Source organism: Streptomyces blattellae (genome assembly GCF_009709555.1).
In the GTDB taxonomy this organism is placed as follows: Bacteria; Actinomycetota; Actinomycetes; order Streptomycetales; family Streptomycetaceae; genus Streptomyces; species Streptomyces blattellae.
This window is the reverse complement of record NZ_WJBG01000161.1, coordinates 1-112,830: the sequence shown is the minus strand read 5'-3', so window position 1 is coordinate 112,830 and position 112,830 is coordinate 1. Positions and strand designations below refer to the sequence as shown.

Below are 112,830 nucleotides of genomic sequence, written 5' to 3'. Positions count from 1 at the left end.
CAGCTGGAGCTGGCGCTGCGGGCCGACTCCTCCGCCCGGCACATCAGCTTCATCGAGACGGGGCGCTCCCGGCCGAGCGAGGACATGGTGCTGCGGCTGGCCGAGCATCTCGACGTCCCGGTGCGGGAGCGCAACGCCCTGCTGCTGGCGGCCGGTTACGCCCCGCGCTACCGGGAGACCTCGCTGGACGACCCGGCGCTGGACACGTTGCGCGAGGGGATCGAGCGGCTGATCCAGGGCTACGAGCCCTACCCGGCCTTCGTGGTGGACGCGACGTACCACGTGGTGGCCGCGAACCGGGGCGTCCTGGCCCTGCTCGACGGCCTGCCCGAGTCGCTGCTCGTGCCGCCGCTGAACGCGATGCGGCTGACTCTCCACCCGGAGGGCCTGGCGCCCCGGATCCGCAATCTGCGGGAGTGGCGCGGCCATCTGCTCGCCCAGATGGAACGGCAGATCGCGCTGCAACGCTCCGAACCGCTGCGGACGTTGTACGAGGAGGTCGCCGCCTACCCGGTGCCCGACGAGGAGACGGGGGCGGCGGACGAACCGGCCGCGCCCGTCCCGCCCTTCGCGCTCCCGATGCGGATCGAGCACGACGGGCGGGTGCTCTCCTTCATCTCCTCCATATCCACCTTCAACACCCCGATGGACGTGACCGTCGCCGAGCTGGCCATCGAGACGCTGCTCCCGGCCGACCCGGCGACGGTCAAGTACCTTCAGTCGCTGCTGCCTTGACGCGCCCTGGGCGGGGAAGCATCCGGGGCATCCGGGGTAAGAGACTCGCCACGTTCCTGTTGGACACCCACCCGCACATGACACACTGCTCCGGGACTTCGGCACGTAGGGGAGGCGTGGCGTGAGTGAGCGGCGGCCCGCGCCCACCGTGGGCCAGGTGGTGCTCGGCAAGCGGCTGCAGGAGCTGCGCGAGGCGGCCGGGCTGAGGCGCGAGGAGGCCGCACAGGTCCTGCGGGTGGCCCCCGCGACCGTGCGGCGCATGGAGATGGCCGAGGTCGCGCTGAAGATCCCGTACGTCCAGCTGCTGCTCGGCGCGTACGGCGTGCCCGAGGAGGAGGCGGCGGCGTTCGTCTCGCTCGCCGAGGAGGCGAACCAGCCCGGCTGGTGGCAGCGGTTCCACGATGTGCTGCCGGACTGGTTCAGCCTGTATGTGAGCCTGGAGGGCGCCGCCCGGATCATCCGCTCCTACGAGCCGCACTTCGTGCCCGGTCTGCTGCAGACGGAGGCGTATGCGCGGGCCGTCCTGGAGGCCGGGACGATCGGGCAGGCCGGTCCGGAGACCATCGAGCGGCATGTGTCGCTGCGTATGGCCCGGCAGCAGCTTCTGGAGCGTGCGGACCGCCCGCACCTGTGGGTGATCATGGACGAAACGGTCCTGCTCCGTCCCGTGAGCGACGACGGCTCCGTGCTGCGCGAACAGCTGGACAAGCTGCTGGAGTTCGCCGAGCGCGACCGGGTCACCCTCCAGGTCTCCGAGTTCCGGGCGGGCCCGCACCCGGGGACGTACGCGCCGTTCACGCTGTTCCGGTTCGCCGAACCCGAGCTTCCCGACATGGTGTTCACCGAGTATCTGACCGGTGCGCTGTATCTCGACTCCCGTACGGAGGTCTCCACGCACCTGGAGGTGCTGGACCACATGACGGCGCGAGCCGCGTCCACCGAGCGGACCAAGAAGCTCCTGCGCGACCGGCGCGAGCACTGCTGAGCCACCCCGACCCGAAGCCGCAGGAGAAGACACCGCATGACCGGATCCGAGGCCGAGTCCGCGCCCGTCGACACCAGCCGTCCGCATCCCGCCCGGGTCTACGACTGGTGGCTGGGCGGCAAGGACAACTACTCGGTGGACGAGGAGCTGGCCCGCAGGATCCTGGCGGTCGACAGCACCGTACTGCGCGGGGCGCGCGCCAACCGCCGTTTCATGCACCGGGCGACACGGACGGTCGCGCAGGCGGGGATCCGCCAGTTCCTGGACATCGGCACGGGCATCCCGACCGAGCCCAATCTGCACCAGGTGGCCCAGCAGGTCGCGCCGGAGTCGAAGGTGGTGTACGCCGACAACGACCCGATCGTCCTGCGGCACGCTCAGGCCCTGCTGCACGGCTCGGCGGAGGGCACGACCGGGTACGTGCACGCCGACGTCCGCGACATCGACGCCCTGCTGAGCCGGGCCGGGGAGTCCCTGGACCTCGGCCGGCCGGTGGCCCTGTCGCTGGTCGCGCTGACGCACTACCTGGGCGACGACCCCGACGGCGACGACGTGTACGGCCTGCTGCGGAAGTACGCCGCCGCGCTCGCCCCGGGCAGCTGCCTGGTCCTGTCCCAGGTCACCCCCGACCTCAGCCCGGAGGCGATCGGGCAGGCGGCGGAGAACTTCCGGCGCAGCGGCACCCCGTTCTTCCCCCGTTCCCTCGCGGAGTTCTCGCGCTTCTTCGAGGGCCTGGAGCTGCTGGGCCCCGGCGTGATCCCGGTGACGGGCCGGCGGCCGGAGCCCGAGGACGTGGCGGTCCAGGCCGAGGGCATCGTGCCGGTGTATGCGGGAGTCGCCCGCAAGGCCTGACCCGTACGGGCGCCGTGAACAGGTGCGCTCCCCCGCTCGCCTCTAGGTTTTGAAGCCAGGGCAAGCGAGGAGCGCATGTGACCGACACCCAGGTACCGCCCACCGAGCCGGCCGCGTTCCTGCTGCGCACCGGGAGGTTCTTCCGCTCCGGCACGCCCTCCCCCGACCCGCACGGCATCGCTCCGGCCGGCGGCGGGCACGAGCCCCGAGGCCGCGCGCACGGCGCCGCCTTCTCCCGGTACGCCTACTCCCCCACGCGGGTGCGGTACCCGTACGTCCGCGGTGTGCTCCTGCAGATGTACCGGGAGGCGAAGGAGCGCCTGCGGGACCCCGTCCTCGCCTGGGCCGACATCCAGCGGGACCCTTCGCGCCGCCGCCGCTACCAGCAGGCCCGCGGCAAGGGCGGCCTGGTCCGCGCCACCTGGGACGAGGCGGTCGAGATCGTCGCCGCCGCGCAGGTCCACACCATCAAGACGTACGGTCCCGACCGCATCGCCGGCTTCTGCCCCGTCCCGGCGATGTCGATGGTGTCGCACGCGGCGGGCGCCCGCTTCCACTCGCTGATCGGCGCCCCGATGCTGTCGTGCCACGACTGGTACGCGGACGTGCCCGTCGCCTCGCCGCAGGTCTTCGGCGAGGCGACCGACGTACCGGAGTCGGGCGACTGGTGGGACGCCGCGTATCTGATGATGTGGGGCTCCGGCGTCCCGGTGACCCGCGCGCCCGACGTGCACCGGATGGCCAAGGCCCGTTACCGGGGCCAGAAGGTCGTGGTCGTCGCCCCCGACGACGCGGACTACGCGAGGTTCGCCGACGAGTGGCTGCACCCGCACCCCGGCACGGACGGCGCCCTCGCGCTCGCGATGGGCCACGTCGTCCTCAGGGAGTTCTTCGTCGACCGCGAGACGCCGTTCTTCGCGGACTACGTACGCACGTTCACGGACCTGCCCTTCCTGGTGACCCTGACCGAACGGGACGGCGCCCACGTCCCCGGGAAGTTCCTGCGCGCCGACGACCTGGGGCACGAGGGCGAGGGCGCCGCATGGAAGACGGTGGTACTGGACGCGGCGAGCGGACGGGCCGTCGTCCCGAGCGGCTCGCTCGGCTTCCGCTGGACCGACTCCGGCGAGGGCCGCTGGAACCTCGAACTAGGCTCGGTCCAGCCGCAGTTGAGTTTGTACGGCCATGAGGCGTCGGGCAGTGTGCCGGTGCTGCTCCCGCGCTTCGACACCGAGGGCGGCGAGCACGGGCAGGGGCGCGGGGACGTGCTGCGGCGGGGCGTGCCGGCGACCCGGCTGGGCGGCGGGGACGGGCCACTGGTCACCACGGTCTTCGACCTGCTCCTCGCCCAGTACGGCATCTTCCGGCACGGCCTGCCCGGCCGCTGGCCCGCCTCCTACGACGACGCCGGCACGCCCTGCACGCCCGCCTGGCAGCAGGCGCACACGTCCGTCCCCGCGGCCAAGTGCGTGAAGATCGCCCGGGAGTTCGCGCGGACCGCCGAGCGGTCGAAGGGCCGCTGCATGATCCTGACGGGCGCGGGCACGAACCGCTGGTTCCACTCCGAGACCATCTACCGCGCCTTCCTCGCCCTGCTCCAGCTCACCGGCTGCCAGGGCCGCGACGGCGGCGGCTGGGCGCACTCCGTGGGCCAGGAGAAGTGCCGCCCGGTGACCGGCTGGGCGACCCTCGCCGCCGCCTCCGACTGGTCGCGCCCGCCGCGCCAGATGACCGGCACCGCGTACTGGTTCCTCAACACCGACCAGTGGCGCTACGACCGGTTCACCGCCGACGTCCTCGCCTCGCCGCTGGGTGAGGGCCGGTTCGCGGGCATGACCGGCGCGGACTGCCTTGCGCTGTCGGTGCGTTCGGGGTGGATGCCGTCGTATCCGACCTTCGACCGCAATCCGCTGGAGCTGGGCGAGGTGTTCGGGGACCCGGTGTCGCGGGTCGTGGCCGAACTCCGCGCCGGGACGCTGAAGTTCGCGTGCGAGGACCCGGACGCGCCGGAGAACTGGCCGCGCGTGCTGACGCTGTGCCGGGCCGGTCTGCCGGGCCCGTCGGCGACGGGCGCCGAGTTCTTCACGAAGCATCTGCTGGGCACGCGGTCGTCGCTGAGCGCGCGGGAGGCCGAGCCCGGCGAGCGCCCCCGGGACGTGACCTGGCGGGACGAGGCGCCCGAGGGCAAACTCGATCTGCTGCTGTCGCTGGACTTCCGGCGGACCTCGTCGACGCTGCTGTCGGACGTCGTCCTGCCCGCCGCGACCCGGTACGAGAAACACGACCTGTCCAGCACGGACACGCCCCCCTGCGTGCACTCCACCACCCCGGCCGTGGATCCGCCGTGGCAGGCGCGCACCGACTTCGACGCGTTCAAGGCACTGGCCGAGCGGCTGAGCGAGCTGGCCGCCGGCCATCTCGGGGTGCGGGGGGACCTGGTCGCCTCGCCCCTCCAGCACGACACACCCAGCGAGATCGCCCAGCCGGGCGGGGTGGTGAGGGACTGGAAGCGCGGGGAGTGCGCCCCCGTGCCCGGCAGGACGATGCCCCATCTGACCGTCGTAAAGCGTGACTACACGGCGGTCGGCGAGAAGTTCACCGCGTTGGGCCCACTCGTGGAGCAACTGGGCCTGCCCGCCAGGGGAATCGTGCTGCATCCGCACGAGGAGGTGGAGGATCTGCGGCAGTTGAACGGCACCGGGTACGACGGCCGGCCCTCTCTCGACACAGCCGTGAAGGCCGCGAACACGATCCTCGCCCTGTCCGGCACCACCAACGGGCGCCTCGCCACGCAGGGTTTCCGCACCCTTCAGGCGCGCACCGGGCAGGAGATGGCCCACCTGGCCGCCGAGCACGAGGGCAAGCGGATCACCTACGCGGACACCCAGGCCGCGCCCGTGCCGGTGATCACCTCGCCGGAGTGTGCGGGCAGCGAGTCCGGCGGGCGCCGCTACACGGCGTTCACGCTCAACACCGAGCACCTCAAGCCCTGGCACACCCTCACCGGCCGCCAGCACTTCTTCCTGGACCACGACTGGATCCACGAGCTGGGCGAGGCGCTGCCGGTGTACCGGCCGCCGCTGGACATGAACCGGCTCTTCGGCGAACCCCGCCTCGGACCGGACGGGCAACGCGAGGTGACCGTGCGTTACCTGACCCCGCACGACACGTGGTCCATGCACTCCGAGTACCAGGACGACCTCTTCATGCTGGCGCTGTCCCACGGCGGCCAGAACCTCTGGATGTCCCCGCGGGACGCGGACGCGATCGGCGTCAAGGACGACGACTGGATCGAGGCGGCCGACCGCGAGGGCGTGGTCGTGGCCCGCGCCGTCGTCTCGCACCGCATCCCGCACGGCACCGTCTACACGCATCACGCGCGGGAGCGCACGGTGGACGTGCCGAGGACGGAGACGGCCGGGCGGCGCGGCGGCATCCACGACTCCCTGACCCGGCTGTTCCTCAAGCCGTCCCACCTGGTCGGCGGCTACGCCCAGCTCTCCTGGGCGTTCAACCACCCGGGCCCCACGGGTGACCGGCGCGACGAGGTGACGGTCATCCGCCGCCGCAGCCAGGAGGTCGAGTACTGATGCGCCCGATGGCCCAGCTCGCCATGGTGATGAACCTCGACAAGTGCATCGGCTGCCACACCTGCTCGGTGACCTGCAAACAGGCGTGGACCGACCGCCAGGGCACGGAGCACGTCTGGTTCAACAACGTCGAGACCCGGCCCGGCCAGGGCTATCCGCGCCGCTACGAGGACCAGGAGCAGTGGCAGGGCGGCTGGGCGCTCAACCGGCGCGGCGCGCTGAAGCTGAAGGCGGGCGGCCGTTTCAGAAAGCTCGCGGGCATCTTCTCCGACCCGAGGCTCCCGGAGACCGAGGACTACGACGAGCCCTGGACCTACGACGAGCCCTGGGCCTACGGCTGCAAGAGCCTCGCGGGCGCCCCGGCCCACGGCGGCGGCCCCGACCCGATGATCGAGCGGACCCGCCGACTGGCCGCCGACAGGGTGCGGTTCGAGTTCGAGCAGACCTTCATGTTCTATCTGCCGCGTATCTGCGAGCACTGCCTCAACCCGTCCTGCGTGGCCTCCTGTCCGTCCGGCGCGATGTACAAGCGGGCGGAGGACGGCATCGTCCTGGTGGACCAGGACCGCTGCCGGGGCTGGCGGATGTGCGTGACCGGATGCCCGTACAAGAAGGTCTACTTCAACCACCGCACCGGCAAGGCGGAGAAGTGCACGCTGTGCTCTCCGCGGCTGGAGGCGGGGCTGCCGACGGTGTGCTCGGAGACGTGCGTGGGGCGGCTGCGCTATCTCGGGGTGGTGCTGTACGACGCGGACCGGGTGACGGCCGCGGCTTCCGTGCCCGACGAACACGAGTTGTACGCGGCGCAGTTGGGCGTCTTCCTCGACCCCGAGGATCCCGGGGTGCGGCGGGCCTGTGCGGCGGCGGGGATCCCGTACGACTGGGTGGAGGCGGCCCGGCGGTCGCCCGTGCACGCGCTGATCAGCAGATACAAGGTGGCGCTGCCGCTGCATCCGGAGTACCGCACCATGCCGATGGTCTGGTACATCCCGCCGCTGTCGCCGGTGGTCGAGGCGCTGACGGAGACCGGGCACGACGGCGAGGACGCACACAACCTGTTCGGCGCGATCGACACCCTGCGCATTCCGCTGGAGTATCTGGCGGAGCTGTTCACCGCGGGCGATGTCGCCCCGGTCCGGGCGTCACTTGAGAAGCTCGCCGCGATGCGCTCCCACATGCGCGCCGTCAACCTCGGCGAGCAGCCCGATCCGTCGGTCGCGCGCGCCGTCGGCATGCGGGACGCCGAGATCGAGGAGATGTACCGGCTGCTGGCGATCGCCCGGTACGAGGACCGGTACGTGATCCCGGCGGCGGCCGTCTCGGACGCGCGACGGCTGGAGGAGTCGGCGCTCCCGGACGGGTGCGGTCTCGACCACGGGTGCAGCCTGGACTACGAGGGCGGCCCCGGCATGGGCGGCGACGGGCCGTCCGGCCAGGACTCCGGGGGCCGTACGCATCTGCCGCTGGTGTCCGTGGAGAACTTCCACGCGCTGCGCCACCGGCCGACCGCGGCAGAGGAGGAAGAGACCTGATGCCGGCGTTCGAGGTGCTCTACCAGGCCGCGGCGCTCTGTCTCACCTACCCCGACGACGAGTTCCGGGCCCGGCTGCCGCTGCTGCGCGAAGCCGCCCCGCAGCTGCGGGAGTTCACCGACCACGCGGCGGTGACCGACGCGCGGGAACTGGCCGCGCACTACGTCCAGGTCTTCGACTTCGACGAGCGCCACAGCCTGTACCTGAGCTGGTGGCAGGACGGTGACACCCGGCGCAGGGACATGTCCCTGGTCCGCTTCGAGGACCTCTACCGCGCCCACGGCCTGGAGTTCACCGGCGAGGAACTGCCGGACTTCCTGCCCGCGGTGCTGGAGTTCGCCGCCCGGACCGGCAACACCGACCTGCTCACCGACCACCGCGCCGGGCTGGAACGACTCCGTGCCGGGCTCACCGCCTTCGGCACCCCGTACGCCTGCGTCCTGGACGCCGTGTGCGCGACCCTGCCGCCCGTCCGCACCGGAGCACGCTCATGACCGTCTTCCTCTGGGGCGTCCTGCCGTACGTCGCCTTCGTCCTCCTCGTCGCCGGCCTCGTCCGGCGCTACCGCCACGACAGGTTCGGCTGGACCGCCCGCTCCTCGCAGGTCCACGAGTCGAAGCTGCTGAACATCGCCTCCCCGGCCTTCCACTACGGCATCCTGCTCGTCCTCGTCGGCCACCTCGTGGGCCTGTTCGTCCCGATGTCGTGGACCGACGCGTTCGGTGTCAGCGGGCACACGCACCACCTGCTCTCCCTGTACGGCGGCAGCGCGGCCGGCATCCTCACGGTCGCCGGGATCGCCCTCCTGATCCACCGCCGCCGCACCAGCGCCCCCGTGTTCCACACGACGACGGCCAACGACAAGGTCATGTACGTCGTCCTGCTCGCCGCGATCGTGCTGGGCATGGCCGCCAAGCTCGCCCATGCCTCCGGCGACGGCTACCACTACCGGGAGTCCGTCGCCCCTTGGACCCGCAGCCTCCTCACCCTGCAACCCGACACCGAGTTGATGGCGGGCGTGCCCGTGCTGTACCAGATCCACGCGGTGATCGGCCTGGCCCTGATCGCGTTCGTGCCGTACAGCCGTCTGGTGCACATGTTCAGCGCACCGGTGCGGTACCTGTTCCGGCCGTACATCGTCTACCGCAGCCGCGATCCGGAGCGGCTGCGCCCGTGAGGTGGGCGCGGCTCGGCCGCGCCCGAAGGGGCGCGGGGCTGTATTCAATATGCGGCTCCCGCCGCGCGGGCACGACGGCGCCGCAGACGGCCGACGGCATATCGCGGCCACCCGGCGGAGCCGCATGTCGACGCAGCCGGCGGAGCGCTTACGCGGCGCCGCCCTTCTCATCCCGTTCGTCGTCGACGATCTCCGCGTCCACCACGCCTTCCTCGTCCCGCGGTGCGGTGTGCTGCCCGGCGTCCTCCGTCGGTGTCTGCTGGGCCTGCGCGTACATGGCCTGGCCCATCTTCTGGCTGACGGAGGCGAGTTTCTCGACGCCGGTGCGCAGTTCGCCGGTCTCGGCGTTGCGCTCCAGGAGCTGCTTGAGTTCGGTGGCCGCGGACTCGACCTCCGACTTGGTGTCGGCCGGGACCTTGTCCTCGTTCTCCCGCATGAACTTCTCGGTCTGGTAGACGAGTTGCTCGGCCTGGTTGCGGGTCTCCGCGGCCTCCCGGCGCTGGCGGTCCTCCTCCGCGTACTGCTCGGCCTCCCGCATCATGCGGTCGATGTCGTCCTTGGGGAGGGCCGAGCCGCCGGTGACGGTCATCTTCTGCTCGCGGCCGGTGGCGAGGTCCTTGGCGGAGACGTGCATGATCCCGTTGGCGTCGATGTCGAACGCGACCTCGATCTGCGGGACCCCGCGGGGTGCGGGCGGCAGTCCGGTGAGGTCGAAGACGCCGAGCTTCTTGTTGTAGGCGGCGATCTCGCGTTCGCCCTGGTAGACCTGGATGCCGACCGAGGGCTGGTTGTCGGTGGCGGTGGTGAAGATCTCCGAACGCCGGGTCGGGATCGTGGTGTTGCGCTCGATGAGCTTGGTCATGATGCCGCCCTTGGTCTCGATGCCCAGGGACAGCGGGGTGACGTCGAGCAGCAGGACGTCCTTGACGTCGCCGCGGATGACCCCGGCCTGGAGGGCGGCGCCCACGGCCACGACCTCGTCCGGGTTGACGCCCTTGTGCGGGTCCTTCCCGGTGAGTTCCTTGACCAGTTCGGTGACCGCGGGCATCCGGGTCGAGCCCCCCACGAGGATCACATGGTCGACCGCGGAGAGCTTGATGCCGGCGTCCTTGACCGCCTGGTGGAAGGGGGTCTTGCAGCGGTCGAGGAGATCGGCGGTCAGCTCCTGGAACTGGGCGCGGGTCAGCTTCTCGTCGAGGTGGAGCGGTCCCTCGGCGGAGGCGGTGATGTAGGGGAGGTTGATCGTGGTCTCGGTGGACGAGGACAGCTCGATCTTGGCTTTCTCGGCGCCCTCGCGCAGCCGTTGCAGCGCCATCTTGTCGTTGCCGAGGTCGATGCCGTACTGCCCCTTGAACCGCTTGACCAGGTGTTCGACGACCCGCTGGTCCCAGTCGTCGCCGCCGAGGTGCGTGTCGCCGTTGGTGGCCTTGACCTCGATGACGCCGTCGCCGATCTCCAGCAGCGACACGTCGAAGGTGCCGCCGCCGAGGTCGAAGACCAGCACGGTCTGCTCCTCGCCGCGGTCGAGGCCGTAGGCGAGCGCGGCGGCGGTCGGCTCGTTGATGATCCGCAGCACCTTCAGGCCCGCGATCTCCCCGGCCTCCTTGGTGGCCTGCCGCTGGGCGTCGTCGAAGTACGCCGGTACGGTGATCACCGCGTCGGTGACGTCCTCACCGAGGTACGACTCCGCGTCCCGCTTCAGCTTCTGCAGGACGCGGGCGGACAGTTCCTGCGCCCGGTAGCGGGTGCCGTCGATGTCACCCTGATCCGGGAACCGCCAGCTCCCGTCGCCCATGTACCGCTTCACGGAGCGAGCGGTACGCTCCACGTTGGTCACGGCCTGCCGCTTGGCCACCTCACCGACGAGCACCTCGCCGTTCTTGGCGAAGGCCACGACCGACGGCGTGGTCCTGGCCCCCTCCGCATTGGCGACGACGGTGGGTTCGCCGCCCTCCAGGACGGCGACCACCGAGTTCGTGGTCCCGAGATCGATTCCGACCGCCCGTGCCATCGCTGTCCCCTTCCGCCAGGACCACTCCCGCACTCCAGCACAAAACTTGAGTGCGCGGTTGTCAATGGGACGGGTACCCCCTCAGGGGCGCGGGGAACTGCGCGATCAGCCACGACGGCGCCGCAGCCGGCAACGGACCGCGCCTTCCCCCGCACACCGGCGGAGCGTCACGCCAGCTTCGCCGACAACGTGATCGTCGTCCCCGCGAGCGCCTGGCTGACCGGGCAGCCGACCTTCGCCTCCTCCGCCGTGGCGACGAACGTGTCGTTCTCGATGCCCGGAACCGTGCCCTCGACGGTGAGGTGGATGCCGGTGATCCCCTCACCCGGCTGGAAGGACACGTCGGCCGAGGTGACGAGCTTGGTGGGCGGGGTGCCGGCCTTGGCGAGCATGTTCGAGAAGGCCATGGAGAAGCAGCTGGAGTGGGCGGCGGCGATCAGCTCCTCGGGGCTGGTCCTGCCGTTCGCGTCCTGGGCGCGCGAAGCCCACGTGACCGGCTGCTCGCCGATGGCACCGGAGGAGTCGAAGGTGACGACGCCGTTGCCCTCAAGGAGGTTGCCTTCCCAGACCGTGTGTGCGGAGCGCGTGGTTGCCACGGTTCTTCCTTTCGCATGGGGTCCCGTTGCGGGGTTCCGTGGGCCCATCCGATCACATTCCGTACCGCCGCGGTCGTGCACCCGCTCAGACGCACCCGGATTTCAGGCGGCCCGTTCCTCCGGCTCCGTCTCCAGCGGCACCTGCGGCCCGCCCGCCTCACGCAGCCAGCGGCGCAGCACGCGGTGGACGTGTTCGGCGCCGGCGAGTTCCCGCGCGCCGTCGACCGGGGCGGACAGGGCGACGGGCGACAGCAGGAAGGGCTTCGTCTGGCCGCCGCCGAGGCCGCCGTGTGAGCCGATCTGCTCCTCGAAGGCGAGGACTTCACCCTCCGCCGGGTCGTACCAGGAGTTGACCATGATGTCGGCGGTGTGCGGGAAGGAGTGGGTGCGTCGGACCACGTCGGCGGCACCGGGGCCGAAGTCCTTGAGGGGGCCCGGGTCCTCGTCGAGCCGGTCCAGCGGGATCTCGGTGCCGTACGGGCCGAGCACGACGCCGCCGTGCTGTTCGCTGCGGACCAGTACGAAGCCGATGCCGGGGTGGTTGGCGAGCGTGGTCAGCAGGGCGGGGTGACGGACGTCGATCTCCTCCTTGCTCATCCGGTGCGCGACATCCGGGAAGGAGACCAGGCCGAGATTGCCGGAGGCCAGCACCAGCGGTTCCGAGCGGCGCGAGGGACGGTACTGCTCGCCGCCCTCCTCGACCGGCCTGTGCAGCGCCGCACGTACCGCGGCGCGGGCCTCGGCGCCGCTGTGGGTGCGCTCCGCCTTGCGCGGCACGGGCAGTCCGCAGCCGGCCCGCACCAGGTCGCCGAGGGAGAGGCCGTAGCGGGCCCGGAAGGTCTCGCCGGGGCTCTGCCCGTGGTCCGACAGCACGACGATCCTGTACGGCCGCGGGGCGTGCTCGGCGACCGTCTCGATCAGCGCCAGCGCCCGGTCGAGACGTTCGAGGACCTTCCCGGCGTCCCGGCTCATCGGTCCGGAGTGGTGCGCCACTTCGTCGTACGCCACCAGGTCCGCATAGACGGCGGTGCGCCCGGCGAGCATGTCGCCCATCACCGCGGCGACCACCACGTCCCGTTCGACGACCGTCGCGAAGGCGCGGACGAGGGGGTAGAGGCCGCCGCGTCCGACTCGCGGGCGGACCTTGCCGAAGCGGGCCCGGGTGGACTGGCCGATCTCCCGGCCGACCTCGGCGACGAAGGAAAGGGCGGTGCGCACGGCGTTCGCCGGGTCGGAGAAGTAGGCGAAGTAGCCCGCCCGGGAGCGGTTCTTCCGGCCTCGCCGCTTGGTGGCGATGGACAGCACGAGGGCCTGCTGGTCGGCGCCGCCGCTGAACAGGTTGCCGCGGCTGGCGCCGTCGACGGCGAGCAGTCCGGTGTCGCCGGTGCGCTCGACGGCGCGGCGCTGGAGCTCGGCGGCGCTGGTGGGGCGGTTGCTGACCATCACCTCCCGGCGGTCCTTCTCGTACCAGCGGAAGGCGGGGATGTCGTGGTTGCTGCCGTGCAGGATGCCGAGCTGGCTGGCGCCGGTCTGGCTGGACCAGTCGGTGCGCCACGGGGTGAGCCGGTGGGTGGGCCTGGCCCGGTCGCCGGTTCCCAGCCAGCGGGCGATCGTCGGCATGAGGCCCTTGCCGACCGCGTCCAGCAGGACGTCGTGGCCGACGCCGTCGAGTTGCAGGAAGACGGTGCCGTGGGTGGGCGGGCAGGGCGGCCCCGAGCCGCGGCGGCGGTCGGCGAGGCGGTACAGGCGGCGCCGGTAGGCATCGTCGTCGCGCACGGCCAGGGCACCGCCGGTGGCGGAGGCGACGGCGGACATCGCGGCGGCGACCACGACCGCGGTCTCCCAGGCGACGGCGCCGCGCTCGGTGGGGTTCAGGCGCAGCGCGACCAGCAGCAGACCGCCGTTGAGGAAGAACACCAGCAGCCCCAGGACCAACGCGGGCACCAGCAGCAGCAGCCGCACGAGCAGCGGCCACACCAGGGCCGACAGCACACCGAAGGCGCCCGCGCCGAACGCGGCGGTCATCGCTATGTCGGTGGCGCTGTCGCCGTCCGCGGACCGCAGCTGGAAGTCGGGCAGCAGGCCGGCGAGCGCGAGCATGGTGGCCGTGGAGACCGCCCACACGGCGACACTCCGCCCGGCCTGACTGACGACCCGCCGCCAACGACCACCACGCACGCCCCGTACACCTCACGTCCCGGCCCGTCGTCAATACGGGCCTCTTCCCCTGAAGCGTGTCATAGCGGGGTGAGGGACGGGCTAGGGCGTGTTTCGAAAGTCCCGTCGTCCGCCCGAAGGGCGAGCCACGCGGTGGCGATGGGGGCCCCTCCCGCCCGAGCCGTGCGAAGCGCGGTTCGGGCGTGCGTGCCAGGCGTCGCGTGGCAGGCAGCGGGACCTTCGAAACACGCCCTAGCGTCCGTCGTACCCGGCCGTCGGCATCGACAGCCGCCGGTGGACACGGGCCTTCATCTGCGAGTCGTAGGCGGGCTCGGCGACCCCCACCGTCTCCACCCGCACCCCGCGCCGGGCGCACTCGGCGGTGAACTCGTCGACGGAGGACAGGGCGCTCTCCAGCACCCGGCGGCTGGGGGCCACGAAGAGGTCGACGCCGGGCCGGACGCCGTCCCAGAGCGCGCAGTGGTCGGGCCGCAGTCCACGGACCAGCAGCTCACGGCTGACGGTGTAGCCGCGCTCCGCGGCCCAGCGGGCGCACATGGCGTGCTGGCTGCGGGAGTCCACCAGGAAGGGGTCCTCGTCCAGCTCCTCCAGCGGCGTCAGACTCGCGATGGTCGTGACCCGTACCGGTCCCATGGCGTCCCCCCTCACCTCCGGGTTTCAGGCGCCGAGACTACTCCTGGTCGTAGGCTTCGGGGGAGTCGCGCGAAGGAGGCAAAGAGGTGCCGGTGGAGATCACCTGGTGGGGGCACGCCACCTGCACGGTCACGGACTCGGACGTACGCGTGCTCACCGATCCCCTGTTCGCCCGCCGGCTCGCCCATCTGCGCCGTCGCCGGGGCGCGGTACCGCCGCCGCAGGCCCGGCACGCGGACGTGGTGCTCGTCTCCCATCTGCACGCCGACCACCTGCACGTTCCCTCGCTCGCCACGCTCGCACCGGGCACCCGCCTGCTCGTGCCCCGGGGGGCGCCCAGGGCCGTGCCGGGACTGCGCCGGCTCGGGCACCTGGAGATCCGTGAAGTGGCGCCCGGCGACGAGACGGTGATCGGCGGCCTGGTGGTACGGGCCGTGCCCGCTCGGCACGACGGGCGGCGGCTGCCGGTCGGGCCGCACCGCTCCCCCGCGCTCGGCTATGTCGTCGAGGGCGAGGCGCGTACGTACTTCGCCGGGGACACGGGACTGTTCGACACGATGGCCGAGGAGGTAGGGCCGGTCGACGTGGCGCTGCTGCCGGTCGGCGGCTGGGGGCCGTATCTCGGGGACGGCCATCTGGACGCGGGACGGGCCGCTCAGGCGCTGGCGCGGCTGGCGCCGCGCAGTGCGGTGCCGGTGCACTACGGCACCTACTGGCCGATCGGGATGGACGCGGTGCGCCCGCACGAATTCCACACGCCGGGCTCGGAGTTCGTGCGGCTGGCCTCCGTCGCCGCACCCGAGGTGGCGGTGCATCTGCTCGGGCACGGGGAGAGCGTGCGGCTAGAGGTGGCGCGGTGACGTGGCTTGCGATCGCCACGGCGCCGCCGCCGGCCGAGGCCACCCAGCAGGCGATCGGCTATCCGACCCTGTTTCTGCTGGTGCTGATCGGGGCGCTGGTGCCGGTCGTGCCGACGGGGGCGCTGGTGAGTTCGGCGGCGGTGGTGGCCTTTCATCAGACGGCGCCGTTCGCGCTGGCGCTGGTCTTCGTCACGGCGTCGCTGGCCGCGTTTCTCGGGGACATCGCCCTGTACTGGCTGGGGCGGCGGGGGATGGGGTCGAAGAACGGGTCGCGGTGGCTGGAGGCGATTCGGTCCCGGGCACCGGAGGAGCGGCTTGCGCAGGCGCAGGAACGGCTGGCCGACCACGGGGTCGCGGTGCTTGTGCTGTCCCGGCTGATGCCCGCGGGCCGTATTCCGGTGATGCTGGCGTGTCTGCTGGCGAAGTGGTCGATGCGACGGTTCGCCCGCGGCAACTTTCCGGCGTGCCTGGCGTGGGCGGTGACGTATCAGCTGATCGGGATTCTGGGGGGTTCGCTGTTCGAGGAGCCCTGGGAGGGTGTGATCGCGGCGGTCGCGCTGACCTTGGTGATCAGTGTGACGCCGAGCGTGTGGAAGCGGGTCCGGACTGCCAGGTGAGGGTTGGTCGCGGGGTGCGGGTGGGTGGGGGCTTGTCGCGCCCACGCGGCGGAGCCGCACATCGATACACCCCCGCGCCCCTTCGGGCCGCTACAGCACCCGCGATCCGCCGACGGGCAGGTCCCACAGGTCCTCGCGTGCCAGTCCCGCCCTCTGCCAGGCCGCCCTTACCCGCGTCAGCGGCTCCAGTACTGGTTCTGCCGACAGCACGAACGTGCCCCAGTGCATCGGGGCCATCCGTCGCGCACCCAGGTCGAGGGTCGCCCGGACCGCCTCCTCGGGATCGCAGTGGACATCGCTGAGCCACCAGCGGGGGTCGTAGGCGCCGATGGGCATGAGGGTGAGGTCGATGCCGGGGTAGCGGCGGCCGATGCGGGTGAACCAGTGGCCGTAGCCGGTGTCGCCGGCGAAGTGGACGCGGTGGCCGTCGGGGGCGGTGAGGACCCAGCCGCCCCACAGGGAGCGGCAGGTGTCGGTGAGGGTGCGCTTGGACCAGTGGTGGGCGGGCACGAAGTCGAAGCGGGTGCCGCGCAGTTCGGCGGCTTCCCACCAGTCGAGCTCGGTGACGCGGGTGAAGCGGCGGCGGTGGAACCAGCGGCCGAGGCCGGCCGGTACGAACACCGGGGTGTCGCGCGGGAGGCGGCGCAGGGTGGGGGCGTCCAGATGGTCGTAGTGGTTGTGGCTGATGACGACCGCGTCCACGCGGCCCAGAGCGGCCCAGTCGACGCCGACCGGGGTGATGCGGGCCGGGGTGCCGAGGATGCGGCGGGACCAGACCGGGTCGGTGAGGACGGTGAGCCCGCCGATCCGGACGACCCAACTGGCGTGTCCCGCCCAGCAGACGGCGATCGTGCGCGCGTCGACCAGGGGCGGTGGGGCGGGCTCGAAGGGCAGGCGGGGGATGTCGGCGAGGCCCTCCCTGCCCGGGCGGACGGAACCCTCGCGGGCGAACCGGGCGACGGCCTTCAGACCGGGCAGCGGCGCGGTCAGCCGGTCGTGGAACCTCCGCGGCCAGACCCGGCGTTCGCCCAGCGGGCGGGGTTCGGCGAGGGGCGGACACGGTGTCGTCGGCGTGGCCGACTCGGACTGCCGCGTCATCGAGGAGCCTCCCCCCGCTGAGAGTCGTCGCGGAGATCGTCGAGCACCGACTTCAAGTGGCTCAACGCACGGTGCACATGTGGCAGTCGCGACGGCGAGGGCGAACTGAGGCACTGCGCGCGCTCGGTGTCCGTTTCGCCGAGCAACGGCCCCGTGGACAGCCGTACGCGCAGCGCCCCCAGGTCGTCGCCGAAGCGGTGGCCGCCCGGGGCGGGCATGCCGAGGCGGGCGGCGAGGAAGTCCTCCAACTCCTGGGCGTCGCCGACTCCGTGTGCGGTGAGCGCGGGGCGCAACGGCCCCAGGTCGACGTAGAGATGGCGGCCCGACTGTGGCGGGCGGGCGAGGGCGCCGGCCGCGATGACGGCGGCGTGCGCGGCGGCGGCCACGCGCGCGTGCAGGCGTACGGCGGCGGACAGCCGTAGGGACACCGGCTCGGGTTCCGTCAGCGTGTACGCGGCCGCGGCGGCGACCGGTCCGGCGACGCGGGCGCCGAGGGCGGTGAGCACGTCGAGCACGCGCGCGTGGAGGCCGGCGCCGGTCGCGCCGGCCGGGAAGCGGGCGACGGCCGCGGGCCAGCCGGGCGGCAGCAGCGCACCGGCCAGGTCGGTGACGACGGTGACCCGGTCAGGCAGCATCTCGGCGGGGCTGAGCAGCACGGTGTCGTGCGGGGCGTGCAGGGTGTCGCGCCAGGTCTCGTCGCTGACCAGGTGCAGCCCCTCGCCTTCGGCGGCCTCGACGGTCTCGTGCAGCACCTCGGGCGGCGCGACGGTGGCGGTGGGGTCGTCGGCGACGGACAGCACGAGCAGCCGCGGGTCACCGCCCTCGGCACGGACCCGGCGCACGGTCTCCAGCAGGGCGTACGGATCCGGGACTCCGCCGCACTCGGCCGGTGTCGCCACATGGAAGACGGGTCTGCCCAGCAGCCGTGCGTACGGCGCCCACCAGGCCGCGCACGGCCGCGGCACCAGGACGTCGCCGCCGATGGCGTAGGTCAGCGCGAGCAGCAGCGCGGGTGCGCCCGGCGCGGCGACGGCCCGCTCGGGCCCGGCGGCGAGGCCCCGCCGCTCCCAGTAGCCGCACGCGGCGTCCAGCAGCGCGGGGCCGCCGCCGACCGGCTCGGTGACGGCGCGGGTCGCGGCCTCGGCGACTACGCCGGCGGCTTCGGGCAGTACGGGCAGCCCGTCGTCCGGGATCGGCGGCCCGTACCGGACGGGGCCGTGGCTTTCCGGGTCCGTCCGCGGCATGGTCCCTCCCGTCCGGTTCGGTGTCCCTGGGCCGCCCGTCGCCCGACGCGCGTCGGCCGGTGCGGTGGCCGTCGCCGGGCTGTGGGTCGTCGTCCCTGGGCTCTGTCGTACCCAGGGTGCCGGTGAGCCATGGGGGTGCGCTCGGGTTGGGCCGGTCACCCGGGGGTGGTGAGGTGCGTCAGCCGTCCTCGGCGGGCGCCTTGCGCCACAGCCGGTACACGGCACCGCCGAAGGCGCCCGCGATCAGCAGACCGCCGGCCACCAGGGCGGGCACGGAGTCGTTGAAGGCGCCGCCGTCACCGGCGTGCACACCGTGCTCGATCAGCCCACCGCCGCAGGAGGGGTCGTGCGGGTCGGGACAGGGCTTGCCCGTGTGACACGAAGGGTCCCGCGGCACGGGACACGGCTGACCGGTAGGGCAGGCGGTGGGAGTCGGCTCGGGGCAGGGCTTGCCGGTGTGACAGGCGGTGGGGGTCGGCTCCGGGCACGGCTTGCCGGTGTGACAGGCGGTGGGGGTCGGCTCCGGGCACGGCTTGCCCGTGTGACAGGCGGTGGGGGTCGGCTCCGGGCACGGCTTGCCCGTGCGACAGGCCGTGTCGAGCGGATCCAGGCACGGCTTGCCCGTGTGACAGGCCGTGTCGAGCGGATCCAGGCACGGCTTGCCCGTGTGACAGGCCGTGTCGAGCGGATCCAGGCACGGCTTGCCCGTGCGACAGGCCGTGTCGAGCGGATCCAGGCACGGCTTGCCGGTGTCACAGGCCGTGTCGAGCGGATCGGCGCACGGGCCGTTGCTGCCGCCGCGGGCCACCGTGAAGGTGGCGCTCCACGGCTTGCCCTCCCCGCCGGGTGCGGCCGGGCAGGTGCCGTCGACGGTCCACGCGCTGTCGGGCCCGACCCCCTCGTCGTCCTCCAGGTCCTCGGCGGCAGCGATACGGGCGGTGCCGGAGTAGGCGGGCCCGGACACCTCGTCCTCGTTGCCGACGACCCGGCGCAGCTGGACGGTGCCCTCCTGGAAGGCCGGCGATGCGGCGTCGATGGCGGCGGGTGCGGGACCGCCGAGGGGATCGCAGGAGACCGACACGGTGATGCTGCGGCCCGGGGAGACCTGCCCCGGGCTGACCTCCGCGGCCGGGTCCGCGAGGGCGGCCGCGGCGGCGATGACCGGGAGGACCCCGGCCAGGGCGGCGACGGACAGGGCACGGACGGTGCGGCGCATGGGGTGGACTCCTTCGGCCGACGACTGCGGGGGCGCGATGGTCGTGCCCCCACTGCCATCACAGCCCGCACCGCCACCCGGCGCGCGCGGCCGGGCACCATTCGCGGGACGGGCTCGGCCGACCGGGTGACATGGGGTTTGCCGGTGCGACCAGCCACGACGGACCCGCAGACGATCGACGGCCCATCGCGGCACCCCGCGCAGCGCCCAGGCACCCCGCGCAGCGCCCAGGTCCCGCGCAGCGCCCAGGTCCCGCGCAGCGCCCAGGTCCCGCGCAGCGCCTAGTTCAGCAGCGCCGCCAGATCCTCCTCCAGGCCCCGCCCCCGTCGGTCCACGACCGCTGACGCGACGTCGGTCAGCTTGCGGTTCGTGGCCTGGGAGATGCGGCGCAGGATGCCGAAGGCGGCGTCCGCGTCGCAGCCCAGGACGTGCATGACGATGCCGCACGCCTGGTCGACGACGGGGCGGGAGCGCAGGGCGGTGCCGAGTTGGTCGAGTTCGGTGAGCGCGGCGCTGTAGGAGCGGTCGCGGGCCAGGCACGCCGCGGCGAAGTCACCGAGTGCCTGGGCGGGCCCGTGCGGGACGTCCTCAAGGGCGCCCGGGCGGAAGCTGTACAGGCTCAGGGTCACCGTCAGCCCGGCCCGGCGGAAGGGGATCGTCACGCTGGATCGCACTCCCGCGTCCAGCGCCAGCGCGCGGTACTGCGGCCATCGCTCCTCGCGCAGCAGGTCCGTCGCGTCGACGGGCTCCCCGCGTTCGAGGGCGGCCGGGATGGGCCCCTCCCCGGAGCGCATCTGCACCGCGACCAGAGCGGCCAGGTCGGGATGGGTGACCGCAGCGGATCGTTCGGGGCTGCCCTCGCTGACGGTGCCGCTCGCTCCGCAGCATTCCGCGGTACACCGGGCGGCCTGCTCGACCAGTTCCGACAGTCGCCGGCCGGGCAGGGTCGATTCGGCGGACTCCGCGCCCCAGCGGCCGGTGTCCTGTGTGTCCGGCATCGTGTGGTCCTCCTCTGCCCCTCGGCTGCCCGGTCGACTTGGCCGGGAAACAGCGGGAGGGACAGCGAGCGGCTGCTCGTCGGGCTCCCGCGACCCCATCAAGCCGCACCGCGCGCTAGGTTCGTCGCATGGCGCAGACGGAGGAATTCGGTGAAGAGCTCGCGGATTTCGTTCGCCGCGTCGCGGAGTTGAAGGCGGCACGGTCCGTGTCGAGCGGCGACCTGCCGACCGTACTGGACGCGGCGATCTTCGAACTCGACCATGTGGCCGACCAGTTGTGGCCGTGGTACGAGCGGTTGTCCACGGTCGGCGGCTCCCGCCCGGCCCCCGCGGACCGCCAGGAACAGCAGTTGCTGCGCACGGTGTTCCAGCGTCTGCCGCTGCCGGTCGCGCTGGTGGACCGGGAGGCCGTGGTGCGCCGTCTCAACTTCGCGGCGACCGCCTTCACCGGCGTCCGGGCCGGGTACGCGACGGGCCGGCCGCTGACGGGCTTCCTCGCCCACGCCGACCGGGCGGCGTTCCGCTCCCAGGCCGCCGCGGTGGCCCGCGGCGACGGCGACCGCAGTCTCACCGTCCACCTCCAACGGCGCCCGGCCGAGCCGGTGCACGTGACCCTGACCGCCGTACGGCCGACCGGCGAGCCACGCACCACGGTGCTCGTCCTCCTGCAGCCCGGCGGACTCGGCGTGCCCGCCGCACCGGGACCGGCGACCGTCGCCACGGGCCAGGTCCCCGACCTCACCGAGGCCACCCGGCACGCGTCGCTGATGGATCTGCTGGACGCCATGACCACGGCATTGCTCACGGCCCCGCCCGACGCGGCGCTTCGCCGGGCGGCCCGGGTGCTCCACGGACGGTTCGCCGACTGGGTGATCGCCGACGCGGGCGCCGCCCGCCTTTCCCGTACGGCCGTGCTGGCCCCGTCGGAGAAGGAGGCGGCTACCCTCATGGCACTGGATCCGGCCGATTCCCCTCTCATCGCCGAGGCCGCCCGCGGCGGCTCCACGTCCCTTCAGGTACGCCCGGAGGACCCGGACGCCCTGGGCCGCGACACCTCCGGCGCCCCCGTACTGGTCCAGGCGAACGTCACCTCACTGCTGTGCGTCCCCCTGACCGCCGACGGCACGGTCCACGGCGTCCTCACCCTGCTGCGCTGCGGCCCCCGCCTGGCCTTCTCGATGGCCGAGGCGCAGGCGATGGACATGATGTCCCGCCACCTGACACTGAGGCTCACCAGGACGCCGTGATCTACGCCGCGTCCTGCAGCACCTGGTCCCGCACCTTCGTGCAGCACCGGCTGATCAGCCGGGACACATGCATCTGCGAGATGCCGAGCCGCTCGGCGATCCGGCTCTGCGTCATGTCCCCGAAGAACCGCATGTACAGAATGGCCCGCTCCCGCTCCGGCAGCGCCGCCAGCCGGTGCCGTACGGCCTCACGGTCCACGACCGTGTCCAGCGCCGGGTCGGGCGAGCCGAGGGCGTCGCCCAGGGAGTAACCGTCCTCGCTGCCGTGCAGTTCCGCGTCCAGGGACAGGGCCGTGAAGCTCTCCAGGGCCTCCAGACCGACCAGCACGTCCTCTTCGCTCATGTTCGCGTGCTCGGCGATCTGGGCCACGGTGGGCCGCTGGCCGGACGCGGTCTGTGCCAGGTCCTGGCTGGCGAACCGGACGCGGTTGCGCAGATCCTGGACCCGGCGCGGCACGTGCAGCGTCCACATGTGGTCGCGGAAGTGCCGCTTGATCTCCCCGGTGATGGTCGGCACGGCATAGCTCTCGAAGGCGTTGCCGCGTGCGGGGTCGTACCGGTCGACGGCCTTGACCAGACCGAGGGCCGCGACCTGGCGCAGGTCGTCGAAACTCTCGCCGCGGCTGCGGAAGCGTCCGGCGAGCCGGTCGGCCATGGGCAGCCAGGCCTCGACGATCTCGTCACGGAGGGTGTCGCGCTGCGGGCCCGCCGGAAGCGTGGCGAGCTTGCGGAAGGCTTCCGCGGTGTCGGGGGCGTCGTCGTGCGGGTGGTGCTTCGCGCTCACTTGAGTGGGCATGATGCGCCGCAACTCCCTTGATCGGTGCTCTGGTTGGACGGTCACCGTGGGAGTGCGGCCGCACGTCGGACAGACGCGGCCGTGGCGGCGAGAGCGCCGCTCCCACGGACGTGCCTCCTGTCCGAAGCACTGATTGTTCGCCTGCCCTGCTCCCCCGGCCGCAAACACGGCCTCCCGCACGGTGCAGGTTTTCCGCCGGCCCGGCGGGTGACTCGGGCGGTGCTGCTGTCGATCCCGAGTCCGGGAGGTCCCTCATGAGCACCAACGTCTCCGACCATGTCCTCGCACGCCTGCGCGAATGGGGTGTGGAGCACGTCTTCGGCTATCCCGGCGACGGCATCAACGGCCTGCTCGCCGCCTGGGGCCGCGCCGAGGACCGGCCCCGGTTCATCCAGTCCCGGCACGAGGAGATGTCCGCGTTCCAGGCGGTCGGCTACGCGAAGTTCAGCGGCCGGATCGGGGTGTGCGCGGCCACGTCGGGCCCCGGCGCGATCCACCTCCTCAACGGGCTGTACGACGCCAAGCTCGACCACGTTCCGGTGCTGGCGATCGTCGGCCAGACGCACCGCACCGCGATGGGCGGCTCCTATCAGCAGGAGGTGGACCTGCACACCCTGTTCAAGGACGTCGCCTCGGACTTCGTGGAGACGGTCACGGTCCCCGAGCAGCTGCCGAACGTACTGGACCGGGCGATCCGCACCGCGTACGCGCGCCGCGCCCCCACCGCCGTGATCATCCCCGGCGATGTGCAGGAACTCGACTACTCCGCGCCCACGCACGAGTTCAAGATGGTGCCGTCCAGCCTGGACCGCAGCTCCTGGACGGCGATCCCCTCCGAGGAGTCCCTCGTGCGGGCGGCGGAGATCCTCAACTCCGGTGACAAGGTGGCGATCCTGGTCGGTCAGGGCGCGTCCGGCGCCCAGCCCGAGGTGGCACACGTCGCCGAACTGCTCGGCGCCGGCGTGGCCAAGGCGCTGCTCGGCAAGGACGCGCTGAGCGATGAACTCCCGTATGTCACCGGCGCGATCGGGCTGCTGGGCACCCGATCCTCGTACGAGCTGATGCGGGACTGCGACACCCTGCTGACCATCGGATCGTCCTTCCCGTACACACAGTTCCTGCCGGAGTTCGGCAAGGCGCGGGGCGTGCAGATCGACATCGATCCGCACATGGTCGGGATGCGTTATCCGTACGAGGTGAATCTCGTCGGCGACGCGAAGGCGACCCTGCAGCAGCTGATCCCGCTGCTGGGGACGGAGGAGCGCGGGCGTGAGTGGTACGACACGGTGTGCGCGAACGTCGCGCGCTGGCGTGACGTGATGGAGCGGCGGGCCGGACTGTCGGCCGACCCGATCAACCCGGAGTACGTGGCGCGGGCGCTGGACCCGCTGCTGCCGGACAACGCGATCATCAGCTCCGACTCGGGCTCGGCGGCCAACTGGTACGCCCGGCACCTGACGATGCGGCCCGGCATGCGCGCCTCGCTGTCCGGCACGCTCGCCACGATGGGCTGCGGGGTGCCGTACGCGATCGGCGCGAAGTTCGCCCACCCGGACCGGCCCGCGATCGCGCTGGTCGGGGACGGGGCGATGCAGATGAACGGGCTGGCGGAGCTGATCACGGCGGCGAAGTACGCCGACCGCTGGGAGGACAAGCGGCTGGTCGTCGGCGTCTGGAACAACCATGACCTCAACCAGGTCACCTGGGAGATGCGGGCCATGGAGGGGGCGCCGTCCTTCCTGCCCTCGCAGGAGATCCCGGACGTGCAGTACGCCGCGTTCGCCCGCTCCCTGGGCCTGACCGGCATCCGGGTGGAGAAGCCGGACGACGTCGAGGCGGGCTGGCGGGCCGGGCTGGCGGCGGACGGGCCCGCGGTGATCGAGTTCCTCACCGACCCTGCCGTACCGCCGATCCCGCCGCACGCCACCTGGGACCAGATGGAGGCGACGGCCGCGTCGATCCTGAAGGGCGACGCGGACCGGGGTTCGGTGATCAAGCATGGTTTCAAGGCGAAGGTGCAGGAGTTCCTGCCGGGGCGGGAGAAGGGGCGGGACAAGAAGTAAACGGCACTTCGGCGGCCCCGCATGGGCCGCGGGCCGGCGCTCGCCGCGTGTCGCCCGCCGCCCTTCGGGTACGCGGAGCCCCACCCCCGAAGATCTGGAGGGAGTCATGCAGCGAGGCAGCGACCGGCTCAGCGTCCATCGCGACGACGAGATGAAGCATGAACTGCAGGGTCTGCTCAGGTCGGGACACCCCACGAGGACCGAGGAGTGGCACGACCCCGAGCCGACGGCCGAGGACGACCCGGAGATCGCGGGCGGGCCGGTGGCGCCGGGGCGCACCCGGGCCTCCCTGGCCGCGGTCCGGATGGAGCTGGCCAGGTTCCTCGGCCGTGGCGCCTTCCCGGCGAGCCCGCGCGAACTGGCCCGCGAGCTGCGCCGCCGGTACGCGCCGGACACCCTCGTCGAGGCCCTGGAACGGCTGCCCCGTTCGGCGCGCTACGCCAACATCCAGGAACTCGCCGAGGCGGTGAACCGGAGCTGAGCAGCGGGAGTACGCATAGCCGACCCGGCCCGGGGTACTGCGGACGGCGTCATAGCGGCCCGGCGCCGCGGTGCTCGCACCGGCCGGGAAACGGAGGAAAGGGCCACAGTGATGGCTGAGTTCGTGAGGGACGTCATGACGCCGGGTGTGGTCGCGGTCCGCCCGGACGCCTCACTCGTCGAGGCGGCGCAGCTGATGCGCTCGCAGGACATCGGCGATGTGCTGGTGGCCGACGGCTCGCAGGTCGTCGGGATGCTCACCGACCGTGACATCGCGGTGCGCGCCGTCGCGGAGGGCGCCGATCCGCTGACGGTGAGCGCCCAGACCGTGTGCACACCGGATCCGGTCATGGTCGCACCCGACGACCCGGTGTCCGACGCGATCTCCCTGATGCGCGAGCACGCGGTACGCCGGCTGCCGGTCGTGGAGAGCGGCCTGCCGGTCGGCATCGTCAGCCTCGGCGACCTGGCCGAGGCCCAGGACCCCGATTCGGCGCTGGCCGACATCAGCCGCGCCGCGCCGGACAGCGAGGGGCCCGGGTGAGCCGGGAGCAGGCCGCCGAGATCAGTGCCACGGATGTCACCGCCGATGCCGGTGACGTCACCACCCGCTATCTGCTGTACGGGCTCCTGCCGGGCTGGTTCGTGCCCGGTCTCGCCGACTGGGTGATGCACCGGCGCTCCCGCGTCGAGGACACCGCCGGCACCAAGGAGTCACTGATCCTCCCCCACTGCCTTGAGGGCGTGGGAGGTGCCCCCACGCTCATGACAGCCGAGGTCGGCATCCCCATCGCGCTGACCCTGCGCTACGAGGTCAACCCGCTGCTGCTGACCGTGCAGTCCGCCGGGGCCGCGGTGCACGAGGCGACCGCCCCGTGGGACGTACGCACGGCCGTGCGCAGTGACCGCGAGGTCAAGCCGCTGGAGCAGCACATCCACCGTTTCCTGGAGTCGCTGCCGTTCGGTGCGCTGACCTCGCTGATGTGTCTGCACGCCGATCAGGTGAAGGCCCTGCTGCGCGGCGGTGGCGGTGACCCGGACGCCTGGCGTCCGGTGCCGCGCCGGCGACCGCTGTCCCGCGCCTGTCTCGCGGGTGTCGCCGCCGCCGTCGGCGCCTGTGTGGTGCTGCCGTACGCCGGGGAACTGCTGCGCTGCCGGCGCGCGGCTCGACGTAATGCCAAGCGCGCCAGGGGCGACGAGGCCCGCCGGCGTGCCGAGAAAGGACGGTGATGGAGGATGCGCATCGCGTTTCTGACGGCGCCCGAGGGCGTGGAGCAGATCGAGCTGGCCGACCCGTGGCGGGCGGCGGTCGAGGCGGGGCACGCTCCGGTGCTGGTGTCGACGAAACCCGGCCGGGTGCAGGCCTTCGACCACCTCGACAAGGCGGACACCTTCGCCGTGGACGAGGTGGTCGGCGAGGTGCCGGCCGAGTCGTTCGGCGGGCTGGTGCTGCCCGGTGGCGTGGCCAATCCGGACTTCCTGCGGATGGACGAGCGCGCGATCACGTTCGTCCAGGCCTTCTTCGAGCGGGGAAAGCCGGTCGCCGCGATCTGCCACGCCCCGTGGACGCTGGTCGAGGCGGATGTCGTACGGGGCCGCACGCTCACCTCGTGGCCCAGCCTGCGGACCGACATCCGCAACGCGGGCGGCACCTGGGTCGACGAGCAGGTGCACATCGACGACCAGGGCCCGAACCAGCTGATCACCAGCCGCAGGCCGGACGACCTGAAGGCGTTCGACGAGGCCTTCCTGGAGGTGTTCGCCCGGCAGACGGTGTGACCAAGGCCCGCTAGACGGGCTGACCTGCGCGGGGGCTGACCTGCGCGGGGTCTACGAATCCCCGCAGGCCCGTTCCCGGGCCCCCTCACGTGTGCGGCCCGCGGCCACCAGGCGCCGCGGGTTGCGGCGCAGATACTCGCCCTCCAGCTGCGCCATCCGGTCGTTGTGGGCGCGCAGCGCGTCGTTCGAGCCGTACAGCAGCGTGTCGTGACGCGTGCGGTGGATGGTCTCCAGCTCCTTCATGAGCTGCTGGTCGTCCAGTCGGCCAGGGTCGACTCCGGTCATCGTGGTGCCCCGCTCGTCGTGGTCGTCCATACGGTTCGAGTACCCGCCGGATCCCGCTTCTCTGCATCCACTGTACGAACTCTCCACGACTCAGCGCGCCCGCTCCACCCGCCGTTCGTCCCACACCGGCTGCGCCGTCTCGCGGACCCGGCCGTCGCTGCCGAAGACCAGGTAGCGGTCGAAGGAGCGGGCGAACCAGCGGTCGTGGGTGACCGCGAGGACCGTGCCGTCGAAGGCCTCCAGGCCCTCCTGAAGTGCTTCGGCGGACTCCAGGTCGAGGTTGTCGGTCGGCTCGTCGAGCAGCAGGGCCGTGACGCCTTCCAGTTCCAGCAGGAGGATCTGGAAGCGGGCCTGCTGGCCGCCGGAGAGCCGGTCGAAGCTCTGCTCCGCCTGGTTCGTCAGTTCGTAGCGGCGCAGCCGGGACATGGCGGCGCCGCGGTCCTGGGAGTGCTCGGTCCACAGGATGTCGAGCAGCTTGTGCCCGGCCAGCTCCGGGTGCGCGTGCGTCTGGGCGAAGTGCCCGGGGACGACCCTCGCACCCAGCTTCCAGTCCCCCGTGTGCGCCACCTCGTCCCCCGCCAGCAGCCGCAGGAAGTGCGACTTGCCGGAGCCGTTGGAGCCGAGGACGGCGACCCGCTCGCCGTAGAAGACCTCCAGGTCGAACGGTTTCATCAGGCCGGACAGCTCAAGTCCCTTGCAGGTGACGGCCCTTACGCCGGTACGGCCGCCCTTGAGCCGCATCCTGATGTCCTGCTCGCGCGGCGGCTCCGGCGGCGGACCGGCCTCCTCGAACTTGCGCAGCCTGGTTTGGGCGGCGCGATACCGGGAGGCCATGTCGGCGCTGTTCTCGGCGGCCTGACGCAGCGTCAGCACCAGCTTCTTCAGCTGGGCGTGCTTCTCGTCCCAGCGTCTGCGCAACTCCTCGAAGCGGGCGAAGCGTTCGCGCCGCGCCTCGTGGTACGTGGCGAATCCGCCGCCGTGCACCCAGGCGTCGGCGCCCGCGGGGCCCGGCTCCACGGAGACGATCTTCTCGGCGGCGCGGGCGAGGAGTTCCCGGTCGTGGGAGACGAACAGGACCGTCTTGCGGGTCTCCTTCAGCCGCTCCTCCAGCCAGCGCTTGCCGGGCACGTCGAGGTAGTTGTCGGGCTCGTCGAGCAGCAGCACCTCGTCCGTGCCGCGCAGCAGCGCCTCCAGCACCAGCCGCTTCTGCTCACCGCCGGACAGCGTCCGCACCTGCCGCCACTGCGCCTTCTCGTACGGCACCCCGAGCGCGGCCGTGGTGCACATGTCCCACAGCGTCTCCGCCTCGTACCCGCGCACCTCCGCCCAGTCGGCCAGCGCCTGCGCGTACCTCAGCTGCGCGGCCTCGTCGTCGACCGTCATGATCGCGTGCTCGGCCCTGTCGACCGCCTCGGCGGCCTCGCGGATCCGGGGCGTCGCGACCGACACGAGCAGATCCCGTACGGTCGTCTCGTCCCGTACGGAGCCCACGAACTGGCGCATCACGCCGAGGCCGCCGCTGACGGTGACCGTGCCGCCGTGCGGCTTCAGCTCTCCGGAGATCAGCCGCAGCAGGGTCGTCTTGCCCGCGCCGTTCGGGCCGACCAGGGCCACGGCGGCGCCTTCGCCGACCCGGAAGGAGACATCGCCGAGCAGCGCCCTCCCGTCGGGGAGGTAGTACTCCAGATGTGCGGCTTCCAGATGTCCCATGACGACGCATTCTGCGGGCGGCGGCCGAGACAGGGCAAACGCTTATCGGGCCTGCTCGGCCCCGCCCAGGGGCTGACCGGTGGGACCGCCTCGGGTGCCGGGTCCGGTGGCCGCCACGACGGCGCCCGCCCACGACAGCGCCTTCCAGCCGTCGGCCGGGGAGCCCTCCAGGACGACCACGCCGGTGTTGTCGAGCGGGTGGGCGGCGGCGAAGGGGACGTCGACGTTGTCCGCGCGGGCCGCGGTCCACATGCGGATCGCCGCGCCGTGGCTGACCATGGCGACGGTCCCGGCACCGCTGTCCGCGGCCTCGGCGACCACCGCGTCGTACCGGGCGAACGCCTCGGTGCCGCTCTCGCCGCCCGGTATCCGCAACGACAGGTCGCCCGCCGCCCACGCGAACACGGTCTCCATGTAGGCCCGGCCGCGCTCCCCGTCACCGGGCAGCATCTCCAGATCGCCCGCCGCCAGCTCCCGGATGCCGTCGCGGACGATCATGTCGAGGCCGCGGGCGGCGGCCAGCGGGGCGGCGGTGAGCCGGGTGCGGACCAGGGTGGAGACGTACAGGGCCTCGATGTCCTCGTCGGCGAGTGCCTCGGGCAGCAGGGCCGCCTGCCGCTCGCCGAGCGCGGTCAGCCCCGGGCCGGGAACGGCCGTGTCCAGCAGGAAGTCCACGTTCGAGGGGGTCTGGCCGTGGCGTATGAGGAGCAGGCGCATCTATGGGGCCTCCGGGTGTCGCTCGCGGCCCGCCGCACAAGAAACGGGCACTTCAGGGTACCCGGCACACTATGAGCCCAGATGTCGATCTCACCGTCCCGGCCCCTGGCCACCGTGTGCTGCGCGACCGGCTGCTCGCACTGGACTGCCGTCTTTTCGAGTCCGCGGCCGAACGCCGCTGGCCCGGCGCCGAGCGCATCCTGCCCAAGCTGAGCCGGAGCGCGAACCACGGAGTGCTGTGGTTCGCCGCGGCGGCCGCCATCGCGGCGAGCCGGACGCCCCGGGGCCGCCGCGCCGCGGCCCGCGGCGTCGCCTCGCTGAGTCTCGCCTCGGCCACCATCAACACGCTCGGCAAGCGCAGTGTGCGCCGCCCGCGTCCCGTCCTCGACCCGGTGCCGCTGGTCCGGCAGCTGAAGCGGCAGCCGATCACCACATCCTTCCCGTCCGGTCACTCCGCGTCCGCCGCGGCCTTCGCGACCGGCGTCGCCCTGGAGTCGCCCGCCTGGGGCGCGGCGGTGGCACCGATCGCCTGGTCGGTCGCGCTGTCCCGCGTCTACACCGGCGTCCACTTCCCGAGCGACGTGCTCGCGGGCGCCGCCCTGGGAGTGGGTGCCGCGTACGCCGTACAGGGCCTGGTGCCGACCCGCGCCCAGGGCACCCCGCCGGCCCGGCCGCGAGCGGAGGTCCCCGCCCTGCCGGACGGCGCCGGCCTGGTCGTCGTGGCCAACACCGGTGCGGGCACCGCCGAGCGCGCGTACGCGCTGGCCCAGGCGCTGCCGCAGGCCGAGATCGTGCAGTGCCGATCGGCGGAGATCCACGACGAGTTGGTCAAGGCGGCGGCCCGCGCCCGGGTGCTCGGGGTGTGCGGCGGCGACGGCACGGTGAACACCGCCGCCGAGATCGCGCTGCGCCACGGCCTGCCGCTCGCGGTGCTGCCCGGCGGCACGCTGAACCACTTCGCCCACGACCTGGGTGTGGAGGACGTCCGCGATCTGAGCCGGGCCGTCCGCGGCGGCGAAGGCGTACGTGTGGACGTGGGCCGGTTCGCCTGCGGTGGGCGGGAGGGCATCTTCCTCAACACCTGCAGCCTGGGCGTCTACCCGGAGCTGGTGCGCGAGCGGGACCGCTGGTCGCACCGGATCGGCGGCTGGCCGGCGGGAGTGCTCGCGGCCCTGCGGGTGCTGAACGCCGACCGCCATCCGCTGCAGGCCGAACTCGGCGGCCGGGCACGCCCGTTGTGGCTGCTGTTCGTCGGGAACGGCACCTACCACCGCATGGGCCTGGCGCCGGGCCGGCGTACGGATCTGGCGGACGGCCGCTTCGACGTACGGGTGGTGCACGGCGGCCGCAAACCGGCGTTGCGGCTGCTCGCGGCGGCCGCCGCCGGCCCACTGCCCCTCCCCCAGTCTCGGCTTCGCTCGACCGGGGGGACCCCCATCCCTGCCCATGCGGCCGTCCAGGTGGGCCGGCTGCGGCTGGCCGGCGTCGCCCCCGGGACCCTGCTCGCCTTCGACGGCGAAGTCACGGAGGTGGCGGGCGAGGTGACGCTGGAGAAGCTGCCGGAGGCGCTCACGGTGTACCGGCCGTCCACATAGCCGTCCACATAGCAAAACTCTGGTCTCATTATTCGACATGCCGACGTACGCTGTCAGCATGTCGAAACCGCAGGAGAAAGCCCGGGAAACCGCCGTCTACACACACGGCCACCACGAGTCCGTGCTGCGCTCGCACACCTGGCGGACCGCCGCCAACTCCGCCGCCTACCTCCTCGGTTCACTCGAACCGCGGATGAAGATCCTGGACATCGGCTGCGGCCCGGGCACGATCACCGCCGACCTGGCGGCGCTGGTCCCCGAGGGCCACGTCACCGGCGTCGACCGGGCGCCGGAGATCCTGGACCGGGCCCGGGACACCGCCGCCCAGCGAAACCTGACGAACTCCGACTTCGCGGTGGCCGACGTCCACGCCCTGGACTTCCCGGACGACACCTTCTGCGTGGTCCACGCCCACCAGGTGCTCCAGCACGTCGGCGATCCGGTGCGGGCGCTGCGCGAGATGGCCCGGGTGACGAAGCCGGACGGCTTCATCGCGGTCCGCGACTCGGACTACGCGGCGATGACCTGGTACCCCGCGTCACCGGGCCTGGACGGCTGGCTGGACCTGTACCGGCGGGTGGCCCGCGCCAACGGCGGCGAGCCGGACGCGGGACGCCGGCTGAAGTCCTGGGCCCTGGCGGCAGGCCTCACCGACATCACCGCCACCTCCAGCACCTGGACCTTCTCGACGCCGGACGAGCGTGCCTGGTGGAGCGGCCTGTGGGCCGACCGCACCCTGGCATCGGCGTTCGCGGAGCGCGCCACGGCCGGCGGTCACGCGACGCCCGAGCAACTGCGGGCCGTGTCGGACGCCTGGCGGGACTGGGGGGAGCAGGAGGACGGCTGGTTCAGCGTGCTGCACGCGGAGATCCTCTGCCGGAAGAAGGCCTGAAAAGAAAGCCCGGAAAGAAAACCTGGAAGAACGCCCGGAAGAAGACCCGGAAGAAGGCCCGAGAGACGGCCCGGAAAAGAAGACTGAAAACTGGGTTTCTGGAAACCCGGCCAGCAGGAGGTCGAATTATGGTTCCTATTCTGCTGGTGCTTCTTCTGGCACTGTTGCTTTTCGGTGCCGGATTCGCCGTACAGCTGCTGTGGTGGATTGCGGTGGCGGTGCTGGTGCTGTGGCTGCTGGGATTCCTGATGCGAGGCACGACGGCAGCCGGAGGCAGGGGCCGCTGGTACAGGTGGTGAGTCCGCTCCCCGGTCACTCCCTGGGGAGCAGCGGTCCGAGCGGCCCGAGGTCCAGATTGAGGTCCTCGGGCCGCAGTCCGTAGCGCTCACGGAGTTCGGTCATCCGGTCGTCGAGCAGCATCAGCGTGAGCCCGATCCGCTCTTCCTGCTCCTCGGTCAGGTCCCCCTGGTCGAAGCGGCGCAGCGCCTGTCGCTCCATGAGCTGGCGCAGCAGCTCCACGACGGTCAGGACGAGCTTGACGAGGTCGCGTTCGACGGTGTCGGGGTCCAGGTCGAGCCGGTTGCGCGGGGTCATGTCAGCTCCTGGAAGGGCGAGGGAACCTGTGCGTTCACGGAGCTGATCAGCGCGTTCAGGTCGATCCGGACGAGGTCGACGTCCGCGATGCGCAGCGTGACATCGCCCGTGATGACGACGCCGCCGGACAGCAGCCGGTCGAGCAGGTCCACGAGGGCGACCTCACGGCGTTCGATGACGGTCACGCGCCCTCCTCCCCCACGAATGAATACGCCGCCCAGGGCCCGGTGAGTTCGACGCGAATTCCCGCTTCCTCGTCCTTCGTACGGTCCACGAGTTCGACGAAGCTCTCGGAATCGGCGCGCGGCACGAGATAGGCGGCGTTGAGCACATTCCGTCCGGAGGCCCCGGAAAGGGAGGCATTCTGCGGGGCGTGCAGCCGGGAATCCTCGGCGCGCTCGGAAAGCGTGGCGTGCAGTCGGCTCGCGAACGTCTCGGCGTGCTGCCACATGTCGTCGTGCGCACGGGCCCGCGAACGACGCTGCCGTAGATAGTCCCGGCCCGACGTGGGCGTCCCCGCGGGCGGGCCGTTCTCCGCGGGTTCCGCCTCGGCGTACACCTTCACACCCCATTCCACCCGCCCCTCCAGGCGGTCCAGGGTGCGCCGGAACTCGGCCTCGCGTGCCTCCATCATGATCCGTACGCCGCTGTCGTCCCGGAAGACGGTGGCGAGCCGGAGCGGCAGGGGTGTGGTGACCACGGTGAGTGCGTCGATCACGCTCTGGTGGGCGCGGGCGGTCTCGGTGAGCCAGTCCAGGTCCTCCAGGTGGGCGCGGAGCGGTTCCTCGGCGAAGTCGCGCTCCGGCACCGTGCTGAGGACGGCGACCAGGCCGTGGTGCGTCAGCTGTTTCGGCGGCTCGCCCGCGACGCCCTTCAGCTGGGTCTGGAGCGCGGACCGGAAGGGGCGGCACACGGCGTAGACGTAACGCAGGCCGGTCATGGGATCTCCTCCTGGCCTCGGCCGGGTTCCAGGGCGGCCAGCCGCTCGCGCAGCTCGGCGTTCTCGCGGGCGAGCTCGTCACGCCGGGCACGCGAGGACAGCGACGGGTCGTCCTCCCACCAGTCGATACCCATCTCGCGTGCCTTGTCGACGGAAGCGACGATCAGCCGCAGCTTGACGGTGAGCAGCTCGATGTCGAGCAGGTTGATGCGGATGTCGCCGGCGATGACGACACCCTTGTCGAGCACCCGCTCCAGGATGTCCGCGAGGTTCGCGCTGCCGTTGGAGCTGTAGGGCTCGGGAAGCCGGCTGGGCGTCGTCATCCGCCCTCCTCCGTCTCGCCCTTGAGGTCGAGCCGGGCCAGGCGGCCCTGGGTGTGCCAGAGGTTGCCGGTCTTCTCGAACAGGCCCTCGGGGTAGTACTCGATCACCAGCAGGACGCGGGTGAGGGTGTCGGCGAGGGAGTGGGGCGCCTTCTTGCCCGGCGCCTTCAGCGCCGCTTCGTTCCGCCGCGGCTCCGGCTCTTCTTCGTCGTGGTCCTCGGCGTCCTCGGCGTCACCCGCGTCCTCGGCGCCCTCCGCCTCTTCGGCTCTCTCGGGGTCATCGAGCTCAGCGGGCTCAGCGGGCTCCCCGTTCCTCTCGAAGTCGAGGTCGGGCTCATCGGTTACGACGCCGGCGAGTTGGTCACGGACGGGTTCGGTGCGTCCGTGCAGCCGGTCCGCGAGGGCGTCGAGCCGGCGCTCGGCCATGGCACCCGATGCCGCCTTGCCGACGCCTCGCAGGTCCTCGCGGAGCTGGTCCCCGATCTCCTTGAACTGCGGATGGTTCGCCGGTTGCGGGGTCACCAGGTCCACGAGCGCCCGCGGGCCGGGCTGCATCCGCCTGCCGGCCGCCAACGTGCCGACGGCGAACGTCAGCTTCATCTTCTTCGTACGTCCGAGGACGTATCCGGCCCCTATCGCGAGGCCCGGTCCCACTCGGTTCATCGTGCCGTCCCGTTGCCTGTGCCCGCGTTCGTGCGCAGGCCCGTCTCCAGCCGGTCGAGGAGTCCGTCCTCCCGGCGGTCGAACTCCTCCTCGTCGATCTCACCTGCCTCCAACTGGCCTTCGAGCAAGGCGAGTTCGGCCCGGACGGTGGCCGGGTCGCAGTAGATCCGCTCCGCCTCGTCCAGTACCTGTCCCATCACCCACGCGCTGCCGCGCACCGGAGCGAACGGCAGCAGCAGGATCTCTCCGATCAGTCCCACGTCTCACTCCTCGGCGGCGTCGGCGCCGAGGACGCTGCCCGCCGGTTCGGCCGTGCCGGGCTCGACGAAGCTGTACGGCGGCAGCGGGCCGTTGAGACGGAGTTCGAGGTGGGGGAAGGCCTTGCGGATCTCCTCCACGGCGGTCACGAACGTCTCGGCCGTCTCCCGGTCCACCAGGAACGACAGATTGGCCAGCCAGCCGGTGGAGTCGGGGCCCACGCTCACGGCCGCCGCGGCCGGTTCCAGGGCGCCGCGCACCTCGGCCGCGTCCTCCGCCTCGCGGGCCTTGACCGCGGCGACCACCGTCTCGCCGAGCCGCAGCCGCTGCTCGTAACTGCCGCCGCCGGCCTGCCGGTTGGCCTCCGTCATGGCCCGGATCTCCGGGTTCTCGGAGAGCATCCGGTGCAGGACGGCCTCCTCGTCGTGCACCGCCTTCACGTTGTACTCGACCTTGCCGTCCAGCGCCCGCAGCCGCTCGTTGTAGTGGTCGGCGCGCTCGGCGAGCACGCCGGTGACGGCCTCGTCGTCCTGGGCGACGCTGCCGAAGCGCATGGGCAGCACGCACCCGGCGGCGCCGGTCTCGGCGAGCACGGCCTGATGCGCCAGCAGATCCCGGCGCTTGGGGCGCAGCCCCTCGGGCGCGTCGCTCACCAAAGCCGCCAGGTCCGCCGCGGTCAGGACACGGACGGGGCACGGCGGGTCGCCGACGCCGGACAGCTTCTTGGGCAGGGACGGATGGGAGGCGGCGGCGATGCCGTAGACGTACGTACTCACTCCTGTTCCTCCTTCCGGCGTGCGGCGGTCGACTTGCGTGCGCGCGGCCTGGACTCGGCCTCGCCTTCCTGCCGTGACTGCTTGAAGGCGTCGGAGATGGTTTCGGCGGCGCCGGACAGCACGCCCTTGGACTTGCCCTGCGCGCCGGACTCGGTGATCCGGCCGACGACGTCGGGCAGGCCGGGGCTCTTGCGCGGTCCGGCCTCCAGGTCGAGCCGGTTGCACGCCTCGGCGAAGCGCAGATAGGTGTCGACGCTGGCGACGACGACGCGGACGTCGATCTTCAGGATCTCGATGCCGACGAGGGAGACCCGCACGAACGCGTCGATGACGAGCCCCCTGTCGAGGACGAGTTCCAGGACGTCGTAGAGGCCGCTGGTGCCGCCTCCGCCGCCGGCTTGCTGTGCCGGGACAACGGTCATGCCGACCGTTCCTCCTTCTTGTCTTGTTGTCTTGGGATGTGTCTGGGGGTGTGCCTGGGGGTGTGCCTGGGGGTGTGCCTGGGGGTGTGCCTGGGGGTGTGCCTGAGCATGTGTCTCGGGATGTGACGGGGGATCTGTCTTGGGATGCGGTGGGCGGGCGGGGCCTAACGACCACCGGGCCTGTGCGCGTCGGACCGCCCCCGTTCGTAACGGCGAAGGCGCCGGTAGCCGGTGAGCTGCCCCTGGGGGTCGAGATCGACCCGGTAGCTCGCGAGCAGGCTCATCGTGTCGGGGACGCGGGCCAGTTCCAGGACCTCGATCTCCAACGTCCAGCCGTCCTCGGTCTGTTCGAAGGACGACACCGTCTCCGCGGTCATGCCGGTGAGTTCGGCGAGCTGGGTGCGTGCCTCGCGCAGCACTTCTGATGGTTTGGGTGTGTTCTGTGAATCAGTCATGGGCGCCTCGAACGGCGAGTGGCCCCAGACGCGTTGGCCAAACCCATGGCACCGCGTATTTCAGTCACGCAGTGCGTCAAGCCTGCGCCGGGCCGGTCCCAGGGCGCGGCCCTTCCTCATCGCGCCGCCCCAGGGGTCGGTGCGGGCCTGCTCGACGGCGTCGGCGATGGTCCAGTGGCGGGCGTCGAGCTCCGGGGCGTCCAGCTGGGCCCAGGTCAGGGGCATGGCGACGGGCGCCCCTGGCTTGGCGCGGACCGTGAAGGGCGCGGCGGCGGTCTGCGCGTAGGCGTTGCGCTGGACGTCCAGGTACAGCCGGTCACCGCGGTCCTTCTTGCGGGCGGCGGTGGTGAGACGGTCGGGGTGGGCGGCGGCGAGGGTGTCGGCGAGGTCGCGGGCGAACTCCCGTACCTCGTCGAAGCCGTGACGTCCGTTCAGCGGCACGATCACATGCAGTCCGCGGGAGCCGGTGGTCATCAGGGCCGAGGGCAGCTCCAGTTCGCCGAGCAGTCCGCCCAGCAGCCGGGCGGCCTCCCGCACCGCCTCGAAGTCGTCCCCGGCCGGGTCGAGGTCGAAGACCATCCGGTCGGGCCGGTCGAGGCTGCCGGTGCGCGACAGCCAGCGGTGCAGGGTGAGACAGGCCTGGTCGGCGAGGTACACCAGGGTCGCGGTGTCGTCGCACACGGTGTGGCAGACGGTGCCGCCTTCCTTGGACACCTCGACCCGGGTGATCCACTCCGGGTAGTGGTCGGGGGTGTTCTTCTGCATGAACCGGGGACCGTCGAGCCCGTCCGGCTGCCGCTGGAGCATCAGCGGGCGTCCGCGCAGATGGGGCAGCATGAACGGGGCGACGGCCCGGTAGTAGTCGACGAGGTCGCCCTTGGTGTACTCCCTGGCATCCCCGTCGCCGGGGAAGAGCACCTTGCCGGGGCGGTGCACCTCGACCGTACGACGGCCCGCGCGCACTCTTCTCGCGTCGTCGCCGGTCATCGTACGACCGCCTGCTCCACCAGCAGCCGTCCCGCCGCCGCGATCGACTCGGCGTCGATGCCCGCGGCGTGCAGCTGCTCCTGAGGTGACGCAGAGCCCGGCATCGACCGTACGGCGAGCCGCGCCAGCCGCGGCACGGGCCGGCCGTCGAGGAACGCGGCGAGGACGGCGTCTCCGATGCCGCCCTCCTCGTGGTGGTCCTCCACGGTGAGCAGGCAGCCGGTGTCCTCGGCCGCCTTGCGCAGGGTGGGCAGGTCGGCGGGCTTGACCGAGTAGAGGTCGACGACCCGTACGGCGATGCCCTCGCCCGCCAGCGCGTCGGCGGCGGCCAGCGCCTCGTGCACGGTGACGCCGGCCGCGACGAGCGTCATCCGGTCCTGATCCGAGGAGCGCAGCACCTTGCTGCCGCCGACCGGGAACTCCTCGTCGGGGCCGTAGATCACCGGGCTCTTGCCGCGGGAGGTACGCAGATAGCGGATGCCGTCGCGGCCCGCCATGGCGGCGACGAGGTGCGCGGTCTGGTTGGCGTCGCACGGGTACAGCACGGTCGAGCCGTGCACCGCCCGCATCATCGCCAGGTCCTCCAGGCCCATCTGCGAGGGCCCGTCCTGCCCGATCGCGACACCAGCGTGCGAGCCGACGAGGTTGATGCCGGCGCCGCTGACGGAGGCCATGCGGACGAAGTCGTGGGCGCGGGTGAGGAAGGCGGCGAACGTGGACGCGTACGGCACCCAGCCGCGCGCCGCGAAGCCGACCGCGTTCGCGACCATCTGCTGCTCGGCGATGTAGCACTCGAAGAACCGGTCGGGGTGTTCCTTGGCGAAGAACTCGGCCCGCGTGGAGTCGCTGACCTCGCCGTCGAGGGCGACGACGTCTCCGCGCGCGCTGCCGAGCGCGGCGAGCGCCTGCCCGTAGGCGTCGCGCGTGGCGACCTCTTCTTCCTTGTCCCAGCGGGGCAGTTCGAGGTCCCCGGTGGGCACGGCGTGCAGCATCCGTGCCGCGGGGGGCTCGTGGACCCGGACGCGCAGGTCGCGTCGTCCGCCGAGTTCGGCGACGGCCTCGTCGGCGTCCGGCAGCGGCTTGCCGTGCAGGCCCTCGCGGTCCTGGACGGCCTCGACACCCTTGCCCTTGAGGGTGCGGGCGAGGATCGCCGTCGGCTGGCCGGTGGTCGACAGCGCCTCACCGTAGGCGCGGTCGATCGCGTCGACGTCATGGCCGTCGATCTCGACGGTGTGCCAGCCGAAGGCCTGGAAGCGGCGGGCGTAGGCGCCGAGGTGGTGGCCGTGCCGGGTGGGGCCGCGCTGGCCCAGCCGGTTGACGTCGACGATCACGGTGAGGTTGTCCAGATGCTCGTACGCCGCGTGCTCGGCGGCCTCCCACACGGAACCCTCGGCCAGCTCGCTGTCGCCGCACAGCACCCACACCCGGTATCCGGTGCGGTCCAGCCGCTTGCCGGCCAACGCGATGCCGACGCCGACGGGCAGTCCCTGACCGAGCGAACCGGTGGCCGTCTCGACCCAGGGCAGCCGCCGGGGCGTCGGATGTCCTTCGAGCCTGCTGCCCAGTGTGCGGAAGCCGAGCAGCGCGTCGTCGTCGAGGGCGCCGGCCGCCTTGTAGAGGGAGTACAGCAGGGGCGAGGCGTGGCCCTTGGACAGCACGAAGCGGTCGGCGGCGGGGTGCGCGGGGCGGTCGAAGTCGTAGCGGAAGTGGTGGGCGAGCAGCACCGCCATCAGGTCGGCGGCGGACATCGAGGAGGTGGGGTGCCCGGAGCCCGCGGCGGCAGCGGCACGGACGCTGTCGACGCGCAGCTGCTGGGCGAGTTCCTGGAGTTCGCCGGTGTTCATGGGGCTCCTTCCGCGGGGTCGTCGGGGCGCTTGACGGGGCCGGGTGGTTCGGCGTGCTCGGAGCTGTGCGGTGCCTCGACGGGTTCCGCCGGCGGATCGGCCTCCTCCGTCTTCTCCGCCTTCTCCGTCTTCTCCGCCTTCTCCTCCGGGGCCGGTACCCGCGCCAGTTCGGGTGAGTCCGTGTCCAGCGGGACCGACCAGGACCGTACGAGCCCCAACTGGACGGCCTGGCGCGGCAGTACCGCGTCGAGCAGCCAGTCGGCAGCGACCCGGACGCGGTTGCCGGGCATCGCCGCGAGGTGGTAGCCGCGGGTGACCGCCCCGGCGAGCGGGCCGGCCAGCGGCACGCCGAGCGGGTTGGCGGCGGCCTGCGCGCCGCCCAGGTCCACGACGAACCCCAGGTAGCGATGGCGGTAGACGCGCCGCTCACCGATACCGAGGGAGGCCGCGACGTTGCGACCGACGACCTTGCCGTGCCGCCAGGCGTGCTGTGCGGTCATCGGCGTGAAGGAGCCGGGCTTGTCCAGGTCGGGCACGGCGGCCGCGTCACCGCAGGCGAACACCTCGGGCCGGCCCGGCACTTGCAGGTACGGGTCGACGATCAGCCGCCCGCGTTCCAAGGGCTGCCCGATGCCCTCGACGAGCGGATCGGGCCGCACGCCCACGCACCACACCAGCGTCCGTGTCTCGACGAACTCCCCGTCGGTCAGCAGGACTCCGTCGTGCGTCGCCTCCTTCACCGAGGTCCCCATGCGGACTTCGACGCCCCGCCGCCGCAGTACCCGGTCGGCGGTGCGGGAGAGGTGCTCGTCCAGTTCGGGCAGCACGCGCGGCGCGATGTCGAGCAGCAGCCAGCGCGGGCGCATCCCGTCCCGCAGCGGATGCCCCTTCACCTGCGCGTCCGTGTACCGCTGGCCCTGCGCGGCGACTTCGGTGCCGGTGTATCCGGCGCCCACCACGACGAAGGTGCACCGGGCGGCGCAGCTCTTGGGATCGTCCGCGCCGGCCGCCAGCTCCACCTGCCGGGTCACGTGATCGCGCAGATACAGCGCCTCGGGCAGCCCGCGGAAGCCGTGCGCGTGCTCGGCGACGCCGGGGATGGGCAGCAGCTTGTTGACGCTGCCGACGGCGAGCACCAGCCGGTCGTACGGCAGCGTGCCGCCGCCGCCCTCGGGGTCGGAGTAGTGCACGGTACGCGCGTCGAGGTCGATGCCGTCGGCCTCGCCGAGCACCAGTCGCACCCGGGGCAGGGTGCCCGAGAGGGAGACGGTGACCCGGCGTGGTTCCAGGATGCCGGCGGCGACCTGGGGCAGCAGGGGCAGATACAGGAAGTAGTCGGTCGGGTTCAGCAGGGTGATCTCGGCGCGGTGCCGGGTGTGCCGGGCCAGCGTGCGGGCCGCCTGGTACCCGGCGAAACCGGCACCGACGATCACGATGCGGGGTCGACTCACGGTTCGCCTCCGGCGCTTCGGGCTCGTACGAGGTTTTCCGCGTCCCCCTGGTCAGCGCCCCCAAACGCGGCGGTGCGCGCGTTTCGCCCCCATGGCCAGGGATACCCGGCGAGCGACCGACCCGCCTTGACCGACCCGCCCCACCCCGCCCCCGGAGGTGTCCTCCCCATGCCCGAGTACGGCTACTTCCTGTCGTGCGAGGAGTGCGGCCCCGCAGATCTCGTCGAGCAGGCGAGGATGGAGATGCTGGAGGAGGCGATCCAGGTGATGCGGCGGCTCTTCACCGGCGAGGAGGTCAGCCACTACGGCACCCACTACAAGGTCGAGAACGCCCGCCTCTACACCGTGCCCGACGAGCCCGTGCCGATCGACGTCTCCGGCTTCGGACCAGCGGCGACCGCGCTCGCGGCCCGCGTGGGCGACGGCTACATCACGATGATGCCGGACGACGCGCTCATCGAGAACTTCCTCCCCCACTGCCTTAAGGGCGTGGGGGCACCCCCATCGGCGGCGGGGCGGCAAGCCGGTCAGCGGCGGCACGAAGGTCTGCTACGGCGCCGACCGCGACGAGGCCGTACACACCGTCCACCGGCTGTGGTCCAACCGGCTGCTGCCCGGCGAGATGGGCCAGATCCTGCCCTCCCCCAAGCACTTCGAGCAGCTGGAGCCGCTGATCAGCGAGGAGACGGTGCGCGAGCAGTCGGTGTGCGGGGACGACGTCGACGAACACGTCGCCGCGCTCACCGCGTTCGACGAGGCGGGCTTCGACCGGATCTACGTCAACCAGATCGGCCCGGACCAGCGCGGCTTCTTCGACTTCTACCGTACGAAAGTGCTGCCGCAGCTCCAGCAGGCCGGCCGCTGATCGGTACGGGGGCGAGTCAGCGATGAAACTCCACCGGCCCGTGGTGTCGGTGTACACGGTGCCGACGGACGCACCCGAGGCCGACGGCACGCTGGCATGGGACGCGACGACGGTGGTGATCGCCGAGGTGACGGCCGGTGACGCGACCGGCACGGGCTGGACCTACGGTCCGGCGGCGGTCGGCGACTTCCTGAGCAGGCACCTCGCTCCGCTGGTCGAGGGCCGCAGCGCCCTGGACATCCCCGCCGTGCACACCGCGATGTGCCGCTCCGTGCGCAACGCCGGACGGCCCGGCATCGCCGCGTGCGCGATCTCCGCGGTCGACATCGCCCTGTGGGACCTCAAGGCCCGGCTCCTGGAACTCCCGCTGGCCCGGCTGCTGGGCGTCGCCCGCGAGCAGGTGCCGGTCTACGGCAGCGGCGGGTTCACGACGTACCACGACACGCATCTGGCCGCCCAGTTGAACGGCTGGGTGCACGGGCAGCACATCCCTCGGGTCAAGATGAAGATCGGCGAGAGCTGGGGCCGAGCGGTCCCCCGCGATCTGGCCCGCGTCCGCGCCGCCCGCCAAGTCATCGGCCCCGACGCCGAGTTGTACGTCGACGCGAACGGCGCCTACACCCGCAAGCAGGCGGTCCGCGTCGGCCGTGCGCTCGCCGAGCACGGGGTCGGCTGGTTCGAGGAACCGGTCTCCTCCGACGACCTGACCGGCCTGCGCCTGGTCCGCGACGCGCTGGTCAGCGATGTGACCGCCGGTGAATACGGTTACGACCTCCCCTACTTCGCCCGCATGATCGCGGCCGGCGCGGTCGACTGCCTCCAGGTCGACGCGACCCGGTGCGGCGGCCTCACCGAGTTCCTCCGGGCCGCCGCCCTGGCCCACGCCCACGGCCTGGAGGTCTCCACCCACTGCGCCCCCCACGCCCACGCCGCCGCAGCCGCCGCGATTCCCAACCTCCGCCACATCGAGTGGTTCCACGACCACGTCCGCATCGAGGACATGTTCTTCGACGGCGCCCTGGACCCCACGGGCGGCTCGGTGCGACCGCTGCGCGGGGTGGGGCACGGCCTGACGCTGCGGACGGACGAGGTGGAGGAGTTCAGGGTCGCGTGACCGGTCGGCTGACCAGGCTGGCCAGTTTGCGGGCGGCCAGGATCCCGGCGCCCGCGGTGAGCGCCGTACCGATACGGCCGCGCTGCGTGGAGAGCCACTCCTGGGGGCTGTCCGCGTGGGACTCCGCGTCGAACCGGCCGTGCGCCCCGAAGTCCCGCCCGTGCGGCCCGTCGGCCGGGGTCCACAGGTTGCCGGGGTCGCGGTGCTCGCCCTTGTCCTGCTGGGCGTCGAATCCGGTGCGGGCCAGGTAGCGGTCCAGCAGTCCGGGAGCGACCGCGTTGGCGACCAGCGCGGCCACCGTGGAGCCCCCGACCCAGTACTCCCGCCGCCGCCCGTGCCCCGCCGCATGCACGATCGCCCGCGCCGCCACCTCCGGCTGGTACACGGGCGCCACGGGCCGGGCCGGTCCCGGCATCCGGCTCAACACCCAGTCGAACTGCGGGGTGTTGACCGCCGGCAGTTGCACCATCGTGGTACGCACCCGGCTCCCCTCGTGCAGCAGCTCGCACCGCAGCGACTCGTTGAACCCCTGTATCGCGTGCTTCGCGCCGCAGTACGCGGACTGCAGCGGAATCCCCCGGTAGGCGAGCGCGGAACCGACCTGCACGATGGTCCCCCGGTTCCGCGGCAGCATGTGCCGCAGCGCCGCCCGGGTTCCGAACACACAGCCCAGATACGTCACTTCGGTCACCCGCCGGAACTCGTCCGCGGTGATCTCCGTGAACGGTGCGAAGACCCCGGCAAAGGCGTTGTTGACCCATACGTCGATGCCCCCGAAGGCGTCGGCGACCTGCTGCGCGGCGTCCTCCACCGCCTTGGGGTCGGCCATGTCGACGGTGACGACGAGAGCCTGGCCACCGGCGCGCTGCACCTCATCGGCCGCCGCGGCCAGGCCCTCGCGCCCCCGGGCCAGCAGGGCGACCCGGTCGCCCCGCGCGGCGAAGGCCACAGCCGCGGCCCGGCCCACGCCGCCGCTGGCCCCGGTGACCACGACGGCCCTGCCGCCCTTCGACAGCGGATTCCGCGACGGCATACGCATGGGGCATCACGCCCTGTGGTGCGGCTGCTCGGGGTCGATGTCGTCGGGACGCGGCGCGGCGGGCGGTATCCCGGCCCCTGGCGTGCCGGGCGGCACCGGCGGATAGGGTGGCGCAGCCGCGCTGCCCGGCGCCATGCCGCCGAGGGCACGTTCGCGTCCGGCGGCACGTTCGGCCTCGCGCTCCGGCGTCGGCCGGTTCGCGGACGGCCGGGCGGAGCCGCGCAGCGCATAGGCCACGACGCCCAGGATCACCGCGGTGATCAGCGCCGCGGCCCAGTCCGGCAGTCCGGTGGCGAGGGCCAGGCCCAGGGCGAGCGCGAGGGCCGCGCCCGCGTACAGGGCGGCGGCGCCGGACGCGGCGTACAGGACGGCCGTGCGGCGCTGCTTGCGGGTCTGCTGACGCAGTTCGTCGCGTACGGTCTCCCGCGCCACCTGCGCCAGTTCGTCGACCAGTTCCTTGTCCAAGTGCTCCAGATGATCCAAGCGGTCCATGGCCGCCGGGTACCCGCGGGCCGGTGTGCGTAACGCCCAGCGGTGATGGGCTGACTTGGTGGCCGGGGCGGGGAGATCGGGCGAAAGGATCTCCGCGTCCCGGCCGTCCCAACTAGGCTCGTGCGCATGGACATTCTGGGAGCCACGCTGCGCGTCTGCGTCGACGACCTGGAGACCGCGGTCCCCTTCTACGAACGCCTCGCGGGCGGCAGAGCCCTCCGTTTCGAGCGCGGCGGTGTCCAGGTGGCCGCCGTCGGCTGCTTCCTGCTGATGAGCGGGCCGGAATCGGAGCTGGAGGTGCTGCGCAAGGTCGCGGCGACGATCGCCGTCACGGACGTCGACGAGGCCCACAAGGTCCTCACCGAGCTGGGCGCGCACATCGTCGCGGGCCCGGTGACGACACCGGTGGGCCGGAACATGATCGTGATGCATCCGGACGGCGCGATCTACGAGTACGTGGACCGCCGCGGCTGAGGCACCTCGCGGCGAGGACGGTGCTCAGGGCCGACCGGAAACCCGCATCCCGGCGGTGATCGCCCAGCGTTCGTGGTCCCGCCAGGCCCCGTCGATGTAGAGGAAGTCCGGCGAGAAGCCCTCCAGGCGGAAGCCGCAGGCGCGGGCCAGGGCGATGGACGCGGTGTTGGCGGGCTGGACGTTGATCTCCAGCCGGTGCAGCCGCATCGGCCCGAAGGCGTGGCCGACCACCAGGTTCAGGCCCTCGCGCATGAGCCCCCGCCCGGCCGCGTGCGCGAAGGCGCCGTAGCCGAGGGCGCCGCACAGGAAGGCGCCCTGGACGATGTTGTTGATGTTGATGAATCCGGCGATGGCCCCGCCGTCCCTCTCGCAGACCAGGAAGCCCGCCTTGGTGGGGTCCTCGATCAGCCGGCCCGCGTAGGTGGCGTAGGCCTGCGGGCTGTCCGGCGGGAAGAGCCACGGGTGGTGCAGGTCCTTGCTCTCCCGGGCGCGTGCGGTGAACTCGGCGGCATCGTCGTGGGTGAAGTGGCGTATGCCCACACGAGGGCCTTCGGCGAGGTGGCGGGATGCGGTGTGCGGCATCCCGCCACCCTACGACGGGCCTCCTGCCGCCGGGCTACTGTCGCCGTCTCATGAAATAGGCACCGCACAGCCCGCCGATGATTCCCGTGCCGAGCAGTGCCATCCACAGCGGCATCGACACCTCGGGGATCAGCAGCCGGATCTCGGTGGTGCGGGTGTTCTCGAAGATGAAGATCAGGGCGAGGACGACGAGCACCAGGACGGTGATCCGGGCCGGGGTCATGGCCCCTCGCACACCGCCGCCCTTCGCGCGCGCCTTGCCGCCCCTCTCCCTTGTCGTCGGACTCATATGACCAGCATGGTCCGCACCCGCCCTGTACGCACGGTGAGCACCCCGCACAGGCCGGGCGAGCGAGCGCTCGCTCAGCCGGCAGCGTCGCGGTGAAGCTCTTCGTGACATCGCGGACACGAACCGGTGCGACCAGCCGGCCGGTGCACCATCCGGTCCGCTCAGTTCAGCGCCGGTTCGTCGAGCGTCAAGGTGCCCGCGTCGGCGTCGAGTCCGGCGGCCAGGCCGAAGGGCACGGTCAGCGCCCCGTCGCAGTGGCCGAACCCGAACTCCTCGACGACCGGGATGCCCAGTCCGCCGAGCCGGTCCGCGAAGACGGCGCGCAGTGCGTCGTAGGGACCGCATCCGTGCCACGAGCCCAGCGCGACTGCGGTGACGCCGTCGAGGCGTCCCGCGCGCAGGAGCTGGGTCAGCATCCGGTCGATCCGGTACGCCTGCTCGCCGACGTCCTCGATCATCAGCAGCCCACCACGGGCATCGGTGCGGGCGTGCGGTGTGCCGAGGTCGGACACGAGCAGACTGAGGCATCCGCCGTAGGTGACACCCCGGGCCCGTCCGGGGACCAGGGGGGTGCCGCGGGACGCGATGCGGCGGACCGTCTCGGGGGCGAAGAGGGTGGCTCTCAAGTGGTCCTGGGCCCGGGTGTTCTTGATGAAGTCGACGCCCGCGGCGGCCGGCCCGTACAGCGTCGCCAGCCCCAGCCGGGTGGCGAACGCCTCGTGCAGCACGGTGATGTCGCTGAAGCCGACGAACACCTTCGGCCCGGCCGCGCGCATCGCGTCCCAGTCCAGCAGGTCGACCATCCGCTGGACCCCGTAGCCGCCGCGGGCGCACAGTACGGCGGCCACCGACGGATCGCACCAGGCGGCCTGCAGATCGGCGGCCCGGTGCGCGTCCGTGCCCGCGAGGTAGCCGAACTCGCCGTGCCGGTCCAGGACATGGGGTGCGACGACCGGTTCGAGGTCCCAGCCGCGCAGCACGTCAAGGCCGGCCTGCAGTCGCTCCTCGGCCACGGGTCCGCTGGGCGCGACGACGGCCACGCGGGCGCCGGGGGCCAGCCGGGACGGACGTACGAGCTGCTTCACGTGCGGAGCTCCAGGGTGTCGACGCCGGGCGGGTGCAGCCCGAAGACCTGTGCGTACAGGGAGAGTTCGGCCTCCAGGGCGCGGATCATGGTGTCGGCCCGCCGGAAGCCGTGCCCCTCCCCCTCGAAGGCGATATAGGCGTGCGGCACACGGCGGCCCTCCAGGCGGGCCAGGAAGCGTTCGCACTGCGCGGGCGGGCAGATCACGTCGTCCAGGCCCTGCAACAGCAGGAAGGGCGCGGTGATCCGGTCGGCGTGCTCGGCGGGCGACCTCCCCCAGTGCCTTAAGGGCCTGGGAGGTGCCCCCACCGCGTACCGCGCGGGCACCTCGGCGAGCGGCCCGACCAGCGACTCCAGGTACTGCGACTCGAAGTCGTGGGTCTCCCCCGATCCCCAGCCGGTCAGATCGAGGATCGGGTAGATGATCGTGCCGCAGGCGTAGACGTCGGTCGTGGCCAGCGACGCGGCCGCCGTCCAGCCGCCCGCGCTGCCGCCCCGGATGGCGAGCCGGTCACGGTCCGCGGTGCCCTCGTCGGCGAGGGCCAGGGCGACGGCCGCGCAGTCCTCGACGTCGACCACGCCCCACTGCTCGCGCAGCCGGTCCCGGTAGGCCCGTCCGTATCCGGTCGAGCCGCCGTAGTTGACCTCGGCGACCCCGATGCCGCGCGAGGTGAAGTAGGCGATCGCCAGGTCGAGCACGAGCGGTGCCCTGCTGGTGGGCCCGCCGTGCGCCCAGACGACGTACGGCGGCAGCTCGTCGCCGGGCGCGACGCACGCGGGGTGGTGGGGCGGGTAGACGTGCGCGTGGATCTCCCGTCCGGCCGGTCCGGTGAAGGTGCGGATGTGCGGCTCGGGGTAGTAGGCGGGGTCGACCGAGTTCTCGTGCGCGGCACCGACCACCCGGGCCCGGCCGACGGGGGCGCCCCCGCGCGAGGTTGTTCGAGCGTGGGGGACGGCGTCCAGCTCCACCACCTCGTACGCCGTGCGCGGACTCGCCCCGACGGCGACGATCCTCCCCCACCCTTCGGACGGGGGGACCCCCACCTCGCTTCGCTCGCCGTGCGCCGCGAGCGTGGGCGCGAACTCGGTCCAGGGGCCCGCGGCGTCGACGACCTCGCCGGTCTCCGGGTCGAGGATCCCGAGCGCGGTGGCCCCGCGGCCGTGCACGACGGCGATCAGTCCGTTCTCCAGCGGGGCGAACCAGCGGTGGCCGAGCTTCCACAGCGGCCCGCCGAACTCCTCCTCGCGCGGACACAGCGGACGGCCGTCGCGGTAGAGGTTCCACCAGCCGGAGCGGTCGCTCGCGTACAGCAGGGAGCCGTCGGGTGCCCAGTCCACCTGGGCGATGGACTCCTCGGGGCCGCCGGCGACCGTGCGCGCCGCACGGAAGACACCGTCCGCCACCTCGGCGACCACGAGTTCCGTGCCGTCCCACGGCATCCGCGGATGGTCCCAGGCGAGCCAGGCCGCGCGCCGCCCGTCCGGGGAGATCCGCGGCCCGGTCACGAACCGGTGCCGGCCGTCGCTGAGTTCCCGTACGGCGTCCCGGTCCTCGGCCGCCGAACCGTCCAGCGGCACCGCGGCGAGCACCCGGCGTACGTCGGTGGGCGCGTCGCCGGTGAACTCCTCCATCACGCACCACACCTCACCGGCGTCCAGCCGCATCCGCGGCTCGGCCCACCGCGGTCCGGCCGGCGTCAGCGGACGCGGCTCGCCGCCCGGCTCGTACCGGTACAGCCGCTGGTCGGCGAAGTCGACGAACACGACGAGCGGTCCGGCGGCACCGGCCCAGGGCTGTCCGCCGTACTCGATGACCCGACTGCGCACGTTCCACGGCGCGGGCAGCACCGACTCCTCTCTGCCGTCGGCGAGACGCCTCACCAGCGTGCGCCGGCCGCCCTCGGCGGGCCGTGGCTCGGTCCACCAGACCTCGTCGCCCACGAAGCCGACGTACTCGGGGTGCCCGTCGTGGGCGGCGGCGAGGGCGGCGTCGATGGGGGACGGCCACGAACCGAATGCCAGCTCCATGCCGCTAGGCCGTCCGCAGGAAGCGGTCCAGGACACGGACGCCGAAGTGCAGCGCCTCGGCCGGGACCCGCTCGTCGACACCGTGGAAGAGAGCCTGGTAGTCGAAGCCCTCGGGGAGCTTCAGCGGGGCGAAACCGTAGCCGGTGATGCCGAGCCGGGAGAACTGCTTGGCGTCCGTGCCGCCGGACATGCAGTACGGCACCACATGCCCCTCGGGCGCGAACTCCTCGACGGCGGCACGCATCCTCGCGTACGTCGGTGAGTCCACGGGCGCCTGGAGGGCCACCTCGCGATGGTGGAACTCCCAGTCCACGTCCGGTCCGGTGAGCCGGTCGAGGGTCGCGCGGAACTCGTCCTCGCCGCCCGGCAGATACCGTCCGTCGACGAATGCGACGGCCTCCTCCGGGATCACGTTGACCTTGTAACCGGCGTCCAGCATCGTCGGGTTGGCGCTGTTGCGTACGGTGGCCTCCACCAGCTTGGCCGCGGGGCCGAGCTTCTGCAGCAGCCCTTCCACGTCGTCGAGGCCGGCCTCGATGCCGTAGAGCGCGGCGAGTTCGGTGAGGGCGGCACCGACCGTCGGCGTCAGCCGGAGCGGCCACTCGTGGTCGCCGATCCGGGCGATGGCGGCGGCGAGCCGGGTCACCGCGTTCTCCCGGTTCACCTTTGAGCCGTGTCCGGCCCGCCCGCGCGCGGTGAGCTTCAGCCAGCCGGTGCCGCGTTCACCTGCCGCGATGGGGTAGATCTGGCGCCCGCCGCCGTCATGGAAGGTGAACGCCCCCGACTCGCTGACGCCCTCGGTGCAGCCCTCGAAGAGCCCGGGGTGCCGGTCGGCGAGGAACCCGGAGCCGTCCTCCGCGCTCGCCTCCTCGTCGGCGGTGAACGCGATGACGAGATCCCGCCGCGGCCGTACGCCCTCCCGCGCCCAGGCGTGCACGACCGCGAGGATCATCGCGTCCATGTTCTTCATGTCGACCGCACCCCGCCCCCAGACGACGCCGTCGCGGATCTCCCCGGAGAACGGGTGCACGCTCCAGTCGGCGGCTTCGGCGGGTACGACGTCCAGGTGCCCGTGCACGAGCAGCGCGTCCGCGGCAGGATCCGTGCCCTCGATCCGGGCGACCACGTTCGTACGGCCCTTGGTGCGCTCCAGCAGCGTCGGCTCCAGACCCGCCCCGGCCAGCTGCCGGGCCGCGTACTCCGCGGCGGGCCGCTCCTGGCAGTCGCCGCCCCCGCGGTTGGTGGTGTCGATGCGGATGAGGTCGGACGTGAACCGGACGACCTCGTCCAGCGCCTGCTGGTCAGCCATACTGCTCCTCCACCGCGGCCGAGACGATCGTGGTGACCGCCTTGAAGGTACGGATGCCCTCATACATGGTCCGACTGGTGTACGCCACCTTCCGCGGCCCGATCCGTGCCACGCCCGGCACCACGGTGGCCGCCATCGCCAGGTGCTCGGCGTCGAACTCGACGGCGACGGTGAACGGGCCGCCCCTGACCGGCTCATGACGCACCGCGAGTGCCGCCGCCTCCTTGGCCGCGGCCCGGATGTCGGAGGCGCTCCTGGCCGGCGTACGGCACACGGCCGCGTACCGCGAGACGTGGTCCTTGACCGCGACCTTCAACGCCCCGGGCGCGTACCCGAGCGCGTCCTCGCAGGCCACGTCGTCTCCGGTGACCAGGACGACGGGCACCCCGTACTCCGCCACCACATGGGCGTTGAGATACCCCTCGCTCGCCGGTACGTCGTTCAGCCACACCCCCGTGATGGAGTTGGCGAGATAGGTGTGGGCGAGGACCCCCTCCATCCCGGCCCCGGCGTGGTACCCGACGAAGGCGATCCCGTCGACGTCGCCGTGCTGCACGCCCTCCACCATGGAGAGATCCTTGTGCCGCCCGGTGAGCATCTGCGCCCGCTCGTCGAGCTGTTCGAGAAGCAGATTGCGCATGGTCGAGTGCGCTTCGTTGATGAGGACCACGTCCGCACCCCCGTCGAAGAAGCCCAGCACGGCGGCGTTGACGTCCGAGGTGAACATCGACCGGCACCGCTCCCATTGCGACGCCCCGGGCATCACGTCGTCCGGCCACGTCACACCGGTGGCGCCCTCCATGTCGGCACTGATGAGGATCTTCATGCCGCCCCACGCTACGCGCCGGCACGGCAACCGGCCAGGAACTCCACCGCCGCCCCTCCGGCGCCCGGCAGCACGTCCGGGGCGGCCACCCGGACCACCCGCCGTCACCGCCCGCCCGAGCGTGCCGGCTCTCACCTCTCCCGCACAACAACCCTCCCGCACGACCCCCCGCCTCCCGACGACAGCGCCCAGCACGCCGGCCGGCGTCAGCAGTGCGGTCGCGGCGGTACAGCGAGCGCACCTTCCCGGACGTCGTCCTCATGGACGTCCGGATGCCCGGGACCGACGGGCTGGAGGCGACGGGCTGGAGGGACGCGCCAGATCCTCGACGGCGCCCAGAGCCTGCCGCCCGCGTCGTCATCCTCACCGCCTGCGCTCGCGGCCGGTACGGCATATACGTACCGGCCGCGGGCGCAGGCGGCCTCCCGCTCAAGGGCGTCACGCCGGAGCATCCCGCCGCAGCCGGACGGCCGACCGCCCGCCCGTCAGGCCGAGCGCCCCGCCACCAGCCACTTCGACGGCAGCTCGATCCGGGTGCCGTCGGCCGCGAACTCGGTGGTGATCAGCGGGAGTTCCCCGCCGGCCAGGACCGTCAGACCGGCCGCGTTCAGATACACGGGCACGGCGTCGTCGGCGACCTCACCGGGTGCGATGCCGTGCCGGAAGACGGGGGCGAGCTTGGGCGGCGGCCCCGCGGGGCTCTGGGCGAGGCCCATGAGGACGGGACGGGCGGCCTCGGAGAGTTCCACGAGGAAGGCCCGGCCGCGCTCCCCGACCAGCGCGGCGATACCGTCGACGAGTGTCTGCCGGTCGTCGGGTTCGGCCTGGTGGAGCACGCCCCGCAGATAGACGTTGGTGTCGCCGAGTTCCGCGTGCAGCGCCTCCGCCTCGGGCTTCTCGCAGACGTCCAGCAGCCGGTAGGTCGCCTGCCCGGCGGGGTCTGCGCGCCGGGCGTGGTCGAGGGCCGCTTCGGACAGGTCGGCGCCGATGACGTGCGGGAAGCGGTCGGCGAGGAAGCGGGTCTGGCTGCCGTTGCCGCAACCGAGGTCCACCATCGGCAGGTTGGGGTCGGGCAGCTGCGGCTCGAAGATCGCCAGGTGGACGCCCACCGTCAGCGTGGGCTCCGCGTCCCAGAACACGGCTCCCTGCTCCTCAGGCGCTTCGCGCCAGAAGCCCTCCCAGGCTTCCCGGTACCGACTCGTCACGCTCATGCCCAACTCCCCAAGGTGCGACGGCCGCCCGCCGCAAGTGACGGGCGCGTACGGTCTATCGTGCCCTGGTCACGGCAGCAAGCGCGTGGCGCATACCTTCACGCCCCAAAGGGGCGCGGGGCTGTACTCGATATGCGGCTACCGCCGCGCGGGCGCGACCAGCCCCCACCGACCCGCGGGTGAATTACCGCGTCCTCAGCGGAGCGCGCGGCAGCGTCAGCTCGAACCAGACGGTCTTGCCCGCCTTGGTCCGGCTGGTGCCCCACTCCCGGGCCAGCGTGCTGACCACGCGCAGACCGCGCCCGAACTCGTCGCCGGGGCCCGTGTTCAGCAGGGTCGGCAGTTCGTGGTCGTCGTCGTCCACCTCGCACAGCAGGGTGTCCCCGCGGACCAGGCGCAGCTCGATCGGGCGGCTGTGCGAGTGCCGTACGGCATTGGTGGCCAGCTCACTGACCATCAGCTCGGCGGGGTGGGCGAGCTGGGCGAGCCCCCAGTCGTGCAGCTGTTCACGGACCGCGGCACGCGCCCGGCCGACCTCGAACGGATCGAGGCGGAGCCGCCATTCGGCGACGTCGTCGGGTTCGATGCCGTTCAGCCGGGCCATCAGCAGGGCCACGTCGTCCTTGCGGCCGCCGCGACCCGCTTTTGAGAATGTCACGGCGAGGGCGCGGATGATGGTGTCGCAGGCGGCGTCCATGGAGGCCGCCGGGTGAGCGGCCGACTCGCACAGGGTCGCAAGTCCTACGCCGATGTCCTCACCGCGCACCTCGACCAGACCGTCGGTGCACATGACCAGCCGGTCGCCGGGCTCCACGCGCATGCGCACCGCCTCGAACGGCACCCCGCCGACGCCGATCGGCGCACCGGTCGGCAGGTCGAGCAGCTCGGTGCGTCCGTCCTCCGCGCGGACCAGCACCGGCGGGATGTGGCCCGCGTTGGCGATGTGCAGCTCGCTCGCGATCGGGTCGTACACGGCGTACAGACAGGTCGCGAGGTAGGTGTCGCCGAGGCGCTGGGCGAGGTCGTCGAGGTTGCGCAGCAGCTGGGCGGGCGGCAGGTCGAGGGCGGCCATGGTCTGGACGGCCGTACGCAACTGGCCCATCATCGCGGCCGAGTTGAGGCCGTGGCCCATCACGTCGCCGACGACGAGGGCGGTGCGCGCGCCGGGCAGCTTCACCGAGTCGAACCAGTCGCCGCCGACCCGGCCGAGCAGCGTGCCCGGCAGATAGCGGGTGGCGATGTCGCAGCCCGCCATGCGCGGCGGAATGTGCGGCAGCATGCTGTCCTGGAGGGTCTCGGCGACGGACTCCTGGTAGGTGTACATGCGCGCGTTGTCGAGCACGAGGCCCGCGCGGGCGGCGAGTTCGGCGCCGGTGACCCGGTCCATGTCGTTGAACTCGACGCGCTCGGGGTGGCGCAGCAGGATCATGAAGCCGAGGACCACGTTGCGGGCCTTCAGCGGTACGACCAGCATCGAACGGCCCGTGATCAGCGGCCTGATGTCACGCTTCTCGAACTGCGAGGCGATGGCGTGTCCCAGCTGCTCGCTGATGCGCGGCACGAGGACGGGCTCACCGCTGGTCATGCACTGGAAGAACGGCGTGTGCGCCGGGAACGGCATGGCCTCGCCGACCGGCACGACATCGTCCCAGCGGCCGGGTTCGTCGGTGTGTTCGAGGGCGACCCGGTGCCACATGGTCGTCGTGTCCGGCACGCCCTCCGGGAACCCCTCGCCGGCGACGACCTGTTCGCGCAGATAGGTGCCGGCGACATCGGTGAAGCGCGGCACCACGGCCCGGCTGACCTCGACGATGGTCTTCGCCAGGTCGAGCGAGGTGCCGATACGGCCGCTGACCTCGTTGAGGAACTCCAGGCGCTCGCGTACGGCGGCGTACTCAAGGTCCTCGACCTCGTCGGCCAACTCCTGCGGCACGGGCAGACCTTCGGCCCGTGCCCGTGCCGCCCGCTCGCGGCGTGCCTTGCGCTCGGCCCGCCGGGGCACGCCCCAGTCGGGGGTGACGGGCACCCGGTCGTTCTGGCTGAACTCCAGGATGGGATAGCCCAGTTCAAGGATCTGCGCGACGATCCGGGCGCTCTCGCCGACGCTCATGCTGGGCAGGATCTCGGGGAGCCGGCGGGCGAGGTCCTCGGCGCCGGGGAAGTCGGTGTGCAGGGCGAAGCCGGGGGCGATCCGCTCGAAGACCGCATCCTCGTCGTCGGAGTGCAGGCCCGCCGCGTCGGCCGCCAGCACCAGCAGCTTCTCCCGTCCCGGGCCCACCAGGGGATACGCCCACCACAGGACGTCCGCCCGCTCGTCCTCGGCCATCGCGAGGCGGGCGCGGCCCGCGGCGGGGTAGGACAGCCGCCCGTCGAGGGAGGCTTCGAGATCGGGTCCGAGTCCGTCGTACGCCGCCGCGTAGCCCCCGTACGGGGTGATGTCGTCCTCCTCGGGGAGGGCGCCGGAGACGGGGAGCAGGTCGAGCGCGGGACGGCCGATCGCGTCCTCCCTGGCGGCGCCGAACAGCCGCCGTGCGCCCCTGCTCCAGTGCGACACCAGGCCGTCGCGGTCGACGACGACCACGGCCAGGGGGATACGTCCGGCAGCGGCGGGCTCCGCCGTGCCGTCCCCAGCTCCGCGGCTGGGAGGTGCGTCCCTCTCGGTGCCACGGTCCATGTCCCCGGCCCTCTCTCCCCACGGCTCCGCAAGATCTGTGGTGCCGTCACCACGGTACGGCGGTGACCGGTCACGATGTGCGGCAATACGGGAATTGATGAGACCGGAGCGCCCCGGCGCACGGGCACGCGCCCCCGGACGGTTCAGTCCTCGTGCCCCAGCTGGAGGTCCCGCTCCGTCCGTCCGCCGCCCGCCACTTGGAGCACGGTGGCCACGGGCGGATAGCCGGCGGCGATGACGGTGTACTCGCCGCTCGACAGATCCACGAACCGGAACACTCCGTCGGAGCCGGTCGTCAGGGTGTCCACGACGTTGCCCGCCGCGTCGAGCAGCGTCACACGCGCGTCCTCGACGGGCCGGCCGCCGCTCGCCCGCACGGTGCCCCGCAGCACGGCACCGCCGGCGAGTTCGACGTCCTGGCGGGTCTCACGGGCGGCCTGGACGGTGACGGGCAGCGCGGTGGGCCGGAAGGCGGGCGCGCTGGCGGCGAGGGTGTACTCCCCGGCGACCAGCTCGCCGATGACGTACCCGCCCTCGCGTCCGCTGCGGGTGCTGGCCACCACCTCGCCGTGCACGTTGGTCAGCGTGACGCCGGCCTCCCGCACCGGCGTGCCGTCGGCGGTGAGCACGCTCCCGGCGAGCCGTCCGGCGCCGCCGAGGACGACGTCCAGCTCGACGGGGCGTTCGCCGACGGTCACGGAGACGGCCTGCGGCTGGTGGCCGCCCGCCGCCGCGATCAGGACGTACGACCCCGACCCGGGCGTGGACAGCGCGTACCGCCCGTCCTCGCCGCTCGCGCCCCGCCCGATCTGCTGTCCGGCGACATCGATGAGCGTGAGCGCCGCGCGCGGGACGACGGTCCCGTCGGGGTGCTGCACCGTGCCGCAGACGGGGATGCCGGCCGGGTACGGCGAGCGGGACGCAGTGGAGGTCCCCCTGGCCGAAGGCTGGGGGCGGGCCTGCGGGATGGGGGCGTGCACGTACGGGGCTTCCGTCTCGGGGGCGGGGGCGTTGTGGGACACCAGGGGTCTCTCCTTGAGGAAGAAGGCGATGAACAGGCCCAGGACGAGCACCGGCACCAGATACAGGAAGATCCGCGGCATGGCGTCGGCGTAGGCCCGGATGTATGCGTCGCGCAGCTCCGGCGGCAGCGCGTGGACGAGCTGCGGGGTGATCGACTCGGGGTCGGGCAGCCCGGCGCCCGCGGGTGCGGGGAGGCGGTCGGCCAGGGCGTCGGTGAGCCGGTCGGCGAACAGCGTGCCGAAGACGGCGGCGCCGACGCTGCCGCCGATCTGCCGGAAGTAGTTGCTGGCGCTGGTGGCGGTGCCGAGGTCGGCGGGGCGTACGGAGTTCTGCACGGCGAGGATCAGGACGGGCATCACCATGCCGATGCCGGCGCCGAGGACGGCCATCCAGATGCTGTAGTGCAGCCGGGGCGTGTCGATGTCGAGCCGGGACAGCAGCCACATGCCGACGACGGAGAGGGCGCTGCCGAGGACGGGGTGGATCTTGTAGCGGCCGGTGTGGCTGATGAGCTGTCCGGAGACGATCGAGGCGATGACGATGCCGCCCATCATGGGCAGCATCAGCAGCCCGGACTCGGTGGCGCTGGCCCCGTCGACCATCTGCAGGAAGGTCGGCAGATAGCTGGCCGCACCGAACAGCGCGACACCGATCACGAGGCCCACCAGGCCGGTGACGTTGAAGACGGAGTCCTTGAACAGCCGCAGCGGGATGAGGGGTTCGGGCGCGAAGTGCTCGGCGGCCAGGAAGAGCAGGGCGGCGACGGCGGCGCCCGCGGCCAGGCCGAGGATGACGCGGGAGTCCCAGGCGTACTCGGTGCCGCCCCAGCTGGTCAGCAGCACAAGGCAGGTGGAGGCCGCGGCGAGCAGCAGGCAGCCGAGGATGTCGAGCCGGGGCTTGGCCTGGGGCTTCGGCAGCTTCAGCACGACGGCGACGACGGCGAGCGTGACCAGTCCGAAGGGCACATTGATGTAGAAGCACCAGCGCCAGGAGAGGTGGTCGGTGAAGTAGCCGCCCAGCAGCGGCCCGGCGACGGAGGCGAGGCCGAACACGGCGCCGATCAGGCCCATGAAGCGGCCACGCCGCCGGGGCGGCACGATGTCGGCGATGATCGCCTGGACGCCGATCATGAGCCCGCCCGCGCCGACACCCTGGACGGCGCGGTAGGCGATCAGCTGGTCCATGCTCTGGGCCCGGCCCGCGAGCGCGGAGCCGACGACGAAGACGACGATCGCGAACTGGAAGACGCCCTTGCGGCCGAGCAGGTCGCCGAGCTTGCCGTAGATCGGCAGTCCGACGGTCGAGGTGAGCAGATAGGCGGTGATCGCCCAGGACATCCTGTCCAGGCCGTGCAGCTCACCGACGATCTTCGGCAGCGCGGTGGCGACGATCATCTGCTCCAGGGCGGCCAGCAGCAGGGCCAGCATCAGTCCGAGGAAGACCAACCGCACGCGGCGGGGGCTGAGTTCGGCCGCCTGGAGCGGTGGCGGTGCGGGGGTCCGCAAAAGCGCCGGGGCCGGTTCGTCCTGCACCGGAGTCGTCCCGCCCACGTACCGCTCCCCTCGTCGCGCTGCCGCACAATTCCCGCGTAAAAGCGACAACTACGAGCAAGCGCGACGAGTTACGGCATCAAGCCGGTCGGCCAGGAGTTCCACTCGAACCGGTGAGCCGCCAACGGCCCTTACCGGCCCGCGTCTTGAGTCACTTCTCGACCTCGGTGGCGAGCTTGGCGAGCATCGCGTCGTAGATCCGGCCGAGGCCCTTGGGCGCGAAGGTCTTCTCGAAGAAGCCGCCGATGCCGCCGGCACCCTTCCAGGTGGTGTGCACGACGACCCGGGACTTGCCCTCACCGGCCGGGGTGACCCGCCAGGTGGTGACCATCGTCGAGTTGCGGTCCTTCTCGACGAGCTCGCCGTCGGTGGGCTCGCTGACCTCCAGGAGGCAGTCGCGCACCCGCTTGCTGGTGGCCTGGAGCTTCCAGTGCACGAGGGTGCCCTCGCCGTCGCCGCCCTCGCGCACCTCGTACTCACTGAACTGCTCGGGCAGCACGTTCGCGCGGGTGCCGCTGTAGTCGGCGAGGGCGTCGAACACCTTCTCCGCGTCCGCCGCGACGACCCGCTCCGTAGTGGCCTCGACCTGCGCCATTGACTTCCTCCAGGACCTGGTTTTTCGGGGGTGGGGGCAAGCCAACCACCCCGCTCCCCGGCCGCCCAAATCGGGGTCCCGAAGCGATCGCTCCGTGGCCGCGAAGGAAGGTCGCACGATCAAGGGAACATTTGTTCTATTCTTGGGGTCAGCGCTACCGAGGAGGCGTCATGCGCTGGGAGAACCTCACAGCGGAATCCGCCGACAACCCCGGCCGGCCTATTCAGTTCTGGGGAGGCACATTGCCCGCCGCACCGCACGCAGACAGGGCCTGGAAGGCCATGACCAGGGCGTTCTCGCCCCAGCAGGGCGCAGGTGACGCCCCCGGACCCAGCAAGGCCGGAATAGCCGCCTACGCCGTACTCCTCCGCGGCAAAGGTACGGACCGGGAGCGTGGGCCTGCTGTTGAACCGTGGCTGCTCCTGCGCGACCGCACCCGCTCTGACGACCTGTGAGCTCCCGCCGCCCCGGGTGGTCCACAGGCCTCCTAGACAGCGGTCACAACGCAGAACAAAGCCCGCCCCACCAGACGCTTGCGGACCTCCGGCGGAGGGTGCGTCTGCCAGGTGACGCGTTTACTTCGCCCCCGACGCGCCGCGTTGGCGCCAGGTGAAAGTCCACCGCCGTCCGCGGGAGGGGAACCTGATCTACACCGAGCCCGGCCTTGGGAGTCTCGTCACCCTGCCACCGGCCGAATCCGGCGCCGGGGCCTGCCCCATGACGAATGCCGGAGTCCCGCGCATCCGTCACGGGGAGGCGGCATGCCGCGACAGATCCGGGAGCCTGAGCCCGTGGTGCCGGAACTGTCCTAATCGACCCAACTTTCGCTGATTTATGAGCGTTCTGGCGCATCTCGCGACCCGATCGGGTCAAGTCTTGCCAGAACGCGTTCTTCCGGGGGCGCTTTCCGGGACGATGCGGCGTGGACCGTGACCCTCGCGGCCCCAAACCCCTCCGTCCTGGGAGGACTCCATGAGAAAACGCGCAGCCGTGCTGTGCGGCGCCGCCGTCGTCATGGCCGGGACCGTCACGGCCGTCCCCGCCGACGCGAGTGCCCCGCGGACCGCGGACACCGCACCCGCCGCGAAGCTCACCTGGAAGAAGTGCGGTACCACCGACTATCCGACGCTCCAGTGCGCGTCCCTCAAGGTGCCGCTCGACCACGCGAACCCGCACGGGCGCCAGATCACCCTCGCCCTGTCCCGCGTCCCGCACACCGCGAAGAAGTACCAGGGCCCGCTGCTGGTCAACCCCGGCGGCCCCGGCGGCAGCGGCCTGACGCTCGCCGGATTCGTCGCCTCCGCACTGCCGAAGGAGGTCGCCGCCCAGTACGACGTCATAGGCTTCGATCCCCGCGGCGTGGGCGCCAGCAAGCCCGCCCTCGACTGCTCGCCCGGCTACTTCAACCCGGTGCGGCCGGACTCCGTGCCCAGCTCACCGGCGATCGAGAAGGCCAACCTCGCCCGCGCCGAGTCCTTCGCCAAGTCCTGCGGCCGGAAGTACGCGGATGTGCTGCCGTACATGAACACGGTCAGCGCCGTGCGGGACATGGACGCGATCCGGCGGGCCCTGGGCGCCAAGCAGATCAACTACTTCGGCTACTCGTACGGCACCTATCTGGGCGCGGTCTACGGCAAGCTCTTCCCGCAGCGCGTACGGCGTCTGGTCCTGGACTCGGTCGTCGACCCCACGGGCGTCTGGTACGAGGACAACCTCGCCCAGGACTACGCCTTCGACGACCGCCACCGCGCCTTCATGGCCTGGGTCGCCGAAAACGACTCGACCTACAAGCTCGGCACCGACCCGGCCGAGGTCGAAGCCAAGTGGTACGCGATGCGGGCGGCACTGGCCGAGAAGCCGGCCGACGGGACGGTGGGCGCCTCCGAGTTGGAGGACACCTTCCTCCCGGGCGGCTACTTCAACGGCTACTGGCCCGATCTGGCGGAGGCGTTCGCGGCCTACGTGAACGACGAGGACGCCGACCCGCTGGTGGAGGCGTACGAGAACTTCGCCGCCATCGACCCCGCGGGCGACAACGGCTACAGCGTCTACGCGTCGGTGCAGTGCCGTGACGCGGACTGGTCGCGCGACTGGAACCAGTGGCGCGAGGACAACTGGGCTGTGTACCAGAAGGCACCGTTCATGACCTGGAACAACGCCTGGTACAACGCACCGTGCGCGTTCTGGCCGACGGACTCGCTGGAACCCGTGGACGTCAGCAACGACAAGCTGCCGCCGGTGCTGCTGTTCCAGGCGACCGACGACGCGGCCACCCCGTACGAAGGCGGCGTGACGGTCCACCGGTTGCTGCGCGGCTCCAGCCTCGTGGTCGAGCAGGGCGGCGGAAACCACGGCATCTCGCTGAGCGGCAACGCCTGTCTGGACGAGTACCTGGCGGCCTATCTGACCGACGGCACGGTGCCGCGCGGCAGCGGTGAGGCCGACGCGGTGTGCGCCGCGCTGCCCGATCCCAAGCCGCTGACCTCGGCGTCGACCGCATCCCGCGGCACGACACTGCACGGCATGCTCGGCTTCCGCGGCTGAGCGCACCGTCGGGGGCGGGGCGTTGTCAGACGGGGATCCGCGCCAGCGCCCGGACCGCCGCCTCCGCGAGGGCTGGGTGCGCGAGGGCTTCCTTCAGTACGGGTCTGGCGCGCGGGTCGCCGAGTGCGCCGAGGCCCGCCACGCAGGCGAGGGCGACCTTGCGGTACGGATCGTGGGGGCTGAGACGGCGTTCCAGGGTGGTGATGAGGGCGGGTACGGATTCGGGGGCGCGGAGTTCGGTGAGGAGACGTACCGGGTGCAGGGCGTAGGCGACGCGAAGTTCGTTGGTGGCGAGGGCCGCCGCTGCCCGCGCCGTGCGGGGGTCGCCGAGGCGGGCGAGGGCGTGGGCGGCGGCGGCGCAGCGTTGCGGGTCGCGGTGGTTGAGGAGGAGGACGAGAGCCTCGAAGGCGCGGCGGTCACCGGCCAGCCCCAGCCGGAAGGCCGCCAGCTCCCTGGCCCACAGCGGCTGGCCGGGCGCGATGAGCACAGCGGCCAGTTCGTCGTGGTCGTCGGTCGCCACGAGATGCTCGTAGGCCGCCGATGCCGCGGACTCCCGCCGTAAGCGCTCCGTGACTGATCGCAACTCTTCGTCCATGAGGGCGAGCGTAGACGCGCCGCCGTCGCGCCGGGACCTACATCACAAACTCAGGGGCTGGCGCGCTCGTTACCCGCGGGTTAAGCTCAGACGAGCGAGTCACCCACTCGCGGACATGCTGATGACGGCCTGGTGACGCAGCCGTCGTGAGTGCTGGTCGGTTCGGTACATCGCGTACCTCAGCAGGACCCGGTTCCGGGACAGGGCCGGTCGATCCGCCGCTCCCCGGGCGTGTGCACGCCCGCGGTGACGGCACCGGGCGTGTGCGCCAGAACAGGCACCTGGCAGCCCGGCAACACCCGCACTCCTCAACCGGCAACCGGCGTGCGCCTCTTGGCGCACCCGGTCGCGCTCCCAGTCGTCACCCTCATTCCTGGAGTCCCGCGATGGCCACTCCCCTGTCCGACACCCCTCTGTCCCCGCTCAAGACCATTGCCGTCGTCGGCCTCGGCACGATGGGCACCGGCATCGCCGAGGTCCTCGCCAAGGCCGGCCGCGAGGTCGTCGGCATCGACATCAGCGAGGCCGCCGCCGCCCGGTCCGTCGCCGCCCTGGAGTCCTCGACCGCCCGCGCGGTGGAGCGCGGCCGGCTGACCGAGCAGGAGCGCGCCGACCTGCTGGCCCGCGTCCGCACCTCCGCCGACCTGCGGGCCGCGGCCGACGCGGAGCTGGTGATCGAGGTGGCTCCGGAGTCGTACGAGATCAAACAGCAGATCTTCCGTGAGCTCGACGCGATCGTCCGGCCCGGGACGATCCTGGCGACCGGCACCAACGCCCTCTCGGTCACCCGGCTGGCCGCCGACTCGGCCCACCCGGAACGCGTGCTGGGCCTGCACTTCTTCAACCCGGCCCCGGCGATGCGCCTGGTCGAGGTGGTCTCGTCCGTGCTGACCGCGCCCACCGCGGTCGACGCGGTCACGAACCTCGCCCTGGACCTCGGCAAGGACCCCGTCGCGGTCGGCGACCGGCCCGGATTCGTCGCGGACGGGCTGCTGTTCGGCTACCTCAACCAGGCCGCCGCGATGTACGAGGCCAAGTACGCCTCCCGCGAGGACATCGACGCCGCGATGAAGCTCGGCTGCGGCCTGCCGATGGGCCCGCTCACCCTGCTCGACCTGATCGGCGTCGACACGGCCCGCACGGTCCTGGAGGCCATGTACGCGGCCTCCCACGACCGGCTGCACGCCCCCGCCCCGATCCTCAGGCAGCTCAGCGAGGCGGGCCTGACCGGCCGTAAGTCGGGCCGCGGCTTCTACACCTACGAGGCTCCGGGCAGCGCGACCGTCGTGCGCGACGCGCTCACCCCGCTGCCCGGCGGCCTGGACGTCCCCGGCCGACCGGTCCGCCGCGTCGGTGTCGCGGGTTCCGGCACCATGGCGTCCGGGATCGCCGAGGTCTTCGCCAAGGCCGGGTACGAGGTCGTCCTCGCCGCCCGCAGCGAGGAGAAGGCGCAGGCCGCCAAGGCCCGTATCGGCAAGTCGCTTTCCCGCTCTGTCGACAAGGGCCGGATGACCGCGGAGGCCGCCGCGCAGACGCTGGAGCGGATCACCCCGGCCGACTCCTACGACTCCTTCGCCGACGTCGACCTGGCCGTCGAGGCGGTCGCCGAGGATCTGGCGGTCAAGCAGCAGCTGTTCGCGACGCTGGACAAGGTCTGCAAGCCGGGCGCCGTCCTCGCGACGACGACCTCCTCGCTGCCGGTCGTCGCCTGCGCCCGCGCGACCTCACGTCCGCAGGACGTGATCGGCATGCACTTCTTCAACCCGGCACCGGCGATGAAGCTGGTCGAGGTGGTCCGTACGGTCCTGACGGCCGAAGACGTCCACTCAACGGTTCACGAGGTCTGCGTCAAGATCAAGAAGCATGCGGTGGACTGCGGTGACCGAGCCGGCTTCATCGTCAACGCGCTGCTTTTCCCGTACCTCAACAACGCGGTCAAGATGGTGCAGGAACACTATGCGTCTCTTGACGACATCGACGCGGCGATGAAGCTGGGCGGCGGCTACCCCATGGGCCCCTTCGAACTCCTGGACGTCGTCGGCCTGGATGTGTCGCTGGCCATCGAGAAGGTCCTGCACCGCGAGTTCCGCGACCCGGGCCTTGCGCCGGCGCCGCTCCTGGAGCACCTGGTGGCCGCGGGCTGCCTCGGCCGCAAGACGGGCCGCGGCTTCCGCGAATATGCCCGGCGCTGATCGCCCCGGCGACCGGTTCCGGGACGCCGAGGACTGGGGCGGCCTGCTCGATCCGGCTGCGTTTCCCCCGCCCGTCCAGGGCGGGGGAAACGAGGGACGGGCCGACGCGGGAAACGGGGGACGGGCCGACGCGGGAAACGGGGAAAGGGCCGACGGGGCGAACCAGGGCCGGGCCGGCGCGAGCAGCCAGGGGCCAGCGGGCGCGAGCAACCAGGGGCCAGCGGGCGCGAGCAACCAGGGCCCGTCAGGCGGCAGCAACCAGGGCCCGGCGGGCGGCAGAAGCCGGGGACATGCGCATCAAGCTGCGCACATGCAGTACGTTCGGGTCATGTCCCAGCCCGCCAAGCCCTCACGTACACCAGCCACGCCGCCCGACGCGCCGGAGAGCGCCGCGGGCAGCCGTGCCGCGGCCCAGCGGCTCAAGATGCGCCGGGAACTGGCGGCAGCGGCGATGGAACTGTTCGCGGCCAAGGGGTACGAGGCGACCACCGTCGACGAGATCGCGGCCCGGGCCGGGGTCGCCCGCCGTACGTTCTTCCGTCACTTCCGCTCCAAGGAAGAGGCGATCTTCCCCGACCACGACGACACCCTGATCCGTGCCGAGGCGGTCCTCAACGCCGCACCGGCGCACGAGCACCCGCTCGACACGGTGTGCCGCGGCATCAAGGAAGTCATGCGGATGTACGCGGCCCGGCCGGAGATCTCGGTCGCCCGCTACAAGCTCACGCGCGAGGTGCCCACCCTGCGGGAGGCGGAGATCGCGTCGGTGGCCCGCTACGAGCGCCTTTTCACCCGCTATCTCCTGGGCCACTTCGACGAGCACGCGCACGACGACGACGCCAACGACGACCCGCTGCTGGCGGAGGTCGCCGCGTCCGCCGTCGTCACCGCCCACAATCACGTGCTGCGGCGCTGGCTGCGGGCCGGAGGCCAGGGCGACGTGGAGGCGCAGCTGGACCACGCCTTCGCGATCGTGCGGAGGACGTTCGGCACGGGCATCGGCGCCGGGCGTGCCGCGACCCCGAAGCCGGCCGCGGCGACGGTGTCCACGCAGGGCGAGGTACTGGTGACGGTCGCCCGCACGGACGCCCCGCTGGACGAGGTGATGCGCACCATCGAGCAGGCTCTGAAGGAGCGGGCGTAGGGCGTCGAAGCGCCCCCTCCGCGCCTCGGCCTCGTACCACCGGACCGAAGGAAAGGTCGCATTAAACCGCATCTGCCTTCCCATTTGATCGATCATCGCTCATTTGTTACGTAAAGTTTTCACCTGAGGGCAAGTTCTGGCACCCAGTGCCTTGCGGGGTGACACGCGGTGCCATACGTTGAAGGTGTCCGGGCGGCCGGCGTGCCGAGACCCTTCGTACGCCGGCTGTCCCCGCAGCCCCGATGGACTGCGCGCCCGGACGCCTGCGTCACAGGCAACCTCCTGCGCCACAAAGCGCTGCCGAACAGCACCATCCGCCGAACCGACGGCACTTCCCAAGAACCCTGAGCAGTAACCCTCAGCGCCCCTCCCTCAGGGCGCGTACCGCCGGAGGCAACACCGTGACCGTCAAGGAAATCCTGGACACGATCCAGTCGCCGGACTCGACTCCGGCCGACTTCGCCGCTCTCCCGCTCCCCGAGTCGTACCGCGCGATCACCGTGCACAAGGACGAGACGGAGATGTTCGCCGGGCTCGCCACCCGCGACAAGGACCCCCGCAAGTCGATCCACCTGGACGACGTTCCGGTGCCGGAACTCGGCCCGGGTGAGGCCCTGGTGGCCGTGATGGCCTCCTCGGTCAACTACAACTCGGTGTGGACCTCGATCTTCGAGCCGCTGCCGACCTTCGGTTTCCTGGAGCGCTACGGCAAGCTCTCCGAGCTGACCAAGCGTCACAACCTGCCCTACCACATCATCGGCTCCGACCTCGCGGGCGTCGTCCTGCGCACCGGCCCGGGCGTCAACGCCTGGCAGCCCGGTGACGAGGTCGTCGCGCACTGTCTGTCGGTCGAGCTGGAGTCCAGCGACGGCCACAACGACACGATGCTCGATCCCGAGCAGCGCATCTGGGGCTTCGAGACCAACTTCGGCGGCCTCGCCGAGATCGCGCTCGTCAAGTCCAACCAGCTCATGCCGAAGCCGGACCACCTGAGCTGGGAGGAGGCAGCCGCTCCGGGGCTGGTGAACTCGACCGCGTACCGGCAGCTGGTCTCCCGCAACGGCGCCGGGATGAAGCAGGGCGACAACGTCCTGGTCTGGGGCGCGAGCGGCGGGCTCGGCAGCTACGCCACACAGTTCGCGCTGGCCGGCGGCGCCAACCCGATCTGTGTCGTCTCCAGCGCGCAGAAGGCCGACATCTGCCGGGCCATGGGCGCCGAGGCGATCATCGACCGCACCGCCGAGGACTACAAGTTCTGGAAGGACGAGCACGACCAGGACCCGCGCGAGTGGAAGCGGTTCGGCAAGCGCATCCGTGAACTCACCGGCGGCGAGGACGTCGACATCGTCTTCGAGCACCCGGGCCGGGAGACGTTCGGCGCGTCGGTGTACGTCACCCGCAAGGGCGGCACGATCGTCACCTGCGCCTCGACCTCCGGCTACAACCACGAGTACGACAACCGCTACCTGTGGATGTCGCTGAAGCGGATCATCGGCTCGCACTTCGCCAACTACCGCGAGGCCTGGGAAGCCAACCGGCTCATCGCGAAGGGCAGGATCCACCCCACGCTCTCCAAGGTCTACTCCCTGGAGGAGACCGGCCAGGCCGCCTACGACGTGCACCGCAACCTCCACCAGGGCAAGGTCGGCGTGCTGTGCATGGCGCCCGAGGAAGGCCTGGGCGTGCGGGACCACGAGAAGCGGGCTCAGCACGTCGACGCCATCAACCGCTTCCGGAACATCTGAGGTCACAGATGACTGAGCGTCAGACCGTGCCGCAGGCGCAAGAAGAGCAGGCGCAAGAAGAGCAGGCGCGAAAGGAAAGGGACCGGCCGTGGCTCATGCGCACGTACGCCGGTCACTCCACCGCCGAGGCGTCCAACGAGTTGTACCGGCGCAACCTCGCCAAGGGCCAGACGGGTCTGTCCGTCGCCTTCGACCTGCCGACGCAGACCGGCTACGACCCGGACCACGTCCTCGCCCGCGGCGAGGTCGGCCGGGTCGGGGTGCCCGTCTCGCACCTCGGTGACATGCGCCGGCTGTTCCAGGACATCCCCCTGGAGCAGATGAACACCTCGATGACCATCAACGCCACCGCCATGTGGCTGCTGGCGCTCTACCAGGTCGTCGCCGAGGAGCAGGGTGCCGACATCACCCGGCTCCAGGGGACGACCCAGAACGACATCGTCAAGGAGTACCTGTCCCGCGGCACGCACGTGTTCCCGCCCGGCCCCTCGCTCCGCCTGACGACGGACATGATCGCGTACACGGTCTCGCACCTCCCCAAGTGGAACCCGATCAACATCTGCAGCTACCACCTGCAGGAGGCGGGCGCCACGCCGGTGCAGGAGATCGCGTACGCGATGTCCACCGCCATCGCCGTGCTCGACGCGGTGCGCGACAGCGGCCAGGTGCCGCAGGAGCGCATGGGCGATGTCGTCGCCCGTATCTCCTTCTTCGTGAACGCGGGCGTCCGCTTCATCGAGGAGATGTGCAAGATGCGGGCGTTCGGCCGGATCTGGGACGAGATCACGCGCGAGCGGTACGGCATCGAGAACCCCAAGCAGCGCCGTTTCCGGTACGGCGTCCAGGTCAACTCCCTCGGGCTGACCGAGGCGCAGCCGGAGAACAACGTCCAGCGGATCGTGCTGGAGATGCTGGCCGTGACCCTCTCGAAGGACGCACGCGCGCGTGCCGTCCAGCTCCCCGCCTGGAACGAGGCGCTGGGGCTCCCCCGCCCCTGGGACCAGCAGTGGTCGCTGCGCATCCAGCAGGTGCTGGCGCACGAGAGCGACCTGCTGGAGTACGAGGACATCTTCGAGGGCTCGCACGTCATCGAGGCGAAGGTCGCGCAGCTCGTCGAGGAGTCCCTCGCGGAGATCGACCGGATCCAGGACATGGGCGGCGCGATGGCCGCCGTGGAGTCGGGCTACCTCAAGTCGCAGCTCGTGGCGTCCCACGCCGAGCGCCGCGCTCGTATCGAGTCCGGCCGGGAGAAGATCGTCGGCGTCAACATCTACGAGTCGACCGAGCCGAACCCGCTCACGGCCGACCTGGACGCCGCGATCCACACGGTCGACCCGGCCGTCGAGGCCCGCGTCGTGGCCGCCCTTGCGCACTGGCGTGACACCCGATACCAGCCGCCCTTCAACCATCCGCGCCCCTGCAAGGCCCTTGAGCGGCTGAAGGAGGCCGCGAAGGGCACCGCCAACCTCATGGAGGCCACCCTGGAGTGCGCCCGCGCCGGCGTCACGACCGGCGAGTGGGCCGGGGCGCTGCGCGAGGTGTTCGGTGAGTTCCGGGCGCCGACGGGCGTGTCCTCCGCGCCGGTCGCGGTGACCGCCGAGGAGGGCACCGCGATGGCGTACGTCCGCCGCCGGGTGGAGGAGACCGCCCGCGACCTCGGCGTGGGCAAGCTCCGCTTCCTGGTCGGCAAGCCGGGCCTGGACGGACACTCCAACGGCGCCGAGCAGATCGCGGTGCGCGCCCGTGACGCCGGCTTCGAGGTGGTCTACCAGGGCATCCGGCTGACGCCGGAGCAGATCGTGGACGCGGCCCTCGCGGAGGACGTGCACGCGGTGGGCCTGTCGATCCTCTCCGGCTCACACGCTCAGCTGGTGCCGGACGTGCTGGAACGACTCCATGTGGCCGGTGCCACAGATATACCCGTGATCGCCGGTGGCATCATCCCCAATGGTGACGCCGAGCAGCTCAGGGCCGCCGGAGTGGCCGCCGTCTTCACCCCGAAGGACTTCGACATCACCGGAATCATCGGCCGCATCGTCGACGAGATCCGGAACGCGAACAAGCTCGACCCCCTGGAGGTCAACGCATGACGGTCAACCGTCTCCGCCCGCGGCGCTCCTGCCTGGCAGTGCCGGGCTCGAACCCCCGCTTCCTGGAGAAGGCCCAAGGCCTCCCGGCGGACCAGGTCTTTCTGGACCTGGAGGACGCGTGCGCGCCGCTCGCCAAGCCCGAGGCGCGGCACACCATCGTCAAGTTCCTCAACGAGGGCGACTGGACCGGCAAGACGCGCGTGGTCCGCGTCAACGACTGGACGACGGAGTGGACGTACCGCGATGTCGTGACGGTGGTCGAGGGCGCGGGCCCGAACCTCGACTGCATCATGCTGCCGAAGGTCCAGGACGCCCAGCAGATCGTCGCCCTCGACCTCCTGCTGACCCAGATCGAGAAGACCATGGGCTTCGAGGTCGGCAAGATCGGCATCGAGGCGCAGATCGAGAACGCCCAGGGCCTGAACAACGTCAACGAGATCGCGCAGGCCTCCCCCCGCGTGGAGACGATCATCTTCGGCCCGGCCGACTTCATGGCCTCCATCAACATGAAGTCGCTGGTCGTGGGCGAGCAGCCGCCGGGCTATCCGGCGGACGCCTACCACTACATCCTGATGAAGATCCTGATGGCCGCCCGCGCCAACAACCTCCAGGCGATCGACGGCCCCTACCTCCAGATCCGCAACATCGACGGCTACCGCGAGGTCGCCCAGCGCGCCGCCGCCCTCGGCTTCGACGGCAAGTGGGTGCTGCACCCGGGCCAGGTCGAGGCGTCCAACGAGATCTTCTCGCCCTCGCAGGAGGACTACGACCACGCCGAGCTGATCCTGGACGCGTACGACTACTACACGTCGGAGGCGGGCGGCAAGAAGGGCTCCGCGATGCTCGGCGACGAGATGATCGACGAGGCCAGCCGCAAGATGGCGCTGGTCGTCTCCGGCAAGGGCCGCGCGGCCGGCATGCAGCGCACCAGCAAGTTCGAGATTCCGGAGGCGTAAGGCCATGCAGTTCGGGCGCACCTACGAGGAGTTCGAGGTCGGGGCGACGTACAAGCACTGGCCGGGCAAGACGGTCACGGAGTACGACGACCACCTGTTCTGTCTCCTCACCATGAACCACCACCCGCTCCACATGGACGCCAACTACGCCGAGAACACGACGGACTTCGGCAAGAACGTGGTGGTCGGGAACTACATCTACTCCCTCCTGCTCGGCATGTCCGTGCCGGACATCTCCGGCAAGGCGATCGCCAACCTGGAGATCGAGTCGCTCAAGCACGTGGCGCCGACCTTCCACGGCGACACCGTCTACGGCCAGACGACGGTGCTCGACAAGTGGCCGTCGAAGTCGAAGAGCGACCGCGGCATCGTCCACGTCGAGACCAAGGGCTACAAGCAGGACGGCACGCTGGTCTGCGTGTTCCGCCGCAAGGTGATGGTGCCGACCGAGACGTACATCAAGGAGCGCGGCGGCGAGCAGCCGGGCCGCCCGGAACTCAAGCAGCAGGAGAAGTAGCCATGGCGCGACTCGCCCAGACCGCCGGCCTGACCGACATCCAGCAGGAGATCGTGTCCACCGTCCGCGACTTCGTGGACAAGGAGATCATCCCGGTCGCGACCGAGCTGGAGCACCGCGACGAGTACCCGCAGCAGATCGTCGACGGCCTCAAGGAGCTGGGCCTGTTCGGCCTGATGATCCCGGAGGAGTACGGCGGCCTGGGCGAGTCCCTCCTGACGTACGCCCTGTGTGTCGAGGAGATCGCGCGCGGCTGGATGTCGGTGTCCGGCATCATCAATACGCACTTCATCGTGGCGTACATGCTCAAGCAGCACGGCACCGACGAGCAGCGGGACCACTTCCTGCCGAGGATGGCGGCCGGTGACATCCGGGGCGCCTTCTCGATGTCGGAGCCCGCTCTGGGTTCCGATGTGTCGGCGATCACGTCGAAGGCGGTCAAGGACGGCGACGAGTACGTCCTGAACGGCCAGAAGATGTGGCTGACGAACGGCGGTACGTCGTCTCTGGTGGCCGTGCTCGTGAAGAGTGACGAAGGACACCCCGAGGGGACCGCGCCCCACAAGTCGATGACGACCTTCCTCGTCGAGAAGGAGCCCGGCTTCGGAGAGGTCCGCCCGGGCCTGACCATCCCCGGGAAGATCGACAAGATGGGGTACAAGGGGGTGGACACCACCGAACTCATCATGGACGGCCTGCGCATTCCGGCCGATCGGGTGCTCGGCGGCGAGACCGGCCGAGGTTTTTACCACATGATGGACGGCGTGGAGGTCGGCCGCGTCAACGTGGCGGCGCGTGGCTGCGGTGTCGCTCAGCGCGCTTTCGAACTCGGCGTCCAGTACGCCCAGCAACGTCATACCTTCGGCAAGCCGATCGCCCAGCACCAGGCGATCCAGTTCAAGCTGGCCGAGATGGCTACCAAGGTCGAGGCCGCCCATGCCATGATGGTGAACGCGGCACGCAAAAAGGACTCCGGGGAACGAAACGACCTTGAGGCTGGGATGGCGAAGTACCTCGCCTCCGAGTACTGCAAGGAGGTCGTGGAGGACGCCTTCCGGATCCACGGCGGCTACGGCTTCTCCAAGGAGTACGAGATCGAGCGCCTCTACCGTGAGGCTCCGATGCTGCTGATCGGCGAAGGTACCGCCGAGATCCAGAAAATGATCATCGGTCGCAGGCTGCTCGAAGAGTACCGACTCCAGGGCTAGATGTCCGGTTCGGGGTATTTTCTTCGCGAAGAAGATCACACCCCGTCAGCCCTCTTCGGCGGCCGACTCGGCTTCCTGGCTTGCCCAGTTGTAGCTCACGACCGGTACGATCGTGTAAAGCCGCCGTCCCTTTCACGCAGAGCGGCATCGTCCGCTACGAAGGTCATCCATGCCCCACAGCCAAACCTCTGCATCTCGCAACAGCCTGGCAGGCGTACGCCTCGCACGCGGAGCATCGCCGTGGCTTCTGCCGACCGTCGCCACCGCAGCCCTCAGCCTGGCCCGTGCGCGTCGTTCCGGCGCCGCCAGAGCCGTGGCCGTACCCGCCACCGCGCTCGCGGCGGGCATGCTGTGGTTCTTCCGCGACCCCGAGCGTGAGATCACCCAGGGTCTGGTCGTCTCGCCCGCCGACGGTGTGGTGCAGAGCATCATGCCGTGGAAGGACGGGCGCACCCGCGTCGCGATCTTCATGAGCCCGCTCAACGTCCACGTCAACCGTGCGCCGCTCTCCGGCACGGTGACGTCGGTCGAGCACATCCCGGGTGGGTTCGTTCCGGCGTTCAACAAGGAGAGCGAGAACAACGAGCGCGTAGTCTGGCATTTCGACACCGAACTCGGCGACATCGAGATGATCCAGATTGCCGGCGCGGTGGCCCGTCGCATCGTGCCGTACATCCCCCAGGGCACGAAGGTCGAGCAGGGTGACCGCATCGGTCTGATCCGGTTCGGCTCGCGTGTCGACATCTATCTGCCCGAGGGCGTGGAGGTCGCGGTCGAGGTCGGGCAGAAGACCTTGGCTGGGGTGACTCGCATTGACCGTGATCGATCCTGAGACACAGGCGGGCTGGATGCCGGAGGGCGACGAGGTGGTGGACGACGAGGAGGAGATGCCTCTTTCTCTGCGCCTCTCGATAGCGGACACCCTCACCCTCGGCAACGCCACATGCGGCTTCATGGCGGTGTACTTCACCACCACCGGCATCCTGATCCCGCACCTCACGGACAGCCAGGAAACCGGCATGGCCCGCAACAGCGCGGCCACGGCGGTCATCCTGATGCTGTGCGCGGCGGTCTTCGACCTGTTCGACGGCCTGGTGGCGCGCAAGCTGCGCTCCTCCCCCATGGGCGCCGAGCTGGACAACCTCTCGGACCTGGTCAGCTTCGGCCTGGCCCCGGCGTACTTCGTGCTGGTCTACGGCATGGTCGCGGACGACGCGTCCCAGAAGGTGGCCGCGGTCGGAGCGGTCGTGGTGCTCCTGGCTGTCGTACTGCGCTTGGCACGCTTCTCCTGCGTGACACCGACGAACGGCATGTTCCAGGGCATGCCGAGCCCGTTCGGGGCGCTGACCGTGGTCTCGATCGTGCTCCTGGAGCTGCCCTTCGTGGCGACGCTCATGGCGATCCTCGGCACCGCGTGGCTCATGGTCAGCCGCGTCGAGTACCCCAAGCCGCGCGGGCGTCTCGCGGTGGCCATGCTCTCCTGGATCGTCGTCTCCATGGGCCTCCTCACCGCCTGGGCCTTCGACGCGCCCAGCGGCCAGCTCCTCCTCCAGACCGGCTGCGCCCTGCAGCTCGTCATGGGCGCGGTCATCCCCCTGTTCGCCACGGCACGCCGAGTGAACAACTTCCGCGACAACCGGCGTGAGGCGCGAGCGGCGCAGCTGCCGTAGCCGTTTCTACGATGCTGGAGGGCCCCGAGCTGATCAGCTCGGGGCCCTCAGCACATTCAGCCCGTCCGGCGTTTGAGGACGAAGCCGTTCAAGCCGATGGGGGCCAGGGGCGAAGCCCAGGTGGGGTGCAGGAGGCGGAGCCCCGCAGGGGTCCAGGGGCGTGGTGCAGGGGGCGAAGCCCCGGTGGGGTGCAGGAGGCGAAGCCCCGCAGGGGTCCAGGGGCGTGGGTGCAGGAGGCGGAGCCCCGCAGGGGTCCAGGGGCGTGGGTGCAGGGGGCGAAGCCCCGCGGAGGTCCAGGGGGCGAAGCCCCTTGGCGGGGTCGAAGGGGCGGAGCCCCTGGGGGATGGGACGGGTAGGGGCGGCGGGGGCGAGAAAAGGCTGGGCCTCAGGTCAGGAAGTCCCGTGCGATCCGCTCCGCCACCCGCTCCAGGATCGGCCCGGCGTCGGCGATGCACTTCGCCACGTCCGGCTCGGCGTCCGTCAGCGGATACACGCGGCGGATTCCCGCCCGGCCCAGCGCTTCCGGCGGCAGGGCGAGCCGACCGCACACGGCGACGACCTCCTTGCCCGCCGCCCGCGCCGCCGCGGCGACCCCCGCCGGGGCCTTGCCGTGCAGGGTCTGCTCGTCGAGGGAGCCCTCACCGGTGATCACCAGATCGGCGCGGTCCAGCGCGGAAGCGAAGCCGAGGACGTCGAGCATGACCTCGATGCCGGGCCGGAAGCGGGCGCCGATGATCAGCGCACCGTAGCCGATGCCGCCGGCCGCGCCCGCGCCGGGCGACGCCGCGTACTCGACCGCCATCGGGCCGATCGCCGACTCCAGGACCTTGGCGTAGTGTGCGAGCGCCTCGTCCAGCGCCTGTACGTCGTCCGGGGACGCCCCCTTCTGCGGCCCGTACACCGCCGGCGCTCCCTTCGGCCCGGTCAGCGGATTGTCGACGTCGCTGGCAAGCACCAGCTCGACCTGACCGAGACGCGGATCCAGCTCGGACAGGTCGGCCCACGCCAGGTCGGCGAGCCCGCCGCCGCCCGGCAGCACCGGCTCACCGTCCGCGTTCAGCAGACGCGCCCCCAGCGCGGACAGCATCCCGGCGCCACCGTCCGTGGTCGCACTGCCCCCGACGCCGAACACGATCGTGCGGGCACCCGCGTCCAGCGCGGCCCGCAGCAGCTCCCCGGAGCCGTACGTGGATGCCGTGAGCGGTGCGAAGACCCCGGCCGGCAGCCGCTGCAACCCGCTGGCCTCCGCCATCTCCACGACCGCGGTGTCACCGCGCAGCGCGAACGCCGCCGTCACCTCGTCCCCGAGGGGGCCCGCGACCCGTAGCTCACGCCGCTCGAACCCGGCCGCCACCGCCGCGTCAACCGTCCCGTCGCCACCGTCGGCGACCGGCAGTGCCTCGGCCTGGAGCCCCGGCACGACCCGGTGCAGCCCGGCCGTCACCCGCTCGGCGACCTGTACGGCCGTCAGCGACCCCTTGAACTTGTCCGCGGCGATGAGGACACTCCGGGTCCCCTTGCCTGCAGCGTCCGCCACCTTCGCATCCCCTTGCTCTCCGGGCCTCGCGCACGTCAAGGCCAGTCGCGCCGCTGTGACCTTAACCGGAGGAACCCCCCGCCGTCATGCCCCGCCCCCGCCCGCCCGGAGCCTGGGACACCACGCGAACCGCCCTGTGCCCCCTGTGCGCGCTCCCTCGAACCCCGCGCGCCCGACCCCGGAATTGGGTAAACCGGTCCTATGACCCCTGTGGGCACTGAGCAAGAGCTCGGCGACCGCATCCTCGGGGGCTGGCTGGGCCGGATCGCGGGCAACATGCTCGGCAAACCGGTCGAGCAGGGCGACCTGTGGACGCGGGACCGCATCGACGGCTATCTGCGGCAGGCCGCCGCCCTGCCCCTCACCGACTATCTGCCCGCGCCCGTCGACGAGAGTGACGGCTTCGAGCTGCGGCCCGAGTGGCGCAGTTGCGTCCGGGGCCGTATCCACGGCAGCTGCCGCGACGACGACGTCGACTACGCGATCCTCGGCCTCGACCTCCTGGAGACCCACGGCTTCGGCTTCAGCACCGAGCAGGTCGGCGATCTGTGGCTGCTGCGGATGCCGTACCTGCAGACGTTCACGGCCGAGCGGGCGGCGTACCGGAACCTCGCCAACGGCCTCAAGCCGCCCCTGACCGCCACCGTCGACAACCCCTACCAGGAGTGGATCGGCGCGCTCATCCGTGCCGACATCTACGGCTGGACCTCCCCCGGCGCCCCCCGCCGCGCCGCCTCCCTCGCCCGCCGGGACGCGGTGCTGTCGCACACCGGCAACGGCGTGTACGGCGCGATGTGGGCGGCCGCGCTGATCGCGGCGGCGTTCACCGCGCCCACGGTGCGCCATGCCGTGGACGAGGCGCTGACCGTGATCCCGGCGAGCAGCCGCATGGCCCGCACCGTACGGCGTGTCGTCTCGCTGCACGACACCCGGATGACCTGGGAGGACACGCTCACCACCGTGGCCGAGGAGACCGCCGGGCTGGGCTGGATCCACACCGTCCCGAACGCCGCCGTGCTCACCGCCGGGCTCCTGTACGGCGACGGCGACTTCACCCGCACCATCACCCTCACCGTCCGCGGCGGCCTCGACACCGACTCCAACGGCGCGACCGCGGGCTCGGTGGCCGGAGTGCTCACGGGCGCGGACGCGATCCCGGACCAGTGGAAGGACCCGCTGGAGGACACGGTCCGCAGTGCGGTGTTCGGCTTCGACGGGGCACGGATCAGCGAACTGGCGGAGCGGACGCTGCGGCTCGTGGAGAGCCTGTCGGCGTCGTAGGCGGCTTGGAACCGGCGGTACGTCACATCGACTGCCGAGCCTGGACTGTTGCCTCCCGAGCCGGGCGGCGAGTCCGAGGCGCGGCCGCGGCAGCTGGTTACCCTTCCGGGGTGACCACTCAAGACTTCGCCACGTACATCGCGGGCCTGCCCCGCGTCCTCGCCGGTGCCGCCGCGCTCTTCCGTGACGCGGAGGGCCGGGTGCTGCTGGTCGAACCCAACTACCGTGAGGGCTGGGCGCTGCCGGGCGGCACGATCGAGTCCGACGACGGAGAGACCCCGCGGCAGGGCGCCCGTCGCGAGACGACCGAGGAGATCGGCCTCGACGTCGAACTCGGCCGCCTGCTCGCGGTGGACTGGGTGCACGGCACGGCCCGCCCGCCGCTCGTGGCCTACCTCTACGACGGCGGCGTCCTCGGCGAGGACGAGCTGAAAGCGATCCGCCTGCAGGAAGAGGAACTCCTGTCCTGGCGCCTCGTCCCCCGCGAGGAACTCACCGCCCACCTGCCGGGCGCCCTCGGCCGCCGCGTCCTGGCCGCTCTGGACACCCTCGCGGACGGCTCGGACACGGCCGAGCTGGAGAACGGCCACCGGGTGGGCTGACGGAACGGGGTGGGCCCGTCCTACTCTCGGTGCCATGACCAAGCCCCTCGTCGCCATCCTCAGCGGCGCCGGTATCTCCACCGACTCCGGCATCCCGGACTATCGCGGCCCGGGTGGCCTGTGGCGGCGGGACCCCGAGGCCGAGAAGCTCGTCACGTACGAGTACTACATGGGGGATCCGGAGATCCGGCGCCGGTCGTGGCAGATGCGGCGCACGAACCGGACGCTGCTGGCCGAGCCGAACGCGGCCCATCGTGCGGTGGCCGAGCTGGAGCGGTCCGGCGTGCCGGTCCGGGTCATCACGCAGAACGTCGACGGGCTGCACCAGCTCGCCGGAATGCCCGCCCGCAAGGTGCTGGAGCTGCACGGCACCGCGCGGACCGTCGTCTGCACCGGGTGCCGGGCGAAGGCGCCGATGGCGGACGCGCTCGCCCGGGTCGAGGCCGGGGAGGAGGATCCGCCGTGTCCGGACTGCGGCGGGATCCTCAAGTCGGCCACCGTCATGTTCGGCGAACGGCTGGACCCCGGCGTCCTCGGCGAAGCCCTCGCCATCACCAAGGCCTGCCAGGTGTTCATCGCCGTCGGCACCAGCCTGAAGGTCCAGCCGGCCGCCGGACTCGCGGGCATCGCCGCCGACCATGGCGCACGGCTCGTCATCGTCAACGCCGAGCCGACGCCGTACGACGAACTCGCCGACGAGGTCATCCGGGAACCCATCGGCACCGCGCTGCCCGCACTGCTGCACCGGCTGGGTACGGAGCACGGCCGCTAAGCGTGACTGAGGTCCACCTGTACGACGCGCGCGCCCGCTTCCTCCAGCGCCGCGCAGGTCGCACCGTCCGACGTCGCGTCGGTCACGACCACCGCCAGTTCCTCGGGGCCGCAGATCTTCACCATGCCGGTCCCGGGGAACTTGCTGCTGTCCGCGAGGAGCGCCACCTGGTCGCTGGCTGCGATCATGGCACGCCTTGCCGGTACCTCGGCGACCGTGGTGTCCATGACCTGACCACCGGGGCGGATCCCGCAAGCCCCCATGAAGAGCCAGTCGGCATGGACCTGCCGGAGGTTGTCCTCGGCCATGAAGCCGTCCAGCATGCGCGATGCGCGGATGACCATGCCGCCGAGCAGCATCAACTCAACGCTCTCGTCCTGGACGAGTTCCTCATAGACCCCGAGGTTGTTGGTGATCACGGTGATCCGGCGCCCGTGCAGCTGACGGGCCAGCCGGTGGACGGTCGTGCCGGAGTCGAGGATGACCGACTGGCCGTCCTCGATCATCGCGGCGGCCCGCACGGCGATCGCGTCCTTCTCGGTCACGTTGGCCTCGGCGGCCTCGGCGAACGGCGCGGGGTCCTCTTCCACGACCGCTCCCCCGTGGACCCGGGTGAGCAGCCCGTCCTCCTCCAGCTTGAGGAGGTCACGGCGGACGGTCGCGGCGCTGGCTCCCAGCTGACCGGCGAGGTCCGTCACGGTGACGGTGCCGCCGGATCTCAACGCCTGCAAGATGAGTTGGTGTCGTTGTTCAGCCAGCACACGACGGAACACTACACAGCGGGGGCTGGAAGGGGGCTGCCCCGCCCTCGAACTCCAGCAGCCGCCGCTTGCGGTGCAGGCCGCCGCCGTAGCCGGTGAGGCTGCCGTCGGCGCCCACGACGCGGTGGCAGGGGACGATGATGCCGATCGGGTTCTTGCCGTTGGCGAGGCCGACGGCGCGGGAGGCGGCGGGGTTGCCGAGGGCGTCGGCGAGGGCGCCGTAGGAGCGGGTCTCGCCGTAGGGGATGGTGCGGAGCCGGTCCCAGACGCTGCGTTGGAACGGGGTGCCGTGCAGCCGGAGTTCGAGGGTGAACTCCGTCAGTTCGCCTGCGAAATACGCCTTCAGTTGTTCCTCGGGCTCGGAGAACAGGGTGTCGTCCCTGGGGCCGAAGGACTCCTCCGGCGGGCGGTGGCGCTGGTCGGTCATGTAGAGGCCGCACAGGACGCCGTCGTCGGCGACGAGGGTCAGGGGGCCGTACGGGCTGTCGGTCACGGTGTGGTGTTTCACTGCAAGGTCCCTAGACAGGTAGGAAGTTGATGGGGTGGCTGTCGGTCGCCCACAGGTACTGGACCGCGTACGCCCGCCACGGCGCCCATGCCGCCGCCCGTGCCGTGAGGGCCGCGGGAGTGGACGGCAGGCCCAACTCCTGGGCCGCGCGGCGGATTCCGAGGTCCGTGGGGAGGAACGCGTCGGGGTCACCGAGGGCGCGCATGGCGATGACGTCGACCGTCCAGGGGCCGAAGCCGGGGAGGGACAGCAAGCGGGAACGGGTTTCCGTCCAGTCGTTGTCCACGCCCAAACGCAGGGTGCCGTCGGCGAGTTCGCGGACCAGGGTCGTGAAGGTCGTACGGCGTGTGCGCGGCATCGCCAGCGCCTGGGGATCCAGCGCGGCCAGTGCCGCCGGTGACGGGAACAGGTGGGTCAGGCCGCCCGCCGGGTCGTCGATCCGCTCGCCGTGGGCGGTGACCAGGCGGGCCGCGTGGGTCCGGGCCGCCGCCGTGGAGACCTGCTGGCCGAGGACCGCGCGGATCGCGAACTCGGCCTCGTCCACGGTGCGCGGGACACGGCGGCCGGGGGCCTTGTCGACGAGGGGCGTCAGGACCGGATCCCGGCGGAGTTGCTCGTCGACCGCGACCGGGTCGGCGTCGAGGTCCAGCATGCGGCGGCAGCGGCTGATGGCGACGGGCAGGTCGCGCAGGTCGCTGAGGGTGAGGCGGCAGGCGATGTGGTCCGGCTCGGGGGTCAGGGAGACGATTCCATGGCCGTACGGCAGCCTGAGCGTCCGGCGGTACGCGCCCTCCCGCCACTCCTCGACCCCGGGTACGGAGGTCGCCGCGAGGTGGCCGAAGAGGTTGTCGGGGTTGAGGGGAGTGCGGAAGGGGAGGCGGAGGGTCAGCACGCCGGGGGTGCCCTGAGCGCCGCGAGACATGGGCACGCGGGTGCGCAGTTCGCTCGGGGACAGGGCGAAGACCTCGCGCACCGTGTCGTTGAAGGTGCGGATGGAGGAGAAGCCGGCCGCGAAGGCGATCTCCGCCATCGGCAGGACGGTCGTCTCGATCAGCAGCCTTGCCGTCTCGGCGCGCTGGGCGCGGGCCAGGGCGAGCGGGCCCGCGCCCAGTTCGGCGAGGAGCTGGCGTTCGACCTGGCGGGTGCTGTAGCCGAGGCGGGCGGCGAGGCCGGGGACGCCCTCGCGGTCCACCACGCCGTCGGCGATCAGCCGCATGGCGCGGGCCACGAGGTCGGCGCGCTGGTTCCACTCCGGGGAGCCGGGGCTGGTGTCGGGGCGGCAGCGCTTGCAGGCCCTGAAGCCGGCCTGCTGGCAGGCGGCGGCGCTGGGGTAGAAGGTCATGTTCTCCGGCTTGGGCGGCACCACGGGGCAACTGGGCCGGCAGTAGATACGGGTGGTGACGACGGCCGTGAAGAACCAGCCGTCGAAGCGCGCGTCCTTGGACTGGACGGCGCGCACGCACCGCTCCCAGTCGGTGTGCATCGCGTTCTGCATGCCTTCAGCATGGGTGACCGTCCACCCCCTTGGCTGGCGAGAATCCGACATGAACCTCACGTGCCCTGGGGCCCGGCGGATCACCTGCGCGGCGCCGGTCTCGCCGACGACGGGCTCCGCTCGGGAACTGAGACCGGCGGGCCGCGCGTCGTACGAGACCTATGAGTCCGGTGAGTCCGGTGAGTCCGGTGAGTCCGGTGAGTCCGGTGAGTCCGGTGAGTTCTGTGAGTCCGGTGAGTTCTGTGAGTTCTACGCGGCAGGTGCTGAGTACCTGGTTCCGCCCGCGCGGGGCGTGGGTCGCGAGCCTGCTCGTCGCCTGTGTGCTGACGTTCCACGCCGTCGTGCCGAACCGGGTCGGCCGGCTGGGCAGTCTGCTGGAGACGTTCCTGCCCTGGCTCGGTCTGGCCGTCCCGGTCCTGGCGGGCGTGGCGCTGCTGCGGCGCTCGGCCGTGGCGCTCGCCACGGTGCTGCCGCCGCTGGCGGCCTGGCTGGCCCTCTTCGGCGGGCTGCTGCTTCCCCGGTCGGAGGGGGCGTACGACCTCACGGCGGTGCAGCACAACGTGAGCGACGTGAACCCGGACCCGGCCGGAACCGCCCGCACCCTGCTGCGGGCCGACGCCGACCTGATCGCGCTCGAAGAGGTGACGCCGTCCCACGCGAGGCAGCTCACGGCGACCCTCGGCTACCCGCACCACGCCGTGGTGGGCACCGTCGGCCTGTGGTCCAGGTACCCGCTCACCGACGTCCGGGCCGTCGACATCAGGCCGGCCGGCGTGGGGACGGACTGGAACCGAGGGCTGAGGGCCACCGCGGCGACACCGTGGGGCGAGATCGCGGTGTACGTCGCGCACCTGCCCTCCGTCCGCCTCGGTGCCGGGTTCGACACCGCGCTCCGGGACGAGAGCGCGGCCCTGCTCGGCCGCGCGCTGGACGCGGAGCGGCTGCCGGACGTGATCCTGCTCGGCGACCTCAACAGCACGGTCGACGACCGCGGCCTTGATCCTGTTCGCGCGCACGTGGGTGCACCGCGCGGAGGGCTGGCCTTCAGCTGGCCCGCGTCGTTCCCGCTGGCCAGGATCGACCAGATCCTGGCCAGGGACGCGACCGTCACCCGCGTCTGGACGCTGCCGGAGACGGGCAGCGACCATCTGCCGGTCGCCGCCCATGTCCGGCTGTGACGGCTACTCGGTCGCCGTCGGCCGCCGCGAGGCCGCCGTCGCCCGGTCGACATCGGTGATGGGCCGCAGCCGATAGGTGTACGCGTAGTCGCGGTTGGCGAACAGCTTGTACTCGTCGTGGGTGTGCGCGCCCCAGCTGTTGTCGCCGCCGACGCCCATCTGGCGGTGGTTCACCCGCAGGACGACCTCCTCGCGCGGGGTGAGCTGGTAGTCGTGGCGTGCGCCGACCGACAGATCCTCCGGGGTGAAGTGCGAGGCGCTGACCTCCAGGAGGGGTTCGCCGCTGACGAGGAGTCCGTTGCCGCGCCGGTCGGTCAGGGCGACCCAGCGGACGTCGGTCTTGTTGCCGTTCTCCTGCGGCCGGATGTACGGGGTCCACTGCCCCTCGACGGTCCCGGAGTACAGGCCCACGTCGGTGCCGTTGTTGCGGTCCCAGTGGTTCTCCTCGGGGCCGCGCCCGTAGTAGTGCACGCGGTCCAGCCGCCCGGGCAGGAACAGCAGGGTGCCGACTTCCGGGATGTACGGCAGGCTCGACGCGCCCGGGTGCAGCGTCTGGTCGACCTTGATCTCGCCGTTTCCGAAAACGGTGTAGGTGGTGGTGTACGTCGACTCGACCGTCGTCGGCAGTGTGCCGCTGACCTTGATCTCGACGGCCCTGCCCTGGAGTTCGCGCACGCCGACGTCCGTGACCTTGCGGTTCGCGCCGGCGTCGCGCCAGGTCTGGTTGCGGGTGTGCTGGCCGTTGCCCTTGTCGTTGTCGGTGGGCGCCCGCCAGAAGTTGGGCACGGGCCCGGAGCCGATCAGCCGGGCGCCTTGGGCCTGGTACGACGTGATGAGGCCGCTGCCCTTGTCGACGGTGACCGAGAAGCCCTCGCCGGTGACCGTTACGGAAGCGGTTGCGTCCTCGTGACGCAGCCTGGCCACGTTCGCCAGCGGCACCGGCGTCACGGCCGGACTGCCCGCGTCCAGGGGCAGTTGCTGCCTGGCCACCTCGAAGCCGGCCTTCGCCCACTTCGTGGCTTCCTTGGTGGTGAAGGACAACTGCAGGAAGTACTCCTCGCCCGGCGCCGGGTCCTGCGGCAGCCGCACGGGAACGGTGATCTGCTTCTCGGACAGCGGCGGCACGTCGAGCTGTGCGCGGGTCAGCTTCCCGCGCCGGACGGCCTTTCCGTCGCGGACGATCGTCCAACTACCGTCGAATTCACGGAGGTTGGTGAAGAGGTTCTCGTTGGTCAGCGTCACCACTCCCGGGCCGCCGCTCGCTGCGACGTTGATCGCCTGGTAAATGTGCTTCACCTCGGCGGCCTTGCCGGTGTGGCCTCGGTCGGCGGTCACGATGCCGTCCGCGACGAAGTTCCCGTCGTTGGGGTTGTCGCCCCAGTCGCCGCCGTACGCGAAGAAGGTCTTCTCCCGCGACCGCTGCTCGGCGAAGCCGACGGTGGCCGCGTCGAACCAGAACCGCACGCCGTCGTCGCCGGGACCACGGCTGCCGGAGGCGAGTTCGGCGGCGGTGAGGGCGCGGGCGTAGACGCGGGCCCGGCGGATCGTGCCGCTGAATTCGCGGCTCCAGTTGTCGACGTCGGTGGCGAGCGCGAGCGGTGCGGTGTTGCTGCTGGGCTTGCGGGTGGTGGTGCGGGTGGCCCGTACCTCGCCGTCGACGTAGAGGGTCAGCGTGCCCGCGTCGGCGTCGAAAACGCCTACGACGTGATGCTCCTTGCCGGTCCAGTCCGCGGGCACCGGCCAGCTGGCGGTGATCCACTGGCCGCCGCCGTAGATGAAGAACTCGATGCTCCTGTTGGTCTGCTTGAGCGCGTACTGGGTGTCGCCCTTGGCGAGGATCGGCTGGTGGTAACCGGTTACGTGCGGGGTGATCCACGCTTCCAGCGTGAGCGAGCCGGTGAGGTCGAGGGAGGCGTCGCGGGCGAAAACGGTTCCGCCATATACGCCCTCGTCACGGTCGAACGTCCCGCTGGGGGCGAGGATCTCGCCCCTCAGCCGCCCCGGCCCGGACTCGGTGAGCAGCTTGCGGGCCGGAGTGGGCCAGGACACGGACTGGTCCATGAAGTCCCAGATCCAGCCGCCCTGGAGGACGTCGTAGCGGCGGATGATGTCCCAGTACTTCTTGAAGTTGCCGTTCGAGTTCCCCATCGCGTGCGAGTACTCGATCATGACGTACGGGCGGGTGTCGGCGGTGTCCTTCGCGCGGGCCTCCACGCGCGCCGGGGTGTCGTACATCTCGGAGCGGATGTCACTCACGCCGGGGCGGTCGTCGCCCTCGTACTGGATGACGCGGGTCGGGTCGTACGAGCGGATCCAGTTGTGCATGTTCACGAACGTGCTGCCGGCGCCCGCCTCGTTGCCGAGCGACCAGATCACGACCGACGCGTGGTTCTTGTCCCGGTGGACCATGTTCCGGGCACGGGCCACGCAGGCCTCGCTCCAGTCGGCGTGGTTGCCCGGGTATTCACCGCGGATGCCATGGGTCTCCAGGTTGGTCTCGTCGACGATGTACAGGCCGTATTCGTCGGCGAGTTCGAGCCACACCGGGTTGTCCGGGTAGTGCGAGGTCCGGACGGTGTTCATGTTCATCCGCTTGATGACCTCGATGTCCAGCACCATGTCCGCGCGGGTGAGCGCGGTGCCGCGGGCCGGGTGCATCTCGTGCCGGTTGGTGCCGCGGAAGGAGACGGGCTTGCCGTTGATACGCATCAGCCCGTCCTTGAGCGCGAACTCGCGGAAGCCGACCCGGTGGGAAAGGGTTTCGATCACCTTTCCGGCAGGGTCGCGCAGCCGCAGGACCGCGGTGTAGAGGTTCGGATGCTCCGCCGACCACAACTCCGGCTCCGGCACGGCCTTTTGAGCCTGTACGGTCGCGTCCTCGCCCGCCGCCTCGACGTCGACGGCCTGCTGCAAGGGGCGGGACCAGACGGCATGGCCCCGGTCGTCGTACAACTGCGTCTCGACGGTGTACCGGCCGCCGCCTGCGGCGCCGTACGCCCGTACGCTCGCCGTCACCGACAGCTCGGCGGCCGTGTAGTCGTCGCTCAGCGGGGTGTCCAGCTTGAAGTCGCGCAGGTGCACGGCCGGCGTGGAGTACAGGTAGACCGAGCGGAAGATGCCGCTCAGCCGGATCATGTCCTGGTCCTCCAGCCAGTCGCCGTCGGAGTAGCGGTACACCTCGACGGCGATCTGGTTGGTACCGGGCCGCAGGTGCTCGGTGATGTCGTACTCGGCGGGGGTGTAGGAGTCCTCGTGGTAGCCGACGAGTTCGCCGTTGATCCACACGTAGTGGGCCGACTTCACGCCCTCGAAGTGCAGGAAGGTCCGCCTTCCCGCCCAGTCCTTCGGGACCGTGAAGGTGCGCCGGTACTGGCCGACCGGGTTGTAGCGGGTCGGGGCGGCCGGGGGCTGTGGCTCCTCCCCCAGGCCGTTGGGCCCCCACCAGGGGTAGGTGATGTTGACGTAGATCGGGAAGTCGTAGCCGTGCAGCTGCCAGACCGAGGGGACGGGGAGGGTGTCCCAGTCCCTGTCGTCCACATCGGTGCGGTAGAAGTCGGCGTCCCGGTCGTCGGGCCGGTCGGCGTACGCGAACTTCCACGTGCCGTCGAGGCTGAGCCGGTACGGCGAGCGGGTTCGGTCGGCTGCCAGGGCCTGTCTCACGTCGGCGTACGGCATGAGGGTGGTGTGCGGCGGCTCGGTGCCGACCTGGAAGAGGGCGATGTTCCCGTTCCACTCCGGAGTGGCGTCCGGCGCGGCACGCCGGGTTGACGCCTGGGCCGACGTGGACGACAGGGCGAGGGCGCCGAGGACGGCGGCCGACGACTCAAGGAGACGTCGGCGGCTGATCACCGGCCGCCCCATGGGAGAGTTGGGAGAGTTGGGAGAGGAGTGCTGGTGCGCGTGCGGGTGCGGGTGCGGCATGACCGAGACCTTCCTCAGAGCGACAGTGCGCTGCGCCTACTGGGTGCTTGCGTCGGATCCTGTCCATATCACTAGGTTCCGAACGCATCAGAAGCAACATTCCTGTCGGACTTTGTTGGGTCCTGATCGGACATCAGTCGGACCGCGGGGCAAGGGAGTTCGAAACTCCGGCGCCTTTCCCCTCAGCGCGGCGGCGCATGCCTCAATGCCCCGTTCCCGCCTCCAGTCGTGCCGTCGTCTCCATCAGCGACACGGTGAACGGATGCTCCGGCGCGGTCAGGATCCGGTCCGCCGGACCCTGCTCGACCAGCTCTCCCGCGTCCAGTACGGCCGTGCGGTGTCCAGGTCGTGGGTGATCAGGACGAAGGAGAGGTCGTCGCGGTCACGCAGGAGGCCTTCGAGGACGTCGAGGATGCCGCGCCGGGTGACCGTGTCCAGGCCCGAGGTGATCTCGTCGCAGACCAGTGCGACCAGCAGCGCCAGCCCGGCGGCGCCCGACGTGAACACCGACGCCACCAGCAGGATCAGCCGTAGCCCTTGCCGAACAGGTTGTTGCCGATCTCGCCCGCGCCGGACAGCGCGCCGTCGACGAGTTCCTGCCGGTCGGCGATGAGGAAGAACGCCTGCCGGACCCGTTTGTCGTCGAAGGGCGCACGGTCGGTCTTCATCGCGAAGCCCTGCATGGCACTGTTGCGGAGCCGGACGATCTCGATCTGCCCGCTGTCCTCGTGCGCGCGGCCGGTGGTGGGGTTGAGTTCGTGGGCGTACTCGACCTGGCCGCCGAGGACGGCGTTGGTGCGCGCGGACTCCTCGTCGGCGACCATGAATTCGAGTTCAACGACATCCCCTCGGGGTTCCTTTTCCTCGCTCCACCCGCTCCGCGGCGACACTGCGCGCCCTCGTGCACGGCTTGTCACCACCCCGGCAGGCGCACTACTGTCACCACGCCTTGGTGAACGGGAAATCGGTGCGATACCGGTGCGGCCCTCGCCACTGTGAATCGGGAAGTCCGGCTCCAGCCCTCACGGGCAGCCACTGGGTCCCTCGGGACCCGGGAAGGCGGAGCACGGGCGGTGGTACCCGTAAGCCAGGAGACCGGCCAAGGCGCGTCAACCATCCACGAGGTGCTGGAGAGGGTCTGCTGAGCCATGCACATTGCCGAGGGTTTTCTTCCTCCGGCGCACGCGGTCGCCTGGGGCGTCGCGTCGGCGCCGTTCGTCGTCCACGGAGCCCGGTCACTCACCCGTGAAGTCAGGGAGCACCCGGAGAGCACCCTGCTCCTCGGCGCCTCCGGAGCCTTCACGTTCGTCCTGTCGGCCCTCAAACTGCCGTCGGTGACCGGAAGTTGCTCCCATCCCACCGGCACCGGCCTGGGCGCCATCCTGTTCCGGCCGCCGGTGATGGCGGTGCTGGGCACCATCACCCTGCTCTTCCAGGCGCTGCTCCTCGCCCACGGCGGCCTGACCACGCTCGGCGCCAATGTGTTCTCGATGGCGATCGTCGGGCCCTGGGCGGGCTACGGGATCTACCGGCTCCTGCGGCGCTTCGACGTACCACTGATGGTCGCCGTCTTCTTCGCCGCGTTCGTCGCCGACCTGTCCACCTACTGCGTCACCAGCGTCCAGCTGGCGCTCGCCTTCCCCGACCCGAGCAGTGGATTCCTGGGCGCGCTCGGCAAGTTCGCGTCCATCTTCGCCGTGACGCAGATCCCGCTCGCGGTCAGCGAGGGGCTGCTCACGGTGCTGGTGATGCGGCTGCTCGTGCAGTCGAGCCAGGGGGAGCTGACCCGGCTCGGCGTGCTGTTCGCCAAGAAGGCGGCCAGCACCGAGGCGGTGGCCCGATGAAGCGGAACACGAAGATCAATCTTCTGCTGGTGCTCGCCGTCGTCGCCCTCGCGGTGCTGCCGCTGGCGCTGGGCCTCGGCGACGACAAGGAGGAGCCGTTCACCGGCGCCGACGCTGAGGCGGAAACGGCGATCACCGAGATCGAGCCGGACTACGAGCCCTGGTTCTCGCCGCTGTACGAACCGCCCTCCGCCGAGATCGAGTCGGGGCTGTTCGCCCTCCAGGCGGCGCTCGGCGCCGGCGCCCTCGCCTACTACTTCGGTGTGCGGCGCGGGCGACGGCAAGGTGAGCAGCGGGCACTGGAGCGGCAGGGCGCCGAGGCCACGGCGGACGAACAGACCGCACGCGACGTGAACACCACGGCCGACGACCAGACCGCACGCCACGTGCAAGCCGCGACCGACGAACAGGCCACACGCGACACGGACGCCAAGACCGCGGCCGACGGCCAGACCACACGCGACGCGGACACCACGGCCGACGAACGGACCACACACGACGTGAACACCGCGGCCGACAGCCAGACCGCACGCCACGTCGAGACCGCGGCCGACGAACAGACCGCACGCCACGCCGACGCCGCACGCCACGCCGACGCCGCACGTCGCGGCAAGGCCGCGCGCCAGCCCGAAGGCGCGCGCGACGCCGCCGGGCAGGCCTGACCACCGTGCTGCCCATCGACGCGGCGGCGCACAGCAGTCGCTGGCGCCGCCGTCACCCCGTGGACAAGGCCGTGCTCGGGCTCGGCCTCACCGTCCTGGCGATCTCGCTGCCGCCGTGGCCGGGCGCGGCCCTGGTGCTGCTGACCGCGGTCGCCGTGCTGCTGGGCCCGGCGGGCGTGCCCGGCCGCAGGCTGTGGCGTGCCTACCGTGTCCCGCTGGGCTTCTGCGTGACCGGCGCGGCCACCCTGCTGGTGCAGGTCGGCGGCCCGGACGGGTTCGTGACCCTGGCTGGTGACGGCCCCGTGCGCGCCGGGGAACTGCTGCTGCGCACCTCCGCCGCCTCCCTCGGCGTGCTGCTGTTCGCGTTCACCACACCCATGTCCGATCTGCTGCCCCGCCTGGTGAAGGCCGGAGTGCCCGCGCCGGTCGTCGACGTCGCGCTGGTGACGTACCGCATGAGCTTCCTGCTGCTGGACTCGATGCGCCGGATCCGGGAGGCGCAGGCCGCGCGGCTCGGGCACACCACACGGGCCGCCTCCTGGCGTTCGCTGGCCGGGCTCGGCGCCACCGCGTTCGTGCGGGCCTTCGACCGGGCGACGCGGCTGCAGGCGGGGCTCGCCGGACGCGGTTACGACGGCACCCTGCGCGTCCTGGTGCCCGAGGCCCGCATCTCCGTCCGCTTCACGGCGGCCAGCGCGGCGCTGCTCGCGACGCTGGCGGCCCTCACCCTCGTACTGGAAAGGCCGCTGACATGAACACCCTCGCATGGGAAGGGCCGCTGTCATGAGCGACGCCGCCCTCGTCGCCCTGCGGGGCGCGTCGTTCGCCTACGAGGACGGTCCGGCCGTACTCAGCGGGCTCGACTTCGAGGTGTGCGAGGGGCGTGCGCTCGCGCTGCTCGGGCGCAACGGCACCGGCAAGACCACCCTGATGCGGCTGCTCAGCGGCGGGCTGCGGCCGCACACCGGGGAGTTGACGCTCGACGGGCAGCGCGTGTCGTACGACCGGAAAGGCCTGACCCGGCTGCGGACCACCGTCCAGCTGGTGGTGCAGGACCCGGACGACCAGCTGTTCGCCGCGTCCGTCGCGCAGGACGTGTCCTTCGGGCCGCTGAACCTCGGGCTGCCCGGCCCGGACGTGCGGGCGCGGGTCGACGAGGCGCTCGCCGCGCTGGACATCGCCGCCCTGGCCGACCGGCCCACGCATCTGCTCTCCTACGGGCAGCGCAAGCGGACGGCGATCGCGGGCGCGGTCGCGATGCGGCCCCGGGTGCTGATCCTGGACGAGCCGACCGCGGGCCTCGACCCCGACGGCCAGGAGCGGCTGCTCGCCATCCTCGGCGGCCTGCGGGCGGGCGGCACCACGGTGGTGATGGCGACGCACGACGTGGACCTCGCCCTGCGCTGGGCCGACGACACGGCGCTGCTCACCCCGTCCGGAGTACGCACCGGTCCCGCATCCGAGATGCTGGCCCGGACCGACCTCCTCCAGCAGGCCGGGCTGCGGTTGCCGTGGGGTGTCGCGGCGGCCCAAGTACTCTGTGCGCACGGGCTGTTGACCGATACGGCGGCAGGTCCCCGTACCCCCGGCGAGCTGGCCGCGATGGTGGCCGTCGAGCGGTGAGGCACCAGTCACAGGGGCGGAGAGGGCAAGGTCACAGCCTGGGGCTCTGCTCCTGTTCAAGCGCTCTCGCCTAGCATCCCGAGCATGACAGTCCTGCCCGATGACGGGCTCTCGACGGCCGCCGAGTTCCCCGCCGCGACCCATGAGCAGTGGCAACGCCTCGTGGCGGGCGTCCTGCGCAAGTCCGGCCGGGACGTCACGGGTGCCGCCGCCGAGGACGCCCTCGCCACCGCGCTGGAGGACGGGCTGCGCACCCGGCCCCTGTACACCGCGCACGACACCGTTCCCGAAACCGGTTTCCCCGGTTTCTCCCCCTTTGTACGGGGCAGCCGTCCCGAAGGCAACACCGCCGACGGCTGGGACGTACGGCAGCGGCACGCGACCGCCTCGGGTGACCTCGTCCTCGCCGACCTCGAAAACGGTGTCACCTCCCTCTGGCTGGTCGTCGGCGAGGGCGGTTTCCCGGTCGCGGCGCTCGGCCGAGCGCTCGAAGGCGTGTACCTCGACCTGGCACCCGTCGTCCTGGAGGCCGGCCGGGACACCGAGGAGGCGGCAGGCGCGCTGCTGCGGCTGTACGAGGAACGCGGCGTCGCCCGTGCCGCGGCGCGCGGCAACCTCGGCGCCGACCCGCTCGGGCACGAGGCCCGGACCGGGCGGCAGCTCGACTTCGCACCCGCGGCCGGACTCGCCCGGCGGTGCGCCGAGGGGTACCCGGGGCTGCGGGCGCTGACCGTGGACGCGCTGCCGTACCACGAGGCCGGCGGCTCGGCCGCACAGGAACTGGGCGCCTCGCTCGCGACCGGTGTCGCCTACCTCCGGGAGCTGACCGCGGCCGGACTCAGCGTCGAACAGGCCTGCGCCCAACTGGAGTTCCGCTACGCGGCCACCGCCGACCAGTTCCTGACCGTCGCCAAGCTGCGCGCGGCGCGACGGCTGTGGGCGCGGGTCGCCGAGGTGAGCGGGGGGCCCGGCAGGCAGGTGCAGCACGTGGTGACCTCGCCGGTGATGATGTCGCGCCGCGACCCGTGGGTGAACATGCTGCGCACCACGGTCGCCACGCTGGCCGCCGGGGTGGGCGGCGCCGACTCCGTCACCGTGCTGCCCTTCGACCACGCGCTCGGTCTGCCGGACGCGTTCGCCCGGCGGATCGCCCGCAACACCTCGACGATCCTCGTCGAGGAATCGCACCTGGCCCGGGTGATCGACCCGGCGGGCGGCTCCTGGTACGTGGAGCGGCTCACCGATGAACTCGCCCACGCGGGCTGGGAGTTCTTCCAGTGGCTGGAGCAGATCGGCGGCCAGGCGGCCGGGCTGCGCTCGGGCCGGCTCGGCGAGCGGCTGGCTCAGACGTGGCAGGCGCGCTCGGCGAAGCTGGCCAAGCGGCGTGAACCCATCACCGGCGTCAGCGAGTTCCCGCACCTCGCCGAGAAGCCGGTGGAGCGCGCGTCCGCGCCCGGGGTGCCGTCCGGCGGCCTCCCCCGCGTCCTCCGCGACGAGGCCTACGAGGCGCTGCGTGCCCGTTCCGACACCTACCTCGCCGCGACCGGCGCCCGGCCGCGGATCTTCCTCGCCGCGCTCGGCCCCGCCGCCGCCCACACCGCGCGCCTCACCTTCGCCGCGAACCTCTTCCAGGCGGGCGGCATCGAACCCGTCACTCAGGGCACGTTCGAGGAGAGCGGCGCCACCGAGGCGTGCCTCTGCTCCAGCGACACGCTGTACGAGGAGCAGGCCGCGGACACCGCGCGGACCCTGAAGACGGCGGGCGCCCGGCATGTGTTCCTCGCGGGCAGGCCCGGGCATCACTCCGGAGTCGACTCGTACGTCTTCGCGGGCTGCGACGCCGTAGCCGTACTCTCCGCCACCCTCGACCGCATGGGAGTGTCCTGATGGGAATCCCCGACTTCACCGGGATCGAACTCGGGGACCCGAGGTCCGACGCCGGCGCCGGCGCCGACGAGTGGCGCAAGGCCGCGGGCAGCGACGGCGCGTTCTGGGAGACCCCGGAGGGCATCGCGGTCAAGCCGCTCTACACCGGCCGTGACCTGGAGGGCCTCGACTTCCTTCAGACCTACCCGGGCATGGCGCCGTATCTGCGCGGCCCGTACCCGACGATGTACGTCAACCAGCCCTGGACGATCCGTCAGTACGCGGGCTTCTCCACCGCCGAGGAGTCCAACGCCTTCTACCGGCGCAACCTCGCCGCCGGGCAGAAGGGCCTGTCGGTCGCCTTCGACCTGCCGACGCACCGCGGCTACGACAGCGACCACCCGCGGGTGACCGGCGACGTCGGTATGGCGGGCGTGGCCATCGACTCCATCTACGACATGCGGCAGCTGTTCGACGGCATCCCGCTGGACGAGATGACCGTGTCGATGACGATGAACGGCGCCGTGCTGCCCATCCTGGCGCTCTACATCGTGGCGGCGGAGGAACAGGGCGTACCGCCGGAGAAGCTGGCCGGGACCATCCAGAACGACATCCTCAAGGAGTTCATGGTCCGCAACACCTACATCTATCCGCCGAAGCCGTCGATGCGGATCATCTCCGACATCTTCGCCTTCACCTCGCAGCGGATGCCCCGCTACAACTCGATCTCCATCTCCGGCTACCACATCCAGGAGGCCGGCGCGACGGCCGACCTGGAGCTGGCGTACACGCTCGCCGACGGTGTCGAGTACATCCGGGCGGGCCGGGACGCGGGGCTGGACGTGGACGCGTTCGCGCCGCGGCTCTCCTTCTTCTGGGCGATCGGCATGAACTTCTTCATGGAGGTCGCCAAGCTGCGGGCGGCGCGGCTGCTGTGGGCGAAGCTGGTGCGGCAGTTCAACCCGCAGAACACCAAGTCCCTTTCCCTGCGCACTCATTCACAGACCTCGGGCTGGTCCCTGACCGCGCAGGACGTGTTCAACAACGTCACCCGCACCTGCGTCGAGGCGATGGCGGCCACCCAGGGCCACACCCAGTCGCTGCACACCAACGCCCTCGACGAGGCGCTCGCGCTGCCCACCGACTTCTCGGCGCGCATCGCCCGCAACACGCAGCTGCTGATCCAGCAGGAGTCCGGCACGACCCGGGTGATCGACCCCTGGGGCGGCAGCGCCTACGTCGAGAAGCTGACGTACGACCTCGCCCGCCGCGCCTGGCAGCACATCCAGGAGGTGGAGCAGGCGGGCGGCATGGCGCAGGCCATCGACGCGGGCATCCCCAAGCTGCGCGTGGAGGAGGCGGCGGCGCGGACGCAGGCCCGCATCGACTCCGGACGGCAGCCGGTGATCGGCGTGAACAAGTACCGGGTGGATTCCGACGAGCAGATCGAGGTGCTCAAGGTCGACAACTCCTCCGTGCGCACCCAGCAGATCGAGAAGCTGCGGCGACTGCGCGAGGAGCGCGACGACGTCGCTTGCCGGGACGCGCTGGACGCGCTGACCCGGGCGGCGGGAGGTGCGGGCAACCTGCTGGAGCTGGCGGTGAACGCGGCCCGCGCGAAGGCGACCGTCGGGGAGATCTCCGACGCCCTGGAGAAGGTGTACGGGCGGCACGCGAGCCAGATCCGTACGATCTCCGGCGTGTACCGCAACGAAGCAGGCGAGTCCCCGAACGTGGACCGCACCCGCGCCCTGGTGTCCGACTTCGAGGAGGGCGAGGGCCGCCGCCCGCGCATCCTGGTCGCCAAGATGGGCCAGGACGGCCACGACCGCGGCCAGAAGGTGATCGCGACCGCCTTCGCCGACCTCGGCTTCGACGTCGACGTCGGCCCGCTGTTCCAGACCCCGGCCGAGGTCGCCCGCCAGGCGGTGGAGGCGGACGTGCACATCGTGGGCGTCTCGTCGCTGGCCGCCGGGCACCTCACCCTCGTACCGGCGCTGCGCGAGGAGCTGGCGGCGGAGGGCCGGGAGGACATCATGATCGTCGTCGGTGGGGTGATCCCGCCGCAGGACGTGCCGACCCTGCTGGAGATGGGCGCGACGGCCGTGTTCCCGCCCGGGACGGTGATCCCGGACGCGGCTTACGACCTCGTACAGCGGCTGTCGGCCGACCTCGGGCACCCGCAGTGATCGATCTCGACACCTATGTGAAGGGCGTGCTCGACGGGAAGCGGGCACTCGTCGCGCGCGCCATCACGCTCGTCGAGTCGACACGGCCCGCGCACCGGGCGCTGGCCCAGGAGATGCTGACCGAGCTGCTCCCGCACAGCGGCCGGGCCCGGCGGATCGGGATCAGCGGGGTGCCCGGCGTGGGGAAGTCGACGTTCATCGACGCGTTCGGCACCATGCTGGCCTCCCTCGGTCACCGGGTCGCGGTGCTCGCCGTGGACCCGTCGTCCACGCGTACGGGCGGCTCGATCCTCGGCGACAAGACGCGGATGGAACGCCTGGCCGTGGACCCCGCGGCCTTCGTCCGTCCCTCCCCCAGCGCGGGCACGCTCGGCGGGGTCGCCAAGGCCACGCGTGAGTCGATGGTGGTGATGGAGGCGGCGGGCTATGACGTGGTGCTCGTGGAGACGGTCGGCGTCGGCCAGTCGGAGACCGCGGTGGCGGGCATGGTCGACTCCTTCCTCCTGCTCACGCTGGCCCGCACCGGTGACCAGTTGCAGGGCATCAAGAAGGGTGTGCTGGAGCTGGCCGACGTCATCGCCGTGAACAAGGCGGACGGCCCGCACGAACGCGACGCCCGCGCCGCCGCCCGTGAACTGTCCGGCGCCCTGCGGCTGATGCACGGCAAGGACGCGTCGTGGACGCCGCCGGTGCTGAGTTGCAGCGCCCGGGAGGCGACGGGACTCGACGTCGTCTGGGAGCGCCTGCAACAACACCGTGAACTCCTCGATTCCACCGGCCGCCTCACCGCCAAGCGCCGCGACCAGCAGGTCGACTGGACCTGGAGCATGGTCCGCGAGGAACTGCTGGGCCGGCTGCACGCCGATCCGTCGGTACGTTCCCTTGCGCCCAGCCTCGAACAGCAGGTGCGGGACGGGGAGTTGACGGCGACGCTGGCGGCGGAGCGGATTCTTGAAGCGTTCGGCGGGTAGCGCTCCGCGGGGAGCGGTGGACGTGTCCTGCGGGCGGGCGCGTGAGCAGTCGGGCAACCGTATGGGAGGAAGCACCGCCGTCTTCTCCGTCACGCACCCTCAACGTGAGTGGAAAGGGCTCAGTGGCTCAGTGAGTGGAAAACCGCTCGACGGGTCGGGCCGAGCACGTCATGATCCGCATACGTGACGGCTCCGAAGCAGTTCCTGGTCCGGGCCTCCGCCCGCAACAACGCCGAGTGGTGCGCGGCGATGAGCCGGTCACACGGCTTGGCGGGCGAGTGTCGGTCCGCTGCGGATCTGGCTGCACGGCCGGTGAAGAGACCACTCCAGGCCCGCCCGAGCCCCTTCGTGACCACCACCCCAGCGGAAGAGAGTGCCTCGAAGTCGGCGTCGAAGTCCGCTGGGCCGGACCGCGCGCTGGTGAAGTGGGCCGATCAGATGTGTGAGGCCACGGAGCTCTTCGAGACGATGAAGACGGAAAGTGCCAACGGGGTCAAAGAGATCACGGATCCGCCGGGGACGCGCTGGTCCCGCCCGAGGCCACCGCCGTAGGCTACCTGTCGGGCACATCGTCGTCCTTCGACGAGGTCGTGCAGGAACTCGGCAGGGTACGGCCCTCGGGCATCACCACTGCGGACCGGCGCGGGCGCCGGACAGCGACGCGGAGCCCGAAAGCACATCAGTGCGGGCCCCCGTCCGGCCGGCTAAAGGTCGTCGGGCAGCACTCGGAACGCCTTGTGCCCGGTCAAAGGCAGCACGGCGCGGAAGTCACGCCGGTCCAGCGTAAGGACCACGTCCGTCTCGTACTCCTCGGCCAGGGCAACGTTGACCGCGTCCGCCAGGTCCAGCTCCAAGCTCGCGTACCGTTCCTGAACCTGCTGTGCCCTCTGCAGTACCTCGGCGCCGGCCGAGGCGATCGCGAAGTCGCCGCGTGCCGCGGCGCCCACGATGTCCTCCAGCATCTGCCGGGTGCGGACGACGCCCAGCTCCCGTCGCCCCACGTGATCGAGTTCCGCCAGCACCAGGGGCGAGAAGACGATCAGTCCGGCGGTCTCCAGGACGGAGTAGGCGGCGTCGCTGAGTGGATGTGCGGTGTCGAAGGCGGCGAGGGTCCCGGAGGTGTCCGCGATGACGATCAATCCTCGGCCCCCATCGACTCCCGCACGATCGTGTCGGCCCGATCGGCGAGTGCCGGATCCCCGCTGTCGAAGCGGCGCAGCCCGAGCGGCTTCTCCCGGCGCCGGTAGCGCAGCGCGGCAAGGTGCAGCGCCTCTCGGATGATCTCGGCCTCACTTATGCCCTCACGGGCCGCCGCGGCCTTGATCGTCGCCATGTCCTCGGCGTCGGCGTACACCATCGTCCGCTTCATCGTCATGAACATATGCTACCTCCGGCATATACAGGCCTCGGCATGGCCGGCACAGCCACCGGATCCGGGTGTTCTGATTGCCCCCTCCCTGGACGCCGATGACCGGCGGGCCCTCGACGAGATCGAGAGCATGCGCCGCGCCCTGCGCCACATGCTCCGGGCCACCCCTCCGTCCCGGCCGCTGGCGCGACGGCTCCGTCTAATGTCACCAGTCCTGACGATCCCCCAATCCCCGCCTTCACCGCACCTGACCACGGGGACGTCCCCGCGCTGATGCGAGAGTTCATCGACTGGCTCGACGAAGGCGATCTCGACGGCAAGAGCCGCGCCCGCTACTACGCGCCCGGCCCACTCATGGATCGAGTCCGCGAAGAGGTCCGCCAGTCCGTGGAGCCGTACGCCGATCCGTACCGACGGAAGCGGTGAAACCAGGGAACCGACTCACGGTTCGGTCAGCCGAGCTGCGCAGCGAACAGTGCGTATGCCCGGTCGTCGAAGAGGACGAAGCTCACCTCCTCGACCGACGTGTCCGCCGCCCGTACCGTCGCCACGGCGATCCGGGCGGCGTCCTCCATCGGCCAGCGGTAGACGCCGGTGGAGATGGCGGGGAACGCGACGGTCCGGGCGCCCAGTTCGTCGGCCACGCGGAGCGCTTCCCGGTGGCAGGAGGCGAGCAGGTCGGAGCGGTCTTCGGTCGGGCTGAAGACCGGGCCGACGGTGTGGATCACCCAGCGGGCGTCGAGTGCGCCCGCCGTCGTGGCGACCGCCCGGCCGGTGGGCAGGCCCTCTGCGTACTGGGAGGCGCGCAGCTTCCGGCACTCATCGAGGATCGCGGGGCCGCCGCGCCGGTGAATCGCACCGTCGACGCCGCCTCCGCCGAGCAGGGAGGAGTTCGCCGCGTTGACGATCGCGTCGGCGGTCTGCCGGGTGATGTCGCCCTGCACGAGGGTGATGGTGGTCATGTCTGCCTCAGCCTTCTCCAGACGGCCTTCGCCGCGTTGTGCCCCGACATGCCGTGCACTCCGGGGCCGGGCGGGGTGGCGGAGGAGCAGATGAAGACGGCCGGGTGCGGGGTGCTGTACGGGAACAGGGACAGCTTGGGCCGCAGCAGGGTCTGGAGTCCGGAGACGGCGCCGGAGGCGATGTCGCCGCCGACGTAGTTGGCGTTGCGGGCGGCCAGCTCGGGCGGGCCCGCGGTCGCGCGGGCGAGGACCAGGTCGCGGAATCCCGGTGCGAAGCGCTCCAGCTGGCGCTCGATAACGTCGGTGAGGTCGCCGCTCCAGCCGCTCGGCACATGGCCGTACGCCCAGAAGACCTGCTTCCCGGCCGGGGCCCGGGTGGGGTCGACGACACTGGGCTGCACCGTGATCATGAACGGTCTGTCGGGTGCCCGGCCCTCCCGGGACACGGCACGCAATGCGGCACCGATCTCCGCGCTGTCCGCGCCGATCTGCACCGTCCCGGCGACCCGGGCCTCCCGCGCGGTCCACGGCACCGGGCCGTCCAGCGCGTAGTCGACCTTGAAGACTCCGGGGCCGTAGCGAAAGCCCGCGTAGTACTGCCCGAGGTCGGCGATGCGGGCCAGGGCGGTGGGTGAGGTGTCGAAGACGTAGGCACGGGCGGGCGGCAGGTCGTCGAGGCGCCTGACCTCGTAGTCGGTGTGGACGGTGCCGCCGAGGTCCTTCAGATACGAGGCGAGCGCGTCGGAGATCGACTGGGAGCCGCCACGGGCGACCGGCCAGCCGCGGGCGTGCGCCGCCAGGGCGAAGACCAGGCCGATGCCGCCGGTCAGAATGCCGTTCAGCGGGGCCATGACGTGGGCCACGAGTCCGGCGAACAGGGTCCTGGCGCGGTCGTCGCGGAAGCGGCGGGTCAGCCAGGTCGACGGGGGCAGGCCGACGAGGCCGAAGCGGGCGAGGGTCACCGGGTCCCGGGGCAGCGAGCTGAGCGGCAGGGACATGAAGTCGCGGGCGAGCGTGTCCCACCTGGGCAGGAAGGGCGCGACCAGCCTGCGGTAGGTGCCCGCGTCGCGGGGCCCGAACGACGCGGCCGTCTCGGCGACCGACCGGGACAGCACGGCGGCGGTGCCGTCGGTGAAGGGGTGCGCCATGGGCAGCTCGGCGTGCAGCCACTCCAGGCCGTGCCGCTCCAGGGGCATCGCACGGAACGCCGGTGAGTTGACGGCGAGGGGGTGCGCGGCGGAGCACGGGTCGTGGCGGAAGCCGGGGAGGGTCAGCTCCTCGGTGCGGGCTCCCCCGCCCACGGTGTCGCGGGCCTCGAAGACGGCCACGGAGAAGCCGCGCCGGGCCAGCTCCACGGCGGCCGTCAGTCCGTTCGGCCCCGCACCCACCACGACCGCATCGAGCATCGACGGCACCTTCGGACTCCTTCGTCAGCCGATGGCCACTGAAGGATCAGGATATGCCGGTGCACGGACAGTCCTCGCGCCGCGGTGGGGCGGGGAGCGTGAGCTGCGGGAGCGTGAGCCGGGAGCCGAGCCCGGTCATGGCGCCGCCGTCATCGGATCCACGGGTACGGCTCGGACAGCAGCTCCACGACACGGCGAGCCGTGGCCTCGTCGCGCGCCGCGGTGAACGGCAGTGCGTTCCCGCCCTTGATGCGGAACGGCTCCCCCGTGAGCGTGCGGTGGGCGCCGCCCGCCTCCTCGACCAGCAGCAGGCCCGCGGCGTGGTCCCAGGCGGCCTCCCAGGAGAAGGCGGTGGCGTCCAACTCGCCGCGGGCGACGGCGAGATACTCCAGTCCCGCCGATCCGCAGGCGCGCGGTGCGACGCCGTCCGTCCACAGGCTGAGCAGCGCCCGCTTCTGCTCGTCCGTCGTGTAGTCCGGGTGGGAGGTGGCGACGCGGAGGTCCCGGCCGGGAGCGGGCGGACCCGCGTGCAGCCGCTCACCGTCGAGGAAGGCGCCGCCACCCCGTATGGCCACCGCCAGCTGGTCGCGGGCCGGCGCGTACGTCCAGGAGGCGAGCACCGCTCCGTGCCGGGCGAGCGCGACCAGGGTGCAGAAGCCGGATTCGCCGCGCACGAACTGCCGTGTTCCGTCGACGGGGTCCACGATCCAGACCGGGGCGTCGTCCTGGATCGCCTCGTACGTCGCGGGGTTGGCGTGGACCGCTTCCTCGCCGACCACCACCGAGCCGGGCAGCAGCTTGCCGAGTGCCTCGGTGAGGTACTGCTCGGCCTTGCGGTCGGCGTCCGTCACCAGGTCGTGCGGGCCGCTCTTCTGGTCGACCTGGTGCGCGGCCAGCCGGCGGAAGCGCGGCATGATCTCGGCGGCGGCCGCCGTGCGGACCGCGTCTTCCACGTCGGCGGAGTGACGCGTGAGAAACTCGTCGATGGTTTCGGTGTGCTCGATCATGCCTCCATGAGAGCACGGACCACTGACAATCCCCACCCGCCCCATGTACCGCGGGCGGAATCGGGATGAACACCCTTCGTCAGCCGTCACCCCACCTCCGCCGTCACCCCACCTCCGCCGTCAGCGCCCCACCGCATACCCCTGCATCCCCCGCGGATTCGCCGCCGCCGACAGAATTCCGCTCTCCGGGTCCCGTGCCACCGCGCACAGCCGCCCCTCCGACCACGGCTCACCCACGGTCACGTCGTGCCCGCGCCGCCGCAGCTCCTCGACGGCCACCGCGTCGGTCCGGGACTCCACGGTGACGCTGCCCGGGCGCATGCCGCGCGGGTGGAAGGAGCTGGGGAAGCTGTCGTTGTGCCAGTTCGGGGCGTCGATCGCGCCCTGGAGGTCGAGGCCGCCGCGGACCCGGGAGCGCAGGGCGACCGCGAGGAAGAAGTGCAGCTGCCACTGGTCCTGCTGGTCCCCGCCGGGCGTGCCGAACGCCATGACCGGCACCCCGTCGCGCAGCGCGATCGACGGTGTGAGGGTGGTGCGCGGCCGGCGCCCCGGGGTGAGTGAGTTGGGCAGGCCCTCCTCGATCCAGCTCATCTGCAGCCGGGTGCCGAGCGGGAAGCCCAGTTCGGGCACGACGGGGTTGGACTGCAGCCAGCCGCCGCTGGGCGTGGCGGCGACCATGTTTCCCCAGCGGTCGACGACGTCGAGGTGGCAGGTGTCGCCGCGGGTGTGGCCGTCGGAGGCGATGTCGGGCAGGCCGGCGAGCTTCTGGACGGTCGGCTCACCGGCGCCCATCGGGTCGAAGCCCGGAACCTCGGGGGCGGTCACGCACGCGTGCGCGGCCAGTCGCGGCGTGCGCCCGCCGGGACTTCCGGGCCGCAGCTCGTGCGAGGCCTTGTCCCCGACGAGCGTGCGCCGGGCGGCGTTGTAGTCCGCCGACAGCAGTTCGCCGAGCGGCACGTCGGCCGCGTCGCCGTACCAGGCCTCCCGGTCGGCCATGGCGAGCTTGCAGCCCTCGATGAGCAGATGGACGTAGTCGGCGGATCCGTAGGGCGGCAGTTGGTCCGGCAGCAGCGCCAACTGCTGGAGCAGGACCGGGCCTTGGCTCCAGGGGCCGGCCTTGCACACGGTCCAGCCGTTCCAGTCGTACGTCGTCGGCGCCTCGTACGTCGCGGACCACCCGGCGAGGTCGGCGGCCGTGAGCGTGCCGGTGTGCCGCTCGCCGCTGGTGTCCATCGTGGGGCGCGCGGCCTGCCGTACCAGCGCCTCGGCGATGAACCCGGAGCGCCACACCTCGCGCGCCGCCTCGATCCGCGCGTCCCGGTCCCCGGCGCCTGCGACCTCGGCGAGCAGCCGCTTCCAGGTGGCCGCGAGAGCGGGATTGCGCAGCAGTGCGCCGGGCCGGGGCGCCCTGCCGCCGGGCAGGTACAGCTCCGCCGACGAGGTCCACTCCGTCTCGAACAGCTTCCGTACGGTCTCGACGGTGGCGCCGACGTTCTCCACGGGCGCGTGCCCGTGTTCGGCGTACCCGATGGCGTACTTCAGGACGTCGTCCAGGGACTTGGTGCCGTGGTCGCGCAGCAGCAGCAGCCAGGCGTCGAACGCGCCGGGCACCGCGGCGGCCAGGGGTCCCGTGCCGGGTACGAGGTCCAGGCCGAGCCCCTGGTAGTGCGCGACCGTCGCGCCTGCCGGGGCGACGCCCTGCCCGCACAGCACCCGCACCTCACCGTCCGCGGGCGCGAGCAGGATCGGCACCTCCCCGGCGGGCCCGTTGAGATGCGGCTCGACGACATGCAGCACGAAGGCACCCGCGACAGCCGCGTCGTACGCGTTGCCGCCGTCCTCCAGCACGGCCATCGCCGACTGCGAGGCGAGCCAGTGCGTGGAGGAGACCATGCCGAAGGTGCCCTGGAGGGTGGGGCGGGTGGTGAACATGTGGGCCTCTCACCTCGCTGTTCGCGCGCGTCACCGAGCATGCTATCGATCGCCTTCCGTCCGAGCGGGTTCGGACTCCCTGACGGGCCGAGGCCTCATGAAACTTTATGTGCAGATGTGTTGACCCCTGTTCAGATCATCTTCTAGTTTGCGGAAGCCATCGAACCGCCGGTCTGTGTCCGCGAGTTGTCGCGAACGCAGCTGCTCAGAAGGGGATGTCGTGCCACGAAAGAACCATCGCCGGACAGCTTGCCTCGGTGCGTTGCTGGCCTGCGTCACGGCATTCGGCGGGGCACTCGCCTCCCCCGCGTCCGCCCACAGGGCGGTGCCTCCGGTCAGCGACTTCCGCGGGGTCAACTGGGCCGACCCGCGCGACAACTACGCCGATGACGCGGTCGTGCCCTCGGGCCTGTCCACCTCCGACAGCTACGCCACCACCTACGCCAAGTCCAAGGCGATCATCCGCGGATTCGCCGGGCTGGGCGCCAACACCGTCCGGCTCCCGGTCAACCCCTCCTCCGTCAACGGCCCCTTCTGGAAGTCCTACAGGGGAGCGATCGACGCCGCCACCGACAAGGGGTTCAAGGTCATCCTGGGCTACTGGGAGGGCGACGACGCCAAGGACGGCAAGATCGACGACCAGGCCGCCTACGACCGGATGTGGACGCGGATCACCTCCGCCTACGCACGCAACTCCAAGGTGCACTTCGAGCCGATGAACGAGCCGTTCGGCTACACCTCCCAGGAGTGGCGCGACATCGCCGCCCGCTGGGTGACCACCCACCGCTTCGTGCCGCGCGACCGGATCCTCATCGGAGGCATCAAGTACAGCGAGGACGTCAAGCCCGTGTGCGCCGACAGCCGGCTCGACGGCACCCGGATCGCCCTGCACAACTACGGCTTCTGGCACACCGACTGGACCAGCGTCGACCAGTGGAAAGCGGACTTCGAGGAGCGCATCGGCGACTGCGCCGCACGCACCGTGCTCGACGAGTTCGGCGCTTCCATGACCACCGGCCTGGACTACAACGGCCCGGTCAACGGCTCCAACGAGGTCGCCTACATCCAGGCCGCGACGGACACCATCCGCGACATGGGCCTGGGCTCGGTCTACTGGCCCGGCCTGCGCAACGGAGACACCTACTCCCTCACCACGCTCCAGGGCACGGGCACCGACCTCAGCCTGAAGGTCAACAACCAGAGCGGGCTGGATCGCCTGCACTGGGCCTGGAGGCGGTAGCGGCAGAGGCGGCAGCGGCAGCGGCAGCGGCAGCGGCAGCGGCAGTGACCGGCGACCAGCCGGGGCACGGCGACCAAAGCGCGGCAAAACACCCATAGTTGCCCCAACCTCGCCAGCCACAGTCACCACACAGGCACAGAGCGAAGTTGCGCTTTAAACCCACAGAGAGTCGTGTGACACTGGCGTCCCGTCCGCAGTGCGGACCCCGTCCGCACCACCCCCACACGAGAAGTGCGCCGTGCGTTCGCTACCCCTGCCGCTCGCCCTCTCCGCACGCCTGGCTCCGGTCGCCGTGCTCGCCGTATCGGGCTGGGCCCTGTCGTCCGGCCCCTCGACGCCGGCCGCCGAGAACAAGGCCGGCCAGGACAACGGCTCCCCGTCGCCCACCGCACCCGCCACCGCGGCGGTGTCGAAGGCGTACGACGCCGCTCCCACCCCGTGCACGAGCGTGCCCGAGAAGACGATCAAGTCGCTGGTCCCCGGCGCCAAGACGGCCGGCAAGGAGATCGCGTCCACGGACTCGAAGGTGCGCCGCACCTGCTCCTGGAACGCGCTCAAGGAGTACGACTACCGCTGGCTCGACGTGTCCTTCGAGGTGATGGACTCGGAGGCGGCGGCGCAGAAGTCGTACCGGCAGCGTCTCGCCGACGACAGCGGCGGCGGCGATGTCCCCGGCCTGGGCGATGCGGGCTACTCGGTGGTGAACCTCACCACCGAGGACAAGCAGGAGACCCGCGAGGGCACGGTGGTGGTCCGCTCGTCCAACGCACTGGTGGTCGTCACCTACAACGGCAGCGACTTCGAGTCGAAGAAGGCGCCCAGCACGGACGAGATCAACAAGGGCGCCATCACGGCCGCCAAGGCCGCGGTGGCGACGCTGGAGGACGGCCAGACGACGAGCTGACCGTCCTCCCGGCTCCGGACTCCGGGTCAGACCGTGGTCTTCTCCCGGCCACGCAGCAGCATCAGGCCCAGGTACAGCGCCATCGAGGTGCCCAGGCCCACCGCCCAGCCGTAGTCGGCCAGCGACGACAGCGCCGGGATGGGCCGGCCGTCGATCAGCGGGTCGAAGTCGGCGCCCCCGACGGCCAGCACGCCGCCGGCCACGAAGGCGACGACCGCCCGCCAGTTCCAGCCGCCGTCGTACCAGTAGCGACCGCCCGTGCGGTACAGGTCGAGGAGGTCGAGCCGGGCGCGGCGCAGGATCCAGTAGTCGGCGATGAGGATGCCGGCGACCGTGCCGAGCAGCCCGCCGACCAGGCCGAGCCAGGTGAAGATGTAGCCCTGCGGGTCGGAGTACAGCTCCCACGGGAAGATCAGCACGCCGATGACGCAGGTCGCCAGCGCGCCCGCCCGGAAGGTGATCTTGCGGGGCGCGATGTTGGAGAAGTCGAAGGCCGGGGAGACCAGGTTGGCCGCGACGTTCACGGACAGGGTCGCCACCAGCACCGTCACCAGCGCGAACAGCAGGCCCACCACGTTGTCCGTCTTGGCGGCCAGCTGTACCGGATCCCAGATCGGCTCGCCGTACACCGCCTGCGAACCGGATGTCACCATCACCGACAGGAACGCGAACAGCGTCATGGTGGTGGGCAGGCCGAGCGCCTGGCCCCACATCTGCGCCTTCTGGCTCTTGCCGTAGCGGGTGAAGTCCGGGATGTTCAGCGACAGGGTGGACCAGAAGCCGATCATGCCCATGAGGGAGGGCCAGAACAGCTTCCAGAAGTCGCCGCCCCAGCCCAGCTGGGAGGGCTGGTCGAGCAGGGGGCCGAAGCCGCCGGCCTTGTTGCTCATCCACACGAGCATCACGAGCGCGCCGACGATCACGAACGGCGCGGCCCAGTTCTCGAAGCGGCGGATCGTCTCCATGCCCCGGTAGATGATGGCGACCTGGATCGCCCAGAAGATGGCGAACGACAGCCACATGGTCCAGGCGTGGCCGCCGATCTTCCCGGCGTCGCTCCAGCCGTTGCCGATGAGCTTCCCGGCCAGGAAGTAGATCGCCTCGCCGCCGATCCAGGTCTGGATGCCGAACCAGCCGCATGCCACCAACGCCCGTACGACGGCGGGGAGGTTGGCGCCGCGTATGCCGAAGGAGGCGCGGGCGAAGACCGGGAAGGGTATGCCGTACTTGGGTCCCGCGTGCCCGGTGAGCAGCATCGGGACCAGCACGATCACATTGGCCAGGGCGATGGTGAGCACCGCCTGCTTCCAGTCCATGCCGACGGCGATCAGACCGGAGGCCAGGGTCCAGGAGGCCGTGTTGTGGGCCATGCCGACCCACAGCGCGGAGAAGTTGTACGTGGTCCAGGTGCGCTTCTCGACGGGAACCGGCAGCAGGTCTTCGTTGGCGTAGGCACCGCCCGGAGCGGGGGCGTCCGGGGCGATCTCCACCCGGCCGTCGGCGAGGGTGACTTGAGTGGACGGCGGTGTGGCCGTCGGAGCGGTATCGGTCATGAGCAGGCCAATCAGGGGAGGTTGGGACGGGAAAGGCCGTGCGGGTGGCGCCGATGGGGGGTGCGCCCCGAGAAGAGACACGGTGCGCCCTGAGGTCCCCTCCCCGGGACGGCGGGAAGGGGACGTACAAGGGGGATGGGAAGGGGACGACGTACTAGACGACGTGCTAGCCGTTGACGGCCGGGATCACCTGCGACCCGTACGCGTCGATCGTCGCTTCCTGAGCGTCGTGCATGTCATAGACGGCGAACTGGTCGACACCCAGCTCGCGCAGCGCGTTCAGCTTCTCGATGTGCTTCTCCACCGGCCCGATGAGGCAGAACCGGTCGACGATGTCGTCGGGCACGAACGCGGTGTCGGGGTTGTCGGCGCGTCCGTGGTGGGAGTAGTCGTACCCCTCACGCGCCTTGATGTAGTCGGTGAGTTCGTCGGGTACGGCGGCGGAGTGCTCGCCGTACTTGGACACCAGGTCGGCGACGTGGTTGCCGACCATCCCGCCGAACCAGCGGCACTGCTCGCGGGCGTGGGCGAGCGCTTCGGGCGAGTCGTCCTCGGTGACGTAGGCGGGGGCGGCGACGCAGATCTTCACCTCGGACGGGTCGCGTCCGGCGGCGACCGCCGCGTCCTTGACGGCCTTCACCATGTACTCGGTCAGATACAGGTCGGCGAGCTGGAGGATGAACCCGTCGGCCTCCTCGCCGGTCATCTTCAGGGCCTTGGGCCCGTAGGCGGCCATCCAGACCGGGAGTCGGGCGTCCTCCTTGATCCACGGGAACTTGACGACCGTGCCACCGAGGTCCGCCTCCTGACCGGAGCCGAGCGCTCTGATGACCTTCATGGCCTGGCTGATCCTGGCGAGCGTGTTCGGGGTGCGGCCCGCGACGCGCATCGCGGAGTCGCCGCGCCCGATGCCGCACACGGTGCGGTTGCCGAACATGTCGTTGAGGGTGGCGAAGGTGGAGGCGGTGACCTCCCAGGTGCGGGTGCCCGGGTTGGTGACCATCGGGCCGACCGTCAGCTTGGTGGTGTTGGCGAGGATCTGGCTGTAGATCACGAACGGCTCCTGCCAGAGCACGGCGGAGTCGAAGGTCCAGCCGTGGCTGAAGCCGTTGCGCTCGGCCCGCTTCATCAGGCTGATGACCTTCGAGGCCGGGGGGTCCGTCTGCAGGACGAGTCCGAAGTCCATGTGCGCCGCTCCTAGTTGAGGTACTGACAGGTGGAGCGCGGGGTGTAGACGCCGTGACCCGCGCGTCCGGTGTACTCCCGCTCGTTGATGACGACTTCGCCCCGCGACAGGACCGTCTCGACCCGGCCGGTGGTGCGCTTGCCCTCGTACGCCGAGTAGTCGACGTTCATGTGGTGCGTCTCGGCGGACATGACCTGCTCGGCGGCCGGGTCGTAGATGACCACGTCGGCGTCGGCGCCCGGCGCGATGGTGCCCTTCTTCGGGTACATGCCGAACATCCGGGCCGGGGTGGCGCAGGCGATCTCGATCCAGCGGCGGCGGGAGATGCGCCCGTCGACGACGGCCTGGTGGAGCAGGTCCACCCGGTTCTCCACGCCCGGCAGACCGTTGGGGATCTTGGAGAAGTCGCCCCGGCCCAGTTCCTTCTGGCCCACGAAGCAGAAGGGGCAGTGGTCGGTGGAGACGACCTGGAGGTCGTTGGTGCGCAGGCCCTTCCACAGCTGGGCCTGGTGCTCCTTGGGCCGCAGGGGCGTGGAGCACACGTACTTCGAGCCCTCGAAGTCGGGCTCGGCGAGGTTGTCGGTCGACAGGAACAGATACTGCGGGCAGGTCTCCCCGAAGACGGGCAGCCCCTCGTCGCGCGCCCGGGCCAGCTCGGCGACCGCCTCCATCGCCGAGACGTGCACGACGTACAGGGGAGCGCCGGCGACCTGCGCGAGCTTGATGGCGCGGTGGGTGGCCTCGGCCTCCAGCAGGGCCTTGCGCACCTCACCGTGGTACCGGGGGTCGGTCTCGCCACGGGCCAGCGCCTGCTGGACCAGCACATCGATGGCGATGCCGTTCTCGGCGTGCATCATGATCAGGCCGCCGTTCTCGGCGGAGCGCTGCATGGCGCGCAGGATCTTGCCGTCGTCGGAGTAGAAGACGCCCGGATACGCCATGAACTGCTTGAAGGAGGTCACCCCCTCCTCCACCAGCAGGTCCATCTCCTTCAGCGTCTCCTCGTTCACATCGGAGACGATCATGTGGAAGGCGTAGTCGATCGCGCAGTTGCCCTCGGCCTTGGCGTGCCAGGTGTCGAGGCCGTCGCGCAGGCTGTGGCCCACACTCTGCACCGCGAAGTCGACGATCGTCGTCGTGCCGCCCCAGGCGGCGGCCCGGGTGCCGGTCTCGAAGGTGTCGGAGGCGAAGGTGCCGCCGAACGGCAGCTCCATGTGGGTGTGGGCGTCGACGCCACCGGGGATGACGTACTTCCCGGCGGCGTCGATGAGCCGCTCGGCACTCCAGGCCTCGGCGGCGGGGGTGCCGGAGGCTGCGAGGGCGGCGATGCGGCCGTCCTCGATCAGCACGTCGGCGTGGATCTCGTCGGACGCGGTGATGACGAGACCACCGCGGATGACGGTACGGCTGCTCATGGTCCCTCTCCTGCCAGGGTGGTCGGTTCGGTCAGGGTGCGGTCAGCGGCGGGTAGGCCTCCGGGCGGCGGTCGCGGTAGAACTGCCAGCGGTCGCGGACCTCGCGCAGCTTGGCCATGTCCAGGTCGCGGACGACGAGTTCGGTCTCCTTGTCGGAGGCCACCTCGCCGACGAACTGGGCCTCCGGGTCGACGAAGTACGACGTCCCGTAGAAGTCGTTGTCGCCGTACTCCTCGACACCGACCCGGTTGATCGCGCCGACAAAGTACTCGTTGGCGACGGCCGCCGCGGGCTGCTCCAGCTGCCACAGGTAGCCGGAGAGACCGCGCGAGGTGGCCGACGGGTTGAAGACGATCTCGGCGCCGGCGAGGCCGAGTGCCCGCCAGCCCTCCGGGAAGTGCCGGTCGTAGCAGATGTAGACGCCGATCCTGCCGACGGCGGTGTCGAAGACCGGCCAGCCGGCGTTGCCCGGGCGGAAGTAGAACTTCTCCCAGAATCCCGGCACTTGAGGGATGTGGTGCTTGCGGTACTTGCCGAGGTACGAGCCGTCCGCGTCGATCACGGCGGCGGTGTTGTAGAGGACGCCGGGCTGCTCCTCCTCGTACATCGGCAGGATGAGCACGATGCCGTGTTCCTCGGCGAGGGCCTGGAAGCGCCGGACGATCGGCCCGTGCGGGATCGCTTCGGCGTACTCGTAGAACGCCTTGTCCTGGACCTGGCAGAAGTAGGGCCCGTAGAACAGCTCCTGGAAGCACAGGACTTGAGCACCCTGCGCGGCCGCGTCGCGGACCGCCTGCTCGTGTACCTGGATCATCGACTCCTTGTCGCCCGTCCACGCGGTCTGGAAGAGGGCGGCACGGATCACTCTGCTCATCGGGACCTCCGGTCGCTCGGTGTGGGAGGAGCCTAGAAAGCCGGCAAGCATGCTTTGAGTTGCACCGTGTCACGTCTGCGGGGGCGCGGCGTGCCACGGTGTCACCCTCGCGTGGCCTCATGTTTCACCGCCGTTTTCCCAGGTCGTTCCCTGTTTCAGCCCTGTTTCAGCCCTGTTGCGCGTCATGCGCGAGGAGCGCGATGTGCACCGAGGCGGCCTGCTCGAAGTCGTCGAGGTCGACACCGAGCCGCGCCTGTATCGCCTCCAGCCGGCGATAGAGCGCGGGCCGTGAGACGTGGTGGAGTTGCGCGGTACGGGACTTGTTGCGCCCGGAGGCGAGGTACGTCCGCAGGACGGACACGAGGTCGTCGTCGGGTCCGCACAGCAGCCCGTCCAGCTCCCGCTCCGCGAAGGACTGCACATGCGGGTCGTCGCGCAGCAGCCGGATCAGGCCCCGCAGATGTACGTCCTTCAGGCGTACGACGGCCGGGAGGTCCAAGGCCGCCGAGGAGTCCGCCACCGCATCCGCGACATGCTGTGCCTCGCGCAGCCCGGCCGGTACGTCGTCCCAGGCGATCCGCGGACCGGCGGCGGCGACCACGGACTCCCCCGACCCCGACTCGGTGCGCAGCCGTCCCGCGAAGTGCGCCGTCATCCCCTCCGCGTCCTGGTCCCGGGCCAGGCTGAGCAGCACCGCGGTGGCGCCGTCGGCGAGTTCGGCGACCAGACCGGACAGCCCCAGCAGGCGGAGCATACGGTCGAGTTGGGCCGGATCGCCGTCCCGGACGACGAGCGGCACGAAGGTGCGCCGGTTGACCGGGAGCCCGGCCGCCCGTGCCCGCGGCAGCAGCTGCCTGGCCGGTACGACACCGCTCACCAGGTCGGTGAGGAGTCCCTGCGCCGACTCCTCCTCCCAGGAGTGCGCGGTGCCGCCGCCGAGCATGCGGTGCAGTACGAGCGCCTCGGCGGCTCGGTCGGCGAGCAGCCGTCCGGTGGCCGTGTCGCCGCGGTACCCGCAGAGCATGATCTGGCCCCACCGCTCGCCACGCCCGCCCAGCTCGGCGCGGATCCAGCCGTCCCCCTCGCTCCCGCCCGCCTGCCGGGCGATCCGCTCCCAGTCGCGCAGCACGTCGTCGACCGCGGGCCGCTCCCCCGCCGTGGCGAGGACGCGGTGGGCGAGGTTGGTGACGACGACGGGGCAGGCGCTGTGGTGGGCGACCTCGTCGAGCAGGCTTTGCAGCGGGGCGCCGGCGGTGATGAGTCCGGTGAGCGCGGTCCGTACGGCCTCCGAGAGGCTGACCGCGGCGAACTTCCGCCGTACCAGCCGGGACTGGACCTCTTCCGTCAACTCGGCGAAGGGGAAGGGCCGATGGAGCACGACCATCGGCAGCCCGCACCGCTCGGCCGCCCGGCGCATCACGTCCGGCGGGGCGGGGAAGGCGCGGCCGAGTCCGAGGACCACGGCCGCGGCCTCCGCGCGGTGCAGGGACCGGATGTACTCGATCTGCTTGTCCTCGTCCCCGGCCAGCAGCACGCCCGTGGTCAGCACCATCTCGCCGCCGCTGAGCATCACGCCCACGTCGGCGGCCTCGGCGACATGCACCCAGCGCACGGGCCGGTCGAGCTGGCCCGCGCCGGCCACCACCTCGGGCTCCCCGGCGAGCACCCGTTCCAGGGTGAGGACCTGGCGGACCGACAGGGCGGGTTCCAGGGCCTGCGGGGTCTCCGGGGTGGTGGTCATGGCGTCATCCCTTGCTCGGGGTGGTGCTACCGGGTGCTCCGCAGGGCGTGTTCGAGGATCGCGGCGCCCTCCTCGGCCTCCGCGACGGTCAGGGACAGCGGCGGGGCGACCCGGAGGGAGCTGGTGTTGTGGCCGCCGCCCTTGCCGAGCAGCAGGCCGCCCTCGCGGGCGGCTTCCAGCACGGCACTCGCGGCCTGCGGGTCGGCCTGGTCCGTGCCGGGCTTGACCAGCTCGACGCCGATCATCAGCCCGCGCCCGCGCACCTCCCGCACCCCGGGAACCTGCGCCGCGACGGACCGCAGCCGCTCGATGAGCAGTCCGCCGACGCGCCGGGCGTTGCCCTGGAGGTCGTGCTCCAGCAGGTACGTCAGGTTCGCGAGCCCCGCCGCCATGGTGATCTGGGTGCCGCCGAACGTCGAGATGGAGTTGGCGTCCAGGCAGTTCATGATCTCGCCGCGGGCGACGACCCCGCCGATGGACATGCCGTTGCCGATGCCCTTGGCGAAGGTGAGGATGTCGGGCGGACCGTTCTGGGAGTGTGCCTGCCAGCCCCAGAAGTGCTCGCCGGTGCGGCCCCAGCCGGTCTGCACCTCGTCGGCGATCCACAGGATGCCCCGCTCGCTGAGCACCTCGCGGAAGGCGGCGTACAGTCCGTCCGGCGGGGAGGTGAAGCCGCCGACGCCCTGGATGGGCTCGGCGATCAGCACGGCGGGCGGGCGGGTGTGGCCGAGGAGGTCGGTCAGGTCCTCGACGCAGGCCGCGATGAACTCGGCGTCGCTCAGGGAGGCGTACGGGCCGCGGGTGCGGACGCCGCCATGGACGTACAGCGTCTGCAGGGGGGACAGCGAGGTCGGGGACCAGCCGCGGTTGCCGGTGATGCCGACGGCGCTGAAGGAGCGGCCGTGGTAGCTGTTGCGCATGGCCATGATCGTGTTGCTGCGGCGGTACGTCGTCGCCAGGAGCAGCGCCGTGTCGTTGGCCTCGGTGCCGGAGGTGGTGAAGAAGACGCGGGCGTCCGGGATGCCGGACAACTGGGCGATCCGCTCGGCCAGTTCGACCATCGGCCGGTTGAGGTAGAGGGTGGACGAATGGATGATCCTCCCAGCCTGTTCGCTCACCGCCTTGGTGACCTCGGGCAGCGCGTGCGCGGTCATGGTCGTCAGGATGCCGCCGAAGAAGTCGAGATAGCGGTTGCCCTGGGCGTCCCAGACGTACCGCCCCTCGCCGTGCGTGATCTCCAGCGGGTCCTCGTAGTAGAGGGCGAGCCAGTCGGGCAGGACGGCACGGTGGCGTGCCAGCAGGTCCTTGGTCACGGCTGTACCAGCCCCTCGTATGCGTCGGGTCGTCGGTCGCGGTAGAAGGCCCACTGCTGCCGTACCTCTTCGATGAGGTCGAAGTCGAGGTCCCGGACGACGAGTTCCTCGCCCTTGTCGCTCGCCGTCTCCCCCACGAACTGCCCGCGTGGGTCGACGAAGTACGACGTGCCGTAGAAGTCGTTGTCGCCGTACTCCTCCTGCCCGACCCGGTTGATCGCGGCGACGAAGTACTCGTTGGCGACGGCCGCCGCGGGCTGCTCCAGCTGCCACAGGTAGGCGGACAGGCCGCGCGAGGTGGCCGACGGGTTGTAGACCAACTGGGCGCCGTTCAGGCCGAGTTGCCGCCATCCTTCCGGGAAGTGGCGGTCGTAGCAGATGTAGACGCCGACCTTGCCGACGGCGGTGTCGAAGACGGGCCAGCCGACGTTGCCGGGCTTGAAGTAGTACTTCTCCCAGAAGCCCTTGACCTGCGGGATGTGGTGCTTGCGGTACTTGCCGAGGAAGGTGCCGTCGGCGTCGATCACCGCAGCGGTGTTGTAGTAGAAACCGGACTGCTCGACCTCGAAGACCGGGACGACGATCACCATGCCGGTCTCGCGCGCGAGATCCCGCATACGACGCACGGTCGGCCCGTCGGGCACCGGCTCGGCCCAGCGGTAGTGCTCGGGGTCCTGGACCTGACAGAAGTAGGGCGCGTTGAAGACTTCCTGGAAACCGATGACTTTGGCGCCCCGGCGAGCCGCCTCCCGGGCGTACTCCTCGTGTTTCGCCACCATGGACTCGGTGTCGCCGGTCCAGGTGGCCTGGACCAGAGCGGCACGAACGACGTTGGCCATGAGCTGCTCCTTCGACGGGACGTCAGAGCCTCTACGCACGTAGACACTGCCGTAGAGGGTCGAAAGTAAGCCTCTCCGACAGCCTTGCCAAGACCATCGTCGTTAACCCGCTGAGTCGATCACGTTTCACACTCCGGTTGGGTGAGCCGGAGAACTGGCTGGTCCGTCCAGGTGTGCCTGTCAGAACTGGCTGGTCCGTCCAGGTGTGCATGTCAGGTGGCGAAACCGGCTACCCGGAGCGCATGGACCAGGTCCCAGTGGCGCTCCTCCGACACCCCCTGGGCGGCCTCCAGCAGCAGCGGTACGAGGGTCTGCGGGTCGGGCCCGGCGCTGCGGGCGGCCTCCTCCGGGGTGCGGACCCGGACGTACGCGTCCAGCAGCGCCCGGACCTCGCGTCCCCGCCCCGCACCGGCCAGCCCGAGCACGGCCTGCCCGATCTCGGCGGCGGGCCGCGCCACGCCCTGCCGCAAAATCTGCTCCGCGTCCGCCGTCCGGCCCGCCGCGGCCAGTGCGTCGGCCGCGGCGACCAGCCGGTCGGCGGGCAGCGAGGCCGCCTCCCACAGCAGCGTCGCCCAGTCGGCACCGAGCCCGGCCCGCTGCATCTCGGCCGCGAGCAGCGGGATGCGGTCGGCGGGCCAGTAGGCGGCCTCGACGAGCAGGGCATGTGCCTCGCCGCTACGGCCCTCGCCGCGCAGCCGCGCCAGCGTCCCGACGGTCCCGGCGACCTCCCGCCGCGCATCCGCGTCCACCGGCTCGGCCTGCGGTTCCGGCTGCGCCTCCGCCTCGGCGGCCCCGGCGAACCGGGCCCCGCGCGGCGTACGCCGGGCCGCGGCGGACGGCTCGGGCAACACCGGCACGGTGGCGTCCGGCGGTACGACGACGGGGGCGCCCTCCTCCTCGGCCATCCCGGCGAACCGGGCACCGCCGCGACGCCGCTTGCGTTGCTTGGACGCGGCGGGCTGCGCGGGGGCAGGATCGGCACTCTCGGTCCGGCCCAGCCCGCGCCCCGCATCTTCGGCTTCGGCTTCGGCTTCGGCTTCCAGCGGGGCGGGACCATCAGCGCCCCACGTTTCGCCGTACACCGGGTTCACGCGCTGGACAGTCCCCGACGCGTTCCCGGCACCGGGGGCGAGCCGACCCCCGGCGCCCTGCGGACCGTACCCGGGGTCCGGGGACCGCGCGGCGCGCTGCTGCGGCAGTCGGCGCGGTCCCGCGTGCGGCGGGGTGCCGGGGGAATCGCCGTCGTACGGTCCGCTGCGACCGCCGTCGTACGGTCCGCTGCGACCGCCGCCGTACGGTCCGCTGCGACCGCCGCCGTACGGTCCGCTGCGACCGCCGCCGTAAGCGCCGCTGCCACCACCTTCGTACGCCCCAGGGCGACGCATCCCCGTGGAGTCGCCGTGTACGCCCCGCACACCGGCCTCCGCCCCACCGTCCTGCACGACCTCCGGGAAATCACCGTGCC

The 112,830-nt window shown here is 71.5% G+C and carries 100 protein-coding genes, 5 pseudogenes and 1 riboswitch (1 of these 106 only partly in view); of the genes and pseudogenes, 47 read left to right on the top strand and 58 right to left on the bottom strand.

The genetic code is table 11. From position 1 onward, the window contains the following. The 7 genes from GFH49_RS19955 to narI all read left to right on the top strand — a co-directional run. Positions 1–735 carry the 3' portion of a helix-turn-helix domain-containing protein gene (locus GFH49_RS19955; RefSeq protein WP_155057442.1) on the top strand. 93 nt of this gene lie to the left of the window's left edge, so the window shows 735 of its 828 coding nt (coding positions 94–828); its start codon lies beyond the left edge, outside the window; it ends in the stop codon at positions 733–735. 121 nt (positions 736–856) lie between these two features. Beyond that, the gene (locus GFH49_RS19950; protein WP_155057441.1) at positions 857–1,720 is read left to right on the top strand and encodes a Sco1979 family transcriptional regulator; all 864 of its coding nucleotides are present in this window, start codon (positions 857–859) and stop codon (positions 1,718–1,720) included. 36 nt (positions 1,721–1,756) lie between these two features. Continuing rightward, positions 1,757–2,572 carry an SAM-dependent methyltransferase gene (locus GFH49_RS19945; protein WP_155057440.1) on the top strand — a complete coding sequence of 272 codons (816 nt, stop codon included), beginning with the start codon at positions 1,757–1,759 and terminating at the stop codon, positions 2,570–2,572. A gap of 77 nt (positions 2,573–2,649) precedes the next feature. Then, positions 2,650–6,162, top strand: coding sequence for a nitrate reductase subunit alpha (locus tag GFH49_RS19940; RefSeq protein WP_155057439.1), 3,513 nt, complete (start codon positions 2,650–2,652; stop codon positions 6,160–6,162). After that, positions 6,162–7,694 carry a nitrate reductase subunit beta gene (locus GFH49_RS19935; protein ID WP_155057438.1) on the top strand — a complete coding sequence of 511 codons (1,533 nt, stop codon included), beginning with the start codon at positions 6,162–6,164 and terminating at the stop codon, positions 7,692–7,694. The genes GFH49_RS19940 and GFH49_RS19935 overlap by 1 nt, the downstream gene beginning before the upstream one ends. Next, complete coding sequence (gene narJ, locus GFH49_RS19930) at positions 7,694–8,188, top strand: nitrate reductase molybdenum cofactor assembly chaperone (protein WP_155057437.1); 495 nt, start codon at positions 7,694–7,696, stop codon at positions 8,186–8,188. Before GFH49_RS19935 ends, narJ begins: the two co-directional genes overlap by 1 nt. Then, positions 8,185–8,871, top strand: a complete 687-nt coding sequence (gene narI, locus GFH49_RS19925; protein WP_155057436.1) for a respiratory nitrate reductase subunit gamma — start codon at positions 8,185–8,187, stop codon at positions 8,869–8,871. Before narJ ends, narI begins: the two co-directional genes overlap by 4 nt. A gap of 148 nt (positions 8,872–9,019) precedes the next feature. Here narI and dnaK read toward each other — a convergent pair whose 3' ends face one another. From dnaK to GFH49_RS19905, 4 genes are all read right to left on the bottom strand, one after another. Continuing rightward, a complete protein-coding gene (gene dnaK, locus GFH49_RS19920; protein WP_155057435.1) occupies positions 9,020–10,882 on the bottom strand; it encodes a molecular chaperone DnaK in 1,863 nt (620 codons plus the stop codon). Positions 10,883–11,049: 167 nt separating this feature from the next. Continuing rightward, positions 11,050–11,478: an OsmC family protein gene (locus GFH49_RS19915; protein ID WP_155057434.1), complete on the bottom strand. Its 429-nt coding sequence runs from the start codon at positions 11,476–11,478 to the stop codon at positions 11,050–11,052. Between the two features lie 102 nt (positions 11,479–11,580). Next, on the bottom strand, positions 11,581–13,656 hold the full coding sequence (locus GFH49_RS19910) for an alkaline phosphatase family protein (protein ID WP_155057433.1): 2,076 nt from the start codon (positions 13,654–13,656) through the stop codon (positions 11,581–11,583). 231 nt (positions 13,657–13,887) lie between these two features. Beyond that, the gene (locus tag GFH49_RS19905) at positions 13,888–14,289 is read right to left on the bottom strand and encodes a hypothetical protein (RefSeq protein ID WP_155057432.1); all 402 of its coding nucleotides are present in this window, start codon (positions 14,287–14,289) and stop codon (positions 13,888–13,890) included. Positions 14,290–14,375: 86 nt separating this feature from the next. Here GFH49_RS19905 and GFH49_RS19900 point away from each other — a divergent pair, with 86 nt between their 5' ends. Together GFH49_RS19900 and GFH49_RS19895 are read left to right on the top strand one after the other, a co-directional pair. Continuing rightward, positions 14,376–15,149: an MBL fold metallo-hydrolase gene (locus GFH49_RS19900; RefSeq protein ID WP_155057431.1), complete on the top strand. Its 774-nt coding sequence runs from the start codon at positions 14,376–14,378 to the stop codon at positions 15,147–15,149. Beyond that, positions 15,146–15,766 carry a DedA family protein gene (locus tag GFH49_RS19895; RefSeq protein ID WP_155057430.1) on the top strand — a complete coding sequence of 207 codons (621 nt, stop codon included), beginning with the start codon at positions 15,146–15,148 and terminating at the stop codon, positions 15,764–15,766. The genes GFH49_RS19900 and GFH49_RS19895 overlap by 4 nt, the downstream gene beginning before the upstream one ends. Positions 15,767–15,856: 90 nt before the next feature. Here GFH49_RS19895 and GFH49_RS19890 read toward each other — a convergent pair whose 3' ends face one another. The 4 genes from GFH49_RS19890 to GFH49_RS19875 form a co-directional block, all read right to left on the bottom strand. Further along, complete coding sequence (locus GFH49_RS19890) at positions 15,857–16,864, bottom strand: MBL fold metallo-hydrolase (protein WP_155057429.1); 1,008 nt, start codon at positions 16,862–16,864, stop codon at positions 15,857–15,859. Next, on the bottom strand, positions 16,861–18,108 hold the full coding sequence (locus tag GFH49_RS19885; RefSeq protein WP_155057428.1) for an aminotransferase class I/II-fold pyridoxal phosphate-dependent enzyme: 1,248 nt from the start codon (positions 18,106–18,108) through the stop codon (positions 16,861–16,863). The genes GFH49_RS19890 and GFH49_RS19885 overlap by 4 nt, the downstream gene beginning before the upstream one ends. Before the next feature lie 178 nt (positions 18,109–18,286). After that, positions 18,287–19,324 carry a hypothetical protein gene (locus GFH49_RS41230; RefSeq protein WP_155057427.1) on the bottom strand — a complete coding sequence of 346 codons (1,038 nt, stop codon included), beginning with the start codon at positions 19,322–19,324 and terminating at the stop codon, positions 18,287–18,289. A 281-nt stretch (positions 19,325–19,605) separates the two neighbouring features. Then, positions 19,606–20,322: an ANTAR domain-containing response regulator gene (locus GFH49_RS19875; protein WP_155057426.1), complete on the bottom strand. Its 717-nt coding sequence runs from the start codon at positions 20,320–20,322 to the stop codon at positions 19,606–19,608. Between the two features lie 128 nt (positions 20,323–20,450). Between GFH49_RS19875 and GFH49_RS19870 the strand changes: the two genes are divergently transcribed. After that, positions 20,451–21,569 (top strand): PAS domain-containing protein, encoded by a 1,119-nt coding sequence (locus tag GFH49_RS19870; RefSeq protein ID WP_155057425.1) that lies wholly within the window; start codon positions 20,451–20,453, stop codon positions 21,567–21,569. 1 nt (position 21,570) lies between these two features. Here GFH49_RS19870 and GFH49_RS19865 read toward each other — a convergent pair whose 3' ends face one another. Beyond that, entirely contained in the window at positions 21,571–22,365 is a 795-nt protein-coding gene (locus tag GFH49_RS19865; RefSeq protein WP_155057424.1) for an RNA polymerase sigma factor SigF, read from the bottom strand. Positions 22,366–22,619: 254 nt separating this feature from the next. On the opposite strand from GFH49_RS19865, the gene GFH49_RS19860 reads away from it, so the two are divergent. The 5 genes from GFH49_RS19860 (at position 22,620) to GFH49_RS19840 (ending at position 26,687) form a co-directional block, all read left to right on the top strand. Continuing rightward, a complete protein-coding gene (locus GFH49_RS19860) occupies positions 22,620–24,428 on the top strand; it encodes a thiamine pyrophosphate-requiring protein (protein ID WP_155057423.1) in 1,809 nt (602 codons plus the stop codon). A gap of 106 nt (positions 24,429–24,534) precedes the next feature. Then, positions 24,535–24,909 (top strand): DUF2795 domain-containing protein, encoded by a 375-nt coding sequence (locus tag GFH49_RS19855; protein WP_155057422.1) that lies wholly within the window; start codon positions 24,535–24,537, stop codon positions 24,907–24,909. Positions 24,910–25,020: 111 nt separating this feature from the next. After that, entirely contained in the window at positions 25,021–25,452 is a 432-nt protein-coding gene (locus GFH49_RS19850) for a CBS domain-containing protein (RefSeq protein ID WP_155057421.1), read from the top strand. Beyond that, positions 25,449–26,138 carry a diguanylate cyclase gene (locus tag GFH49_RS19845; protein WP_155057420.1) on the top strand — a complete coding sequence of 230 codons (690 nt, stop codon included), beginning with the start codon at positions 25,449–25,451 and terminating at the stop codon, positions 26,136–26,138. The genes GFH49_RS19850 and GFH49_RS19845 overlap by 4 nt, the downstream gene beginning before the upstream one ends. Before the next feature lie 6 nt (positions 26,139–26,144). Continuing rightward, positions 26,145–26,687 (top strand): type 1 glutamine amidotransferase domain-containing protein, encoded by a 543-nt coding sequence (locus GFH49_RS19840; RefSeq protein ID WP_155057419.1) that lies wholly within the window; start codon positions 26,145–26,147, stop codon positions 26,685–26,687. 51 nt (positions 26,688–26,738) lie between these two features. On the opposite strand, the gene GFH49_RS19835 is transcribed toward GFH49_RS19840, so the two are convergent. Genes GFH49_RS19835 through GFH49_RS19825 form a run of 3 tightly spaced genes read right to left on the bottom strand, consistent with a single transcriptional unit; the run spans position 26,739 to position 29,399 of the window. After that, entirely contained in the window at positions 26,739–27,002 is a 264-nt protein-coding gene (locus GFH49_RS19835) for a DUF6158 family protein (protein ID WP_155057418.1), read from the bottom strand. A gap of 60 nt (positions 27,003–27,062) precedes the next feature. Continuing rightward, positions 27,063–28,682 (bottom strand): ABC-F family ATP-binding cassette domain-containing protein, encoded by a 1,620-nt coding sequence (locus GFH49_RS19830; RefSeq protein ID WP_155057417.1) that lies wholly within the window; start codon positions 28,680–28,682, stop codon positions 27,063–27,065. A 42-nt stretch (positions 28,683–28,724) separates the two neighbouring features. Continuing rightward, positions 28,725–29,399, bottom strand: a complete 675-nt coding sequence (locus tag GFH49_RS19825; protein WP_155057416.1) for a histidine phosphatase family protein — start codon at positions 29,397–29,399, stop codon at positions 28,725–28,727. 71 nt (positions 29,400–29,470) lie between these two features. Here GFH49_RS19825 and GFH49_RS19820 point away from each other — a divergent pair, with 71 nt between their 5' ends. From GFH49_RS19820 to GFH49_RS19810, 3 genes are all read left to right on the top strand, one after another. Beyond that, positions 29,471–30,994, top strand: a complete 1,524-nt coding sequence (locus tag GFH49_RS19820) for a bifunctional phosphatase PAP2/diacylglycerol kinase family protein (protein ID WP_155057415.1) — start codon at positions 29,471–29,473, stop codon at positions 30,992–30,994. A 58-nt stretch (positions 30,995–31,052) separates the two neighbouring features. Next, on the top strand, positions 31,053–31,886 hold the full coding sequence (locus tag GFH49_RS19815; RefSeq protein WP_155057414.1) for a methyltransferase domain-containing protein: 834 nt from the start codon (positions 31,053–31,055) through the stop codon (positions 31,884–31,886). Between the two features lie 128 nt (positions 31,887–32,014). Further along, positions 32,015–32,185: a hydrophobic protein gene (locus GFH49_RS19810; RefSeq protein ID WP_155057413.1), complete on the top strand. Its 171-nt coding sequence runs from the start codon at positions 32,015–32,017 to the stop codon at positions 32,183–32,185. Between the two features lie 13 nt (positions 32,186–32,198). On the opposite strand, the gene GFH49_RS19805 is transcribed toward GFH49_RS19810, so the two are convergent. From GFH49_RS19805 to GFH49_RS19750, 12 genes are all read right to left on the bottom strand, one after another. Next, positions 32,199–32,480 carry a gas vesicle protein K gene (locus tag GFH49_RS19805; RefSeq protein WP_155057412.1) on the bottom strand — a complete coding sequence of 94 codons (282 nt, stop codon included), beginning with the start codon at positions 32,478–32,480 and terminating at the stop codon, positions 32,199–32,201. Next, positions 32,477–32,665, bottom strand: a complete 189-nt coding sequence (locus tag GFH49_RS19800; protein WP_155057411.1) for a gas vesicle protein — start codon at positions 32,663–32,665, stop codon at positions 32,477–32,479. The genes GFH49_RS19805 and GFH49_RS19800 overlap by 4 nt, the downstream gene beginning before the upstream one ends. Beyond that, positions 32,662–33,420, bottom strand: coding sequence for a GvpL/GvpF family gas vesicle protein (locus GFH49_RS19795; protein WP_155057410.1), 759 nt, complete (start codon positions 33,418–33,420; stop codon positions 32,662–32,664). Before GFH49_RS19795 ends, GFH49_RS19800 begins: the two co-directional genes overlap by 4 nt. Continuing rightward, positions 33,417–33,743 carry a gas vesicle protein gene (locus GFH49_RS19790; protein ID WP_155057409.1) on the bottom strand — a complete coding sequence of 109 codons (327 nt, stop codon included), beginning with the start codon at positions 33,741–33,743 and terminating at the stop codon, positions 33,417–33,419. The genes GFH49_RS19795 and GFH49_RS19790 overlap by 4 nt, the downstream gene beginning before the upstream one ends. Further along, positions 33,740–34,405: an SRPBCC family protein gene (locus GFH49_RS39420; RefSeq protein ID WP_196218057.1), complete on the bottom strand. Its 666-nt coding sequence runs from the start codon at positions 34,403–34,405 to the stop codon at positions 33,740–33,742. The genes GFH49_RS19790 and GFH49_RS39420 overlap by 4 nt, the downstream gene beginning before the upstream one ends. After that, positions 34,402–34,665: a gas vesicle protein GvpG gene (locus GFH49_RS19780; protein WP_155057408.1), complete on the bottom strand. Its 264-nt coding sequence runs from the start codon at positions 34,663–34,665 to the stop codon at positions 34,402–34,404. The genes GFH49_RS39420 and GFH49_RS19780 overlap by 4 nt, the downstream gene beginning before the upstream one ends. A 3-nt stretch (positions 34,666–34,668) precedes the next feature. Next, positions 34,669–35,439: a GvpL/GvpF family gas vesicle protein gene (locus GFH49_RS19775; RefSeq protein ID WP_155057407.1), complete on the bottom strand. Its 771-nt coding sequence runs from the start codon at positions 35,437–35,439 to the stop codon at positions 34,669–34,671. Then, on the bottom strand, positions 35,436–35,861 hold the full coding sequence (locus GFH49_RS19770; RefSeq protein ID WP_155057406.1) for a gas vesicle structural protein GvpA: 426 nt from the start codon (positions 35,859–35,861) through the stop codon (positions 35,436–35,438). The genes GFH49_RS19775 and GFH49_RS19770 overlap by 4 nt, the downstream gene beginning before the upstream one ends. A 164-nt stretch (positions 35,862–36,025) precedes the next feature. After that, complete coding sequence (locus GFH49_RS19765) at positions 36,026–36,316, bottom strand: gas vesicle protein GvpO (RefSeq protein WP_155057405.1); 291 nt, start codon at positions 36,314–36,316, stop codon at positions 36,026–36,028. Between the two features lie 60 nt (positions 36,317–36,376). Then, entirely contained in the window at positions 36,377–37,303 is a 927-nt protein-coding gene (gene ligD, locus GFH49_RS19760; protein ID WP_155057404.1) for a non-homologous end-joining DNA ligase, read from the bottom strand. Next, positions 37,300–39,147 carry a transketolase gene (locus tag GFH49_RS19755; RefSeq protein WP_155057403.1) on the bottom strand — a complete coding sequence of 616 codons (1,848 nt, stop codon included), beginning with the start codon at positions 39,145–39,147 and terminating at the stop codon, positions 37,300–37,302. Before GFH49_RS19755 ends, ligD begins: the two co-directional genes overlap by 4 nt. Continuing rightward, positions 39,144–40,598 (bottom strand): NAD(P)/FAD-dependent oxidoreductase, encoded by a 1,455-nt coding sequence (locus tag GFH49_RS19750; protein WP_155057402.1) that lies wholly within the window; start codon positions 40,596–40,598, stop codon positions 39,144–39,146. Before GFH49_RS19750 ends, GFH49_RS19755 begins: the two co-directional genes overlap by 4 nt. Positions 40,599–40,832: 234 nt before the next feature. Here GFH49_RS19750 and GFH49_RS19745 point away from each other — a divergent pair. Together GFH49_RS19745 and GFH49_RS19740 are read left to right on the top strand one after the other, a co-directional pair. After that, positions 40,833–41,463: pseudogene (locus tag GFH49_RS19745) on the top strand (TIGR03557 family F420-dependent LLM class oxidoreductase); the annotation flags it as partial. A 22-nt stretch (positions 41,464–41,485) separates the two neighbouring features. Then, a complete protein-coding gene (locus GFH49_RS19740) occupies positions 41,486–42,577 on the top strand; it encodes an enolase C-terminal domain-like protein (protein ID WP_155057401.1) in 1,092 nt (363 codons plus the stop codon). On the opposite strand, the gene GFH49_RS19735 is transcribed toward GFH49_RS19740, so the two are convergent. Both GFH49_RS19735 and GFH49_RS19730 read right to left on the bottom strand, forming a co-directional pair. Further along, entirely contained in the window at positions 42,564–43,610 is a 1,047-nt protein-coding gene (locus tag GFH49_RS19735; RefSeq protein WP_155057530.1) for an SDR family oxidoreductase, read from the bottom strand. The genes GFH49_RS19740 and GFH49_RS19735 overlap by 14 nt on opposite strands. Positions 43,611–43,622: 12 nt before the next feature. Next, entirely contained in the window at positions 43,623–44,108 is a 486-nt protein-coding gene (locus tag GFH49_RS19730) for a phage holin family protein (RefSeq protein ID WP_155057400.1), read from the bottom strand. 126 nt (positions 44,109–44,234) lie between these two features. Between GFH49_RS19730 and GFH49_RS19725 the strand changes: the two genes are divergently transcribed. Further along, on the top strand, positions 44,235–44,582 hold the full coding sequence (locus GFH49_RS19725; RefSeq protein ID WP_155057399.1) for a VOC family protein: 348 nt from the start codon (positions 44,235–44,237) through the stop codon (positions 44,580–44,582). A gap of 24 nt (positions 44,583–44,606) precedes the next feature. Here the strand turns inward: GFH49_RS19725 and GFH49_RS19720 are convergent, their stop codons facing one another. From GFH49_RS19720 to GFH49_RS19675, 10 genes are all read right to left on the bottom strand, one after another. Further along, positions 44,607–45,164, bottom strand: coding sequence for a GNAT family N-acetyltransferase (locus GFH49_RS19720; protein ID WP_155057398.1), 558 nt, complete (start codon positions 45,162–45,164; stop codon positions 44,607–44,609). A 34-nt stretch (positions 45,165–45,198) separates the two neighbouring features. Further along, entirely contained in the window at positions 45,199–45,453 is a 255-nt protein-coding gene (locus GFH49_RS19715) for a LapA family protein (protein ID WP_155057397.1), read from the bottom strand. 161 nt (positions 45,454–45,614) lie between these two features. Continuing rightward, positions 45,615–46,538: a S66 peptidase family protein gene (locus tag GFH49_RS19710; RefSeq protein ID WP_155057396.1), complete on the bottom strand. Its 924-nt coding sequence runs from the start codon at positions 46,536–46,538 to the stop codon at positions 45,615–45,617. Further along, complete coding sequence (locus GFH49_RS19705) at positions 46,535–48,565, bottom strand: dipeptidyl-peptidase 5 (RefSeq protein ID WP_155057395.1); 2,031 nt, start codon at positions 48,563–48,565, stop codon at positions 46,535–46,537. Before GFH49_RS19705 ends, GFH49_RS19710 begins: the two co-directional genes overlap by 4 nt. Positions 48,566–48,569: 4 nt before the next feature. Beyond that, a complete protein-coding gene (locus GFH49_RS19700; protein ID WP_155057394.1) occupies positions 48,570–49,874 on the bottom strand; it encodes a M20/M25/M40 family metallo-hydrolase in 1,305 nt (434 codons plus the stop codon). Then, the gene (locus tag GFH49_RS19695; RefSeq protein ID WP_155057393.1) at positions 49,867–50,700 is read right to left on the bottom strand and encodes a M55 family metallopeptidase; all 834 of its coding nucleotides are present in this window, start codon (positions 50,698–50,700) and stop codon (positions 49,867–49,869) included. The genes GFH49_RS19700 and GFH49_RS19695 overlap by 8 nt, the downstream gene beginning before the upstream one ends. A gap of 485 nt (positions 50,701–51,185) precedes the next feature. Continuing rightward, positions 51,186–51,911, bottom strand: coding sequence for a class I SAM-dependent methyltransferase (locus tag GFH49_RS19690; RefSeq protein ID WP_155057392.1), 726 nt, complete (start codon positions 51,909–51,911; stop codon positions 51,186–51,188). Between the two features lie 184 nt (positions 51,912–52,095). After that, on the bottom strand, positions 52,096–54,585 hold the full coding sequence (locus tag GFH49_RS19685) for a SpoIIE family protein phosphatase (RefSeq protein WP_155057391.1): 2,490 nt from the start codon (positions 54,583–54,585) through the stop codon (positions 52,096–52,098). A gap of 143 nt (positions 54,586–54,728) precedes the next feature. Beyond that, a complete protein-coding gene (locus GFH49_RS19680; protein ID WP_155057390.1) occupies positions 54,729–57,158 on the bottom strand; it encodes an MFS transporter in 2,430 nt (809 codons plus the stop codon). A 151-nt stretch (positions 57,159–57,309) separates the two neighbouring features. After that, positions 57,310–57,753, bottom strand: a complete 444-nt coding sequence (locus tag GFH49_RS19675; RefSeq protein WP_155057389.1) for an SRPBCC family protein — start codon at positions 57,751–57,753, stop codon at positions 57,310–57,312. Between the two features lie 170 nt (positions 57,754–57,923). Between GFH49_RS19675 and GFH49_RS19670 the strand changes: the two genes are divergently transcribed. Both GFH49_RS19670 and GFH49_RS19665 read left to right on the top strand, forming a co-directional pair. Beyond that, positions 57,924–58,208, top strand: coding sequence for a hypothetical protein (locus tag GFH49_RS19670; RefSeq protein WP_155057388.1), 285 nt, complete (start codon positions 57,924–57,926; stop codon positions 58,206–58,208). Between the two features lie 517 nt (positions 58,209–58,725). Then, positions 58,726–60,297: an alpha/beta hydrolase gene (locus GFH49_RS19665; protein WP_155057387.1), complete on the top strand. Its 1,572-nt coding sequence runs from the start codon at positions 58,726–58,728 to the stop codon at positions 60,295–60,297. A 25-nt stretch (positions 60,298–60,322) separates the two neighbouring features. Here GFH49_RS19665 and GFH49_RS19660 read toward each other — a convergent pair whose 3' ends face one another. Next, positions 60,323–60,892, bottom strand: a complete 570-nt coding sequence (locus GFH49_RS19660; RefSeq protein WP_155057386.1) for an adenylosuccinate lyase — start codon at positions 60,890–60,892, stop codon at positions 60,323–60,325. Positions 60,893–61,278: 386 nt separating this feature from the next. On the opposite strand from GFH49_RS19660, the gene GFH49_RS19655 reads away from it, so the two are divergent. The 9 genes from GFH49_RS19655 (at position 61,279) to pssA (ending at position 72,414) form a co-directional block, all read left to right on the top strand. Next, positions 61,279–63,084, top strand: coding sequence for a 3-hydroxyacyl-CoA dehydrogenase family protein (locus GFH49_RS19655; protein WP_155057385.1), 1,806 nt, complete (start codon positions 61,279–61,281; stop codon positions 63,082–63,084). 310 nt (positions 63,085–63,394) lie between these two features. Continuing rightward, complete coding sequence (locus GFH49_RS19650; RefSeq protein WP_155057384.1) at positions 63,395–64,228, top strand: TetR family transcriptional regulator; 834 nt, start codon at positions 63,395–63,397, stop codon at positions 64,226–64,228. Positions 64,229–64,629: 401 nt separating this feature from the next. Further along, on the top strand, positions 64,630–65,973 hold the full coding sequence (gene ccrA, locus GFH49_RS19645; protein WP_155057383.1) for a crotonyl-CoA carboxylase/reductase: 1,344 nt from the start codon (positions 64,630–64,632) through the stop codon (positions 65,971–65,973). An 8-nt stretch (positions 65,974–65,981) separates the two neighbouring features. Further along, on the top strand, positions 65,982–68,063 hold the full coding sequence (locus GFH49_RS19640) for an ethylmalonyl-CoA mutase (RefSeq protein WP_155057382.1): 2,082 nt from the start codon (positions 65,982–65,984) through the stop codon (positions 68,061–68,063). After that, positions 68,060–69,019: an HpcH/HpaI aldolase/citrate lyase family protein gene (locus GFH49_RS19635; RefSeq protein WP_155057381.1), complete on the top strand. Its 960-nt coding sequence runs from the start codon at positions 68,060–68,062 to the stop codon at positions 69,017–69,019. Before GFH49_RS19640 ends, GFH49_RS19635 begins: the two co-directional genes overlap by 4 nt. 4 nt (positions 69,020–69,023) lie before the next feature. Continuing rightward, a complete protein-coding gene (locus tag GFH49_RS19630) occupies positions 69,024–69,536 on the top strand; it encodes a MaoC family dehydratase (protein ID WP_155057380.1) in 513 nt (170 codons plus the stop codon). A 2-nt stretch (positions 69,537–69,538) separates the two neighbouring features. Beyond that, positions 69,539–70,744, top strand: a complete 1,206-nt coding sequence (locus tag GFH49_RS19625; protein ID WP_155057379.1) for an acyl-CoA dehydrogenase family protein — start codon at positions 69,539–69,541, stop codon at positions 70,742–70,744. A gap of 169 nt (positions 70,745–70,913) precedes the next feature. Continuing rightward, positions 70,914–71,576 (top strand): phosphatidylserine decarboxylase, encoded by a 663-nt coding sequence (locus GFH49_RS19620; protein WP_155057378.1) that lies wholly within the window; start codon positions 70,914–70,916, stop codon positions 71,574–71,576. Between the two features lie 16 nt (positions 71,577–71,592). Continuing rightward, complete coding sequence (pssA, locus tag GFH49_RS19615; protein WP_155057529.1) at positions 71,593–72,414, top strand: CDP-diacylglycerol--serine O-phosphatidyltransferase; 822 nt, start codon at positions 71,593–71,595, stop codon at positions 72,412–72,414. Positions 72,415–72,799: 385 nt separating this feature from the next. Here pssA and GFH49_RS19610 read toward each other — a convergent pair whose 3' ends face one another. Further along, positions 72,800–73,951, bottom strand: a complete 1,152-nt coding sequence (locus tag GFH49_RS19610) for a glycerate kinase (protein WP_155057377.1) — start codon at positions 73,949–73,951, stop codon at positions 72,800–72,802. Between the two features lie 201 nt (positions 73,952–74,152). On the opposite strand from GFH49_RS19610, the gene GFH49_RS19605 reads away from it, so the two are divergent. The 3 genes from GFH49_RS19605 to GFH49_RS19595 all read left to right on the top strand — a co-directional run bounded on the left by GFH49_RS19605 (position 74,153) and on the right by GFH49_RS19595 (position 76,606). Beyond that, complete coding sequence (locus tag GFH49_RS19605) at positions 74,153–75,232, top strand: ADP-ribosylglycohydrolase family protein (protein ID WP_155057376.1); 1,080 nt, start codon at positions 74,153–74,155, stop codon at positions 75,230–75,232. A gap of 110 nt (positions 75,233–75,342) precedes the next feature. Further along, a complete protein-coding gene (locus GFH49_RS19600) occupies positions 75,343–75,834 on the top strand; it encodes an NUDIX domain-containing protein (protein WP_155057375.1) in 492 nt (163 codons plus the stop codon). Positions 75,835–75,868: 34 nt separating this feature from the next. Beyond that, positions 75,869–76,606 (top strand): SIR2 family NAD-dependent protein deacylase, encoded by a 738-nt coding sequence (locus tag GFH49_RS19595; RefSeq protein ID WP_155057374.1) that lies wholly within the window; start codon positions 75,869–75,871, stop codon positions 76,604–76,606. Here the strand turns inward: GFH49_RS19595 and GFH49_RS19590 are convergent. The 3 genes from GFH49_RS19590 to GFH49_RS19580 are packed head-to-tail and all read right to left on the bottom strand — an operon-like array spanning position 76,603 to position 79,358. Then, positions 76,603–77,367: a DeoR/GlpR family DNA-binding transcription regulator gene (locus GFH49_RS19590; RefSeq protein WP_155057373.1), complete on the bottom strand. Its 765-nt coding sequence runs from the start codon at positions 77,365–77,367 to the stop codon at positions 76,603–76,605. The genes GFH49_RS19595 and GFH49_RS19590 overlap by 4 nt on opposite strands. Next, positions 77,357–77,875 carry a methylated-DNA--[protein]-cysteine S-methyltransferase gene (locus tag GFH49_RS19585; RefSeq protein ID WP_155057372.1) on the bottom strand — a complete coding sequence of 173 codons (519 nt, stop codon included), beginning with the start codon at positions 77,873–77,875 and terminating at the stop codon, positions 77,357–77,359. Before GFH49_RS19585 ends, GFH49_RS19590 begins: the two co-directional genes overlap by 11 nt. A 10-nt stretch (positions 77,876–77,885) precedes the next feature. Further along, complete coding sequence (locus tag GFH49_RS19580; protein WP_155057528.1) at positions 77,886–79,358, bottom strand: DNA-3-methyladenine glycosylase 2 family protein; 1,473 nt, start codon at positions 79,356–79,358, stop codon at positions 77,886–77,888. 254 nt (positions 79,359–79,612) lie between these two features. On the opposite strand from GFH49_RS19580, the gene GFH49_RS19575 reads away from it, so the two are divergent. Then, entirely contained in the window at positions 79,613–80,548 is a 936-nt protein-coding gene (locus GFH49_RS19575; RefSeq protein WP_230396384.1) for an endonuclease/exonuclease/phosphatase family protein, read from the top strand. A gap of 3 nt (positions 80,549–80,551) precedes the next feature. Here GFH49_RS19575 and GFH49_RS19570 read toward each other — a convergent pair whose 3' ends face one another. From GFH49_RS19570 to GFH49_RS19560, 3 genes and pseudogenes are all read right to left on the bottom strand, one after another. After that, complete coding sequence (locus GFH49_RS19570; RefSeq protein WP_408055926.1) at positions 80,552–84,469, bottom strand: glycoside hydrolase family 2 TIM barrel-domain containing protein; 3,918 nt, start codon at positions 84,467–84,469, stop codon at positions 80,552–80,554. Positions 84,470–84,671: 202 nt separating this feature from the next. Then, positions 84,672–84,934, bottom strand: a pseudogene (locus GFH49_RS19565) (ABC transporter ATP-binding protein); the annotation flags it as partial. Between the two features lie 65 nt (positions 84,935–84,999). Further along, a pseudogene (locus GFH49_RS19560) lies at positions 85,000–85,305 on the bottom strand (ABC transporter substrate-binding protein); the annotation flags it as partial. Positions 85,306–85,402: 97 nt separating this feature from the next. Next, a riboswitch (cobalamin riboswitch) is annotated at positions 85,403–85,587 on the top strand. Between the two features lie 30 nt (positions 85,588–85,617). Here GFH49_RS19560 and GFH49_RS19555 point away from each other — a divergent pair. The 7 genes and pseudogenes from GFH49_RS19555 (at position 85,618) to meaB (ending at position 93,624) form a co-directional block, all read left to right on the top strand. Then, a complete protein-coding gene (locus GFH49_RS19555) occupies positions 85,618–86,313 on the top strand; it encodes an energy-coupling factor ABC transporter permease (RefSeq protein ID WP_155057370.1) in 696 nt (231 codons plus the stop codon). Next, positions 86,310–86,654 (top strand): annotated as a pseudogene (locus GFH49_RS41225) (energy-coupling factor ABC transporter substrate-binding protein); the annotation flags it as partial. The gene GFH49_RS19555 and the pseudogene GFH49_RS41225, both read left to right, overlap by 4 nt. 326 nt (positions 86,655–86,980) lie before the next feature. Beyond that, entirely contained in the window at positions 86,981–87,730 is a 750-nt protein-coding gene (gene cbiQ, locus GFH49_RS19545; protein ID WP_155057369.1) for a cobalt ECF transporter T component CbiQ, read from the top strand. Positions 87,731–87,758: 28 nt separating this feature from the next. After that, positions 87,759–88,598 carry an energy-coupling factor ABC transporter ATP-binding protein, CbiO family gene (locus GFH49_RS19540; protein ID WP_155057368.1) on the top strand — a complete coding sequence of 280 codons (840 nt, stop codon included), beginning with the start codon at positions 87,759–87,761 and terminating at the stop codon, positions 88,596–88,598. Positions 88,599–88,682: 84 nt separating this feature from the next. After that, positions 88,683–90,485 carry a methylmalonyl-CoA mutase subunit beta gene (locus tag GFH49_RS19535; RefSeq protein WP_155057367.1) on the top strand — a complete coding sequence of 601 codons (1,803 nt, stop codon included), beginning with the start codon at positions 88,683–88,685 and terminating at the stop codon, positions 90,483–90,485. Next, positions 90,485–92,653 (top strand): methylmalonyl-CoA mutase, encoded by a 2,169-nt coding sequence (scpA, locus tag GFH49_RS19530; RefSeq protein WP_155057366.1) that lies wholly within the window; start codon positions 90,485–90,487, stop codon positions 92,651–92,653. The genes GFH49_RS19535 and scpA overlap by 1 nt, the downstream gene beginning before the upstream one ends. Beyond that, the gene (meaB, locus tag GFH49_RS19525; protein ID WP_155057365.1) at positions 92,650–93,624 is read left to right on the top strand and encodes a methylmalonyl Co-A mutase-associated GTPase MeaB; all 975 of its coding nucleotides are present in this window, start codon (positions 92,650–92,652) and stop codon (positions 93,622–93,624) included. The genes scpA and meaB overlap by 4 nt, the downstream gene beginning before the upstream one ends. A 704-nt stretch (positions 93,625–94,328) precedes the next feature. Here meaB and GFH49_RS19515 read toward each other — a convergent pair. Both GFH49_RS19515 and GFH49_RS19510 read right to left on the bottom strand, forming a co-directional pair. Next, positions 94,329–94,763, bottom strand: coding sequence for a PIN domain-containing protein (locus GFH49_RS19515; protein ID WP_155057363.1), 435 nt, complete (start codon positions 94,761–94,763; stop codon positions 94,329–94,331). After that, positions 94,760–94,999 (bottom strand): ribbon-helix-helix domain-containing protein, encoded by a 240-nt coding sequence (locus GFH49_RS19510; protein ID WP_155057362.1) that lies wholly within the window; start codon positions 94,997–94,999, stop codon positions 94,760–94,762. Before GFH49_RS19510 ends, GFH49_RS19515 begins: the two co-directional genes overlap by 4 nt. Positions 95,000–95,266: 267 nt before the next feature. Here GFH49_RS19510 and GFH49_RS19505 point away from each other — a divergent pair, with 267 nt between their 5' ends. After that, positions 95,267–95,419 carry a hypothetical protein gene (locus GFH49_RS19505; RefSeq protein ID WP_155057361.1) on the top strand — a complete coding sequence of 51 codons (153 nt, stop codon included), beginning with the start codon at positions 95,267–95,269 and terminating at the stop codon, positions 95,417–95,419. Between the two features lie 26 nt (positions 95,420–95,445). Here GFH49_RS19505 and GFH49_RS19500 read toward each other — a convergent pair whose 3' ends face one another. From GFH49_RS19500 to GFH49_RS19485, 4 genes are all read right to left on the bottom strand, one after another. Next, positions 95,446–95,955 (bottom strand): O-acetyl-ADP-ribose deacetylase, encoded by a 510-nt coding sequence (locus GFH49_RS19500; protein WP_155057360.1) that lies wholly within the window; start codon positions 95,953–95,955, stop codon positions 95,446–95,448. Next, the gene (locus tag GFH49_RS19495) at positions 95,952–97,361 is read right to left on the bottom strand and encodes a phytoene desaturase family protein (RefSeq protein WP_155057526.1); all 1,410 of its coding nucleotides are present in this window, start codon (positions 97,359–97,361) and stop codon (positions 95,952–95,954) included. The genes GFH49_RS19500 and GFH49_RS19495 overlap by 4 nt, the downstream gene beginning before the upstream one ends. A gap of 149 nt (positions 97,362–97,510) precedes the next feature. Continuing rightward, positions 97,511–98,368: an inositol monophosphatase family protein gene (locus GFH49_RS19490; protein ID WP_155057359.1), complete on the bottom strand. Its 858-nt coding sequence runs from the start codon at positions 98,366–98,368 to the stop codon at positions 97,511–97,513. Between the two features lie 120 nt (positions 98,369–98,488). Continuing rightward, positions 98,489–100,300, bottom strand: coding sequence for a gamma-glutamyltransferase family protein (locus tag GFH49_RS19485; RefSeq protein WP_155057358.1), 1,812 nt, complete (start codon positions 100,298–100,300; stop codon positions 98,489–98,491). A gap of 220 nt (positions 100,301–100,520) precedes the next feature. Here GFH49_RS19485 and GFH49_RS19480 point away from each other — a divergent pair, with 220 nt between their 5' ends. Next, complete coding sequence (locus tag GFH49_RS19480; protein WP_155057357.1) at positions 100,521–101,540, top strand: glycoside hydrolase family 5 protein; 1,020 nt, start codon at positions 100,521–100,523, stop codon at positions 101,538–101,540. 238 nt (positions 101,541–101,778) lie between these two features. After that, a complete protein-coding gene (locus GFH49_RS19475) occupies positions 101,779–102,444 on the top strand; it encodes a hypothetical protein (RefSeq protein ID WP_155057356.1) in 666 nt (221 codons plus the stop codon). A 26-nt stretch (positions 102,445–102,470) separates the two neighbouring features. Here GFH49_RS19475 and GFH49_RS19470 read toward each other — a convergent pair whose 3' ends face one another. The 8 genes from GFH49_RS19470 to GFH49_RS19435 form a co-directional block, all read right to left on the bottom strand. Next, a complete protein-coding gene (locus GFH49_RS19470) occupies positions 102,471–103,997 on the bottom strand; it encodes an NCS1 family nucleobase:cation symporter-1 (protein WP_155057355.1) in 1,527 nt (508 codons plus the stop codon). Positions 103,998–104,163: 166 nt separating this feature from the next. After that, entirely contained in the window at positions 104,164–105,183 is a 1,020-nt protein-coding gene (locus GFH49_RS19465; protein ID WP_155057354.1) for a TIGR03842 family LLM class F420-dependent oxidoreductase, read from the bottom strand. Positions 105,184–105,194: 11 nt separating this feature from the next. Beyond that, positions 105,195–106,598: a dihydropyrimidinase gene (gene hydA / locus GFH49_RS19460; protein WP_155057353.1), complete on the bottom strand. Its 1,404-nt coding sequence runs from the start codon at positions 106,596–106,598 to the stop codon at positions 105,195–105,197. A 31-nt stretch (positions 106,599–106,629) separates the two neighbouring features. Beyond that, positions 106,630–107,472: a nitrilase-related carbon-nitrogen hydrolase gene (locus GFH49_RS19455; protein ID WP_155057352.1), complete on the bottom strand. Its 843-nt coding sequence runs from the start codon at positions 107,470–107,472 to the stop codon at positions 106,630–106,632. A 166-nt stretch (positions 107,473–107,638) separates the two neighbouring features. Next, a complete protein-coding gene (locus tag GFH49_RS19450; RefSeq protein WP_155057351.1) occupies positions 107,639–109,213 on the bottom strand; it encodes a PucR family transcriptional regulator in 1,575 nt (524 codons plus the stop codon). A 26-nt stretch (positions 109,214–109,239) separates the two neighbouring features. Further along, entirely contained in the window at positions 109,240–110,526 is a 1,287-nt protein-coding gene (locus GFH49_RS19445; RefSeq protein WP_155057350.1) for an aspartate aminotransferase family protein, read from the bottom strand. Beyond that, positions 110,523–111,365 (bottom strand): nitrilase-related carbon-nitrogen hydrolase, encoded by an 843-nt coding sequence (locus tag GFH49_RS19440; RefSeq protein WP_155057349.1) that lies wholly within the window; start codon positions 111,363–111,365, stop codon positions 110,523–110,525. Before GFH49_RS19440 ends, GFH49_RS19445 begins: the two co-directional genes overlap by 4 nt. A 212-nt stretch (positions 111,366–111,577) precedes the next feature. Then, positions 111,578–112,270 carry a hypothetical protein gene (locus tag GFH49_RS19435; RefSeq protein ID WP_408055925.1) on the bottom strand — a complete coding sequence of 231 codons (693 nt, stop codon included), beginning with the start codon at positions 112,268–112,270 and terminating at the stop codon, positions 111,578–111,580. A gap of 36 nt (positions 112,271–112,306) precedes the next feature. Here GFH49_RS19435 and GFH49_RS39415 point away from each other — a divergent pair. Then, positions 112,307–112,830: pseudogene (locus tag GFH49_RS39415) on the top strand (hypothetical protein); the annotation flags it as partial.

Bases quoted from the DNA above. Each gene is read 5' to 3' on its own strand.
- GFH49_RS19570 (WP_408055926.1), bottom strand. From the start codon at position 84,469: ATGCCGCACCCGCACCCGCACGCGCACCAGCACTCCTCTCCCAACTCT.
- hydA (WP_155057353.1), bottom strand. From the start codon at position 106,598: ATGAGCAGCCGTACCGTCATCCGCGGTGGTCTCGTCATCACCGCGTCC.
- GFH49_RS19485 (WP_155057358.1), bottom strand. From the start codon at position 100,300: ATGTTCACCACCCGCCCCACCCTCCAGGGCACCTTCGGCATGGTCTCC.
- GFH49_RS19870 (WP_155057425.1), top strand. From the start codon at position 20,451: ATGGCGCAGACGGAGGAATTCGGTGAAGAGCTCGCGGATTTCGTTCGC.
- GFH49_RS19755 (WP_155057403.1), bottom strand. From the start codon at position 39,147: ATGAACACCGGCGAACTCCAGGAACTCGCCCAGCAGCTGCGCGTCGAC.
- GFH49_RS19885 (WP_155057428.1), bottom strand. From the start codon at position 18,108: ATGCCGCGGACGGACCCGGAAAGCCACGGCCCCGTCCGGTACGGGCCG.
- GFH49_RS19455 (WP_155057352.1), bottom strand. From the start codon at position 107,472: ATGAGCAGAGTGATCCGTGCCGCCCTCTTCCAGACCGCGTGGACGGGC.
- GFH49_RS19535 (WP_155057367.1), top strand. From the start codon at position 88,683: ATGACAGTCCTGCCCGATGACGGGCTCTCGACGGCCGCCGAGTTCCCC.
- GFH49_RS19650 (WP_155057384.1), top strand. From the start codon at position 63,395: ATGCAGTACGTTCGGGTCATGTCCCAGCCCGCCAAGCCCTCACGTACA.
- GFH49_RS19825 (WP_155057416.1), bottom strand. From the start codon at position 29,399: ATGCGCCTGCTCCTCATACGCCACGGCCAGACCCCCTCGAACGTGGAC.
- GFH49_RS19495 (WP_155057526.1), bottom strand. From the start codon at position 97,361: ATGCTCGATGCGGTCGTGGTGGGTGCGGGGCCGAACGGACTGACGGCC.
- GFH49_RS19435 (WP_408055925.1), bottom strand. From the start codon at position 112,270: ATGGCCGAGGAGGAGGGCGCCCCCGTCGTCGTACCGCCGGACGCCACC.
- GFH49_RS19770 (WP_155057406.1), bottom strand. From the start codon at position 35,861: ATGACCGTTGTCCCGGCACAGCAAGCCGGCGGCGGAGGCGGCACCAGC.
- GFH49_RS19605 (WP_155057376.1), top strand. From the start codon at position 74,153: ATGACCCCTGTGGGCACTGAGCAAGAGCTCGGCGACCGCATCCTCGGG.
- GFH49_RS19765 (WP_155057405.1), bottom strand. From the start codon at position 36,316: ATGACTGATTCACAGAACACACCCAAACCATCAGAAGTGCTGCGCGAG.
- GFH49_RS19655 (WP_155057385.1), top strand. From the start codon at position 61,279: ATGGCCACTCCCCTGTCCGACACCCCTCTGTCCCCGCTCAAGACCATT.
- GFH49_RS19465 (WP_155057354.1), bottom strand. From the start codon at position 105,183: ATGGACTTCGGACTCGTCCTGCAGACGGACCCCCCGGCCTCGAAGGTC.
- GFH49_RS19640 (WP_155057382.1), top strand. From the start codon at position 65,982: ATGACTGAGCGTCAGACCGTGCCGCAGGCGCAAGAAGAGCAGGCGCAA.
- GFH49_RS19675 (WP_155057389.1), bottom strand. From the start codon at position 57,753: ATGGCGCAGGTCGAGGCCACTACGGAGCGGGTCGTCGCGGCGGACGCG.
- GFH49_RS19860 (WP_155057423.1), top strand. From the start codon at position 22,620: ATGAGCACCAACGTCTCCGACCATGTCCTCGCACGCCTGCGCGAATGG.
- GFH49_RS19510 (WP_155057362.1), bottom strand. From the start codon at position 94,999: ATGACGATGAAGCGGACGATGGTGTACGCCGACGCCGAGGACATGGCG.
- GFH49_RS19695 (WP_155057393.1), bottom strand. From the start codon at position 50,700: ATGAAGATCCTCATCAGTGCCGACATGGAGGGCGCCACCGGTGTGACG.
- GFH49_RS19735 (WP_155057530.1), bottom strand. From the start codon at position 43,610: ATGCCGTCGCGGAATCCGCTGTCGAAGGGCGGCAGGGCCGTCGTGGTC.
- GFH49_RS19850 (WP_155057421.1), top strand. From the start codon at position 25,021: ATGGCTGAGTTCGTGAGGGACGTCATGACGCCGGGTGTGGTCGCGGTC.
- ligD (WP_155057404.1), bottom strand. From the start codon at position 37,303: ATGACCGGCGACGACGCGAGAAGAGTGCGCGCGGGCCGTCGTACGGTC.
- GFH49_RS19795 (WP_155057410.1), bottom strand. From the start codon at position 33,420: ATGACCGGCCTGCGTTACGTCTACGCCGTGTGCCGCCCCTTCCGGTCC.
- GFH49_RS19440 (WP_155057349.1), bottom strand. From the start codon at position 111,365: ATGGCCAACGTCGTTCGTGCCGCTCTGGTCCAGGCCACCTGGACCGGC.
- GFH49_RS19740 (WP_155057401.1), top strand. From the start codon at position 41,486: ATGAAACTCCACCGGCCCGTGGTGTCGGTGTACACGGTGCCGACGGAC.
- GFH49_RS19890 (WP_155057429.1), bottom strand. From the start codon at position 16,864: ATGACGCGGCAGTCCGAGTCGGCCACGCCGACGACACCGTGTCCGCCC.
- GFH49_RS19835 (WP_155057418.1), bottom strand. From the start codon at position 27,002: ATGGACGACCACGACGAGCGGGGCACCACGATGACCGGAGTCGACCCT.
- scpA (WP_155057366.1), top strand. From the start codon at position 90,485: ATGGGAATCCCCGACTTCACCGGGATCGAACTCGGGGACCCGAGGTCC.
- GFH49_RS19490 (WP_155057359.1), bottom strand. From the start codon at position 98,368: ATGATCGAGCACACCGAAACCATCGACGAGTTTCTCACGCGTCACTCC.
- GFH49_RS19700 (WP_155057394.1), bottom strand. From the start codon at position 49,874: ATGGCTGACCAGCAGGCGCTGGACGAGGTCGTCCGGTTCACGTCCGAC.
- GFH49_RS19805 (WP_155057412.1), bottom strand. From the start codon at position 32,480: ATGACCCCGCGCAACCGGCTCGACCTGGACCCCGACACCGTCGAACGC.
- GFH49_RS19500 (WP_155057360.1), bottom strand. From the start codon at position 95,955: ATGACCACCATCACCCTCGTGCAGGGCGACATCACCCGGCAGACCGCC.
- GFH49_RS19730 (WP_155057400.1), bottom strand. From the start codon at position 44,108: ATGGACCGCTTGGATCATCTGGAGCACTTGGACAAGGAACTGGTCGAC.
- GFH49_RS19690 (WP_155057392.1), bottom strand. From the start codon at position 51,911: ATGAGCGTGACGAGTCGGTACCGGGAAGCCTGGGAGGGCTTCTGGCGC.
- pssA (WP_155057529.1), top strand. From the start codon at position 71,593: ATGCCGGAGGGCGACGAGGTGGTGGACGACGAGGAGGAGATGCCTCTT.
- GFH49_RS19620 (WP_155057378.1), top strand. From the start codon at position 70,914: ATGCCCCACAGCCAAACCTCTGCATCTCGCAACAGCCTGGCAGGCGTA.
- GFH49_RS19470 (WP_155057355.1), bottom strand. From the start codon at position 103,997: ATGACCGATACCGCTCCGACGGCCACACCGCCGTCCACTCAAGTCACC.
- GFH49_RS19505 (WP_155057361.1), top strand. From the start codon at position 95,267: ATGCGAGAGTTCATCGACTGGCTCGACGAAGGCGATCTCGACGGCAAG.
- GFH49_RS19540 (WP_155057368.1), top strand. From the start codon at position 87,759: ATGAGCGACGCCGCCCTCGTCGCCCTGCGGGGCGCGTCGTTCGCCTAC.
- GFH49_RS19625 (WP_155057379.1), top strand. From the start codon at position 69,539: ATGGCGCGACTCGCCCAGACCGCCGGCCTGACCGACATCCAGCAGGAG.
- GFH49_RS19450 (WP_155057351.1), bottom strand. From the start codon at position 109,213: ATGACCACCACCCCGGAGACCCCGCAGGCCCTGGAACCCGCCCTGTCG.
- GFH49_RS19875 (WP_155057426.1), bottom strand. From the start codon at position 20,322: ATGCCGGACACACAGGACACCGGCCGCTGGGGCGCGGAGTCCGCCGAA.
- GFH49_RS19820 (WP_155057415.1), top strand. From the start codon at position 29,471: ATGAGCCCAGATGTCGATCTCACCGTCCCGGCCCCTGGCCACCGTGTG.
- GFH49_RS19725 (WP_155057399.1), top strand. From the start codon at position 44,235: ATGGACATTCTGGGAGCCACGCTGCGCGTCTGCGTCGACGACCTGGAG.
- GFH49_RS19905 (WP_155057432.1), bottom strand. From the start codon at position 14,289: ATGGGACCGGTACGGGTCACGACCATCGCGAGTCTGACGCCGCTGGAG.
- GFH49_RS39420 (WP_196218057.1), bottom strand. From the start codon at position 34,405: ATGAACCGAGTGGGACCGGGCCTCGCGATAGGGGCCGGATACGTCCTC.
- GFH49_RS41230 (WP_155057427.1), bottom strand. From the start codon at position 19,324: ATGCGCCGCACCGTCCGTGCCCTGTCCGTCGCCGCCCTGGCCGGGGTC.
- GFH49_RS19815 (WP_155057414.1), top strand. From the start codon at position 31,053: ATGTCGAAACCGCAGGAGAAAGCCCGGGAAACCGCCGTCTACACACAC.
- GFH49_RS19935 (WP_155057438.1), top strand. From the start codon at position 6,162: ATGCGCCCGATGGCCCAGCTCGCCATGGTGATGAACCTCGACAAGTGC.
- GFH49_RS19790 (WP_155057409.1), bottom strand. From the start codon at position 33,743: ATGACGACGCCCAGCCGGCTTCCCGAGCCCTACAGCTCCAACGGCAGC.
- GFH49_RS19945 (WP_155057440.1), top strand. From the start codon at position 1,757: ATGACCGGATCCGAGGCCGAGTCCGCGCCCGTCGACACCAGCCGTCCG.
- GFH49_RS19580 (WP_155057528.1), bottom strand. From the start codon at position 79,358: ATGCACACCGACTGGGAGCGGTGCGTGCGCGCCGTCCAGTCCAAGGAC.
- GFH49_RS19810 (WP_155057413.1), top strand. From the start codon at position 32,015: ATGGTTCCTATTCTGCTGGTGCTTCTTCTGGCACTGTTGCTTTTCGGT.
- GFH49_RS19855 (WP_155057422.1), top strand. From the start codon at position 24,535: ATGCAGCGAGGCAGCGACCGGCTCAGCGTCCATCGCGACGACGAGATG.
- GFH49_RS19670 (WP_155057388.1), top strand. From the start codon at position 57,924: ATGCGCTGGGAGAACCTCACAGCGGAATCCGCCGACAACCCCGGCCGG.
- GFH49_RS19685 (WP_155057391.1), bottom strand. From the start codon at position 54,585: ATGGACCGTGGCACCGAGAGGGACGCACCTCCCAGCCGCGGAGCTGGG.
- GFH49_RS19865 (WP_155057424.1), bottom strand. From the start codon at position 22,365: ATGCCCACTCAAGTGAGCGCGAAGCACCACCCGCACGACGACGCCCCC.
- GFH49_RS19705 (WP_155057395.1), bottom strand. From the start codon at position 48,565: ATGGAGCTGGCATTCGGTTCGTGGCCGTCCCCCATCGACGCCGCCCTC.
- GFH49_RS19660 (WP_155057386.1), bottom strand. From the start codon at position 60,892: ATGGACGAAGAGTTGCGATCAGTCACGGAGCGCTTACGGCGGGAGTCC.
- narI (WP_155057436.1), top strand. From the start codon at position 8,185: ATGACCGTCTTCCTCTGGGGCGTCCTGCCGTACGTCGCCTTCGTCCTC.
- GFH49_RS19840 (WP_155057419.1), top strand. From the start codon at position 26,145: ATGCGCATCGCGTTTCTGACGGCGCCCGAGGGCGTGGAGCAGATCGAG.
- GFH49_RS19595 (WP_155057374.1), top strand. From the start codon at position 75,869: ATGACCAAGCCCCTCGTCGCCATCCTCAGCGGCGCCGGTATCTCCACC.
- narJ (WP_155057437.1), top strand. From the start codon at position 7,694: ATGCCGGCGTTCGAGGTGCTCTACCAGGCCGCGGCGCTCTGTCTCACC.
- dnaK (WP_155057435.1), bottom strand. From the start codon at position 10,882: ATGGCACGGGCGGTCGGAATCGATCTCGGGACCACGAACTCGGTGGTC.
- GFH49_RS19830 (WP_155057417.1), bottom strand. From the start codon at position 28,682: ATGGGACATCTGGAAGCCGCACATCTGGAGTACTACCTCCCCGACGGG.
- GFH49_RS19555 (WP_155057370.1), top strand. From the start codon at position 85,618: ATGCACATTGCCGAGGGTTTTCTTCCTCCGGCGCACGCGGTCGCCTGG.
- GFH49_RS19715 (WP_155057397.1), bottom strand. From the start codon at position 45,453: ATGAGTCCGACGACAAGGGAGAGGGGCGGCAAGGCGCGCGCGAAGGGC.
- GFH49_RS19635 (WP_155057381.1), top strand. From the start codon at position 68,060: ATGACGGTCAACCGTCTCCGCCCGCGGCGCTCCTGCCTGGCAGTGCCG.
- GFH49_RS19720 (WP_155057398.1), bottom strand. From the start codon at position 45,164: ATGCCGCACACCGCATCCCGCCACCTCGCCGAAGGCCCTCGTGTGGGC.
- GFH49_RS19630 (WP_155057380.1), top strand. From the start codon at position 69,024: ATGCAGTTCGGGCGCACCTACGAGGAGTTCGAGGTCGGGGCGACGTAC.
- GFH49_RS19665 (WP_155057387.1), top strand. From the start codon at position 58,726: ATGAGAAAACGCGCAGCCGTGCTGTGCGGCGCCGCCGTCGTCATGGCC.